Genomic DNA, 92,500 nt, shown 5'->3' with positions numbered 1-92,500 from the left:
TGGGTCGTTAGCTCAGTCGGTAGAGCAGTTGGCTTTTAACCAATTGGTCGAAGGTTCGAATCCTTCACGACCCACCATCTTCAAGCAAAAATTCCTACGGGTCGGTAGAGCAGTTGGCTTTTAACCAATTGGTCGAAGGTTCGAATCCTTCACGACCCACCATTTCCCTCGCTTTTTCGTATCGCCAAATCTTGGTGAGGCCCGCTTGTAGCGTGATCTTACTCACCCCTTGCGACACCAATTCCTGACAAAAGTTCAATCCTTATCTACGCTTGTTACACCCTTGTGAAAGCTGTATCGCAGAAATACAGGCAGGGGCGCAGTTTGGCACTGTTATGTGAGGTGGTTCACCTTTTGATCTATTGGTGCTGTGAAGTACATCTTTGCAGGCATAACATTGTCTCAACCTCGTCGTTACATTCGTGCCTAATAGACTTTTCGCTAATGTAACAAAACGAGTGAATAGTCCATATTTGGGCATGGGAGAATAATGTGAGGAAATACTCATGAGCAAGAAAACTGTGTTGTCACTGTCGGCTCTGGCGTTAGCCATGGCTTCTACCTCTGCATCAGCGGTTACCATCGATGCGCTAAATGACACCAAGTTCACCTTTGGTGGCTATGTAAAATCTGACTTCATGTTCAGTAATTACGACAACGGCGCGCCTTCATCAGGCCACATTTCGCGTAACTTCTACGTACCTGGCACCATTTATGGTGACTCGAACAACGCCAAAGAAGCGGTAGATTTCAACATCCGTGAATCGCGTTTTAACTTCGGCAGCCAAACCGACGTTGACGGCCACAAAGTACAAACCCTAATTGAGTTTGACTTCATGGTTACTTCTGGCGGTAACGAGCGTGTGTCTAACAGCTACGTGCCTCGTTTGCGTCAAGTGTTCGTGAGTGTAGACAACTGGTTGGTTGGTCAAGCTTGGTCGACTTTCCAAAACCCAGGCGCGCTGCCAGAAGCATTGGACTTCGTTGGTGCCGCTGAAGGTACACCTTTCGTACGTCAAACCCAAATTCGCTACACCAACGGCGGCTTGCAGTTGGCTGTAGAAAACCCAGAAACCACTTTGACCACTGCTACTGGCGGTCGTGAAGTTATCGGTACTGGTACCTACGTGCCTGATTTTGTGGCTCGCTACAACTTCAAAGCCGGTGATTCTGCCTTTACTATCGCAGGTCTAGGTCGTCAGCTGTCTAAGAAGCAAGGTGGCATCGATTCAACCAAGTTTGGTTATGCAGTATCTGGTACTGCGGTTGTTCCTCTAGGAATGGCAACCATCAAAGCCGGTGCTAACTATGGTGATGGCGCAGGTCGTTACATCGCATTGAACTTTGCTAACGGCGGTTACGTTGATGGCAACGGTAAGATCCAGTCAATTAAATCAACTTCTGGCTATGCAAGCTTGCAGCTGCGCTGGAACGAGAAGTGGCGTTCAAACGTAACCGTGTCTGCTTTCCAAGCGGATGACACTGGTATCGCAATGGCCAACAAGAAAGCCATGAGCGGTAACGTCAACTTGCTGTACTCGCCAATCAAGACTTTGACCATTGGTGCTGAGTTGTTCACTGCTCGTAACGAGCGTGAAGACAAGTCTAAAGGCGACTTGAACCGCGTTATCTTCTCTGTGAAATACGTGCTGTAATTCAGTCGATTTCAAGACACAAAAAAGGAGACCTCAGGGTCTCCTTTTTAGTTTGCGTTCAAATGATTAAGCGCAAAGCAACTCGTTTTCTTTGACGTAGGCGTCAAACTCGGTGAAACCACCGACGTGAGTTTGGTCAACAAAGATTTGCGGCACGGTCTCAACTGGCTTGCCAACAGTCTTTTCTAGGTCGGCTTTTGAGATACCTTCGGCGTGAATATCGACGTAGCGATATTTAAAGCCTTCCATTTTTTCTTCTAGTTGATCGGCTAGCTGCTTAGCGCGGACGCAGTATGGGCAGCCAGGGCGTCCAAAAATTACAACAAACATATTGTTTCCTCGACTGATTCTTGATGGCATATATATCACAGGCGTCACTCAAACTCTAGTGATAGCACCGATAGCGCTTAATCTGCAGCTTCTGAAGTGCGGTAGCGGCCACGATAATCGAACATTGCCCTGACCAAGCTCCAATGGCGCTTTTGTTTGTGCAGCAGCAATAAGTCTGGAAAGCGAAAACGGTGAGCTTGTGCCACTAATTCAGCTAGCGTTTTAGGACGAAACTCGGTGCCCGGTGCGGCCAAGTGAGTTTTGATGAATTGATGGTAACAAGCAGCTTTTTGGGCTGGTGTATCGTATATAAAGCTCTGTTTAAACTCGTTGGCCATTTCGTCCAAATAAACCACTACCAATTTGTCTCGTCCTTTAGCATCGCGCTCTTGCAGTAGTTGTATGCCAGTGCAGCGAAACAAGTGATGATGCTGACGCTTTAATACCTGTGAAAGATGCTTATCAGGGTCCACCAGTGTGCTTTGGCACTGCTGACATTGGCGTGCGGCAATATCGTTTTCAGCGCCACAATCGGGACACACTCGCGAGCGAAAGCGAAACTGGCACTGCTGTCCCGAGCCTACTGGGGTTTCCCCCTGGCAGCGCCGCCCATAGTGCTCAATGACATCGCCATCCCTGTCGCACTTACCCCAAAAGACGTTGGCAAAACCGCATTCAGGGCAGGGGACTTGTACTGGCACTGTATTGGGGTTCGGCCTAGGCTCGCCAATTTCTGGAGCGTACAAATCAAAGCCGTTGGCGGCGTAATCCACCACTAAGCAGTCGCTTTTTCCTTCGTCTAAGCGTAAACCGCGGCCCACCATTTGTTGGTACAAAGACACGGAAGCGGTTGGACGCAAAATGGCAATCAAATCCACATGCGGTGCGTCAAATCCCGTGGTGAGTACCGATACATTGATCAGGTATTTGATTTTGCTGGCTTTAAAGTCGTCGATGATCTGTGCTCTCTCATCGGAAGAGGTATCGGCACAAATAAAGGCCGCCGATTCACCCTTTAGTAGCTTGAGGATCTCTCGCCCGTGGCGAACGCTGGCGGCAAATATAATCACACCTTTGCGTTGCGCTGCTAACGATTGCACCTGATCGATAATTTGAGTGGTGGCCCGACCGCTATTGGATAGAATCTTATCTATTTCAGCTGACGGGTAGTCGCCGAACTGAGGCGCGCTGAGTTGCTGAAAGTCGTATTGAATACTGACCCCGTCGTACAGCAAAGGCGGGGTAAGATAGCCTTTTTTAATCAGATGACGCAGTGGCAATTCAAACAAGCAAGGGCCAAAAGGCTTTGGCTTGTCAGAGCGAATTACGCCGTGATAGTGGCGCTGATACACCCAACCTGAATCCAGTCGATAGGGAGTGGCAGTTAACCCCAGTAAACACAGCGCCGGATTGTGTTTTTTTAGGTGTTTTAGCAGGCTTTGGTATTGGCTATCGTCATCTTCGCTGGCGCGGTGACATTCATCGATAACCACCAAGGAAAACTGCTGGCTAAAATCTTCTAAATTGCGCGCGGCGCTTTGAATACTGGCCACCAAGACCTTTTCGCGTGTGTCCTTGCGTTTCAGGCCCGCCGAGTAGATCCCCGCCGATTGCCCTAGCGCCTGTATCTTGTCGGCGTTTTGTTCGACTAATTCCTTAACATGGGTGAGTACCAAGACTTTGTGGCGAGCGATTCTGGCAAGCTCAGCAATGACTAGGCTTTTGCCGGCGCCAGTGGGCAGTACCACTACGGCCGCTTCTTTGCTCTCGCGAAAATGTCGAATGACCGCGTCCACGCTTTCACGCTGATAGTTCCTAAGCTGCATTTTGTTCCCAAAAGCCATTGATATAGCGTTAATTCTATAGCTGCTGTAACGATTTTGTTACGGTTTGACAAAGCGCTTACAAACACATATTTTAAACGTGCGTTTTAATTTCCCTTGCGCAATCGATAAGTCAAACAAGAAAGGACTGCCTATGTTAGCTAGGGCCGACACCAAACACAAAATTTTGGATGCCGCCGAGCGTTTATTCGCCGAACGCGGGTTCGCTGAAACCTCTCTGCGAGCCATCACCAGTAAAGCGGATGTGAATTTAGCATCTGTTAACTATCATTACGGTTCTAAAAAGGAACTGATTCGCGCGGTTGTCGCGCGCTATTTGGATATTTTTATTCCAAAGCTAATCGAATCCTTAGAAACCTTGCACCAGCAACACGAGCGCCCAACTCTGCAACAAGTGTTCTTTGGACTAGTCGACCCTCTGTTGGCGCTTGATGAGCACAGACACAATGGCACCAGCACATTCTTGCAGTTGCTAAGTCGAGGGTTTATCGAGAACCAAGGCCACTTGCGCTGGTTTATCACCAGCCATTACGGCCACGGTTTGGATGCGTTCACCAAAAGCGTGGCGATTGCCGAACCGACCATCTCGAAAGAAGAGATGTTCTGGCGCCTTCATTTCACCCTCGGAACCGTAGTGTTCACTATGGCATCGTCTGAGGCTCTAATCAGCATTGCTGAAAACGATTTTGACGAGAAAATTCGCATTGAAGACGTGATTTTGCGCGTAATCCCGTTTGTTGCCGCCGGCGTTGGCCGTAAGGCACCCACTAGCACTGAAGGACTTTAACTATGTGGTGGTTATTATTTTTCATTCTGCTGTTTGTTGCAGCTGTCATTTTTGTCAAAAGCTTGCGGATGCAGTTTATCAGTAAGCCAGCGTTTAAATTCATTAAGAAAGCCTTACCGCCGCTATCCCAAACGGAACGCGAGGCCATGGAAGCCGGCGATATCTGGTGGGAAGGCGAGCTGTTTCGCGGCAAACCTAATTGGCAGACACTACACGGCTACAAAGGCGGTCAGCTGACCTCAGAAGAGCAAGCGTTCATGGACAATGAGGTTACCACCTTGCTGACCATGATTGACGACTACGACATTCTGCAAAACCGCAAAGACCTACCACCTGAGATCTGGGACTATTTGCGCAATAACGGCTTTTTCGCGCTGATTATTCCCAAAGAGTACGGTGGTAAAGACTTCTCGGCATACGCCAACTCCACCATTGTGACTACTATCGCCAGTCGCAGCTTGAGCGTCGCGGTAACCGTTATGGTGCCTAACAGCTTGGGACCGGGCGAGCTATTGAGCCACTATGGTACCGAAGCACAGAAAAATCAGTGGTTACCGGGCCTGGCCAGCGGTAAAGAGATCCCTTGTTTTGCTCTGACTGGCCCAGAAGCTGGCTCTGACGCAGGCTCAATTCCCGATGTGGGTATCGTTTGTAAGCAAGAGTGGCAGGGCGAAGAAGTCTTGGGTCTTAGCCTGACTTGGAACAAGCGCTACATTACCCTTGCGCCAGTGGCCACTGTGTTGGGCTTGGCGTTTCAACTGAAAGATCCTGAAGGGTTGCTGGGTGGTGAAGAGTCACTTGGAATTACCTGCGCACTTATCCCTGCGGATCATCCAGGCGTCAATATCGGCAATCGCCACAACCCACTAAATCAAGCCTTCATGAACGGTACCACCACAGGTAACGATGTGTTTATTCCTCTGGATTGGATCATCGGTGGCGTTGAGTACGCGGGTAAAGGTTGGCGTATGCTGGTTGAGTGTTTGTCTGCGGGTCGCGGTATCTCGCTACCTGGTCTTGCAACAGCGACCGGTCACATGGCGACTCGTACCACTTCTGCCTATGGCGCGGTTCGCACTCAATTTGGCATGTCGATTAGTCAGTTTGAAGGGGTTCAAGAAGCCCTCGCGCGGATTGTATCCAACACCTACCAGCTAGAAGCCGCGCGCAAACTAACCACAACCGGTATCGATTTGAAGGTAAAACCTTCGGTCGTGACCGCGATTGCCAAGTACCACATGACCGAGTTGGGCCGTAAGGTGATTAACGATGCCATGGACATTCAGTCGGGCAAAGGCATTCAAATGGGGCCTAAGAACTACTTAGGTGGTAACTACATGGCCAACCCGATTTCTATCACGGTAGAAGGGGCCAACATTCTGACTCGCAGTCTGATGATCTTTGGTCAGGGCGCAACGCGCTGTCACCCGTACGTACTGGCAGAAATGGAAGCGGCGGCCCACGAAGACGAGAAGACCGGCCTGGATAGATTTGATGGTCTGTTGGTATCCCACATGGCTTACGCTTTCTACAACGCCTTTACCTCCTTTACTTCGGCGATTACCGGCAGTCGTTTTAACGACGCACCTGTAGCAGGAGAGGTGGCCAAGTACTACAAACACATGCATCGCTTCTCAGCGGCACTGGCCTTTATGACAGATATTGCCATGCTGACCTTAGGTGGTGATTTGAAGCGCCGTGAAATGCTGTCAGCGCGATTGGGTGATGCCTTAAGCGAGCTGTATCTGGCCTCAGCGACCTTGAAGCTGTTTGCCGACCAAGGGCATCAGCAAGACGAGCTGCCGATTGTACACCACGCCATGCAAACCCGTTTGTATAACTGTGCCAAGGCCTTGTCTGAGGTGATTGATAACTTCCCATCAACGCCTGCGCGCTGGTTGATGCAAGTGGTGGCCTTCCCATTGGGTAACCGCTTTAAATTGCCAAGCGATAGCTTGTCTATCGACGTGTGCAAAGCGGTTAGCCGCCCAGGCGGCGCTCGCGAGCGTTTGACCTATTTGTGTCCTGTTTGGAAAGACGATCCATCGGGTATCAACGAAGTTGAGCAAGCCTTCCTTGAAGGCTACAAAGCAAAAGGTGCTCACGCCAAGATTAAAAAAGCCATCAAGGCCGGCAAGATTGCCAAGGGTTTGCCAGTGGCAATTCGAGTTGGTCAGGCGCTGCAGCAAGGGCTCATCGACAAGGAAGAAAGCGAGCAGATTTTGTTTGCCGATAAGCTTCGCAGTATTGCGGTGCAAGTGGACGAATTTGAAACACTTTGATATCGACTTGATCGCGAATCGTTAAGCCTCAAGCCCCAATCTATCTAGGTTGGGGCTTTTTTATTAGTTTCCCTTATAGAGAACGAATTTCAACCGGCACAAAGTTGCCTGACATTAGGCTTGGGATTACTATCGCGCCCTATAACTTCTAATAATTTAACAAGCCCGATGATGCGAACGATACTTTTAGCGGCGGCTCTGCTGCTGACTTCAACTTTGGCTTTTGCCAAAACGGTTTTTGATATTCCAGTTGAGCACTATGGCGCTCTGCCAGAGAAGAGCTTAGTGAGCTTATCGAGAAGCGGTGATCTTATTGCCTATCGCGATACCAGCGGTGGCGACGATAAGGTAGTGGTTCTCAACCTTTCAACCGGTAAACACGTTACCTCGCTAGCTTTGGGAGAAGTGAAGCCTAATAGCCTGCGCTTTGTTGACGATAACTACCTGATTTTGGTGGTGTCAGACAACAAACGCCTATACAGGGTGCGTGGTCGCCACGATGTGAGCGCGGCTTACTCAATCAACCTCAAAACCGGCGACTTGCACCAACTGCTAACACCGGGCTACGGCATTCACAGCAGCCAAACCAATGTGGGCCGGATTATTGCCGCTTCCAAAGATGGTCGTTATGTTTACATGCCTGCCTACGCTGACGATGGCCGTTATCACTTGTATCGAGTGGATTTAGAAAAGCGCCGCCGCCCTGTGGCCCACCAAAAAGGCACACCAGACACCATCAACTTTTTTATGAATCGAGACCGTGAGGTGGTTGCTCGCGAGCGCTTTGACTCTAAAAGAGATGAGCATAAGATTCAGGTCAGACGCGATGGCAAGTGGAAAACCATCTTCGAAGAGGAAACGGCGTGGATCTATCGTAGCTATGCCGGTTTGACCCCAGATGAAGAACATTTGGTGATGTTCGCTGTACTTGGCGATACCAACCATACAGCCTATTACGCCATGCGCTTAAGCGATGGTCATGTGGGTGAGCCTATGTTCTCAAGCAGCGAAAAAAGCGTCGTTGGAGCCTTTCAGACCGACACTTCGGAAGTGGAAGGGGTTATCTACTCGGGCTTTAAACCTGACTACGAGTTTTTCGATAAGAAACTGATGGCGCGTTTCAAAGGTATCAGCCAGGCGCTGCCGAACAACATTTTCACCATTGTTAGCGCAACTCCAGATTGGTCCAAGATTGTACTTTTGATGGAAGGAGAGCAAAGCTCTGGGGACTACATTTTGTACGAAAATGGCTCGTTGGATTTGTTGACCATGAGCCGCCCGGGGATCCCTCGTGAAGCGGTTGCCTCTGTTAAAAGCGATGGCTTTGTTGCCCGCGATGGTTTGTCCATCCCAACTTTACTAACCACCCCAGTGAACGCAAGTGAAGGGCCATTACCGACTATCTTGCTTCCTCACGGCGGTCCTGAATCCCATGACCAGATGGGCTTTTATTGGTTGTCTCAGTATTTTTCCAACCAGGGCTACCTTGTTATTCAACCTCAGTTCCGAGGCTCTACCGGCTTTGGTGTTGACCACGTGCTAAAAGGTCGTGGCGAGTGGGGCAAGAAAATGCAGGATGACCTAACCGATGCGGTAGCCGCTTATGCAGAGCGCGGACTGGTAGACGAAGACCGAGTCTGCATCGTGGGTATCAGCTACGGTGGTTACGCTGCACTTGCTGGTGCGACTTTTACTCCCGACTTGTACAAGTGCGCTATTTCAGTCAATGGAATTGGAGACGTATACGACATGCTGCAGGCGGATAAACGCGACTATGGCAGCCGCAGTGGCGTTGTTGCCTACTGGGAAGATGTGTTGGGTAATCACGAGACTCCAAGCCGTAAAGCCTTGCGCAAAATCTCACCTATGCAATTTGTCGAGCAAGTAAAGGCACCGGTGCTGCTGATTCACGGCCAGCACGACAGTATTGTCAAAGTGGACCAGTCTCGCGACATGCATAAGGCACTTAAATCGGCTGAGAAAGACGTAACCTACGTCGAGCTGAAAGCAGGTGACCACAACATGAGCAAAGGCGAAAACCGTATCAAAGCTTTGGTAGCTATCGATAGCTTTATTAAAGAGCATCTGTAAACACAATCTCGCTGCAATTAGGGTCGAAAGTATTCGGCCCTTTTTTGTGCCTAAAAAAGCTTGCTACATTCAGACCTAGGGTTGCACAGATACTGCTATATGTATTAGGTTTCTGATATATAACAAGTTTACTCCAAGGATTAGGAATAATGCGTGTCTATATTGTTTTGTTTTGTCTAATTATTGTCGTTACCGTGAATTCGGTATTCGCCAGCGCATTGCCTGATCTCAAAGCCTTTGCAAAACTTCCAGACAAAAGCATGCTGACGCTTTCCCCAACTGGAAAAAGGCTTGCCTACCGAGATACGAGCGAAGGTGATCGAATCATCGTCTTAAGCTTGGATGATGGCAAACTAATTAGTTCGACGGAGCTACAGGATGTTAATCCAAGTCGACTGATTTTTGTTAGCGATGAACGCTTGATACTCGTTGCCTACGAGAATGAGAGAATCCATAACGTTCGATACCGTCATAATGTCAGTGCAGCTTTCTCGCTAGACCTTAATAACTTCAAACTGCATCAGATGCTCATTCCGGGCTATGGAATACTTTATCGGCAAACAAATGTTGGAGTAATTGAAGGTTTCTCTGAAGATCATAATTACGCCTATATGCCAGCTTACGACCAACAAGAAAGATACAATTTATATCGCGTTGATCTGCGTAAAAAACGCAAGCCTGCGCTAGTGCAAAGGGGGACTAGCGATACGATTAACTACTTTCTGAACAAAAATATGGAGGTGGTTGCTCGAGAGCGCTTCAACCCTAAAGCGCAGGAGCATCGTATCCAAGTTTTAGAGGACGGAAGTTGGCGAGACATATACGAAGAAAACACGCCCGTTATTAGACGGAGTTTTGTTGGATTGACGCCGGATCAAAAGCACATAATTACGTACGCTGAGTCTAGTGACGCTGACCAGTTTGCCTATTTCAATATGCGATTATCTGATGGCCGCATAGACAAGCCTACTTTTGGTGAGAATCAAAAAAGCGTTCGAGGCCGGTTCTCGACAGAAAGTGGCCAAATCGAAGGTGTCGTTTATGAGGGGTTTGAGCCAGATTATGACTTCTTCGATCAAAAACTTTCAGCCCGCTTTAAAGGCATCGCAGCCGCTCTGCCTGACAATACTGTGCGGATAGTAAGTCGCACTCCTGATTGGTCAAAAATCGTGATGTTGATGGAAGGCTACCAAACTGCCGGTGATTACATTTTGTACGAAAACAGTCAACTAAGAATGCTTGCTTCTCGAAGACCAGATATTCCAAGAGACGCTGTAGCAGACGTAAAAATTGACGGCTATCTCGCTCGAGATGGATGGACTATTCCTACACTACTAACGATTCCACCAGGTGCCGCAGACAAGCCTATGCCAAGCATTGTGTTACCCCATGGTGGTCCCGCAAGTCATGACAAGCTGGAGTTTGACTGGTTATCCCAATTTCTGGCTAGTAGAGGATATCTAGTAATCCAACCCCAGTTCCGAGGTTCGACAGGCTTTGGCCCTGAACATAGAAAAAAGGGGCGCGGTGAATGGGGCAAAGGAATGCAAACCGACTTAACCGATGCTGTAGCGGCTTATGTTGAGCGTGGTCTAGTGAATCCTGAACGCGTATGCATTATGGGGTGGAGTTATGGTGGATACGCAGCGCTAGCTGGTATAGCGTTCACTCCAGAGGTATTTCGCTGTGCAGTTTCTATCAATGGGGTTTCCGACATGGTGGAATTTTTGAAAACCTCGAGGCTAAGCTACGGCAAATACAGCAGAAGTTTCACGTATTGGCAGAATTTACTCGGTAAAGGTGAGAGTCCGTCCACAGCAGAACTAGAAGCGATATCTCCGATTGATTACGTGGAGCACATTAAGCATCCAGTCTTGCTGATTCATGGCGAAAATGATGCCATTGTAAAGTCCAGTCAATCGAGCGATATGTACTCTGAACTTAAATCCGAGAATAAACCGGTCGAATACTTGGAGATCGAGGATGGCGACCACGGCCTGAACGAATCGTCGGCTAGAATTCAATCCCTTATAGCGATTGAGCAATTCTTAGAGAAAAATCTTGGTGGAAATGGAGCGTCCAGCTTGAAATGACTGTGAGTGAGAAACTAAGAAGCCCCGCTATTTAGCGGGGCTTTCTTTTTGTGAGTGACCCAATTAAGGAATGCGCACAATCTTAAGGGTATTAGTCCCGCCAATGGTTTCCATGGCATCGCCTTTGGTCATGATGATGGTGTCGCCAGAGTTCAGGAAACCCGCTTCTTTTAGAGTTTCTGAAGCGACTTTGGCCAACTCGTCTGCGGCAATCTTGGTGGTATCAAATTCCACTGGCATGACACCGCGATACAGCGCCATTTGATTCAGGCTCGCTTGATGGCGCGATAGACCAAAGATTGGCAACTTAGAGGTGATACGCGACATCAGCAGTGCGGTACGGCCTGACTCGGTTAGGGCCACAATCGCTTTGACGTCTGGCATGTGGTTAGCAGCGTACATTGCCGAGAAGGCGATGGTTTCTTCAACCGTGTCGAACATTTCGGTGATACGGTGCTTAGAAACTTGCACGGTAGGGTGGCTTTCAGCGCCTAGACACACGTTAGACATGGCCTGTACGGTTTCCACCGGGTATTTGCCTGCAGCGGTCTCGGCTGACAGCATTACTGCATCGGTACCATCGAGTACGGCATTGGCCACGTCCATCACTTCTGCACGAGTCGGCATTGGGCTGTCGATCATGCTTTCCATCATTTGGGTCGCAGTGATAACCGGACGGTCTAGTTGGCGACAACGGCTAATTAGCTTCTTCTGCACGCCCACAAGCTCTGGGTCGCCAATTTCAACACCCAAGTCGCCACGAGCTACCATGACCGCATCTGAGGCGAGAATAATGTCTTCCATGGTATCTAGATTGGTCACTGTTTCAGCGCGTTCCACTTTGGAGACTATCATGGCGTCCAGGCCGGCTTTCTGAGCTAGCTCGCGAGCGTAGCGCAGGTCATCGCCAGAGCGTGGGAAAGAGACTGCCAAGAAATCCACGTCAATATTTGCGGCGGTCACTATGTCAGCTTTATCTTTGTCGGTTAGTGCTGGTGCAGACAGACCACCACCTTTCTTATTGATACCTTTGTTGTTTGACAGGGGACCAGCAACTTTCACTTTGGTGTGAATTCGCTGGCCGTCAACTTTGGTAACTTGTAGTTGAACGCGACCATCGTCGAGCATCAACCAATCGCCATCGACTAAGTCTTGTGGTAGTTGTTTGTAATCGATGCCCACTTGTTGCTCGTCACCCAAGCCAGGTGCTAACTCGGCATCTAAGACAAAGTCTTGCTCCGGTTTCAGGGTGATCTTGTTGTTTGCAAAGGTTGATACCCGGATTTTAGGGCCTTGCAGGTCGCCTAGAATGGCGACGTGTAAGTTTAGTTTGCTGGCCAGTTCGCGAACCATTTGGGCGCGTTGTAGGTGGTCTTCTGGCTTACCGTGGGAAAAATTCATTCGAACCACGTTCACGCCTGACGTCAATAGTTGTTCTAGTACTTGGGGATCGTCAGTGGCGGGACCGAGTGTGGATACGATTTTCGTTCTGCGAAACATACTTTGCTCCAGCTTCTCTTGGGGGCTATTTCATCGTTACGGATTATTTTGTAGGAATATTACGATCAAATGTCAGTGGTGTAAATTTTCAATTTAATCTCGTAGGCAGTTAATTATTGCCTAATCTGACCGTATTGCCGCACAAAATTTAGCCAGCAACCAGATATTCTAGCGGCGTTAGGGCATTAACATTCCACCGAAAAAACAAAAAGCCCGCCTATTTGGCGGGCTTATTCAGTTTTTTCTGAAATTTTATAACGGATCTTTGTTAAGTCGAGATTCTTTGAGTACCGCTTTAACTCGCTTGAGGTTGTCTCTAAAGCGTGGGCCGCGTCGCAGGGTAAAGCCGGTCGCCAACACGTCAATCACCACCAACTGAGCTAAGCGAGACGCCATCGGCAGGTACATATCGGTATCCTCTGGTACTTCCATTGTTACCGCAATGGTGCACTCTTGCGATAAAGGCGAGTTGCGCGCGGTCAGACCTAGCACTGCAGCGCCGTTTTCGCGCGCGAGACGGGCAACATCGATCATCGACTTGGTACGGCCTGTGTGGCTAATCAGCACTACAACTGAGCCCTCGTCACAGTTCATGCAACTCATCTTTTGCATCAGTACGTCGTCGAAACAACTCACGGGTACATTGAAGCGGAAAAACTTGTTCTGCGCGTCATGGGCCACTGCAGCTGATGCACCCAGGCCAAAGAAACTGATGTGTTTTGCTTGGGTTAACAGGTCGACTGCTTTATTGATGCTTTGGGTATTGAGACTTTGGCGAGCGATATCTAGGGCAGCCATCGAAGATTCGAAGATTTTTGTGGTGTAGGAATCAGGATCGTCATCTTCTTCTACGTGCCTAGAAACATAGGGGGTACCATTGGCCAGGCTCTGGGCTAAGTGCAATTTGAAATCGGGAAACCCTTTGGTATCCAGACGTCGGCAAAAGCGGTTCACCGTTGGCTCACTGACGTCCGCCAGTTTGGCAAGAGACGCAATGCTTGAGTGAATCGCGGTTTGGGGCGAGGCCAGGATGGCTTCAGCCACTTTGCGCTCTGACTTGCTGAATTGCGTCAAATTATTTTGGATTTTTTCTAACGTGTTCATACGGTAGGCCTAAACTGGACAAATGGGAGAAATCGTTCGGCAAGCCATTGCTCGCCTTAGGTTTTTCATATTGGTTATTAAACTACCGAAGCGACGCTGGAATCAAGTAAGAAAGCGCGAAATACTGGTCTAAACAGGGTGTTTCGTTGCACAAAAACAGTGCTTTTTTAAAAATGTGTTGTTATATTACAACATAACAGCTAAACCCACAGATAAGATTCGGAACAGATTGGAGAAGCGAACGATGGGCAATAGCATAGCCGTAACTCAGGCTTGTGATTTTATCTTATTCGGCACTAAAGGCGATTTAGCGCGCCGTAAACTGCTGCCTGCCTTATACCAACTGGATAAGTCAGAGTTACTGAACCCAGCTTCACGTATCGTCGGCGTTGCCCGCAACGATATGAGCTATGACGAATTTAAACAACTGGTTGAGAAAGCGCTCAACGAGTTCATTAAAGAAGACCTTTGCGACGAAACGTTAGCGCGTTTCTATCAGCGTTTGGACTATGTGCAAGTAAATATGGCAGAGAGCGAAGACTACGCTCGATTCCATCAAGCGGTGCATCCTGATCACGTGATGGTTAACTACTTTTCAACCCCACCGGCCTTATTCGGCGACATTTGTAAGGGCTTGGCGGACAACAAACTAATCAAAGAGAACACTCGCGTTGTGCTTGAAAAGCCGATTGGTTTCTCTTTGACCTCATCGAAAGTCATCAACGACGTTGTCGCTCAATACTTCCAAGAAAACCAAATCTATCGCATCGACCACTACCTAGGTAAAGAAACCGTTCAAAACCTAGTAGCGCTTCGCTTTGCTAACTCTTTGTTCGCGTCCAAATGGGACAACCGTACTATCGATCATGTACAGATTTCGGTGGCCGAGGAAGTGGGTATCGAAGGTCGTTGGGATTACTTTGATAAAGCCGGTCAAATGCGCGACATGATTCAAAACCACTTGTTGCAAGTTCTGACTTTGGTGGCGATGGACCCTCCGGTTAACCTAGATGCCGACTCCATTCGCGATGAGAAAGTGAAAGTATTGAAATCGCTGCGTCGTATTAATGAAGAGAACATTCACGACACCACGGTACGCGGTCAGTACACCAAGGGCTTCTTGAAAGGCAATGAAGTCCCAGGTTACTTAGAAGAAGAGGGTGCCAACCTAGATAGCAACAGCGAGACCTTTGTAGCAATCCGCGTTGATATCGATAACTGGCGTTGGGCTGGAGTGCCTTTCTATCTTCGCTCAGGCAAGCGCATGCCAGCCAAGAGTTCGGAAATCGTGGTGCACTTTAAGAACCCGCCGCACAACCTGTATCGCGATAGCTACCGCAACCTGCCACCGAATAAACTCACCATCCGTTTGCAGCCTCACGAAGGTGTTGATATTCAGATGATGAATAAAGTACCAGGGTTGGGGCAGAGCACACGTCTACAGACCACCAAACTGGATTTGAGCTTCTCAGACACCTTTAAGAATCAGCGTATCGCCGAAGCTTACGAGCGTTTGTTGTACGAAGCCATGTTGGGTAACCAAGCGCTGTTCGTACGTCGTGACGAAGTGGAAGAGGCCTGGAAGTGGTGTGACGGCATTATCAATGCTTGGGCTGAAACCGACGAAGCACCTAAGTCTTACCCTGCGGGGAGCTGGGGCCCTGTAGCCTCGGTTGCACTTATCACCAAAGACGGCCGTTCGTGGGACGAGTAGGAGTTAGCAATGGTTAATGTTCCAGTATTTAAGCAATTTGACGACCGCAACGAACTGGCAGACAAGCTGGCAGGTAAGATTGCTGCGCAACTGCAAGAAAGCATAGACAACAATGGCAAAGCGTCTTTGTTGGTCTCTGGTGGCTCAACTCCGCTAGCGCTATTTAAACGTTTAAGTCAAACCGCCATTGAGTGGCGCAAGGTGTACGTCAGCTTAGTTGATGAGCGTTGGGTGGCTAAAGAACACGCGGACAGCAATGAGCGTCTGATCCGTAAGTACTTTCTGCAAAACCTAGCAGCATCGGCCAAGTTTGTTGGCCTGAAAAACATGTACGACACGCCAGAAACCGGTGTGCCTATGACCGAAGATCATCTGGCCAGCTTTCCGCGTCCGTTTGACGTGGTGGTGTTGGGCATGGGTAACGACGGCCATACCGCCAGCTGGTTCCCCTGTTCACAAGAAATCGACCAAGCGCTAAGCACCGACAGCTTGCTGCTGGCGGTTAATCCTGGGGCTGCACCGCACCCACGTATCAGTTTCAGTGCTAAAGCTATCGAAAACGCTCGTCAGATCTATTTGCATCTGCACGGCGACGATAAGCTGGCCACTCTAGAAAAAGCCCTTGAAGGCGATGACGTCAAAGCCATGCCGATCCGCTACATACTGCAGCACAAGTCCGCGGCCTTTGACGTGTATTGGAGCAAGTAGAATGCATCCTAGTATTACCAAGGTGACTGAGCGTATTATTGAGCGCAGTCGCGACACTCGAACAGCCTACCTAGCGGCGTTAGCCGAGGCGGAAAAAGCGGGCATCTCCCGCAAGTCTTTGTCTTGTGGCAACTTAGCCCACGGTTTTGCCGCTTGTGGTAAAGAAGACAAGCAGTCACTAAGCTCGTTCACCAAAGCCAATATTGGTATTGTGACCGCGTTTAACGACATGCTGTCAGCGCACCAGCCTTACGAGAACTACCCTCAGCAAATTAAAGATGCCTGCCATAAAGTGGGCAGCGTGGCCCAAGTGGCCGCGGGTGTTCCCGCCATGTGTGATGGAGTAACTCAAGGACAGCCTGGCATGGAGTTAAGCCTGCTTAGCCGCGAAGTTATCGCCATGTCCACCGCTATTGGCTTGAGCCACAACATGTTCGACGGCGCCTTGCTACTCGGTGTTTGTGACAAGATTGTCCCCGGCCTTTTGATTGGTGCCTTAAGCTTTGGTCACTTGCCTATGCTGTTTGTGCCTGCCGGCCCTATGGCCTCAGGTATTCCTAACAAAGAAAAAGCGCGCATTCGCCAGTTGTTTGCCGAAGGCAAAGTGGGCCGCGATGAGCTTTTAGAAGCTGAGTCTTCAAGCTATCACTCAGCTGGTACTTGTACTTTCTACGGTACTGCCAACTCAAACCAGTTGGTGATGGAAATGATGGGGCTGCAATTGCCGGGCTCTTCGTTTGTTCATCCGCACGACCCACTGCGTCAGGCTTTGACCGAGAAAGCGGCTCAGCAAGTGTGTCGTCAAACCGTCAATTCGGGTCAATACCAGCCAATCGGCCGCATTGTTGACGAGAAGGCTGTGGTTAACGGCATCGTTGGTCTGCTGGCCACCGGTGGCTCGACCAACCTAACTATGCACTTGGTGGCCACCGCACGCGCCGCCGGCATCATTGTTGATTGGGATGATTTTGCCGAGCTATCTGCTGCGGTGCCTTTGCTGGCTCGCGTGTATCCAAACGGCGAAGCCGATATTAACCACTTCCACGCCGCAGGCGGTATGGCTGTGTTGGTGCGTCAACTGCTTAAACTGGGCGTGGTTCACCAAGATGTAAATACGGTGGCCGGTTACGGTCTGGATAAATACACCTTAGAGCCAAAACTGATTAACGGTGAAGTTGAGTGGCAACCTGGTCCAGAAGCTTCGCTAGACACAAGTGTGTTGGCCAACGCCGAAACCCCGTTCCAAGCCAATGGCGGTCTGACACTGCTTAAAGGCAACATGGGTCGAGGTGTTATCAAGGTTTCTGCGGTTGCCGAAGAGCATCGCGTGGTTGAAGCCCCAGCCATTGTGCTAACCGACCAAAACCAACTTAAGCCGATGTTTGACGCCGGTGAGCTGGACAAAGATTGTGTGATTGTGGTTCAAGGTCAAGGTCCTAAGGGCAACGGCATGCCAGAGTTGCACAAACTGACGCCACTGCTGGGTTCACTGCAAGACCGTGGCTTTAAAGTGGCGTTGGTGACCGATGGCCGTATGTCAGGCGCATCGGGTAAGGTACCCGCCGCAATCCACGTATTCCCAGAAGCCATCGACGGCGGTCTCATTGGTAAGGTGAAGTCTGGCGATATGGTTCGCTTGAACGCCAAAACCGGCGAGTTAAGCCTAGTGGTTGATAGCGATGAGTTAGCCAAACGCGACGATTTCCAATCCCCAAGCCAAAGCCATTTGTTTGGCATGGGACGAGAGTTATTCAGCGCCTTGCGTGGCGCAATGGCGGACCCGGAGCGGGGCGCTCGAGGTACCTTGGCGTTAGACCAAGGGCCTAGCAAAGAAGTTTAGGAGAGACGATGATTCAAGCGAGTAATTGGAAGACCCAGCCGGCCGAGATTTTTCAGTCCAGCCAATTGGTACCGGTAATGGTAATCGAAGATTTGGCCGATGCGGTTCCGCTGGCAAAAGCTTTGGTTGCGGGTGGCGTTAAGGTGCTTGAAGTCACTTTGCGCACCGACTGTGCTCTAGCGGCTATCGAAGCGATTGCTAAGGAAGTACCAGATGCTCTAGTTGGTGCCGGTACCGTGATGAATCGCGAGCAACTGGATCAAGTGGTGGCAGCTGGTGCACAGTTCGCCATTAGCCCAGGAGCGTCTCGAGACCTGTTGGTGGCTGGCCGTGAAGCACCGATTCCTCTGATTCCTGGTGTGGCTTCTATTTCAGAAGTGATGAAAGGACTGGAATTGGGCTACAAAGAGTTTAAATTCTTCCCAGCAGAAGCCTCAGGTGGTATCGCTGCATTGAAAGCCTTCTCAGGCCCACTGAGTGACGTGGTGTTCTGTCCAACCGGTGGTATCGGCGGTCACAATTATCGCGATTACCTAGCGCTACCAAACGTGGCTTGTGTGGGCGGTAGCTGGATGGCACCAACCGACAAGGTAAGAGCCAAAGATTGGGCTGGTATTACTGCGATCTGTAAAGAAGCGCTAGCTTAGCTTTCTCAAAGGTATGCACAAAGCCTCGGCCGATTGGTCGGGGCTTTTTTGTGTCCTCTGTCCGAACATTTTAGGGTGCGCAAAAGCGGACACACCAAAAGTGTCCGCGGACACTTTTGGCGAGCAGAATATATTGTCCGAATTCGGTAAGGTATTGTTATTTAGTGTTATTTGTATCTTGGCACGAGTCTTGATTGCTTAGTCTGTAAAAGGGTCTGTTACTTAGTGGCGGACACAAAAGAGCAGCTAAGGAATAACAATGATTAAAGACACTAGTGGACAAGATACTGTGGTTGCCCCGAGCAAAGTCGCTCAGTTCAAGCAGCCGGTCATCTGGGGCGGCATCGCCTTTGTCTTGTTTGCCTTTGTGTGGACTACCTTTAGCAGCGGCCGTGCCAGCGCCTCTATTCCCCGCAGCGAACTGCGTTTCGCCACACTTACTCAAGGTGATCTGGTTCGCGACATCGCTACGGCCGGTAAAATTGTCGCCGCCAACGCCCCTGTGCTGTATAGCACCGACAAGGGCACGGTAACCCTGCTAGCCAAACCTGGCGATCAGGTACAGCAAGGCGACGTGGTCGCCAAGGTCGACAGCCCCAGTCTGGTAAATAACCTCAAACAGCAGCAAGCGCTTCTCGAAGGCATGAAGAGCAACCTAGAGCAAGCGCGCTTGGACGCCCGTCGCGACCAAATTAAAGCCGAACAAACCTTAGACATGGCCCGTGTCGATTTAGACGCTGCCGATCGCGAGAGTCGTCGCGGTGACCAACTTATCGAGAACAGCCTGATTTCTAAAATCGACTTTGAAAAAAGCAAAGACGATCTAAAGAAAGCCAAATTGCTGTTTGCCCATGCTGAGCAAGAAGTCAGCTTGATTAAAGACACGCTGAGTTTTGAGCTTAAAAACCGCGCCGCCGAAGTGAGCCGACAGCAGTTGGTGGTCAACGAGCTGGAGCGACAAGTTGCTGCTTTGGCCATTAAGGCGCCCGTGTCCGGGATTATCGGCAACTGGCTTACCGAACAAAAAGCTCGCATCGATGCCAGCACGCCAGTTCTTACTGTGGTTGATTTGAGCGCGTTTGAAGCCGAACTGGCGGTGCCTGAATCTTACGCCGACGAGTTAGGTATTGGTATGGATGTGGAGCTTAGCTTTGGCGCGCTAAAGGTGATGGGGCAACTGAGCTCTATCTCGCCAGAAGTTCGCAATCGCGAAGTCACCGCCCGAGTGCGTTTCGATCAAGTGGACGGCATGAAATTGCGCCAAAACCAGCGCTTGTCTGCACGAGTGCTGTTAGAAAACCGCAAAGATGTGCTCATGGTTAAACGCGGCGCCTTTGTGGCCAGCGGTGGTGGCCGCGAAGTGTACGCTGTGCAAGGTGAAGTCGCGGTAAAACACGAAATTGTATTGGGGGCGCGCAGTACCAGTCATGTGGAAGTCATCGATGGTGGTAAACCAGGTGATGTTTGGGTGATTTCCAGCACACAGGATTTCGAAGACGCTGAAGAAGTGCTGATTCGTTGATTCCCACTACGCAACTAGCGTAAGGAGAGAGACATGTCATTGCCATTAACACTACAGCAAATGAGCCGCACGATGGTGCTGCTGGTGCCCTTGGCCCTACTGGTGTTGACCCAGCATGTTTTTCTTGAGCGCAGTCATCAGTATTTGTTGTTAGGTAGTGCACCGACAACAGGCGAGGGCGAGACCCAAACGCTGCAACTAGAACAGTTAATTCAATTTGTTATCGAGCTAATCAAGCTGCTTTTCGATAAGAACCTTATATAAAACACAGGAGAGCCCCATGCTATTAATGAAGAACATCAGCAAGGTATTTAAAACGGATCTGGTCGAAACCCATGCCTTGCGTGACTTCAATCTAGAAGTGAAAGAGGGCGAGTTTGTTGCTGTAACCGGCCCATCGGGTTCGGGTAAAACTACCTTTCTAAATATTGCAGGCCTGCTCGAAGGGGTGACTTCTGGCGAATACCACCTAGACGGTGTGAACATTGCGAACCTGAGTGACAATGCTAGCTCAGCAATCCGTAACGAAAAAATTGGCTTTGTGTTTCAGGGCTTTAATCTGATTCCCGACCTGAATCTTGCTGAAAATGTTGAAGTGCCTTTGCGCTATCGCGGCTTTAGCTCAAAAGAGCGCGCCGCTCGCGTGAAAGAAGCGTTAGAGCAGGTGGGTCTGGGTTCGCGTATGAAGCACTTGCCATCGCAACTGTCTGGCGGTCAGCAACAGCGTGTGGCCATTGCTCGAGCATTGGCAGGTAAGCCGCGTTTTTTACTAGCGGATGAGCCAACCGGAAACCTCGACAGCATCATGGCCCGCCAAGTCATGGAACTACTGGAAGACATCAACAAAGCAGGCACCACCATCATCATGGTAACCCACGATCCTGAGCTGGCCCGCCGCGCCCAACGCAATATTCAAATCGTCGATGGCAAGGTGTGCGATTTCACCCTTTACAGCGGTGGCAAGCCTGAGCTTGTTAGCGACGAACCACAGCGTAACGCTAGCTAAGGAGCCGCGTATGTTTTTCTATTACTTAGGCCTAGCTTGGCGCAGCGTTAAAAAGACGCCTTTGCTGTCATTATTGATGGTGCTGGCAATCTCCATTGGTATTGGCATTACGATTACCACCTTGAACATCTATCAGATGGCGTCCTTCAACCCGGCAGGCGAACGTTCCTCTGAGCTTTTTGAAGTGCGTTTGTGGAGTCAGGACCCAGATAGCTGGGATGAGATGAACAATCAAATCACCTATCAGGATGCTTTCAATTTACTCAAAAGTGACATACCTACTCGTCAAACTGCCATGTTCCGCACCGGGTTAGCGCTGCAAACCGAAGATCCTAAGCAAAAGCCCCTGCTGGAAGGCGCTCGTGTTACTGACAGTGATTTTTTTGCTTTGTTCGAAGTGCCGTTTATTTTCGGTCAAAGCTGGGACAAGCGACTTGATACTCAAGCCGGTTATGAAGTGGTTATTCGCAAAGACCTTAATCAAGAGCTGTTTGGCGGCGAAAACAGCGTGGGTAAGACCCTGTTTCTCAATCAAAAGCCATACAAAATTGTGGGGGTAATCGATACCTGGAATCCAAGTCCTAAGTACTACGACGTCAATAATGGCGCATTTAACGACAGCGAGCGTGTGTTTGTACCATTTTCATTGGCTCCGATTGAAGAATATCAGAGCTGGGGCAACAACCAGAGTTGGAAGAGTGAATCAATTGTCACTTACGCCGATAAACTGGCCTCAGAAACCCATTGGATCCAATACTGGGCCGAGTTAAACAACCCTGAGCAGGTACGTGCCTACCAAGAGTGGCTAGCCGCTTACATTGAACAGCAACAACTGATTGGTCGTTTTAAGGACGAAAAGGCTTATGCCGACATCTCCGATGTGGCTAAGTGGCTAAAAATCAACGAAGTGGTGCCCGAGGACAACAAGATTTTAGTAGGCTTAAGTGCTTTGTTCTTACTGGTGTGTCTGGTGAACATGTTGGGGCTGCTATTGGCCAAGTTCTTAAAACGCGCGCCAGAGGTCGGTGTTCGTCGAGCGATTGGCGCCAGCCGTGCTCAGATCTTTTATCAGCACATGGTAGAAGTTGGCTTGATTGGCTTTGGCGGTGGATTGATTGGTCTAATTTGGGCTGCCTTGTCTCTGTTCTTATTGTCATCGCACTTTGGTCTTGAAGACTCGCTGACCCAGTTGGATATGAGCATGTGGGTGGTAGCGCCGAGTATCGCGATTACCAGTGCCTTGGTGGCTGGTTTGTATCCAGCCTGGAAAATTTGCAGCGCCAACCCGAGCGCTCACTTGAAAAGCCAGTAACGGAGCCAATTATGTTTCATATTAAACCTATTATTGCGACCTTACTGCGCAGCAAAACCGGGCCTTTATTGTTGCTTTTGCAAATTATCTTGTCGGTAGCAATTGTCGCCAACGCCAGCTTTATCATCAACGAACGCTTGGGCTTGATGGCGCGAGATTCAGGAGTGACCGAGCAACAGACCTTTGACTTTTTCGTGTACAACTTTGACCCTTCCACGGATTACGTAACGCAAAACGAACGGGACATGCAGATCATTCGCAATATCCCGGGAGTCCAAGCCGCCACTACCACTAGCATGACCCCCTTGAGTGGAGGTGGTTGGTCGTCAACCATGAGCTTTGGTCCGTCCAAAGACGAAGCTAAGTCGACCCCGCAAGCGGCGATGTACTATGGCGATGAGCAAATGGTCGAGTCTCTTGGTGTGGAGTTAGTAGAGGGGCGTAACTTTTACCCGTCGGAAGTTCAATCCGGTCACCCCAACAGTGCTGACAAGATCATTGTGACGCAAGCCTTTGCAGAGAAAACATGGGAAGGCGAGAGCGCAATTGGCAAAGTCATCTACGCTGGCGGTTGGGGTGAGCAAACCCTAACGGTTGTGGGCGTGATTAGGAAACTGCAGGGGGCTTGGGTAAACTCAAACCACTTAGACAACGCGATGATTCTCAACCTCGAGCTCGGCATTATGCCTTCGACCAAGTTCTTGGTTCGCGCCGAGGAAGGCGCTATGACCCGACTGGAACCTCAAATTCAAGATGCCTTGCTTAAGGAAAATAAGAATCGAGTGGTTGAAGGCTTTACTACTATCAGAGAACACAGAGACGAAGTTTACAAAGCGCACGAGTTGATGGCGTCGGTGCTTAGCATGATGGTGGTATTGCTGTTGTTAATTACTTCCTTGGGACTGGCCGGTATGGTGATGTTTAATATTGAACGCCGTACCAAGCAGATAGGTACCCGCCGCGCCTTGGGCGCCAAAAAACGCGATATTATTAGCTTTTTCTTGGTGGAGAACTATCTGATTGCTATGGTTGGCGGCGCTATCGGTGGCGTGTTAGCAGTGCAGTTAGGGAAGCAACTGATGCGCTGGTACAGCTTGCCGCAACTGGAAATTATCTACCCGATAGCGACCGTCATCGGCTTATTTGTCCTGACCACTTTGGCAGTAGTATTCCCAGCTCGCAAAGCGGCAAAAATCTCTCCTGCCATTGCTACTCGAACCGTGTGATAATCAATACAATCAATCGCTTAGTTTGGCCTCTGGGGTGAGGCTAAATTAAGCTTTTTTGCTCAAGGAGCCAGCATCCATTTATGGATACTATTTTAATCGTCGATGACAACCAAGCCATCTGCCAGGCACTGTCACTGATGCTGGAAATCAACGGCTACAACACGGTCAGCTGTTATTCCCCAGCGCAAGCTATCGAAGTGGTCAAAAACCAACCCATTGCCCTGGTGCTGCAAGACATGAACTTCACTGGCGACACCACCTCAGGTGAGGAAGGGCGTGAGTTGTTTTTCGCCCTACGAGAAATAGAACCCGATTTACCCATCATTTTGATGACGGCTTGGACTCAATTAGAGCTAGCGGTTGAGCTGGTGCGTTCAGGGGCGGCAGACTACATAGGTAAGCCTTGGGATGATGCCAAACTGCTCACCAGCGTGAACAACCTGACCTCGCTACAAAAACTCAACCGTGAAAACCAACAGCTCAGTCGAGTTGACGCCCAGCGCACTGAACACATAAAGGCGGCTAACTTGTGCGGCATGGTGTTTGCCAGCGGAGCGATGCAGCGCTGCGTGGATTTGGCACTGCAAATCGCCAAGTCCGAGGTACCTGTGCTTATTAGCGGTCCAAATGGGGCTGGTAAAGACAAAATAGCGGACATTCTGCACGCTAACTCAAGCCTCAAAGACAAGCCCCTGATTAAAGTAAACATTGGCGCCTTGCCTATCGATTTGCTAGAAGCTGAGCTATTTGGCGCAGAAGCGGGGGCGTTTACCGGCGCTAACAAAACCCGTATTGGTCGATTTGAAGCCGCCGATGGCGGTACTTTGTTTCTCGATGAAATCGGCAACCTTCCGTTAAGCGGACAGGTAAAGCTGTTAAGAGTGCTGCAAACCGGCGAATTTGAACGATTAGGCTCGCACCAAACTCGCAAAGTCAAAGTTCGAGTCATTAGTGCCACCAATGCCAATTTAGTCGAAGACATACAATCTGGTGTGTTTCGCGAAGACCTCTATTATCGCTTGAACGTGATTGAACTGGCGGTACCGCCGCTGAGCCAGCGGGTAGACGATATCATTCCTTTGGTGAATCATTTCATCGGCAGCGATTATCGACTCAACAAAACCACGGTTCAGGCGTTAGAGCAGCACAATTGGCCGGGGAACGTGCGCGAGCTGGAAAATGCCTGTAAACGCGCGACGATTTTGGCGAGTTCGCCGCAATTGAGCCCTGTGGATTTTGGGTTGTCCGCTAACATTGACCCAAGCCAGCAATCTTCAGCTCGGGAAGGACAAGCCCAGCAATCTTCAGCTCGGGAAGGGCAAGCTCTGCAAAAATTAGTTCAGCCAAAAGCCGAGCCCGCGGAGTTAGACAAAGCTAGTATTGAAGCGCTGCTGCAACAGCACAACGGAGTGATTGCCAGGGCGGCCAAGGCAGTAGGGTTAACTCGCCAGTCGCTCTATCGCCGCATGGAAAAGCTAGGCATCCCAAAATAGTGTTAGAAAGTAGATACCTAAGAATAAACAAGGAATAGAAAAGTCGCGTGGCAAAAGCAACTAGCGAGGGAACAGCAATTAAGCTCTCAATGCGAACTAAGTTGATACTAGGAACCATCGCCAGCGCCCAAGGCGCTTGGCTGCTGAGCTTTCTAGTTATTTATGCCATGGCGCCGAAAGATGCCATCGCTGAGCCTGGCTTGTTGTACCTGTTAGTATCGCTGTTCTGCTTGATTGCAGCCTGGTTGTTTAGCTTTTATTCCACCAAACATTTGGCCGCTAGCCTTACCGCCTTTGAGGTCGGCTTACTCAACTTTAAAGACAACGATTTTAGTGTCACCCTTCCCAGCCAATCGGATCCTCAGCTCAATCGTTTGGCGGATCTGTTTAACGAATCTGCGTTAAGCCTGCGCGAACAACGCCAGTTCATCTATCAGCGCGAAATGCTGCTTGATAAGGTCATTCAAAGCTCCGCCAACGTCATGTTCTTGCTCGATGACAGCCAAAAGGTCATCTACGCCAACGATGCAGCGCGCCACTTCTTTAATAACGGCGTGGCCATCGCTGGTTTCTCATTTGAAGACCTGATTGCAAATTTGAGCGAAGAGTTTAAGTCTGTGTTAGCGGGCCCGAAAGGCGGCCTGTTTACCATAGAAAACCCAGCAGGCGAGGGGGAAGTTTGGCATCTATCGCGCGGACGTTTTCTACTTAACGGCCAGTACCACCATTTGTACCTTCTCAAGCAGATGACCCAAGAGCTGAATCGCCAAGAAGTGGCGGTGTGGAAAAAGGTGATACGAATCATCAGTCATGAGCTCAACAATTCGCTAGCTCCAATCGTATCAATGGTTAGCTCAGGTCGAATGCTGACCAAGGATTTGGACAACGACAAGTTAGCACTGATATTTGACACCATCGAAGATCGCGCTGAGCACCTGAGTCAGTTCATCTTCAGTTACGCGCGTTTTGCCAAACTGCCGCGCCCTAACAAAACGCAAGTGGATTGGCCTAAGTTAATGAACCAGCTGGCACAGCACTATCGATTCAATCTGCCCGTCGACTACCCGAAAGAGCCTTGTATGGTTGACGTGATTCAATTGGAGCAGGTGCTGTTAAACCTACTTAAGAACGCGCACGAATCCGGTACAGACTTAGATGAGATTGATATAGTGCTAGAGCAGTCTCAGCAAATTCTGCGGGACAACCCAACCAATCCAGTCGCACCTTCAAATGTGGTGTTGTTGAAAGTGCGGGACAGGGGGCCGGGCATGTCCTCTGAAGTTCTGCAGCAAGCGTTACTGCCTTTTTATTCCACCAAGCAAACTGGCACAGGTCTAGGATTGGCCTTGAGCAAGGAAATTATCGAGGCTCACGATGGCACCATGAGCCTGCGCAATCGAGATGCTGGTGGGCTGGAAGTTAGCTTGGCTTTGCCGCTAGTCGATAACTAGCTTGGTGACGAACAGGCAAAAAAAGGGCCGGCTTAAAAAGCCGGCCTGCAATACGCAGTTATAAAGCAGCACGATGGGAAGGAGACCATATCGTGCTGGTAAGGCAGATGGTTACGCTGTCATCATTGCCACAGCGTTATCTAGCATACGGTTACTAAAGCCCCACTCGTTGTCGTACCAAGACATAACCTTAACCAGGTTGCCTTTAACACGAGTTTGAGTGGCGTCGAAGCTAGATGAGTAAGGGCTGTGGTTGAAATCAATCGAGACCAAAGGCGCTTCGTTAACTTCCAGTACACGGTTAAGCGGAGACTGGCTGCAAGCGTCCTTAATCAGTTGATTCACTTCTTCCACGTCGGTTTCGCGAGCGGCTACAAAGCTTAGGTCTACCAAAGAGACGTTAGCGGTAGGCACGCGAACCGCCATACCGTCGAACTTGCCCTGAAGTTCTGGAACAACCAAACCGACTGCAGCGGCAGCACCTGTACGAGTGGGGATCATCGACAGAGCAGCAGCACGAGCACGGCGCAAATCTGAGTGGTATACATCAGACAGACGTTGGTCGTTGGTATAAGCGTGAATGGTGGTCATAAGACCTGATTCGATGCCAATGGCATCGTTCAAAATTTTGGCCACTGGGGCGAGACAGTTAGTGGTACAAGAAGCATTCGATACCACGGTCATGTCAGAAGTCAGCACGTCTTGGTTAACGCCGTATACTACGGTGGCGTCTACGTTCTTGCCAGGTGCAGAAATCAATACTTTCTTAGCCCCAGCGTCTAGGTGAGGCTGAACCGCTTCTTTACTGGTGAACATACCAGTACATTCCATCACTAGATCCACACCTAGCTCTTTCCAAGGCAGTTTGCCTGGGTCCATTTCGGTGAAGGTACGAATCTCGTCACCGTTTACAAAGATGGCGTTGTCGGCTTGCTCAACTTGAGCAGCGAAGCGGCCGTGGACCGAATCGTACTTTAGTAGGTGGGCATTGATGGCAGTGTCGCCTAGGTCGTTAATGGCAACAATGGAAATAGGGTAGTCTTGTTGGCTTTCATATAAGGCACGCACGATATTGCGTCCGATACGGCCAAAACCGTTAATTGCTACTCGAATGGTCATGAGGATACCTTCTTGCCTGTTCGTTTTTCTATTTGTTGTAAATTTACAATAATGCACTCACATGTCAAGCGTATGACAGCCAAAATGGCGCTTTTGGTAATAATTTTATGAAAATTTATTTCAAGAATGGCCTTCTAGCGAAATTACCATCAATAACCTCTGACTTTCGCCAACAGAGAGCAAAAGCAGGCTTTCAGAGACTGGTGGGAGCTAAATCACAAAATCTCCTCTAACAAATGATGAATTTTTCGACACTTAGAATGTGGCTAAATTACAGAAAGTGCTGGATATTCGAAGATTTACGCAGGCTTTAGCGAGCGCTGATGTAATTTGACCAAAATAATGCCGTTTTAATCCAAGCTAAACGGCTGAAACTGTTGCTATTACTACATTTGAGGAGCCTTGCCTTGGCTGGCGAGTAGTGCGGAATTTCTTTACAATAGCGCCCAAATTTACCGCCTGTTTGTTAATTTTTAACCAATCAGGTGGTCCGCACGTTTCCTGATAATGATAGGACTCACTACATGACCGCTGATAAGCATCTACAAAGTTGGCAAGAACGTTTTGAACTGGCTGAAGCTATGCAACCCATTATTGGTAAGTTGTATCGCAACCAAAGTGTTGAGCTGAGCATCTTCGGACGCGCTTTGTTAAATGCCCCGACCATCGAGATCATCAAATCGCACCGCTTGGTTCGCCGTCATACCGGTGAGAAGCTGCGTTTGCGTGAATCTTTCCCGTTCATCGAAGCCTTGAGCCGTTTAGCGGTTCGCAATGCTCGTATCGATATCGGTAAAGTGGCTCACAAATTCTGGAGCGAAGGTCGTGACGCGTCTGAAATTGAAGACTATCTAAAGCAAGAGCTGGCCTCTAGCATCTCTGAGCAGGACGATACTGAAGCGCGTGACGTAGTACTTTACGGTTTTGGCCGTATCGGTCGTCTGCTGGCTCGCCTGCTTATTGAGCGCACCGGTTCTAGCAACAAAATGCGTCTACGTGCAATCGTAGTTCGCGGTGGTCGCGAAGGCGATCTAGAGAAGCGTGCAAGTCTGTTGCGTCGTGATTCTATCCACGGTCCTTTCAACGGCTCTGTGTACCTGGACGAAGAAAACAACGCGATTATCGCCAATGGCCAATACATTCAGGTGATCTACGCCAACTCGCCAGCGGAAGTTGACTACACCCAGTACGGCATCAAAGACGCGCTTATCGTTGATAACACTGGTATTTGGAAAGACGAAGCCGGCCTTGGCCAACACCTTCAGTCAAAAGGCGCTGCCAAAGTACTGCTTACCGCACCAGCCGGTGGCGAAATTAAGAACGTGGTATACGGTGTGAACCACACTGATATCCAAGACTCTGACACTATTTTGTCTGCAGCGTCTTGTACCACCAACGCCATTACCCCTGTGTTGAAAGCCATGAACGATGAGTTCGGCATTGTAAACGGTCACGTTGAAACCGTTCACTCGTACACTAACGACCAGAACCTAATCGACAACTACCACAAAGCTGACCGTCGCGGTCGCAGTGCGCCACTGAACATGGTAATCACCTCAACCGGTGCGGCCAAAGCGGTTGCTAAAGCTTACCCAGAACTGAAAGGCAAGCTGACTGGTAATGCGATTCGCGTTCCTACGCCAAACGTCTCTATGGCGATCATGAACTTGAACTTGGGCAAAGAGGTTAGTGTTGAAGATGTGAACGAGCATCTGCGCAACACTTCTTTGTACTCAGATCTACGCAACCAAATCGACTACACTGAGTCTACCGAAATCGTATCGACCGACTTGGTTGGTTCGCGTTACGCCGGTATCGTTGACTCGCAAGCGACCATTGCTGAAGACAGCCGCTGTGTATTGTACGTATGGTACGACAACGAGTTCGGTTACAGCTGCCAGGTGATCAGCGTGATGCGTCGTATGCTGAACGTTGAACTTAGCTACTTCCCTAAGTAAGCTAACTTCACCCTTTAAAAAGGCACCTTCGGGTGCCTTTTGTGCAAATAGACAACAACAAAAGGCGCAAAGCCTGCAAGGAACCCCAATGATCCGCATCAACAGTCAGTTTGACGGTGGCAACATTCAAGTCATCGACGCCAGCAAAGCCAGTGACATTCAACTTTCGATCCGCCCAGATGAAGGCGGTGAGTTCTTTCAGTGGTTCAACTTTCGTTTGCAGGGAGAGATTGGCGTTAAGCACCAGCTGCGCCTAACCAATGCATCGAAAGCCTCTTACGTAGAAGGTTGGGATGGTTACCACGCGGTGGCGTCATATGATCGTCAAAATTGGTTCCGCATTCCGTGTCACTACAGCCAGGGCGAGTTGCACATGGAAATAGAGCTGCAGGCCGAGCAGGTGCAAATTGCCTACTTCGCGCCTTACAGCTTTGAGCGTCACCTAGACCTACTGGCGGAGTGCCAAAGTCATCCTTTGGTGGCGGTTGAAACCCTGGGCGACACCCTAGATGGTCGAGAATTGAGCCTAATGAAAGTCAGCACAGGCGAGGGCGACAAAGCCAAGGTATGGATCACTGCGCGCCAACACCCAGGCGAAACCATGGCTGAGTGGTGGGTCGAAGGCTTTATGCAGCGTCTGCTGGATCCTGATTGCGCCCGTGCGCGTCAGTTGTTGGACTTGGCGGATGTCTACATTGTGCCGAACATGAACCCAGACGGTTCGGTTCGCGGCCACTTGCGTACCAATGCCAAAGGCGTGAACCTCAATCGCGAATGGCAAAGCCCAAGTTTGGAAAACAGCCCAGAGGTATTGCTAACCCGCGATCGCATGATGGTCGAAGGCGTGGATTTTTATTTGGATGTGCACGGTGATGAGGCGCTGCCGTACATCTTCTTAGCCGGTGGCGAGGGCATTCCAGCTTGGAATGACGAGATGGCCGCCAAACAGGCTTGCTTCTTGGACATGATGACCCTTGCAGCAGCGGATTTCCAAACCGAACAAGGTTATCCGGTAGACAAGCCAGGTGATGCCAATTTGACCGTAGCGTCTAACTGGGTGGGCAACCACTTTAACTGTTTGGCCAACACCCTAGAAATGCCGTTTAAGGACAATGCTAACCTGCCGGATGAGGCCACTGGCTGGTCGGCAGAGCGCTCGCAAGCCCTTGGCGAAGACTGTTTGGACGCCATTAGTTTATACCTACAGGCACAAGTCGGATAAGCTCAATTAGGGTCTATTAACCTTTGATAGGGCTATGCTATGCTGGAGCGGGCTAGCCCTAATTTAACTTGTTGAATTTCGGCAAGTTGACGCTGCGCTGACAATAATAAATAAAGCAAGGATCCCAACTGTGGAAATGATAAATCAGTTTCTGCTGACACTAGATGGTTTTCTAGGGTCGGCGGCCTACTTTCCGTTTGTTCTATTAGGGGTGGGTTTCTTTTTCACCCTATATCTAAAATTCCCGCAAATTCGCTTCTTCAAACACGCTTGGGGCGTGGTCACCGGTAAATTCAAAAAGCCGGGGGCTGAAGGGGATACCAGCCACTTCCAAGCGCTGAGTACTGCGCTGTCGGGTACTGTGGGTACGGGTAACATTGGTGGCGTCGCCTTTGCGATTTTCCTCGGTGGTCCAGCCGCCTTGTTCTGGATGTGGATGACCGCATTTTTGGGTATGACCACCAAGTTTGTGGAAGTGACCCTGTCGCACAAGTATCGTGAAAAGACCCCGGACGGCACTATGGCCGGTGGGCCTATGTACTTCATGGACAAAGGTCTGAACATGAAGTGGTTGGGGGTGTTGTTTGCGATTGCCACCGTGGCTTCGGCCTTTGGTACCGGCTCTATGCCGCAGTCGAACAACATTGCCGTGGGTCTGGAAGACACCTTTGGCATCGACCCATTCATTACCGGCGGCATTCTGTCGATCCTGTTAGCCCTGGTGGTGCTGGGTGGTATTAAGCGTATTGCTAAGGTGACCTCAGCACTGGTGCCGACCATGTCTGTGGTTTACGTAATTGGCGCACTTGCGGTTATTTTCTACAACATTGACAACCTATGGCCGTCATTTGCTTCTGTGTGGCAAGATGCCTTCACCGGCTCAGCCGCCGCCGGTGGTTTCCTAGGCGCTACCTTTGCCTACGCCTTTAACCGTGGTGTTAACCGTGGCTTGTTCTCAAACGAAGCCGGTCAGGGTTCGGCGCCAATTGCTCACGCCTCGGCCAAAACCGACGAGCCTGTTGCTGAGGGCATGGTGTCTATCCTTGAGCCGTTCATCGATACCATCATCATTTGTACTCTCACCGGTATGGTAATTTTGTCGTCAGGTGTTTGGACCGATAAGCATCAAAACGTGTTTCAGCGCGCCGATATGACCTTTGTTGAAGGCATTTACTCGGATGACAAGCAGGAAGATCGTCAGCAGCTATTCCAATACCTGACCTTGCAAGATAACCAAGTGAAAAAGTACTCGGGCAGCATTGAGCTTATCGAAGGTACGCCGGTGAATCCTGACTTCACTCTGATTGCTGCGCGCTCAATCGCCGAGGACATTCGCTTCAGTATCGACGGCTATCCTTACTCTGGACTTGTTACCGTGGTTGATGGTCGCCTGACCGACCCGTCAATTCGAGTGGAAGGGCGCTCGCTGATTCACTCCACCAAGCTGACGACGCTTGCCTTTACCAAAGGCTTCTTTGGAGAAAACGGCAAGTACATTGTTAGTATTGGTTTGTTACTGTTTGCATTCTCTACGGCTATCGCCTGGTGCTATTATGGAGATCGCGCCATGATTTACTTGGTGGGCATCCGCGGAGTGATGCCGTTCCGAGTCTTCTATGTGGCCGGTTTCTTCACCGCTGCAATTTCTGACACCACATTGGTTTGGAATCTAGCCGCGGTAGCGATTGTAATTATGACCTTGCCCAACTTGTTTGGCCTGCTCATGCTCCGTAAAGAGATGAAGAGCGAAGTCGGCAAGTACTGGGAAAAAATGAAGGAAAAGTAATGGCGTTAGTCCATTGTCCCGTGTGCAATAAGCGCAACTCGGACAAAGCGAAGGCCTGCCAACACTGCAATACGCCGTTTGATGGTGATCAAGAGGCGATGGCAAGGCAAAAGCGGATTCGCAAAATTAAGCAGCAAGCCAGTTTGACCACTCACAGCTTCGCGGCGCTGACCATGATTGTTGGCGCCATCACTCTGTACTTTTGGGGGCTTGAAACCCCGAGCCCAGAGCGTGCGATGACAGCTTACAGTTTGGGTGTGGTTGGCAGTATTTGGTACATGGTGTCTCGAGTACGCCTGTTTTTGAGTAAGCGGAGTTCCTGATGAGCGACATGAACCAAGTGATCGATCAAATGCCTCATGAGGTTTATGAGTCGTTAAAACTGGCGGTAGAGCTGGGTAAATGGGCCGATGGCACGCCGCTAACCGAGACGCAAAAAGAGCAGAGCATGCAAGCCGTGATTCTGTATCAGGCGCGCCGCTTAAAGCAGACCGACCACTTAACGGTTGGCAGCGATGGCGAGCTTAATCACAAGTCAAAGGCCGAGCTTAAAAAGCAGTTTAATCCAGACGTTATTGCCCAGTTCAACAATAAAAACATGTAGTTTGTATTGTCGTTCTTGTTTTGAAGGAGACCATAAGGTCTCCTTTTTTATGTCTAATGCCAGTGTTTGTTGGTTTTCGAATATTGTTATTCTAAGCTTGACCTGTCTACAGCTTCATAGTTTACATTAGCCATCACTCTAACGGAGTCTAATTAGGCATGTACCGAATTTCAGAGCTTGCCAACGCAGTGGGGTTGTCTCGTAGTACTTTGCTGTACTACGAGAAGCAGAACATCATTTGCGGGAAGCGCCAAGCCAATGGGTATCGCGTGTACGACGAGCGCGATTTGCAGAACTTGCGATTTATACAGTTGCTACAAGCGGGTGGGCTTACCCTGAAAGAGTGTAAAGCTTGCATGGATGCCAAGTTAGACACTGAACTACTGCAAAATCGCTTGCAGGAATTAGAGCGAGAGATTGCACAAAAGCTGGACTCAAAGTTGTTGTTAGAGGGGCTACTAGGCGGTGTCGCTCAAAAGGATTGGCACTTGCACTTACAAAGTGCAGCACCCGATGTGCATTTAGATTGGTTACGCAAGCAGGGCTTTGACGAGAAACAAGCGCTGCGATTGAAATGGTTATCAAAAGACATGAACGAACACGATACATATATGGCAGACTTCATGAAAGTCTACGAAACCCTTGAACGCTGGGGCCCAGGCAGTGAGTCAGAGACCCTAAAAGCTTTCAAACTGGTCGGCAACCAGCCGAAAACTGTGCTGGAGATCGGCTGTGGCAAAGGCCTGGCAACCCGCGTGCTTGCCGAACAAACTGGCGCTCTGATCACCGCAGTAGACAACGAACAAAGTGCGTTGGATGCACTAGACACAGCTATGACAAAGTTGGGTTATGGTAAACAGGTATCTACGGTATGCTCCTCAATGACCGAGTTGCCATTTGAGCCAAACAGTTTTGACTTGATTTGGGCAGAGGGCAGTGCCTACATCATGGGCGTCGAAAAGGCCCTCAAAGCTTGGAAGCCACTGCTAAGTGATGATGGCGTGATGATGATAAGTGATTTGGTGTGGCTTACCGACGACCGCACCCCAGAAGTTGAGGCGTTCTGGCTAAAAGACTATCCAGACATTCAAACGGTAGACACTCGTTTAGCTCAAATCGAAGCGGCGGGCTATCAAGTGAAAACTCACTTTACCCTTAGCCAACAGGCTTGGGAAAACTACTTTGTGCCACTGGATGCGCGCATACAGGAGTTAGCTTCTAACATGGGAGAGAGTCAGGCGCTCAAAGACATAGCTACTGAGATAGGTATCTATCGAAACTACCTAGGTCAGTTTGGCTATCAGATGTTCATTCTTGCTCCAAACTAGCCGCAAAACAAAAGGAGCCTACTGGCTCCTTTTTACTGAGTTAACTCACCCCGAATGCTGGTCTGCATTTGCGCTCGAATCTGATTGGCATCCATTCCTTTGGACAACAGATAGTGCAGCTTGGTCAGCGCCGCTTCTGTGGTCATGTCGTGGCCGCTGATAACTCCAGCTTGAGCAAGCGCATTGCCGGTAGCGTAGCCGCCCATGTTGACCTTGCCCTGCAAGCACTGAGTCAGATTCACAATCACTATGCCGCGCTCGTTGGCCAGCTTGAATTGCTCCAGCAGTTTAGGGTCTTGCGGGGCATTACCCACACCGTAGCTCTGCAGAATTAGGGCTTTCACCGGCTGCTGCAACAAATTTTCGATAACCAGCGATGAAATGCCCGGATACAAGGTCACAACGCCCACAGGTTGGGGGTCGATGGACTGAACCTTTAACGGCTTGTCTACCGGAGTGTCTCGAAGCTTGCCCGCTTTTAGCTCGATTTGAATGCCTGCTTGTAACAAGCTTGGGTAGTTGGGGCTGCCAAAAGCGTTAAAGCCATCGGCGTGAACCTTAGTAGTGCGATTGCCGCGAAACAGTTGGTTGTTGAAGAACAAGCAAACTTCGTCAATTGGGTAGCGCGCCGCCAGATACAAAGCGTTAAGCAGGTTGGTTTGCCCGTCGGAGCGAAGCTGGGCTAGCGGAATTTGCGAGCCAGTCACAATCACTGGCTTTTGTAAGTCCTCGAGCATGAACGACAGGGCAGAGGCGGTAAAGGCCATGGTATCGGTACCGTGCAAAATTACAAAGCCGTCGTACTTGTCGTAGTTAGCTTTGATGTCGTCCGCGATGCGCTGCCAGTCTTGCGGCGACATGTCTGACGAATCAATCAGGGGAGCGTACTCTGCAATGGTAAATTCCGGCATGTCCTGATGGTAAAACTCGGGCATGTTTTGGATGCATTCGGTAAGAAACCCGGCCACTGGCGCATAGCCTTGAGGGGTCTTTTGCATGCCTATGGTACCGCCGGTGTAGGCGACATAGATGGAAGGTTTTGACATAGCAGAAAAAAATCGGGGAAATTTGCACGAATTATACTGGCAAATTTCCCCGCAGGCGAGAAATGCGCTTAGTCTAAGCGGCAGTTCTCACACAGCACATAGCTGTGGTTAGGATCGTTGAATTGTGTCAGCAAACTAAGCTCTGAATTGAGCGAGTCAATAAACATGCTCACCACGTCGGTTTTGGGCGACGGCTCTGGCAGGTAGGCTTTGGCTTCGCCGAACAACTGCTGCATGAACTGCTGTTCTTTGCTGAGCTCTTTCTCGATGACCTTTTGGTCGTACTCTTCCAGTTCAGCCAGCTCAGCAGCTTTGGCGAGTGCCTGATCCAAGTCGCCGAGCTCGTCGACTAAGCCAAGTTCTAATGCTTTGGAACCTGTCCATACTCGGCCTTGAGCAATCTTATCTACATCGGCGGGCGTCATGTCGCGACCTTCTGCAACAATGCTCAGAAAGTCGCGGTAGCCTTTCTCAATGCCGGTTTGAATCATTTGCTTCATGCCTGGGGTCAGTCCGCGCACGACACTGGCACCGGCCCAGTCAGAGGTGCCGACACCGTCGGTGTGAACGCCAATGTGATCCAGCGAATCTTCAAAGGTGGTCACCAAACCAAAGATACCAATGGAACCAGTAATCGTAGTTGGGTTGGCCATGATGTAATCGGCGCTGGCAGAAATCCAATAGCCGCCAGAGGCCGCCACCGAACTCATACTGGCCACCACAGGCTTACCCGCCTCTTGCAACGCCAGCACTTCTTGGCGGATGACTTCAGAAGCAAAGGCGCTGCCGCCTGGGCTGTCGACACGCAACACCACGGCTTTGACTTGGTCGTCATGGCGAGCTTTGCGCAGCAGTTTGGCGGTTGAGTCGCCGCCAATCTGACCCGCTGGCTGCGAGCCGTTGAGGATAGTACCCTTTGCCACCACAACGGCAACCTTGTCCATGTCGTTGGCCAATGGTTTCGGTTTTACCAGGTTGTAGTAATCGTCTAGGCTCACCTGATTAAAGCTGTGATCGTCGTTTTCACCAACCAGCTCAATCATCTTGTCCCTAAAGGTTTGAGTGATCAGCAGATCATCGACCCAACCTAGGTTTTTGGCCATCAGCGCAAAGTCACCACCGTTTTCATCCAACTGAGCCTGAAAGGCCTCATCTTTGGTGGGGAAGGCATCGGCGCTCAGCTCTCGGTTGCTAGACACAGTTTCTACATAGTGTTGCCACAACTGCCCCAACCATAGTTCGTTGGCTTCGCGAGCGGCATCCGACATGTCGTTGCGCAAATAGGGTTCGATGGCCGACTTGTAAGTACCAACGCGGAACACGTGGGCGTTAACTTTCAGCTTGTCTAACGCCTCTTTGTAGTACATGCGATACACACCAAAACCATCCAGCGCGACGCTACCCATAGGGTTTAGGTAGATCTCATCGGCAAACGAGGCTAAGTAATACTGACTTTGACTGTACCAACGGCTGGCTGCAATTACTGGCTTGCCGCTTTGTTTAAATTCTTCGATGGCTTGGCCAACTTGAGTCAGCTTACTCATGCCAGTGGAGTGCAAACGCGAAGGGGCGATGACCAGCGCGCCGATACGCTCGTCCAGCGCGGCATTGCGAATGGCATAGACTAAGTCGCTGAGTAGGATTTCGCGCTCTAGCTCTTGCCCTTGGCTTTGCAACATCACGGCTTCAAATGGGTCTTGGTAACGCTTTTGTTCAACAATGCTGCCGTTCAGGTTTAGCACCAAAGCCTGATTTTGTTCTAGTGTGAATTCTTCTTCACCGGAGCCTGCAGCCACCAACAACACGGCCAACAAGCCGAAAAAAATTAGATTCAAAATGAGCTTGCGAGTGTTGTTAATGACGCTCCAAATGAAGCGGAAAACACGTATAACCACAGAGGGTTTGCGATCCATATATTTGTCCTACTTGGATTTATCTAGGTTAATGGTACCCCAGCGCGAATAAATGTCGCAGCGGAATTTGTAAGGACTTTTTAACATTGGCAGTGGCTAGCGCTTGAGTGGTCTGACGAGTAAGGTTATTCTGCGTTAACAAAATGATAAAAAATGAGGGCGATATGTCGTACCAACACTTATTAGAGCAGCTAGATCTCGGCTTCACTCAGTTATCGAACCGAGTGCTGATGGGCTCCATGCACACAGGGCTTGAAGAGGAAAAGGGCGGTTTTGAAAAGCTTGCTGCTTTCTACGCTGAGCGCGCTAAAGGCGGTGTTGGCCTTATCGTTACCGGCGGTATTTCTCCCAATTTTCGCGGTCGACTGGCGCCTGATGCCTGTCAGTTAAGTTTCCCTTGGCAGGTGAGTAAACACCGCAAAATCACCCAAGCTGTGCATCGATACGACACCAAAATCTGTATGCAAATATTGCATGCCGGGCGTTACGGCTATCACCCATTCAGCCAAGCGCCGAGCAAAATTAAAGCTCCGATCAGCCCGTTTAAACCCTCGGCCATGTCCTCTCGTCAGGTGCGCGGCACCATTAAAGACTATGCCAACTGCGCTGCGCTGGCGAAAAAAGCTGGCTACGATGGCGTCGAGGTAATGGGCTCTGAGGGCTACTTAATCAATCAATTCCTGTGTGAGCGCACCAACCACAGAAGCGACGAGTGGGGCGGCGAGTTCAACCAAAGAGCTCAGTTTGCGGTGCAAATTGTCAAAGCCATTCGCGCCAAGGTTGGCAGTGACTTCATTATCATTTTCCGCTTGTCCATGCTGGACTTGGTGGACAAAGGCTCGAGTTGGGACGAAGTGGTAGCACTGGCTAAATGGCTTGAGGAAGCTGGGGTTAGCATCATTAATACCGGTATCGGCTGGCACGAAGCGCGTATTCCCACAATCGCAACCAGCGTACCTAGAGCCGCTTTTGCTTGGGTCACCGAACGGCTAAAAGGCGAAGTAAAGGTGCCACTGATTGCCACCAATCGAATCAACACGCCAGAAGTGGCTGAGAAGGTTATTGCATCCGGACAGGCAGATATGGTGTCCATGGCTCGTCCATTCTTGGCAGACGCTGACTTTGTTGCCAAGGCTGAGGCGAATACGCCAGAGCTCATTAACACCTGCATCGGCTGCAACCAAGCCTGTTTGGACCATACGTTTTCGCGCAAGCGTAGCACTTGTTTGGTTAACCCAAGAGCTTGCTACGAAACAGAGATTAACTTTGCCTCAGCGAGTACCAACAAGAAGTTAGCTGTGGTTGGTGCAGGCCCAGCGGGCATGGCGTTTAGCCTGTACGCCCGTGAGCGTGGCCATCAAGTGGTATTGTTTGAGGCCAAAGGTGAGGTTGGCGGACAATTTAACTTGGCCCGTCGAATTCCAGGTAAAGAGGAGTTTGACGAAACGATTCGCTATTTCACCACTCAGATGGAGCGCAATCAGGTTGAGCTGCGCTTAAACACCCCGTTTACCCCAGAAATGGTTGCCGCTGAAGGGTTTGATGAGGTGATTGTTGCCACAGGGGTTACCCCGAGAAAGCTGTCAATCGACGGATTTAGTGGCCCAAATGTCTACAGTTATCAAGAAGTGCTCGAAGGACGTGCGGTTCTGGGAAACAAAGTGGCGCTAATTGGTGCCGGTGGAATCGGCTTTGATATGGCCCATTATCTGTGCGAGCACGGTCAGTCGAGCACGCTCGATTTGGCGCAGTGGCAAGCGCAGTGGGGCATCGACCCGAGCTATCAGCAACGCGGTGGCTTGACCGAACCCAAAGGCAGCGCTCATCGCCCAATTGAAGTACACATGCTGCAGCGCAAAACCACCAAGCCGGGCAAAGGTTTGGGCAAAACCACAGGCTGGATCCATCGCTCTGTGGTTAAGCAACACGGGGTTAAAACCCATGTTGGCGTTAGCTACACCAAGTTTGACGAGCAAGGGCTGCACTATCAACAAGATGGCGAAGATAAGCTACTGGCAGTGGATTCTGTAGTGTTGTGCGCGGGCCAAGAGTCTAATCGAGAGCTTATGGATAGTCTGAGCCAAAGTGGCGTGCCGGTACACTTAATTGGTGGTGCTGATGTGGCCGCAGAAGTGGACGCCAAACGCGCTATCCGTCAAGCGGCCGAGTTGGCGATGGAGATGTAGACACTTACGCTTACAAAGCCTAACTAGTGAAAAACGGTCATTTTCTATTAAATTAGAAATGACCGTTTTTTGTTGGGCTGGGAGCTTAGGAGGCTATATGGCAATACCACTGCTTTGGATAGGCGCCTCTCTGGTTGGCGCTGGACTGGCTTTGGACTCACAGTCTCGCCGGCACAAAATTGAATCTAGACGACGTTGGGACCCAAGCTTAGCTGGCGGCGATAAGCCCAAAGCCATGACTCTGCCCTCTGAGTGGCAGTCGGGCCTCTCGACTGTCAGTTTGGTACCGGGATCCGTGGTGGCTTGCCATGTCTATGGGGTGGTCGAGCACACCGGCATCTATCTCGGCGAAGGGCAAATTGCCGAATTGCACGGCTCGGGATTGGTGCGCAGCGTGTCGTTTAAGCGCTTTTTAAAAGAGCGCACGGGCGAGCGGGTATTTGTTTGCGCAGATAGAAGTCACCAACCCCTAGTGCTAAGTGACCAAGCAGTGATGCGAGCGGCCAGCCGCCTCTATACCTATCAAGACTATCAGCTCTTCGATAATAACTGTCACCGGTTTGTATACTGGTGTCTAACCGGGCAATCTCGAAAACTTTCAGATTTTGGTGCTTTCAATCAGGCGCTAGCCAAACTTAGCGGCGAACACTTGTTTTGGGATTTGGCTCGCGAGTGACCGACAAAGTCGTATTCACAAAAAATGCCGCGACGTTCGCGGCATTTTTTGTGTATTTAAGACGAGGTCTTATGCACCTTCAGGCAGTGGATTTACCTTGTATTGATGTTCAACCGCTCTTTCAATCAACTCTTTGGCTGACTTGGTGCATTCAGGTAGCTCAGCGTCAGACTCTCCGATTGGAGTGACGCGATCGCCCCATTTGATCAAGGCTGCAGCTGAGGTTAGACCCGCACCAAAGGCGCAGCTTAGCAGGGTGCAACCTGGCTTAATACGGCCCTGCTCAAGGGCATCACAAATGGCAATTGGAATGGTCGCGGCCGAGGTGTTGCCGTAGTTGGCAATGTTTTTAAAGGCTTTCTCCGCAGGGATTTTCATTTTGCCAATCAAGGTATCAATGATGCGCTCGTTGGCTTGGTGAGGGATCACCAAATCCACGTCTTCAAGCGGGGTATTGGTTTTTGCTAGCACTTGTTGGCTCAGACCGCCCATGCCGGCAATCGCGCGTTTGAAGATCTCACGACCGTCAAACTGCAGGTGGAAGTTAAAGGCCTCGGTATCGAAACGGTCCATGTTGGTACCAAAGCTGGCCTTAAGAATCTCGCGACCGCTTGGGTCGTTGTTCATGGCATAGGCTTGAACACCTGCATCGGTATCAGTAGCTTCAATGACCGCGGCTCCAGCACCATCACCAAACAGTACCGCCGTTTCGCGACGAGACCAGTCAATGATAAAACTCAAACGCTCGGCACCAATCACTAGTACGTTCTTGCACTGACCGTTTTGAATTTGGCCGGTGGCCATGCTTACGCCGTAAAGGAAGCCAGAGCAGGCGGCGTTAATGTCAAACGCTGGGCAGGTAGCGCCAATTTCTGCTTGAACCGTGGCGGCAATATTTGGAATTAAGGTATCTGGCGTACAGGTCGCCAAAATGATCATATCGATGTCATCGCCAGTTTTACCCGCGGCGGCGAGAGCGCGCTTAGCGGCAACTGTCGCGAGCTCCGAGCACGGCACATGCGAGATATGACGCTGCTTGATACCAGTGCGCGGGAAGATCCACTCGTCGCTGGTAGGCATGAAGGTCGACAAGTCGTCGTTGGTAAGCACAGAAGGCGGAACACATTTGCCCCAACCGGTGATCATTGCGTTTGGCATAATACTATCTCTAAAGCGGTGCGTCGGGCTTAAAAAAAGATACCCTCAGGTATCCTGGCCCATAAGGCTCGAAATGCAGGCATAGACCTGCATAACCGTCGTAATAATTAGCCCTCTAGAGTACCTGTTCGGCGCCCATAAGAAAAGGGTTGAACCTAGGTTCAACCCCGCAAAGATCACAGCTATTTGACAAAAATCGAAAGGTTATAGGACGCCGCGTCGTTGTTGATCGAGTTCAATGCTCTCAAACAAGGCTTGGAAGTTTCCTTCGCCAAAGCCTAGATTGTTCTTGCGTTGAATGATCTCGATAAAAATCGGACCGAACAGGTTGCGGGTGAAAATTTGCAATAGGTAGCCGGACTCATCGCCATCTACCAGTACCTGGTGATGCTTGATGCGCTCGGGATCTTCGCTGACGCCTGGCACTCGATCAAACACTTCTTCGTAGTAGCTATCGATGATGTCTAAGGTCTTAATTGGCGTGCCTTCCATCGCATCCAGCGAATCTAGAATGTCACGACTGCGAAACGCTAGGTGCTGCACGCCTGGGCCCTTGTACTCATTGAGGTATTCGTCGATTTGGTTTTTATCGTCGTCCTTGCCTTCGTTAATAGGAATGCAGAAAGAACCGTCAGGTGAGCGCAGCGCGTAAGATTGCAGGCCAGTTTTCACACCATTAATGTCAAAGTAACGCACTTCGGTGAATCCAAAGATGTTCTTATAAAAGTCTGCCCACTGGCCCATGGTGCCTTTGTAAACATTGTTGGTCAGGTGGTCTACTTCCATAAAGCCTTTCTCAGGCACGACCTGCGGCTCAGCTAAAGGCGTAAAATCGCGCTCAAAGATATTGCTACCGGCTTCGATGAAGTAAATCAGGCTGTCACCAATGCCATAAATGGCTGGGTAGTTCATGTCGGTTTGACTTGGATCAGCCGCCTTGGCGCCGCGTTTCACCGCTTCGTCAAAGGCCGCTTGAGCGTTTTCTACTCGCCATCCCATCGAACAGATTGACGGTCCGTGAGAATTGGCAAACTCCTTCCCAAAACCTTCACTGGTGCGGTTGAGCACAAAGTGGATGTCGTTCTGGTTGTAGTAATAAATGGGTTTGTCAGCGTGCTTGTGAGTCATTGAAAAGCCAAAATCGACAAAGGTCTGGTGCATGAAGTCCAGATCTGGGCTGGCAAACTCGGTGAATTCTATGCCTAGTAGGCCGCAAGGGTTGGTAGCTGAAGCCATGGGGAAATGTCCTTTATTCATGTAAATATTTGATCTAGATCTAATTTAAGTGGAAAAATCAGCGAATTAAATTATAAAATTCAGCTTAACTCAATCTAAATATTCGATAAGGTTGGCTCGAATGAAATTGGATCTCGAAGCCTTTGAGGTGTTAAAGGTGTTGGTGGAGCAAGGCAGTTTTGCCAAAGCCGCCGAACAACTTCACAAAGCTCAGTCTGCAGTGAGTTATCAGATAAAGAAGCTCGAAAGCCAGCTTGGAATTGAGCTATTTGACCGTAGCCAGTATCGGGCGCAACTCACACCCGAGGGGCAGGCTGTGTTGGAAGAAGGCCAGCGTCTGCTGCAGCAAGCTCAGCACATCGAAGAAATGGCGCAGCGATTTGGTCAGGGCTGGGAAGCGAGCCTTTCAGTGATTATTGATGGTGCACTACCCAGCGCACCTGTAATGCGAGCGATTAAGACTCTAGCCGAGCGCCAGTTGACTACTCGAGTGCAATTGAAAATGGAGTTCTTAAGCGGTGTCAGCCGCCGCTTTGAGCGCGATAATGCCGACTTGATGTTGGCTTTAGACTATCAGGCCCATGCCGGTTATCAGGCCAGTGCGCTTCCGGAAATTACCAGTGTATTGGTGGCCAATCGTTCCCATCCTCTCTCCAGACAGGCCAACATTCGCCTGGCGGACTTACAACAGCATTTGGAACTGACCATTCTTGACTCTGCATTGGACGAGTCCAATCGCAATGACCCCTTGCTGTTTGACTCAGAGCGAGTGTTTTACCTATCCAGTTTCGACGATAAAAAGCAGGCCTTGTTAATGGGGCTTGGGTACGGCTGGATGCCCAAGTATTTGATTGAGGACGAACTGGTTCATGGCGAACTGGTGCAACTAGACTATCGACCGGGCAACAGCTATCGCTTTCGACCTATGCTGGTGCAAAATGCTAACCGTTCGCTGGGGCGAGCGGGGCAACTGCTCAAGGCCTTATTGGAGCAGGAGTTTGAGGCGGCGCTAGGCCAAGGTGACTTGTTGCAGTAGCAATAGCCGACGTTGACGCCAGGCCCACAGAATAACCAGCGCGTTGCCCAGGGCTAAAAGCAACATCAGCATGGCAATCGAACCGGCCATAAAGCCCAATACCAACATGGCAAACAGCGCCGAGCCGACCATGAACAAGGCATTGTAGAGGTTGTTGCATGCAATCATGCGGGCGCGCATGTGTTGCTCGCTATGGTGTTGCAGACACGCTTGTAGTGGCACCACAAAGGCGCCAGCGGCGAAGGCGAGCAAGGCCATGTCAGCCAGCAGATGCCAATGAGCGGCACTCAACTGGAACGAACTCCACGCGGCATCTTCTGTAATCGCTAAGGGTTCGATACTGGCACCAATTCTGGCGATATCAAGCAGCAAGATGCTCAGCGCAATGCCACAGGGCAGCATTAACCGAGTGGTGATTTCGCCCTTTAGAAGCTTGTTACACACCAAAGAGCCAATCGCCACGCCGGTGACAAAGGCTGCTAGCATGAAACTCACGAATTCGGGCATAGGCCCTATGTATTGCTGGCTCATCACGGGGATTTGAGTCAGGATGCTCGCACCGACGAACCAAAACCAGCTAATCGCGACAATGGACAAGCGGGTGATTCGAGAGTGGTTAATCAATGAGGCGCTGGCTTTCCAGCTGGCAAAGGGATTGAAGTTGATTTTTAAGCTAGGCGCCGATGCTGCTAGTCCGGGGATCGACAAACTGGCTAACCAACCCACAGTCGCGCAGCCTACTATACCCAAACTGACCCAATCCAGGCCCTCGTCTAAGCCAAACAAAATAGCGGCCAAAAGAGTGCCGAGCAAAATGGCGACAAAGGTACCCATTTCCACTAGCGCGTTGGCACCAAGCAGCATGGACTTGGGTAGCTGTTGCGGCAAAATCGAGAACTTAGCGGGTCCAAAAAAGGCGCTTTGGCAGCCCATTAAAAACAGAATCAGCAGTAGGCCGCTTAACCAGTTTTGTTGTAGTGCTATGACGGCTAACAGCATGAGCACCAATTCGGTGAACTTCAGCCAGCGGATCAGCCTTGGTTTTGGCACCTTGTCGGCCACTTGACCAGCCAGCGCCGAAAACAGCAAAAACGGCAGAATGAACAAACCAGCGGCCAGATTGTTGTACAGGGCAATTTGGGCTGGATCTCGTGCCAGCTCAAAGGCTATCAGCAACAACAAAGCATTTTTAAACAGGTTGTCGTTAAACGCCCCAAGGGATTGGGTAATGAAGTAAGGAAGAAACTCCCGCGCTTTTAGAAGCTTAAATTGACTAGCCACTTAGGCAGTTGCTCCAGCCATGGCACAGATGACCTGCCAATGCGCTTTCGAGACCGGCATGATAGACAAGCGGTTGCCGCGCTTAAGCAGCGCCATATCAGCCAATTCAGGGTTTGCCTTTAGCGCTTTTAGCGACACCAACTCGTCGAACTTGGACTCAAATTTAACATCCACCAGTTGCCACCTTGGGTTGTCTGGCGAGCTTTTGGGGTCGTGATATTTGTTGTCAGGGTCAAACTGTGTCGGGTCGGGGTAGGGCTCAGACGCCACTTGCATAATGCCCACAACGCCAGGTTGTGGGCAGGAGGAATGATAAAAAAAGACTCTATCGCCGACACGCATATCGTCGCGCATCATGTTGCGCGCTTGATAGTTGCGAATACCATCCCAAGGCTCGGTTTGCTCAGGACAGGCCATTAAGTCGTCGATGCTAAAGGCGTCTGGCTCAGATTTCATCAGCCAATAGTTCATAGAGTCCCCTGTGTCAGTTAGGCGCGCAGTGCGCGATCGCCGCGGCAAAGTCCCACAATACCGCTACGAGACACTTCGATGACCTCGCTAATCTTGGTTACCGACTGAATGAAGGCATCCAGTTTGCTCGAGCGACCCGCTAATTGAACAGTGTATACCTGAGTTCCGGCATCGACAATTTGGCCGCGGAAAATATCGCTAAGGCGTTGAATTTCATCGCGACTGGCCGGCGTATTGGCCTTCACTTTGATCAGCGCAATCTCGCGTTCTATATGGTCGGTCTCGGTGATATCCATCACCTTAAGGACGTCCACCAGCTTGTTCAGTTGCTTATCGATTTGCTCAAGCGCTTGCTCGTCTACCGAGGTGGTAATGGTCAAACGCGACAGGGTCGGATCTTCGGTGGCGCTTACGCTTAGCGACTCGATGTTATAGCCGCGCTGCGAGAACAGTCCCACCACCCGCGACAGGGCACCGGATTGGTTTTCCATCAGCAAAGAGACAATACGTTTCATATTAGGTGCGCTCCGTTTTGCTAAGCCACATGTCCTTCATGGCGCCGCCGCGGATCTGCATCGGATAAACGTGCTCGGCTTCGTCCACACTGATATCAATGAACACCAAGCGATTCTTGATGCTTAAGGCTTGTTTGAGTTTTTCTTCGAGTTCGTCGGGTCGTTGAATGGTCATGCCCACATGACCATAGGCTTCGGCGATTTTGGCGAAATCTGGTACTGAGTCCATGTAGCTGTGTGAGTGGCGGCCTTGATAAATCATGTCTTGCCACTGTTTCACCATGCCCAAGAAGCGGTTGTTAAGGTTCACAATCACCACAGGCGTGTCGTATTGCAGTGCGGTGGACAGCTCTTGAATATTCATCTGAATCGAGCCATCACCGGTCACGCAAACCACGGTTTCATCGGGGAACGCCATTTTCACGCCCATGGCGGCGGGTAGGCCAAAGCCCATGGTGCCCAGACCACCGCTGTTGATCCAACGGCGCGGCTTATCAAATGGGTAGTAAAGTGCGGCGAACATTTGGTGCTGGCCCACATCAGAGGTGACGTAAGCATCGCCATTGGTCAAGCGGGCTAAGGTTTCGATGACCGCTTGCGGCTTGATTCGATCGCCGGACTTGTCATAAGCCAAACTGTTGCGCTCGCGCCAGCGTGCAATCCGTTGCCACCATTGTTCAATGGCTTCTTCATCGATATTACCACCTTGCTCAACCAGTTGGGTCAACATAGCACCGAGCACTTTTTTGGCACATCCCACGATTGGAATGTCAGCGTTGACGGTTTTGGAAATCGACGATGGGTCGACGTCTATGTGCAATATTTTCGCGTCGGGACAGTATTTTTCCAGATTGTTGGTGGTGCGGTCGTCAAAGCGAACCCCGACCCCAAAAATCAAATCGGCATTGTGCATGGCCATGTTGGCCTCAAAGGTACCGTGCATACCCAGCATGCCTAAGTTTTGTTGGTGCGTGCCAGGGAACGCGCCCAAGCCCATCAGAGTATTGACCACAGGTAGTTTGAGGGCGGTGGCAAGTTTGAGCAGTTCTTGATCCGCCTCGGCCATAATTGCACCACCACCTATGTACAGCACCGGGCGCTTAGCCGCGAGCAAGGCGCTAAGTCCACGCTTAATTTGGCCTTTGTGGCCATTGGTGGTTGGACTATAAGAGCGCATATTAACTTGCTCAGGGTATTCGTATGGGTAGCGATTGGCCGGATTAAGCATGTCTTTGGGTAAGTCGACAACCACAGGACCTGGGCGACCGCTACTGGCCAGATAAAAGGCTTTTTTCAGTACCGAAGGAATTTCAGCTGTGTCTTGGACTAAGAAGCTGTGTTTTACCACAGGGCGGCTGATACCGACCATGTCGCATTCTTGGAAAGCATCGTTGCCAATTAAATTCGATGGAACTTGGCCTGAAAGCACCACTAGCGGAATCGAGTCCATGTACGCGGTGGCAATGCCGGTAATGGCGTTGGTGGCGCCAGGACCTGAGGTGACCAGCACCACGCCTACATCACCAGTGGCACGAGCATAGCCATCGGCCATGTGGACAGCGGCTTGTTCATGACGGACCAGAATATGATCAATTTCGCTTTTTTGGTGCATGGCATCATAGATGTCCAGCACAGAACCACCAGGATAACCAAACAGGGTTTTTACGCCCTCATCGATTAGGGAACGCACGACCATTTCCGCGCCAGACAATTGTTCCATAATGAATTCCTTTACCGCCATTTTTCGCCAATTTTTGGCGTTGTTTTAATGAAATTTTGGGCTAATTGTCATCATAAGCGAAATAGCGCAGAATTCGAGACAATTGTTAACACATTGAGTAGATTTTTAGGTGGGATCAAGCTTGGGTTCAGACTTGCTCAAAAATTCCCTTTGTAATCGACGAATTTGTAAACAATATTGGCCTGTCTGGTCGTAACAGCTTGGAAATATGACGTTTGTCATAGCTACTGTTTAGCTTAACCTGATATATTGTTCCTGCTGCGCTAATTTCTTCTGGACAAAGAAGTTGGAACTCGTAATGCAGCGGGGCCTCGTGTTTTGCACGAGGCCCTTTTACTTTTTGAGAGCGCTTACAATGACAACTCCCGAATCTCAGCGCCGTCAATTGACGAAATGGCTGAAATCGCACGGCATCGAGCTCGAGCTGATGCAGCATGCGCCTCTGGCTTCGAGCCGCTGCGCTGATGTGTTAGGGGTTGAGCGTCCCGGGGTACGTCTAAAGAATCTATTTTTGCGCGACAACTACGGCCGTCAACATTTCATACTCGTCATCCCTTATGACAAGCAGGTGGACCTCAAAGCGCTCTCCAAACAAATGCAGTTATCCCGTCTGGGTTTTGCCTCCAAAGAACGTCTGGCTCGCTATCTGGCTACCGAACCGGGCCATTTGTCCTTGTTAAACTGGTGGGCTGACAAGCAACACGCGGTAAAGCTCTGGCTAGATGAAAGCCTAGACCCACAGCAGATCTGGCAATGCCACCCGTTTGACAACCGATACACGGCCTTGGTCGACCCGCAGCAACGACTAGCCTTTTTTCGAGCACTTAAGCGTCAGCCTCAGGTCATTTCTGTTCCGAGTATCCGCGAATAAACCGGCGACACGTCAGCATAATCCCTCCCGCGAACTCCTTGATATTGGTCTAGGCTAGTAACTAGCCAAGCCAATTTTGTCAATAAGTTCAGAGGGTAATCAATGCTTAACTCAGTCAAGCGAGGGCTTAGCAGCCTGCTGTTTGCGTGTATCGTCATGGCCAGTAGCACAACGGCAAACGCCGAAACGCAGCCTTATTGGTTTGAACTGCTATCGAGTGATATGCGCAAAGACGCCAATTTTTACGGCCGCCTGTTTGAATGGGAAGTTGAGCCCATGGAAAAAGGCTACTGGCTGTTTAAGAAAGATGGCGAGACTATAGGTGCGGCAGCGCCACTGCCTCAAGAAGGCAATAACAAGACCTTATCTTTCTGGCTGATGGGCGTACCAGTGGATGATGTGGCTCGAGCCGGATTTGAAGCGAAATCTCAAGGTGCCAAAATACTGCAAGAGAAATCCAAACATCCTTTGTTGGGAGACGCGTCAATCATTACCGATCCTATGGGCACTCCTTTACTGGTGTTTGGCGGTCAAGCACCTGAGTCACAGGCGGGTGTGGATCGCTGGGGTTGGGTGGAGCTTTGGAGTAAGGAAGTCGATAAAGCCATCAAGTTTTACGCTTACTCGAAAGACGTCAATGTTCGCAGCTACAAGTTAAACGGCAAACCCTATGCGCGCATGGGTATCGATGGGCAGTTGCTCGGTGCCATCGCTGAAAACCCCATGGAGAAAAGTCCGGACTTATGGATGCCTTTTGTGCGAGTCGAGGACGTTAAATCCACGCTAGACCGGGCAGCACAACTGGGTGGCAAGGTGATGTACGCTCAAGTTGGGGACAAAGAATCTTATAAGGTAGGGCTGTTTGCATCGCCCTCTGGCGCAGCCATGCTGGTGTTTAGTGGCGAGTTGAAAGGAGAGAGCAATGAAAACAATTAAAGCGCTACAAGTGTTAGCCAGCATTGTTGTGATCAGTGCTTGTTCCTCGGGTTACAGCGGCTATGGTCCTGGCTATGTCAGCTCCTTTTACCGCACCGGCTTTTACTGGGATTACTACCACTGGGATTACTATTACGATTACATCTATGACTGGGACTACGACTACGATTTAGACCCTGACTATGAGGTTATTGGGCCTGAATACGATCCGGCCTGGGATATCGACCCGGCACCAGAGTTAATGCCAGCGGACAGCTATGATTCAAGTATGGATTATGGCGGTTTTGATGATGTCGACTTTGGTGGGTTTGAATACTACTAGGTCAACCAGTGGGCTGCAGCGCTGGGTTATCCCAGCGCCAACCAAACGCCCACACCAAGCATTAGAGTGCCCGCAATTCGGTTCATTAGACGGATGTTGCCACTTTGATTGAGGAAGTGGCGCAGGGTTTTACCACCGCTGGCATAGGCTAGCATGCAACCGAATTCAGTCATCATAATAATGCTCAGCAGCACCGCCATTTGAGGCACGAGAGGTTTGTCGGCGTTCAGAAATGGCGGTAGCAGAGCAATCATAAAGGCCCAGCCTTTAGGGTTGGCCACAGCGGTCACAAAACCTTGAGTGGCTAACACCATTCGACCAACATCTTGTTGGCCATCGGCCTGAATCGCCATTCGTCCGCGACTGCGCCACAACTGCACACCTAAGTAGGCCAGATACAATCCGCCAACCAATTTGAACAGAGCAAAGGCGTCGGGATAGCGCAGCATTACCGCTGCTAAACCAGCCACAGCCGCAATCGCCACCAAAGCAACCCCGGCCAGTTCACCTATCATCATCCACAGGGTGCGTCGCACACCGACACTCATGCCTAAAGTCAGGGCAAGCGTCATGCACATCCCAGGGGTGGCGGAGACGAATAAAAAGGTCGGGATGAATACCCAAAGTACTGCTGCATCTACCATTACGGAATTCTTAGGAGGAATAAAACGCGCTAGGTTACCGCTCAAAACGTGACTTGTCACTCGTTTCCTTGTATGAGCGTTTTTTTCCTCGGGATCCACTTATCGTTGCGCTCTATAGCTGCTGAAGTTTGTCGTTTTAGCGGCGTAGAATATAGCTTGAGCTGGTCGGATTTGTGATCCCCTCAGGGTTTTAACAATCGCTTTGCAACTTATGGTTCAAGCCACAGTCTGTTCAGTTGAATCTGCGTATTTAAGTAGGAAATTTTTGAATTTTATGAAGCAAAAACTGGTCGCATTCTTTCTCTTGGCCATCGCACTTGTCAGTGGCCCGGCATTGGCTTTGGATAACCCACAACAGGTCTGGTATCAAAACGATACTCAAGGACAAGTGGAAAAGGTAAATCTGTATTTCTTTTGGTCTGAAACCTGTCCCCACTGTCGCGAAGCGCATCCGTTTATCGACGAGATCCCTAACCAATTACCATGGGTCGAGCTCAAAGACTATTTGATCACCGAGCCTGGCACTCGTGAAAAGCTGATGAAAATCGGCGAGCTAACCGGTAATACACCGCGTTCTGTGCCTTATTTCGCTGTTTGCGGCGAAGCGATTGTTGGCTACAACAGTCATGAAGTCACTGGCGAGTACATAATCGATAGGCTGAAAGCTTGTTACCGAGGTCTTGGTGGAACGCCAGCTGAGTCCACCCCAATTGCTACTGACGCTATGGATGAGGCCTCATTGTTGGCTGGTACCTGTGACTCGGCAACCGACTCAGGCGGTGGCGATTGTGGCTTGGAGTTTGAGCCAGCACCAAGTGTACAACCGGTTGAGATTCCATTGATTGGCGCAGTACAGCCCGAGCGCATGTCACTGCCTGTGCTAACTCTAGTACTTGCAGGCGTTGATGCTTTCAACCCTTGTGCCTTCTTTGTCTTGCTCTTCTTGCTGAGCATCATGGTGAATGCTGGTAGCCGTCGCCGCATGTTGCTAGTGGGCGGTATTTTTGTGTTCTTCTCAGGCTTTATTTACTTTATCTTTATGACTGCTTGGTTGAACTTGTTCCAGCTGCTTGGCGGCGGAGACGGAGGGATTATCATTACCGGGGCCGGATTACTCGCGCTGGTGGCTGCGGTGATAAACATAAAAGACTTCTTCTGGGGCAAGGGCGACGTCAGTCTGTCGATGTCTGTGGAGAATCGAGGTGGGCTTATAAAACGGATGGGCAAGCTATCCAAGGCCAGCTCACTCGCCACCATGATTGCCGGGACAACCGTGCTGGCAATTCTGGCGAATGCCTATGAACTGCTGTGTACCGCTGGTTTCCCGATGATCTTCACCTCAGTATTATCCATGTCAGACTTGACCAGTACTGAGCGCTACATGTACTTGGTGGCTTACAACATTATTTACGTCATCCCGTTGGCGGCTATCGTGATTGTGTTTGCCGCGACTCTGGGCAAGCGCAAGCTAACCGAGAAAGAGGGCGAAGTGCTTAAGCTGATGTCGGGCATCATGATGCTGGGTCTAGGCTCCATGCTGGTGTTCAATCCAATGGCGCTGCAAAACGCGGTGTTCTCGATTGGTTTGATTCTGTGCAGCATTCTGCTGACCTTTGTGATTACCAAAGCAAAACGCGCTTACCTTGCTAGAAAGTAGGGATTCGCGAGAGTGACTGAACGGGGCCTTTATGGCCCCGTTTTTTTGCATTGCAAAGCGCTGCGGATAGCTCTAGCCTATTGAAATTATGGAACTTGTAGTGACATAAGTCGGTTTCGCTAGGATGCGCTCACTCATATCGAAACCATTCGCTTGCAAAGCTAAAAGATATCAGAGGGATGTGATATGCGAATAGTTACTCAAAACCTTTGGCATGGTGGTCGAAGCAGGGTAGAAGCTCTTTTGGAGTATCTCTATGACTTACACCCTGATGTTCTAGTTCTTACTGAGTTCCGAGCGGATACCAGAGCGGGCGACTCGATAACGACAAGTCTCAATCAGAGAAATTACTACACGGCTCACTCTGACGACAGCAAAACCAATGGAGTATTGATTGCCTCAAAAGCTCCGATTTCACTAGTTGAAAGCGGCTTTCAAAAGGTGATTGTGGATCTTGATGGGTATTATTTGCGAGTCTTCGGAGTCTATTTGCCTAATCAGCCGAGTAAAGAGAAAGATGACTATTGGCGCGATGTCATCAACTTTGCGTCCAACAATCTGCACCGCCGCACTCTGTTAGTGGGCGATTTTAATAGTTGTCTGCCAGTAGACTGTGAGAGTAAATCGAAGTTTTATGACCACGAAGTGCGTCGCTTGCTAGAAACCGGATTTATCGACCTTTGGCAAGAGCACCAAGGCCGGGGAAGTCGGCATACATGGTGGTATCGGGGTACTACTGGGTTTCGTTTAGATTATGTTTATGCGAGCCCGGCGATCAAGGGAACTGTCTCAATCGAGCATTTAGACTGTACGAGAGGAGAGCAAAAACTGTCCGATCACTCGACTCTTTTAGCGGATTTAGAAACAAAACCTAAGGTTTAATTGATGCTCACATCTGTTGAAAAAGGTAAAGGAATGACCGCCCACATTTTTGTTCGTGTGCTTGCTCTAACTGCATTGGGGTTTACTTTGTACCATTTCCACACAGGAGGGATTGCCACGTTATTTCTAGTTGCTCCTTACCTGATAGTCTTCAAACTTGCTAATCATCAGGCCTATGCAAAATCCTATGTCCTGAAATGCCGAGTGATTGGAGCGATACTAGTCTGTAGTCTAGGGTTCTCTATGAATGCTCTAACTCCCCAAGACCCCCAGGGTCCCATCGTTTATTCCTATCTTTTATTGATGCAATACTGTCTGCTCGGTGCCTCGGAAGCGGTTGTTGCCAGTTTTCGATTCGACAAGTCCGAATCGAGTGACTAACGGCTGACGGACTTAGCGCTATTTTCGCTTTGCTAGGTATTCATATTGGAATATCTGCTATCAATTCAATCTACAATAGCTAATATCTAAACTGTGCCCACATTTGAGGCAGCGGCCGCGTTTTCAGCGAGCGCTGTTTATTTCACACAAAATGGGGGACATATGTTTTTAGCGAGATTCTTTTTGATGCTCGCCATCTTTTCTGAAGTCGCGGGCACTAGCTCTATGAAAGTGGCTGGCAGCGGAGGCTCAATCACCAGCTATTTGGTGATGTACATTTTGATTTCAATTTCGTACTACTTTTTGGCGCTGGCCGCCAAGCGAATATCGATTGGTGTGGCTTACGCCTGTTGGGAAGGCCTTGGGATCGCCCTGATTACTGTCGTGTCGATATTTTATTTTGATTCGCCATTGATGCTGCAAGAAATTATCGGATTGGCGATGGTCGTAGCTGGAGTGGTGATGGTCACCCTTGGCGAAGAGCACGCTAAGCCAGAGCCGCTGGCTGGCCAAGACCAGCAGCGAACGCACCAATTTCAAGTTCAATAGCGGGAGAGAGTTTTATGAGTACGTTTTTTACTGCTGCTTTTGGCTTTGTTGTGCTAGCAGCACTGTTAGATATCGCAGCCAATATGGCATTGACCCAATCTCATGGGTTTACTCGAAAGCGCTGGGGGTTTAGCGCCATTTTCCTTGTACTGGCAGCCTTTACTCTGCTGGCGCAAGCGGTGAAAACCATGGACTTGGCTATAGCTTACGCGAGTTGGGGAGCCATAGGTATTTTAGGCACGGCGCTCGGAGGCTATGTGTTCTTTAAACAAAAACTAAAACCTATCGGCTGGCTTGGGATCTTCACAGTGATTGCGGCTGTGATAGTGATGAAAACCGCCTAATCACATCGGCGCTTTGATTGAATAGAGAGGGATAGATGCAAGATTTAAATAAGCTTGATTTGAACCTGTTGCGTTTGCTCAAAGCGCTCGTGGACACAGGTAGCACCAAAGCGGCCGCGTTGAAGTTGGGTATCTCACAGGCCAGCGCTAGTCGGGGTTTGACTCAGTTAAAAGCCGCGTTCGGCAATCAATTGTTCGTGCGTCAGGCTCATGGGATGCAAGCCTCTGAATTAGCCCTGAGCTTGGCCCGGGCCATTGAACAAATGCTAGAACCGGTGAGTCTGGCGCTACAGCAGTATCACGAATTTGATGCTTCACAGTATTCGGCGCCAATCTCTTTGTTGGTAGACCCTTATTTGCTCGAAGAGCAGGGCGGCAGATTGGTATCTCAGCTACACCAGCGCTACCCAAAGGCCCCTTTAAACTTGCTACATCTTACTGAGCAAAGTTATGAGGGGTTTACCAAAGGTGAGTTTGATTATCTGATCTGCGATAACGACACTGAGTTGGCGCAATCCTTGTTTTGTGAGCCGCTGTACCAGGAACCCATGCAGATTCTGGCCAGAAAGGGACACCCAAGTTTGGGTGCCAACAATTGTTGGAGCGACCTAGCTGAGCTGCCGGTCGTTCATTTGCCCGAGCCTTGGTTGTCCTCACGCCATCACTATGTAGAGCGCGAATATCAAAAGCATAAGCTTCAGCCCAACGTCGTTCTCGAAACACATAGCCTTACAGCAGGGCTAGAACTGCTAGCCAATAGTGATGCAATTTTATTTGCCAGTCGCTCTACCTGTTTGTTGCGAAGCGATATCGACACCTTTGCATTGCCCAGTGTGAGCGAGGATTTCTCTACAGTAGAAGTGTTTGGTGGCTTTTTACAGCGCCGCCGCAACCATCCTTTTTACCAGCATTTGCACCTTAGCATCGCTGAGATACTTACCGGCGACTAGAGCCGGAATTCTTCCACCGTTAAATTCAACCAAGATATTACTGCCCCAACAATCCGATAACAATTGGATGGGCAAATCTGTGCGGCAAACCCATATAAGCTACAGTAGCTGTAAATTTTTGAACCTGAGTAATAAAGTCTCTATATTGCCGCTTGTTCAAGCCTAACCTCCGCAATAGGCTTGCACGGTATTCTGATTCGATAACCATCTGGTTTTTAATCGCTACTCAAAGCAAATCCTGATGAAAACTTTATTAAAAGCGATAGCTGTGGTGCTGGCGTATCAGCTGGCTTCGGCGACTTATGCATTTGTTGGTAGCACAGAGCCTGAATATCCAGAAGGCAGTATTGGCGAGCTCCTGAGTGATGTTGTTTTGCCAATATGCTGTTTTTTGGGGTTCTTCGTACTGCTCGAGTTTTTAATAGACACCATTGACGAGAAACTAGAAGGTCGATTGGCGCGTCGGCGAAAAACACTGTTGCCGATTGGGAGAAAACGCAAATAGCGCTGAGGTTAGTGCTAGGAAGGTTTCTAAGCCCGTTCTTAGTCCCCCATTTCTGGGAGAACGATTGCTTATTGGAGGCAAGGGTTAGGGCGAGACTAGGCGCTTGCGGGTAGCAATAGACTAACCTCGACACCGCTGCCATCTTTTCGATTAGCGATCGACACTCGTCCCTTGTGATAGTCACTGATCAGCTGAACGATGTACAAGCCCAGCCCTAGGTGAGGCTTGTCTGCTTCTCCAGTTTTCGCTCGTACCGAAACCATGGAGCTAAACAGCTCTTCGCTCATGGTGTCTGGAAGCAGGGGACCGCTGTTAGACACGACAAGCTTGGCTGTATCGCCGAGTCGAGCCAGCTCAATCACCACAGGTTTGCCCGCTTCGCTGAACTCACAGGCGTTAGCGATCAGCTTGTCGAGTAATTGGCCTAGGTATTCTGGCTGGCCTTGTACCATCACTTTTGCTTTTGGCAGCACAAGCTCAAAATTCTGGTTCGGATAGGCCATGCGATAGCCCTGACAATAGCCCTCTACCAAATCATTTAGCGCGATGGGTTCAAGCTCCATGGATTGCAAACTCTGCTCGAGGCGGCTGGCTTCGGTCATAGAGGCCAAGATTCGATTGAGACGCGTGATGCCTTCCTGAGCACGGTCAATCACTTTGGCTTGGCGCTCGGGCTCTAAGCCACTGCTGAGGTTTTCCAGCGATGAGCGCACTACTGCCACCGGGGTTCTCAGCTCGTGGGATAACCGCGAAGCCAGTTGTTCGAGGTATTGGTTGTGCTGAGCAAGGCGCTCGAGTACTTGGCTAAAACTTCGGGACAAATCACCGATTTCGTCTTGGCGTTTTGAAAGCTCGAGTTGGGTGGTAACACGGCCATTGTCGTCAATCGCCGCTTCGGTTTGATTGCGCAAGCGCCGAATTCGCCAAGAAAGGCCTCCGGCAAAAAACAGTAGCATGACCAACCCCAGTAGAATCACCCAAGCCAGCATCTTAAACAGGTTCTGCATGGCGGTATTGCGCAAGGAACGAATGCCATTGGTGGTGGCTTCGGCTACCACAGCACCCATCACTTGACCGTCCACGTAAATGGGGTGAGTGGCGGTTAATATGGTGGCCTTGTTATCCGGGGTCAATCGCCAACTGGATTGGGGCAAGCCTTGCAGCGCTTTTGTGATGTCGTTCGAGTCTAGCTGAGTCGTATCGTTTAGCGTATCGACAAAATCTTGGCTGGGCCGGGTTAACCAGGTGTCCAAGCGAGGTTCGAGCCAGCGTTGATACACAGACGACCAGAAATCATCGGATTTAGGTTGGCGTTGCGGGTTTTGCGCCCACACACCGTCGGACTGATATATATCACCCGATCGCGCGAGCACCCTTTGATGACGGTCCACGACCCACAGCCGTGCTTGGCTGTGTTGCATGCCTTTGATGATGCGGTCGATTTCAGGCGAGGGCACCAGTACAGAGCCAATTTGATCGGCCCGGTGCGGGTTGGCGGTACCGATAATTCGAGCTACTTGTGGGTTATCGGCGCTGACCACATCTTGGATGGCGAAGGCTAACTTGCTGCCCAGCATCGACAAGGGCAAACGCAACTCAATGTTGTAGCCTTTGTCGGTGGTCAGCCACTGGCCTTCAATGCGTCGCTCTACTGGTAGCGAGTGGCTATCGCGCAGACGTCCCTCGACTCGGTAGCCGTTAAACCAGCCGTCTCGAGTCACAGACACAGCGTAGCGTTGAAACTCGCCCTCGGGAGATTCCAGTGCAATTAACAAAAGGTCGTTGCGGTCGATGCGAATGCTGTTGCGAGAGCGCAGCACAGGGTTTGAGTCGCGTACTTCAAAGGCGGCGTACAAGTAGCCTTGGTACTTGCCAATCATGTGCTCGAAGCTCAGCCCATGGGCGCTTTGGTTGGATTTCACAAATACCGCATCATTGCCGTCATAGCGCAGAAAGTGTTGGCGTTGCTCATCCCAATCATTGAGAAAACCATCCAGTTGAATCGGACGGGTTAGCGTGTGGGCGTATAGATCTCGGCCCTGCTTAACTTGCTCTAGAAAGCCGGCGTTGCGGTCAAATAACTCTGGGCGTTCGTGCAGTGCCGTGGCCAGCGCTTGGGCGGTTCCCAACAAAGTACGCTCTTGCCCTTGTTGTAGGTAACTCTCCATCTCTTCGATGAATTGATAGCCGATCACCGGCAGTAACAGCATAAAGCTGGATACGGCTAATACCTTGGGGATCAGTCCTAAACGCCAGCGCATAGGCTAGTTGGCCTCGTTCCAGCGGTAACCCGCGCCGTAGACTGTGTCGATGGCGTCGAATTCCTTGTCTATGGCCTGAAACTTCTTGCGAATGCGTTTGACGTGGGAGGTGATAGTGGCATCGTCCACCACCATTTGTGCCGCTTGCATTAAGTGCGAGCGCGCGCGCACATGGCCAGGATGCTGAGCCAGTGCGTGAATCAGCCAAAACTCGGTGACGGTTAAATCTAGTGCGCATCCTTTCCAGCTCAGGCGCAGGCGCTCGGGGTCAATGCTCAAGTGGCCCACTTCAATTAACTTTGGCGCTTGTGGGGTTTGAGCTAAATCGGCGCGCCTAAATAAAGCTGACAGGCGCGCGACCAATTGATGCACACTGACGTCTTTAGATAAGTAATCATCAGCGCCTAGGCGAAAGCCTGACACCATATCAATGTCATTGTCACGAGCGGTCAGAAAGATGATTGGCAAGCTTGAGCTTTTAGCACGCAGCCACTGACACAGGCTGAAACCACCGTCCATTTCGTCCTGTAGCCCAATATCTATGATCACCAAATCTGGCAATTGGCTGGCAAAGCTCTGTTGGGCCTCCAGACGATTGGGAAAGCCTTGTACCGAGTATCCGTGGTGGGTCAGTAAATCTATGTAGTTCTCGCGGATGGCGCGTTCGTCTTCGACTATGGCGATGCGTTTCATATTCAGCCTTAACACTTGCTAGGGCTCTGATAATACCCAAATTTTGCCCAAAAGCCTTTCTAAAAAAGCGATTGCCATAATTTCGCCACAATTGCTCAGAAGTTTGCCTTTTTGTGCGCCGCCTTTGGCCATTTGTGGAGTGTGTAATAGCTCTCAACGAACAAGAACACACCCACGAGGAATCGTTATGAAAAAGCAACTTATCGCCATCGCACTATCCACTTGTCTGACACTGCCTGCGCAGGCGCAATCAGAAACCGAGCTTAATAAAACACCCGAGCTAGTTGGTATGGGATCGGGAGCTTTAGTTGGCGCCCTAGTTGGTGGTCCGGTTGGCCTGTTTGTCGGCGCGTTCAGTGGCATCTTCATTGGCAAGAGTGTGGCCCACGAGGACTTGATTGATAGCCAGTCTGAGCAAATTAGCCAGCTGTCTTCGGAAAACGAGCACTTGATGCAGACTGCCCAAGCCTATAACCAGAGCCAGCTGACCATCGCCCGTCTACAGTCGGAGCTTGAGCAGGCGCAAGCGCTGTCGTTGGCAATGAACATTCAGTTTCGCAGCGGCTCGGCAGAGTTAGAGCCTCATTTCAAAGCCCAGTTGGCCGAACTGGCTCAGCTAATGCACAACCAACCTCAGTTGAAACTGGAACTAGCAGGATTTGCCGATCCAACGGGAGATGCCACTTTCAACCAAAGCTTGTCAGAAAAACGCGCGCTCGCGGTTAGCGATTTCTTAATGGCCCAAGGGGTGGCAGCGGAGCGTTTGCACGCTCAGGGTTACGGCAGCCAAACCGAGCTGGTGGACACCCCGGATTACGAGAGCAACACCTTTGAGCGTCGCGTCGCCATCACCTCGGTGATTGACGTTAGCCAGACTGCAAAGTCGCACTAAGGAGGCGTTATGACTGGCTTTATCAAGCAATGGCTGCGTGCTTTAGTGCTGGTCTACGCCTTGGGTTGGCTGCTAGTGGCTTGGCTGATGCCAAGCCTGGCAGCCCACGCCAGTGTGGATGGCGTCCAAGAGACGCCATCCCTATGGCTAACACCTTTAGCGCAAGGACTGCCAACCGATAACGACGAATTTGAGAGCTTACTGCTTAATACTGATGTCGAGATGCAAGTCTCAGGTGTGGTTAATCGAGTCACTGTCACCCAGCAATTTCGCAATACCAGCGATGTCTGGGTGCACGGACGCTATCAGTTTCCGCTGCCCGAAAACGCAGCAGTCGATCGAATGCAATTGCGCATCGGTGAGCGTTTAATTGAAGGTGAGATCCAAGAAAAGCGCCAAGCCGAGGCAAGTTTCGAACAGGCCAAGGCCGAGGGCAAAAGTGCCAGCTTAGTAAGGCAGCACAAACCCAATGTGTTTCAAACCAAGGTGGCGCATATTGCTCCAGGTGAAACCGTATCTGTCCGCATTGAGTACCAACAAACAACCGCATTTATCAACGGCCAATTTGAGTTGAGATTTCCCACGGTAGTGGCGCCGCGCTATCACCCCAGTATGTTGTTGGCTCCAAGTACTCGCGGTGACAGCACACCGAGTTTGGGTTGGAACCTTAGCATGGATTTTGCCCCGGGGTTTGAGTTGGCCAGCCTCACAAGCCGTTATCACGACATCGAAAAACAAGCCAAGCCCAATGGTGGCTGGACGATTCAGTTGGCGGAGCAGGCCGTTGCCGATAAGGATTTTGTGCTGAATTGGAGTCCTAGATTGGGTGAGATGCCGCAGGCGCAGTTGTTGCGTCAGCGCCATGAAGGGAAGGAGTACGGTCTGTTAATGCTGTTTCCGGCCAGTCCAGAGTTGGCCGATAGGCAGCGCTTGGCTCGCGAGGTTGTGTTTGTCTTGGATGTGTCCGGTTCTATGTCAGGAAGCTCCATCGAACAGGCCAAAGCGGCGTTGATTTATGGGCTGAATCAACTGAGCGCTCAGGATAGCTTTAACGTGATTGCTTTTAGCAGCGGCGTTCAGCTATTTCGACAGAGCTCGGTTGAAGCCAGTGCGTTTGAGCTCAACGCTGCCCGTCGGTTTGTAAGTGGGTTGCAAGCCGATGGAGGCACCAACATGCATTTGGCTTTTGATGCGGCGATGCACTTAAAAAGCGATGGCGAGTCGCTAAAACAGTTGGTGTTTTTAACCGATGGGGCTATCGGTTTTGAGGATAGCTTACTGATGAAAATCAGAACCCAATTGGGCCAATCGCGGTTGTTTACCGTGGGCATTGGCTCGGCGCCAAACGGCTATTTTATGTCTCGCGCCGCTTGGGTGGGCCGTGGTAGCTATCGATACATAGGCGCGATTGACCAAGTTGAAGCGCAAATGCGAGCGCTGTTTGACCAACTAGCGTATCCGGCGCTGCGCGACTTGCGCATCAGCTGGGGTAATGGCCAGCCGGTGCAATCTTGGCCGAATCCTTTACCGGACTTGTACTTTGGCATGCCGCTGGTGACCAGTTTTGTTATTCCGCCAGGTGTGCAACAAATGCTCATCGAAGGCACTAGCATGTTTGGGCGTTGGCAACAGTGGGTCGATGTGGATGCTATCTCACTAAGTCAAGGGCAAGGCATCAACAAGTTATGGGCCAAGGATCAGATTGATAGTTTGGCGCTCGACTGGAGTCTCGACCAGCAGGCAAGAGACAATAAAACGCTCGAGCTAGCATTGGCGCACGGCCTAGTCTCCTCGCAAACCAGCTTAGTCGCCGTGGATAAAACGCCGCGAAACATCGAGGAAGCTTGGGAGCAAAAAATAAAACCTCATATGCCAGCAGGGTGGAACATGCAAACCATGCCACAGACTGGCTTGGGCTCTGACTTGCAACTCATGCTGGGACTGGCGCTGGTATTGCTATCTGGGCTTTGGTTGCGCGCTGGACGCAGGAGGTTTCTATGAGTCGTAAACAGGTGAGTCACCAAAACAAGCGTCGCAAACAATTGGTAGGCTTGGCGTTAACTCTGACTGTAGGAATTGGGCTGATGTTCAATGGGGGCTATTTGCAGGCCAAAGCTTATGCCGCTCAATGGCTGCTAGAAAGCGCTTGGCAACAACAGCTAGAAACGGGCAAAGCCACTAAGCCATGGTCATGGGCAGATACTCATCCGGTGGCTAAATTGAGTTTCCCAGACACACAGCAATCGCTGTTGGTGTTAGCTGGCGCAAGCGGTCGCAACCTAGCCTTTGGTCCTGGCTTGTGGCTGGGACAGGCGAGCAACAGTCAGGCGAACAAAGTGGTGTTTGGCCACAAGGACACTCACTTTGCCGGCCTTGAAACGCTCAAGGTTGACGATCGCATCCAATGGTTGGGTGCCGACCGTCAGGTCGAGGACTATCTAGTAGAGTCGATACAAGTGGTTCACCAAAGTCGCGGCGACTTGTTAGGGCAGGTGGGAGAAGAGCGCTTGCAGTTAGTCACCTGTTATCCCTTCGATGCCACTTCGGTGGGTGGCGAGCTTAGGTATCTGGTGACGGCTAAACGGGTATATCCAGTGGTGGCAAGAGTCGACATAGACGAACTAAGGCCAAGGGAGTATCGCTTTTAACCACTAAATAGCCAGCGCATCAGCGCTGGCTATTCTTTTTGCACCGAATAACCCCTGATTGAATAAGCCTTGTAACAATTGGCCGACTAACGCACTTCAAAAAAGCCATGCATTTTGCCGCCAGCTTTGCCAAACTGAGTCAGCATCCTTAACAGGGTCAATCCCTGAAAAAACAATAACAAGGAACCCCAATGAAATCTCTGACACTGCTTGGCAGCGCACTAGCGCTGGCCCTATCCGGCAGCGCTTTGACAGCTGAACTGGATAAAAGCAAAATGACTCAGCTAGGCCCGATCACTTCGGCTAGCGCTCAGACCCTATCTGAAGGCAAACACGCCGATGCCTTGACTGCCAATATTGCTCGTCATTTGTATCAGTCTCACACAGCCTCAAGCCTTGATTTGTTTGGCCAGACGCAAAAGTGGCAAGCGGTGAACACCAGTGACGCCAAAGGTTGGGTGGCGTATCAAACCCAAATCAGCACCGAGCGCTTTACTCAAGGTAGCTTGACGCTTAGCGGTTTGGACGCGGCGCAAGTGTATTTGAACGGTGAGAAAGTCGGAGCAGGGGAGGAAGTCGAGCTTAGCTTGCGAAACGGCGACTATCACTTGTTGATTTTGGCCGATGGCCGCACCGAAGACAGCGAATTGTCGCTTGATTGGCAAGGCAAAACCGACAATGACCAACTAGCGTTATCGTCTGAAGGTAAGCAAAGGGTGTCGGCCGAGCTGTTGTTTGATGCGCCCACTGTAGGCGGCTTCTCGCTCTCACCCAATGGCCAATACCTGATAATGACCAAAACCGAGTATCAAGCCAGCAAGGGCGATAAAGCGGTTAAAACTACCGAGTTAGTTCGAGTTAAAGACAATCAACGCGTATACGCTTGGTCGAGCCAGCGTCCAAGCGCCATTGCTTGGTCTGGCGATAGCGAGCAATTTGCTTTCTTCGCTGACAAGCAAGTTCACACAATGAACCTGAAGACTCTTGAAATCACTACTCTGGCGCAAGGGCTTGAGTCAGTGTCGGGTCTGCATTGGTATAACGACAACAGCTTGTTGGTGAGCTGGGATACCCCGTTTAAAGCCGATGACAAAGCCACCAATAAGCGTCTGAATGCGCTGCAAGACCGCTGGAGCTACTGGCGCAATCACACTCAGTTGTACCAGCTGGATGTCGTCTCAGGCATGATGCGCCAACTGACCAACAACCCGCTGAGTAATTATCTGTTAGATGCGGATGCACAGCGCGGTAAACTGCTGCTATCGCGCACGCCTGTGGACTACAAAGAGCCAGCGCACAGCTTGTCTCAACTTATCGAGTTGGATTTATCGACCCTTGAGGAAACTCTGATAGGTGAGTATCGCACCTTTGGCGGTGCCACTTATGCCGAAGATGGTATTTACCTGCAAGCAGGCCCCAACTTCATGAAAGGTCTGGGTAAGTCAGCCGAAGACTTGGTGGTGAATGATTACGATGGCCAGCTTTACTGGCGTGACAATCAGGGCAATGTTAGTGCGCTGAGCAAAGAGTTTGCGCCAGCCATTGGCGAGATCCAAAAACTGAAAAACGACGATTTGGTGGTTAAAGTAACCGACCAAGACCGCTCGCAGCTGTATTGGTTTGATTTGAGCAAAAAGCGCTTCCAACGTCTTAAAACTGATGTGGATGTGGTGAATAGCTACAGCGTTGCCAGCGATTTGAGCAAGGCCAATGTCGCCTATGCCGGCACCTCGGCTACCGTGCCACAAAAAGCGTTCAATATGCAGTTAAGCAACCAGCGCAAAAAACCTCTGTTTGACAGTCAAGCCATTGCCTATAGCAATCGCAAACTGGGTGAAATCAAGGACTTTGATTTTACCAATGAGCTAGGTCATGAGATTGATGGTCGCGTCTACTACCCAGCGGATTTCGACGCCGATAAACAATACCCAGCACTGGTGTATTACTACGGCGGTACCTCGCCGGTCACCCGCAGCTTTACCGGTCGCTGGCCGTTTAATCTGTGGGCGGCGCAAGGCTATGTGGTGTATGTGCTACAACCCAATGGTGCTACTGGCTATGGTCAGGAGTTCTCTGGACGCCATGTGAACGCCTGGGGCAAGTACAGTGCTGATGACATCATCGCCGGTACCAAGGCTTTCCTGAAGGCGCATCCGTATGTGGATCCTAAGCGCGTTGGTAACATGGGTGCTTCCTACGGTGGCTTTATGACCATGTACTTGGCCACCAAAACTGACATCTTTGCCGCTTCTATGGCCCACGCTGGTATCTCCAACTTGTCGGCTTACTGGGGTTATGGTTGGTGGGGCTATGGTTACTCAGGTATCGCTAGTCGTGGCAGCTTCCCTTGGAATAACAAGGAGCTGTACGTAGAGCAAAGCCCGCTATATCACGCCGATAAGATCAATACACCTTTGCTACTGTTGCACGGTAATGCCGATACCAATGTTCCGGTGGCGGAAAGCCATTATCTATATACGGCGCTGAAATTACTGGATAAGCCGGTAGAGTTGATCGAGTTTAACGGTCAGGATCACCATATCAATGGCCGCCAAGCGCGCTTTGATTGGTGGGATGCGACGCTTGCCTGGTTTGACTTGCACCTAAAAGAGCAGCCAGAGTGGTGGCAGAGCCTGTACCCAGATTCGGAAATGGGTAAGTAAACAACAAGGCTCGTGACCCTAGGTTACGGGCCTTTTTTGAATCGCGAGAGAGATATGAGTCATTACAAGGGAGTTTTATGGAACGGCTTCAAGTTTTATTTAGCCTAAATACAAGCGCTGAGCACCTACCATTGCCTGGTCAAGTAGTCATCTCACCTGCCGAGACATCATGGAATGACTTCGGGTTTAAAATCCGTTGTGAATTTAAGGTTTGTCTATCTGAAAAGCTAAGGCCTATGGCTGGCTCAATGTTAATCGGTTTTATCGCTCCTGATGATATAGAGGAAGACAAGGCGCAGCTATTTTACGATAGAAGGGAAACATTATCTGGGCATATACAAAAGATGGAACAAGAGGCTGTTTTCGCAGAAGACCTTCCTCCATTTTTTACTTTGCTGCCTAACATGCAAAGTTACCGAGACCTGTACGACGAGTTTGGCCGTGAAGGAGTTGAACTATTTTTACGTTCAGTAAACGATCTCTCTCATTATAAAGATACTGATGAGGGTTGGGTCAGAAAAGCCATTAATACTGAAGTATTCAAACTTGGTTTTATGCGTAACTCTGAACCATTCTTCGCTTATCACAATGCAGACAGTATTGTCATTGGTGAAGAGCTAAAAAATGATAGTGCGATAACTAGCAAGTTAAAACTTGAATTTCAACTTGATGGTTTTGAAGAACCTCACCAACTGTTGTTAGAATACAACCACCAAAGTGTTGTGCCTAAACGAATATTCATACTTATAGGTAAGAATGGGGTTGGTAAAAGCGAATCACTAAAAGCGTTTTGTCGGAGTGCACTTCAATACAAAGATAACGGACTATCATTGGTTGATGCTGAAGGCAATCGACCTCTCATCAACCGAATTATCGCGATAGCGACACCTGGAGAAACCGCAAATACATTTCCACCAGAGAGAAGGAAGACGCAAAAACTATATTATCGACGCTTAACCCTCACGCGCAAAGGAACACATAATATTGGCGATTGCCTAGTACAATTAGCAAGAAGTGAAGATGAGATTGGTGGATACTCGCGTAAGGAGCTTTTTTTAGATTCACTAGAGCAAGCTGGCTTAGGCACAAGTAATATTTGTATTCAATTAAAGTCGGAACGATTTCTGAGCTTATCCATGTTTTTAACTGGGAGTGGAGAAAAGGACATTTTGGACCATTGGGCAACTATTGAACCTAACTTAGATCCTAAAGTAAAAAGGGGCGATGGTTTTTACCCGCTTAGTAGTGGTCAATTAACCTTCTTTAAGTTTGCCTTGCTGAGTTGCTTGTTCATTGAAAATGGTACATTTGTATTGATGGATGAACCTGAAACACACATGCATCCAAACATGATTGTTGATTTCATAGGTCTACTAGACTTCTTACTAGAAAAAACAGGCTCTCAGGCTCTTATTGCTACTCATTCAGCCTACTTTGTTCGTGAAGTACCTAATGAACAAGTAGCAGTTCTCTCATTATCAGATAATAGATTGGTGACCGATAGGCCCAGGTTACCAACATTTGGTGCAACAGTAGATTCTATTTCACAGTTTATTTTTCAAGAAGACACTGAAATAAGACTTTCAAAGAAGCTCTACAACAATGTGAAAAGCAGAAGATTTACAGAGATAGAAGAACAGTTTGGTAATGAAATTTCACTGTCAGCCTTGATGCGACTGAAGCGCATGATGGAGGCATAATTTTGAAAAAGCTTGCTTTACCAGTAACAGATGATAGACAAACAACTACAGCAAATTCCAATAACGACAGCTTAGGCGAAACTACCTATCCTTACCTAAAGAACGAACTGAAAAATATTCTCAATGGATATGTAGATTATGATGCAAACAGTGGGAATGCATTCAATGTTGCGTCAGTTAACATTACTGATGATCTAGCGGATGGTTTAAAGAAGAACTACAAGTCGCCACCAAAAGATTTAAAGTTTATTAAAGACCTAAGAGAATCATCGCCTATTATTTGTCCTATGTGCGGCTCTTTGGGCACTGGAACTCTAGACCATTTATTTCCAAAAGAAGATTACCCAGAATTCGCGATATATTCAAAAAACCTAGTGCCTGCTTGTGATTGCAACATAAAAAGGCGCACTAACTTAAAGGATGGGAGTAGACGAGTACTACACCCGTATTATGATAATGTGTTAAGTCAAAGGATTATATCTTGTGATATATCTGAAGATCCAATGTTCCCAATGGCTAAAATAGAAATTAAGTATGCACAGCCTTATCACCCTGAAATTGAAAGTATCAAGTTTCATGCAGAAAAGGTCGTATTACCTTCAGGGTTGATTTGCTGGCTGGAAGGACAGTGGGACTCACTTGTTAAAGATCCAAGTTTGAGTATTCATACCTTGCCAGATGAAAACATAGAATCCGTTGCAGAATTTGAGGGTTACATAAATAGTGCATTATCTAAATATGACAGGAAGTTTGACACTCCAAACAATTGGTACTCGATTTTTTTTCATGGGTTGTTGAATTCTCGCGGTGTTGTCCAGTTTCTACAAAACAAGCACAACACGATTTTTCCATAAATTGAACTAAATGCTGTAGCTTTAACCTTGTATAGGAATGAAAGTTTGCTTTAAATAATTGGAAGCTAATAACCAAAGAATATTGCGATGAGGTATCAGTTTATCCTTGAGTAAGTTAAGGTTTTTACAGTTGAATAGTATGTTTACTTAGCGGAAATTTTATGAGTGTCTGAAAATATGGACTATAAAAAAATAAATAGCGTATTGTTTGTCTGCATGGGCAACATTTGCCGCAGCCCAACTGCTGAAGCCGTGTTTAAACAAAAGTTTGCTGAGCAGGGGGTGTTGGCTGAAATCGATTCTGCTGGGACCATTGCTTACCATCAAGGCGAAAAGCCAGATCCTCGTAGTATGGCCGCCGGTCAGGCAAGAGGCTACAGTTTCAAAGGACACAGGGCCCGCCAAGTGGTGGCCGCTGATTTCGAGCGGTTTGATATGATTCTGGCGGCGGACAAGCAGAATCTGCGGGATCTTTCTGGTCGTTGTCCGGATCAATATCAACACAAGTTAGGACTGATTTTGCAGTACGGCCAAACGGGAGTCGATGAAGTGCCAGACCCTTATTACGGTGGCGATGCAGGCTTTGAGCGAGTGTTAGACTTACTCGAAAGTGCCGCCGAAGATTTGGCGTCACAACTCAAGTAAAAAGAAGATAGTTCAGGGGGTAATTCGCATGCTTAACAAAGACAAAACCGCGTTAGTGCTTATCGATGTGCAAGGCAAGTTGGCGCGCTTGGTGGACAGGTCTGATGCCATGATTGCTGGTTGCCAAAAGTTGATTCAAGGCGCGCAAGCACTGGGGCTACCAATTTTGTGGCTTGAACAAAACCCAGAAAAGCTCGGCGGCACAGTTGAAGAGCTAACCGGACTGCTCAGTGGTGAAGAGCCCATTATCAAATATGCGTTTAGCGCCAGCGGCGAAAATGCCTTTAACCAGCGCTTAAGTGCCTTGGATGTTGAGTCAGTACTGGTGTGCGGTATCGAGACTCATATTTGCGTGTGTCAAAGCTCGCTGGATTTAAAGGCACAAGGATACGATGTGCATGTGGTCAGTGATGCGGTGGCTTCGCGCACCGAAACCAATAAGCAATTGGCGTTTGAGCGTTTGCGTCAAAATGGAATCACCATCAGCGGTGTTGAGATGTGTTTGTATGAAATGGTTGAAGATTGTCGAGCGCCGGAATTTAAGCCCATCTTAAACCTGATTAAATAGGCCTGATGCTAACAGAGTGGTTAAGCGAAAACGCCGTCTAGCGACGGCGTTTCTTGTTTTTGTAGTGTTCTTTGCGCTCTTCATCGCGAATTCGTTTGGCTTCGCGCTGCTCCTCCACTATGACCTCTTCGCGTTCGATCATCTCAGGAGTTTCTAGTGTGATTAAGCCGAGCTTGCCGCCGCGCAGCTCGTGTAGCAACACCTCGGAAGCCTTGTGGTAGTCAATACGACCTCCAGCGCGCAACGCGCCGCGTCGACGACCAATCTCTTCTAATATTTGAATCGGCTCTTGGTCCATGTCGTCGATGTTATAGCGTTCTGCCAAGCGCTCAGGGTAGGCCTGCATCAGGTATTCCACTCCATACATAGCCACGTCTTCGTACTCCATGGCGGTGTCACGAATGGCACCGGTGACCGCTAGACGATAACCTGAATTTTCGTTTTCTACCTTAGGCCACAAGATCCCAGGGGTGTCTGACAACACAATGCCGTTTTTGAGGCTGATGCGCTGCTGGCGCTTGGTGACTGCAGGCTCGTTACCGGTTTTAGCGATAATTCGTCCAGCCAAGGTGTTGATAAGCGTCGACTTGCCCACGTTTGGGATCCCCATAATCATGGTACGAATCGCCTTGTCTGGCTGGTCGCGGTGAGGGCTTAGCTTGCGGCACAAGTCGGGAATTTTATTGACCTGATTCAAGTCCGAAGTGGTGATGGCCATAGCCTTAACGCCTTTTTGGGCGTCAAAATGATCCAGCCACAGTTGAGTGATTTCTGGGTCGGCCAAGTCGGACTTGTTCAACAGCTTGATGCACGGGGTATCACCGCGCAATTGCGACACCATAGGGTTCTCGCTCGAGTATGGAATTCGCGCATCCAAAACTTCGATGACCAAATCCACTTGCGGCATGACCTCTTCGATCTGCTTGCGCGCTTTGTGCATGTGGCCCGGATACCATTGAATTGCCATTGTTTTACCTTTGTTTTTCGAGACTTGTGTCGAGTGTGCTATCGAGTTTCAAGGGGCGCTATTCTAGCCCTAACGCTCGCTTAAATCACCCCTAATTCTCGCAGGCGCTCTTGCAGATAGCTGTAAGCGGTATAGCGCTCCGACAGCACCACATCTGGGCGAGGGTGCAAGAACAAAGGCATTGAGATGCGTGAGTGCTTAGCCGCTTCGCCGCTTGGGTTGACCACTCTATGGGTGGTCGACGGAAAATAATGCCCGCTGGCTTCTTGCAGCATGTCGCCTGTGTTGATGATCAGATTGCCAAAGTCACAGGGCACATCGAGCCACTTCTGGTTCTTATCCAGTACTTGCAATCCGGTTTCTGAAGCCGCGGGCAGCACAGTCAGAAGGTTGATGTCTTCGTGGGCGGCTGCTCGCAGGGCACCTTCGGGCTCTTCGCCAGTGAGCGGCGGGTAGTGCAACACTCGAAGCAAGGTTTGCTCGCTGTTGGCAATCATTTGCGATAAAGGTTGGCTAAACTCGGTCTTTATCTCTATCGGAGAGTGCTCTTGAACCCAATCCAGCAACTCGGCAGCCAGCGCGTTGGCATCGGCATAATACTCGAGAATCTCTTGGCGAAGTTGATCGGGAATCTGGCCCCAAGGGTATATGTGGTAGTACTCTTTTAAGTCCTTGAGTTTGTGACCTTTAGCTGTTTCGGAGACGTCGGCTGGAAAAAAACCGTCCTGCGGGCCCGGGTTAAAGCGGTAATTGTGCTTGTCTTCACTGTCAAAAAAGGCCTGCCAGTTGGCATAGATGCTTTGCAATCGCTCGGCGGGGATAGGGTGGTTTTTGAGCACACCAAAACCGGTTTCTCGCAGTGAGCGGGTAAAGTCTTGGGCGGCATTTGGGTGTAGATAATCTATGGTTTCCAATGGCATATGAGGATCCTTCGAGGTCATTGGCACAAGCAAATACTGATTGAGTGTAAATCTGGAACATAGCTAGAGCAAGGTAGGTTGGGAACATGAGCAAGCGCGAGTTAACCGAATTTGAGCGTTGGGTTATCGAAGAAAAGGGCACAGAGCGTCCGTTTAGTGGTGAGTACGACAACTTTTATCAGGTCGGCGTGTATCACTGTCGTCGTTGTGATGCGCCACTTTATCGCAGCGAAGATAAGTTCGACGCCGGTTGTGGCTGGCCCGCTTTTGATGACGAGATTCCGGGAGCGATTAAGCGGGTGACCGACGCCGATGGACGGCGTGTGGAGATTCTGTGCGACGCCTGTGATGCGCATTTAGGGCATGTGTTTGAGGGCGAGCGCCTTACCGAAAAAAACACTCGCCACTGTGTCAATTCGGTTTCTATGGTGTTTAAAGCCCATCAAATCCCGCAAGATGCGTCGTTGGCCAAAGCGGTAGTTGGCGGTGGTTGTTTCTGGTGCATCGAAGCGACGCTTAAATTAGCCAAGGGCGTGCATCAGGTGGTCAGTGGCTATGCTGGTGGCGCGGTTGAAAATCCCGAATACAAAGCGGTTTGTTCAGGTACCACGGGGCATGCAGAGGTGGTAGAGGTCACCTATGATCCGTCACAGTTGAGTTATGCAGACCTGTTGCGCTTGTTCTTCGCCAGTCACGACCCAACCACCAAAGACCGACAGGGCAACGATGTAGGCACTCAGTACCGCTCTATCGTGATGGTTGAAAACGAGCAACAAGCGACCACAGTAAATCAGGTGATTGAAGAGGTTCAGCAGATATATGACGCGCCAATTGTCACTGAAGTGGTTGCCCAGCAGACCTTCTATCCCGCTGAAGACGAACACCAGGATTACTATCAAAAGCATCCTTACCAAGGCTATTGCCAGGCGATAATCTCACCTAAACTGGCCAAGTTTCGAGAGCAAATGGCCCCTTTGCTGAAGAAAGAGTAATGACCATGAAATAAGGACTTAGCGCTATTAGTTCGCGGCACTAGCACTTGGCCTTTACGTTACTTTACACTGCCTGTGATCTAGTTGACATTGGCCCTATTACACTGCGAGTAACATCTCGTTAACAGGGCCATTCTAATGATAACCAAACGCGCCATATCCATGTTTTCGGTGTTCTTCTTGTGTTTTTCGCTGACCGCTTGCGGTGGGGGTGAGGACGTCACTGAGCCTGAATTACCAGCTGAGGTGCCAGAGCCCGCGCCTGTTCCAGAACCGGAAACAGAACCAGAGCCTGCACCTGAACCAGAGCCTTCACCTGAACCAGAACCAGAGCCTACACCTGATCCAGAACCAGAACCTGCGCCAGAACCTGAGCCTGCGCCAGAACCTGAGCCTGCACCAGAGCCAGAACCCACTCCAACTCCGGAATCAGCTGCTCCACAACTTCCCGATACTCCATTTGAATACGCCCAAATCGATTGGCCCGACTACGTGTTAGAGAACCAGTTTCCTGCTGGTGCCATCGCGCAAATTGCTGCAATCGAGCACGACAACACGCCTGTCGATAACCCCATTACTAACGAGGGCGCGACCCTTGGACGCGTGCTGTTTTACGATACCAAGCTTAGCGCTAACGACACCGTATCTTGCGGGTCTTGCCATATTCAGTCAGAAGGCTTCTCTGACCAACGCACGTTTAGCGAAGGGTTTGAGGGCGGTCTGACAAGACGCCATTCGATGGGATTGGGGTATGCGCGATTTTACTTCAGCGGTAAGTTCTTCTGGGACGAGCGGGCTGCGACCCTTGAAGAACAAGTGTTAATGCCAATTCAAGACGAAGTCGAGATGGGGCTGACCTTAGAGGAATTGCAGCAGGTGGTCGCCTCCCAAGATTATTATTCAGCCCTATTTGAAGCGGCTTTTGGCGATAGCCAAGTCACCACCGAACGCATTAGCAGAGCCTTGGCGCAGTTCATTCGAAGCATGGTGAGCTTTGACGCCAAATACGACTGGGCAAGAGTCGATGTCGAAAGCCCGTTACAAGATTTTCCAGGATTTACCGACCAGGAGAATCACGGCAAGGTATTATTCTTGCGCCAAACTCCAGAGCGAGCGGGCTGTGTCTTTTGTCATACCTCAGAGGCTTTTGTCGGCCTTCACAGTGTGCCAGATGGAGGTGAAACCTCCACAACCAACAACGGCTTAGATCTGGTTTCGGATGAAGACCTAGGGGTCGCTGAAACCACCGGTCTGCGACGCGATCGGGGCAAATTTAAGGTTCCTTCGCTGCGCAATATCGCGTTGACTGCACCTTATATGCACGATGGCCGCTTCGACACCCTTGAGCAGGTGGTTGAGCACTACTCCACCGGCATTCAAAATCACGCTCAGTTGAATCCATCCCTGCTTACCGAGGACGGTCAAGTCAAGTTGTTTAACTTCACTGCCGAGGAAAGTGCAGCCTTGGTAGCGTTTCTCAACACCTTGACAGACACTCGACTGATCACCGATGAACGCTGGAGTGACCCTTTTGTCAATTAGGCATGGTGTGGGTAAGCACAATACAGTGCTTACCCTTGGATGATCGACCAGCCTTCAAATTGGCACTGTTTGATGGCTCTTATACAGCAGTTCCTCGGGTGCTAGCTAGAAACGTTTAAAGGCTCGACGGCGTTTTATTTCAAACATCAGCAGTAGGCTGAACAGCAAACCGACAGCGCCACCGCCACCAGAGTCGGAACTCGGCGGTGGTGCTGAAGTCGGTTGCGGAGTGGGCGCAGGCTGGGATGCCGGTGCGGTCACGGTCACAGAGCTTTGATCAGACGCGACTTCGCCACGACTGTCAGTTACCACTAGAGCAACTTGATAAGTCCCCTCAGACGTATATTCATGCTCAGGATCTGGGCCGCTAGCTGAATTTCCATCGCCAAAGTCCCAATCGTAGTTGTAACCCGGGCGACCGCCAGAGACTTGGCTATTCAAGCTAACCTTGAGATCGTCAATGACCGCAGAAAACTGTGCTGCTAGAGCGGCAAATACCTCAAGTGTTTCGCTTTGACTCATGCTCGAGCCAGCACTATCGGAAATGGTCAGTGTTACCGTATAGCTACCTGAAGTGCTGTAATCATGCGACTGATTGGGCCCATTCTTGGTCGGTGAACCGTCGCCAAAATCCCAACTGTATATGATGTTCCCTTGTCCTCCGGAGGCCTGGGCATTAGCACTCACCGACAAGGCGTCGGCTTGCACATCAAAGCTATCCAACGTTAAACGTGGGGCGGAAGCAAGGGTGAAGGTTATGCTTTCAATATCTTGATGATTGCTGCTAGTCACCCAAAACTCTGCGGTGTATGTGCCTGCTTGTTGGTAGCTGTGTTCAACCGATAGTTGGTCGTCAAATTGTCCAGCCCCTTCGATGATCCAGTAATAACTGTATTCGCCAGTTCCCTCAATCACAGTGGCATTGGCTTGAATATCCAGACCGTTGACCAAAATTTCTATTTCGCCAACTTCGGCGAATCGAAACGGCTGGTGATCATAGTTAATGGTCATCGAGTCCTGTTTGCCATTGGCGTCAGTGACCGTCAAGGTGACTTGATACTGTTTGTACTCGCCGTATTCGTGCAACGCACCATCGTCAAAGTCATCGCGGATGGTGCCATCGCCAAAGTCCCAAACAAACGCCAAAGGTGGGGCGCCGCCAATCACGTCAGAGCCAAAACCGACCACTTCGCTAGGGTCGTCTATCATTTGCGCCGTTAGGCTTTGAATATCCGGGCCATCCACATCGTCAACGACTGTAACGCGCTGCTGGAAAACGTCGGTTTGAGTGCCGCTAATAACGGTAAGACTGACGTCGTACTCACCACTGTTTTGGTAGCTGTGGTTGGCAGTCAGCGTATTGGTTGTGCCTGAGTACTCCAAATAACTCCACTCTTGTTCGACCCGGGTACCGTCGCCGAAATCCCACACGGTGGAGAAATCGCCAGAGCCCGTGGTGACATCCGCAGTGACATCGACCGACAAGAAATTAGGCCGCACTGATGCGCTGTTCGGCACTATTTGTGCCTTTGCGAAATCAGTGAGCCAAGGTCGGCCCATTTGCATCAGAGTATTGCCGTACATGTCGGTGACTTCGACGAATAAACGGTAGGGCACTCGCTCTCTCTCGTAGCGAAATGATGCCCAAGGTGTGCTAGCTTCAAATGAGCCGGCTAGCCATGAATAACTCAACAAGCTCGGTTCAACGCCGGTTTTGATGAAGTAATCTATGGTGTCAGTAAACTCGGCATTGCCATCATCTTCGTCGACTTTTATCACCCAACCGTCGAACACCATGTCGGATTCTTGAGTGTCGTAAACTGTGATCTGCTGCTCATAGTAGTCCGCGGTGTTACCGCTTTGGACATACACCACGACCAGATAGCTACCCGGAGCGCTAAAGGTATGTTCCAACTCAAAGCTACTGCCGCTGTCAAACTCATAAGAGAATTCGTTTGCGACCGAAATTTCGGCATACCATATGTCGGTACTACCAGGACTAATTTCGACGCTCATCTCGAAGTTGAGGGCACTAGTTGCATAGGACAAGGCTTCGAGACCAACAGGTATGAAAGCAAAGACACTGTGCTCAACGCTTGCCGTAGCGCTCTCGCCGTTGGCATCGACCACAGTGAGAGTCACGACATAGCTGTCCTGCAAGGGCCGTCCGGAGACTACACTGGCGAGCTCGTAGTCGTGGGAGGCGATGGCTTCGTAGTTGTTGGAAATGGTTCCGTCGCCAAAGTCCCATTGATAGCTAACCGGTATGTCACCAGAGAGGGTGGCAACCATACGGTTTGAAGAGCCCCAGTCATCCTTATACACATCGATTCGTTCGATAACCGGCGCGGCGTTGGTGGCAAAGCTGAAAGTGGCTGTGGCGAAGCCTAAAAAGAGGAGTAAAAAGCTGGTTAGGAGTGCACGCATGATCATTCCTTTGATTAGTCAATCCGGACTCATAGTTACAATGTCAGCGCACACAGCCAGTGGACTGGCTTTTGGTAAATGCACATCAAAGGTAGTAGAGTGACAAGCCTTGTCAAGCCAGAACACTAGTAGTTCCTAGGCTTCTTTCATTAGCGAAACGCAACCGAAATAAGGACAAACGTGAATCCCTCTGCCTTGTTTTTAAATAGTCCCTTGATCCTCAGCGATTTTTACTCACAACAGACCGGCGCCAACGTATGGCTGAAGATGGATGCCCTGCAACCGAGTGGCTCTTTTAAAGCCCGAGGTATGGGTCATGCCTGTGCGCGCTATTACCAACAGGGAGCGAGGCGCTTTATTGCATCCTCTGGTGGCAATGCCGGGCTGGCAGTGGCCTATGCTGGCGCTCAACTGGGCGCTGAAGTCTTGGTGATAGTACCTCGCACGACGAAAGCGCGGGCGATAGACTTGATTGAGCGCCAGGGTGCGCAAGTTGAGGTGCACGGTGAGAATTGGAATCAAGCTCACGAGTATGCTTTGTCTCTAGTCGATGAACACAGCGCCTATTTGCACCCATTTGACGATCCACTGATTTGGGAAGGGCACGCGAGCCTGATTGACGAAGTGGTTGCTGCAGGATTAGCGCCTGACACAGTGGTGCTATCGGTTGGCGGTGGTGGCTTGTTACGCGGCATAGCTCTAGGACTTGAGCGCAATGGTCTATTGGGTACTCAGATTATCGCTGCCGAAACCCGCGGTGCAGCCTCACTTGCGGCCGCTAAAAGTGCCGGCAAACGGGTTAGCATTGATGGTATCGAGTCGATAGCCAGTTCGTTGGGCGCACGGCAAATAGCTCAGGCAGCGTTTGAGGTAGCGCAAAGACCCACAACTCACTCCTGTGTTGTGAGTGATACTCAAGCGGTACAGGGTTGTAAAACACTACTAGACGAGCACAGAGTGCTTACCGAGCCTGCTTGTGGCGCGAGTATCGCGGCCTTGTCTCAATCAAGTGAGATAGCGTTAGGTTCAAACGTGCTGGTGGTAGTTTGTGGTGGTGTGGGTATGAGCGTACAAGGGTTAATGGCGCTGTAGTTCGGCTGACAAAAACGCGAGATCTCAGGTGTATCTGCCCTCAATCTCGCGTTCTCATTCATACTCTATGGAGCGAGGCCAATTTGTTGGCCAACACCTCTAGGCTAAAGTGTCTGTAGCGACCTTGTAATCTGGATCTTCAATTAAGTTGACTTCGACTAAGTCTCCGGCTTTCCGCAACAGCTTACGACACTCGGGACTCAAGTGGCGCAGATGTAATTGCTTGCCTTCTTTCATGTAGCGCTCGGCTAAGGTGTCGATGGCTTCAAGCGCCGAGTGGTCCGCCACTCGAGATTGGTCAAAGTCGATAATCACATGCTCAGGATCTTTGTTGGCGTCAAACAGCTCAAGGAAGTTGGCCACGGAGCCAAAGAACAATGGACCGTAGAGCTTGTACTCTTTGCTGCCATCGTCGTTGTCTGAAGCGGTTACAGTGATGTGCTTGGCGTGCTCCCAGGCGAATACCAAAGCACTAACAATTACACCCACCAATACTGCAATGGCCAAGTCGGTAAACACTGTCACTACGGTGACCAACACAATCACGAAAATATCCTGACGAGGTACCTTGTTGATCATGCGGAAGCTGGCCCACTCAAAGGTACCCAATACCACCATGAACATGACACCCACCAAAGCGGCCAGAGGAATTAGCTCGATGAAAGGTGCGGCAAATAGTATGAAGATCAATAAGGCGATGGCGGCGGTGATCCCGGACAAACGGCCACGACCGCCGGAGTTTATGTTGATCATCGACTGACCAATCATGGCACAGCCACCCATGGCGCCGAAAAAGCCACAACTGACGTTTGCCACGCCTTGACCGACGCACTCGCGGTTACCTTGGCCACGGGTATTGGTCATCTCGTCGATTACGGTCAGGGTAAGTAGTGATTCAATCAGACCGATGGCAGCCAAAATGGCGGAGTAAGGCAGTATGATCATCAAAGTTTCCCAGTTGAAGGGAACCGCGGGAATCGAGAAGGTCGGCAGGGTGCCGGCTAGAGTAGCGTTGTCATTACCCGACATGGTGCGAACAAAATCAACTACGGTGCGAGTGTCTAATTCGCCGTAGAACACCATGCCTGTTACCGCCAAAATAGCCACAAGAGTAGCGGGTACCGCTGAGGTTAACTTGGGCAAGAAGTGGATGATTGCCATGGTCAGCGCCACCAGTCCCAACATGAGGTACAAGTCAGTACCGCCAAGCCAAGTTAGCCCGCCTTGACCGTCGTCGACTTTAAATTGGCCCAGCTGAGCCAAGAAAATCACAATCGCCAAACCGTTAACAAAGCCAATCATGACTGGGTAGGGCACCATGCGAATGAACTTACCGAGTTTGAACAGACCGGCGCTGATCTGGAACAGACCAGCGAGAACCACTGCGGCGAAGAGATACTGAACGCCGTGTTCGGCAACTAGGGCAACCATCACCACCGCCATTGCGCCTGTGGCACCAGAAATCATCCCCGGACGGCCGCCGAGAGTGGCGGTAACCAAGCCGACGATAAAGGCGGCGTACAAGCCAACCATAGGCTCAACGCCCGCGACGAACGCAAAGGCAACAGCTTCTGGAACCAAGGCTAGGGCTACTGTGATACCCGACAGGACGTCGGCTTTGGCACTGGCACCCTTGTGGCGAATGATATCGAACATAAAACCTCAAAACGGCATTGAAATCTAAGAGATGGCGCGCACATTAACGGGTTATCAGAATAGATGCAATCCGCCGATTACAATTATTTAACTTTCTCGGGATTATCGGTTAGCACACCGACGAGTTTTAACTCGTCAAAGCGCCGTGATGAACCGGTTTGCGCTGGTACAATGAGCACTAAAAAAGCCGCCCTGAGGCGGCTTTTGGACTCGCTAACTCTGCGCTTACTCTGGACGAGACATCTCAGAGGTCGCACTGTTGGTTGGCTTGCGCTTATCGGCGTCAGCGTTGTCAGCTTCGGACTCGTATTGGCGAGCCGTTGGCAATTCATCACTGGCCTTTGGTGCATCAACTTCAGGAGCCGTCATTTGCTCGCTGGTCATCGAGGCAAAACGGCTACCACCAGTGGCAGGAGCTGGCGCTTCTGCTTTCACTGCTGGAGTTTCAGCTGGGGCTTCTAGCTGTGCTGCGGCAGCAGTTTCGGCTGGCGCTGCAGCGGCTTCTGGCTTAGTTTCTGAAATCTCTAGCGTGTTAGCAGCAGTCGAGTTAGTCATAGCGGCAAAGCGGCTCTGGCCTGGCTTGGCTTTGGCCGGCTTAGCGGTCTCGACCGGTGCTTGTTTAACTTCTGCTTGAGTTTCAACCTTAGCTGTTACCGGAGCTTCTACCTTCGCTGGAGCGCTGGCTTTCGCCTCTGCTGCTACTGGAGCGGCTGCTGGAGCAGCGGCTTCGGCACTGGCACTCGCTTCAGGGGCCTTGGCCTCAGCTTTAGTTTCAGCTGCCTTGGTTTCAGGAGCCATGGCTTCTGGAGCTTTGGTTTTAGAAGCGGCGGCCACAGCGGCTTTCTTGGCTTTAGCAGGCTTTGCTTGAGCCTGTTCTGCTTTTACCGCTTGTGCATCATCGGCTTCTACCTTGGCTTCTGTCCCTGGGGCTTCAGTCGCTGCCGCTTCCACTGACTCTTGCTTCTCGTCAGCTGTCACGTTAACCGCACCAGAAACCATCGGCTCTGGGCTTAGGGCACTGGCTACCGCTTGGGCTAGAGGCTTTTTGTCTTTCTCTTCTTTAACATTGGCTTGGTTATCGAAGTGAATCACTAGCTGCTCTTCGTTGGCCGAGTCATCTTTGGCAGCAACTTCTGGCTTGTCGCCATTCTTGTTGCCATTGGTGTCAGCATCGGTGACGTGATTTTCTGGGTAACGAGCGCTTACCACGCTTTCTTGGGCGTGTACTTCGTCAACTTGAGCGATGTTGTCATCACCTTCGCGACGGCGCTTTTGACCCGCTGCGCGCAAGTGACGAGGGCTGCGACGGTTGCGACGGCCAGACTCGCGACGTTGCTTACCGTTATCGGCCTTTTCAGCTTCGCTTGCATCTGCTTCGGTCGCTTGTACGGCTTCGTCGGCTTTCTTTTCAGTCGCTTCGGCTTTGGCCTTTTGGGCTTTCTCGCCTTTTTGCGACTCTGACTTTTGCGGCTTAGCTGGTTTGCTTGGTTTTTCAGCTGCTACTTGAGTCTCAGCGACAGCCTGAGTTTGCGCAGCGGCTGTTTGAGCATCAACCTCTTGGTCTTTGTTTTGCTCTACGCGAACCTTACGGCGCATGTTGCGACGCTGGCGACGCTCTTTAACCGCTTCCTCTTTCACCTGAGTGGTGGCTTCTTTAGCTGTTTCGCTCTTGCCTTTGCGACGTTCATTGGTGCGGTTTTGCGAACGACCTTTCTTGGCTTGCTCGTCTTTTTCGCGAAGCATGCGCTCTTGAGCGGTTTCGTTTTGCTTGCGACGGTTGTCACCGCGCTTGCCTTGACGGTCTTGATTGCGACCACGACGGTCGTTACGACCTCGGTTGCCACCACGACGGTTGTCTTCGCGCTTGCCTTTACCTTTGGTTTGTTTCTTCGGTGCTTCTTCTGCACCAAACAAGTTTTTAATCGCGCCAATGATAGAAGCGAACAGTCCAGGCTTGGCTTTGGCTTGCTTCTTCGGTTGTTGCTTGGTTTTTTGCTTAGGCGCTTCTGCAGTCTTAGCAGGCGCTGTGGTTGCCGCTGGAGCACTAAAGCCTGACAGGGCAGGTTTGTCCGACTCGCTGCGCTCTAGTTTGCGCGGCTCGTACAACTTGGCATCAGGCGTTTCTGTGCGCTCATAGCTCGCTTCGGCAATGGTGTCGTCTTTGCGCTTGCGGTTAACCGTGTAATCTGGGGTCAACATGTGCATGTCTGGAATCACATACACTTCAACGTCATGGCGCTGTTCGGTAATGCGAATCGCCTTGCGTTTTTCGTTGAGCAAGAAGGCAGCGACATCTACAGGCACAATGGCTTCGATTTGCGCTGTGTTCTCTTTGATGGCTTCTTCTTCCATCAAACGCAAAATAGACAGTGCTAGCGACTCGGTACCGCGAATGGTGCCTTGGCCTTTACAGCGAGGACACAGGTCAGCTGCGGCTTCACCAAGTGATGGACGCAGGCGCTGACGCGACATCTCCATCAAACCAAAGCGAGAGATGCGGCCTAGCTGAACTCGAGCGCGGTCAGGACGCACGGCATCGCGCATGCGGTTTTCCACTTCGCGCTGGTGACGGGCAGGGCCCATGTCGATGAAATCGATAACGACCAGACCACCTAAATCGCGCAAACGCAATTGGCGAGCAATTTCGTCAGCAGCTTCTAAGTTGGTGTTAAGCGCGGTTTCTTCAATGTCCGAGCCTTTGGTGGCGCGAGCCGAGTTAATATCAATCGAGGTAAGCGCTTCGGTTGGGTCAATAACAATCGAACCACCGCTTGGCAGACGCACTTCGCGTTGGAAGGCCGACTCGATTTGGCTTTCAATTTGGTAATGAGTGAACAGCGGCACTTCGGCTTTGTAAAGCTTAACGCGCTCAACAAAATCAGGACGAACTAAGCCAATGTGTTGTTTGGCTTCGTTGTAAATACGCTCGTGGTCAATCAGGATTTCACCCACGTCGCGACGCAAGTAGTCGCGAATCGCGCGCACAATTACGTTGCTTTCTTGGTGAATCAGGAAGGGTGCAGAACGCTTCTCTGCCGCTTCGGTAACCGCCGCCCAGTGGTGTTGCAGTACGTGTAAATCCCAAGCCAACTCTTCAGCGGCTTTGCCCACACCTGCGGTACGTACAATAAGCCCCATGCCTTTTGGCACGTCAAGCTGTGATAACGCGGCTTTTAGTTCGCTGCGCTCATCACCTTCGATGCGGCGAGAAATACCACCGGCACGCGGGTTGTTGGGCATAAGGACCAAGTAAGAGCCGGCTAGACTGATGAAAGTGGTCAGGGCGGCGCCCTTGTTGCCACGCTCTTCTTTGTCTACTTGAACGATAACTTCTTGGCCTTCTTTAACGGCGTCCTTGATGTTTGGACGGCCTTGAAAAGAATAGCCTTCAGGGAAGTATTCGCGGGCGATTTCTTTGAGGGGAAGGAAGCCATGGCGCTCGGCACCGTAGTCAACAAAGGCCGCTTCTAAGCTAGGCTCAACGCGGGTAATTTTACCTTTGTAAATGTTGGCTTTTTTCTGTTCGTGTCCCGGACTTTCAATGTCCAGATCGTATAAACGTTGACCGTCTACAAGGGCAACGCGCAACTCTTCTGATTGAGTTGCATTAATTAGCATCCGTTTCATGTGGACCAAAATACTCGTTTTTAGGTCACAATCCGGTTGCGCTGGGCGCTAGGGTTTGACGTGTTTTCACAGCCTCGCGGCTGGATCAAACCAGGACTTGCCGCACTTTGCGGGCGAACGCTTCACAGCGTTGGTCAAATCAATACTACAGTAGGAACTCGTCACTAGACCAGTTCCAAAAATTCTCTGTGTGTCTTCTAACTGCTACCAAGCAGCACCGAATTGCAACAGGTTTCTGTCAATTCTGTGGTTAATGCAGATCAAACGGCGATAATCGTTTCGTTTCGCTGGGGTAAACCTTAGACAAAAAGGTGGAATGCTTTCATTTCCACAGGTTTACCGAACTTTCAACCTCAGCTTTTTCTGATAAGTTATCGGCGTTTTCTGCCAAGTCGGGGGAAGTTATTAACACCTTATCAGCGGTTTATCCCCATCGACCGAGTTAATATAGCAATAAGTTGATTTAACAGCAATGCAAAGGCGCATCAATGGGCTAACTCATGTACAATGTCGCCCCATGAAAACTGAGCAATCCCAAAATCGCGTCCAGTTCGTCGAAGTAGATGCCGAATATCAAGGTCAACGCATCGACAACTTTTTGCGTACCCGCCAAAAAGGCGTTCCCAAGAGTCTGATCTATCGAGTTATCCGCAAAGGTGAAGTGCGGGTAAACAAAAAACGCGTCAAACCAGAGTACAAGCTACAGCCTGGTGATTTGGTGCGTATTCCGCCGATGCGAGTGGCCGAGCGCGATGCGCCGGAACTACCTTCGGCAAGCTTGAACAAAGTATCGCAGCTTGAGTCCTGTATCATCTATGAAGATGCTTACCTTATCGTGATCAACAAACCATCGGGTATCGCGGTTCACGGTGGTAGTGGGGTGACCTTTGGACTGATCGAAGGTTTGCGCAGCCTGCGCCCCGAGCAAAAGTTTTTGGAATTGGTGCACCGTTTAGACAAGGACACCAGTGGTTGTATTTTGGTGGCGAAGCGGCGCTCGACCTTGAAAGCGCTGCAAGATCAATTACGCGCTAAGACCATGAACAAAGACTATTTGGCTTTGGTACGCGGTCAGTGGCAGGCCCACGACAAAAAAATAACCGCGCCGTTGCTAAAGATAACCTTGAAGTCCGGCGAGCGGATTGTTCGCGTCAACAGCGAAGGTAAGCCCAGTAAAACATTATTTAGCATCGAGCAGCGTTATGCCGATGCGACTTTGGTTAAGGCTTCTCCAGTGACTGGCCGCACCCATCAAATTCGTGTGCATTGCCAATATACCGGCCATCCAATTGCTTGCGACGACAAGTACGGTGAGCAAGGATTTGACCGAAAAATGGGTGAGCAAGGGTTAAAACGATTGTTTTTGCACGCTGCGAGATTGTCCTTCTACCATCCAAATCTCGAAGTTACCCAGACGGTTGAGGCACCACTGCCCGATCACCTCAAAGCCTGCCTCGCTAAATTGACCAAGATCTAAAATTGGTGGAAAGCTACCACTTTAGCGTTAAAAAATGAGATCTGCGCCTGCGTCCGCGGTTTGATCGCCTCATATAATGGACTTCCTAATTCCATGGAATACATAAGGTGAGCAACGTGGACGTGGCCTACGATCGTCAATCTGAACTACTAGCCGTAGCTCGAGGTTTAATCCTTGAGCAGGGAATCAATGGCTTTAAGCTGATCGATATCGCTAAGAAAGTGGATATTCCGCGCTCCCAACTATACGCACACTTTAGAAGTCGCGAAGATGTGCTGGTGTCTATTGTGGTTGAAGACCTGCAAAACGTTCGCGACGTTGTTATCGATCTGGTTAACGACGAGAGCTTGTCGCACTTTGAGCGTATCATGGTGATGCAGCTTGGCCCTATCTTTAAGGCGTTAGGCTCGAATGGCCGCGCTGGTACTCAATTCATCATGTCTAACCAATCGATATTGAACGCGGTTAGCCAAGACACTCGTGATTCGGTAGCGATGGCGTTCAACAACCTGATGAACTCCAGTCACCAAATTTGGATGGGCGCGATTTACGACAAGCAAGTGTCTGTCAACGAAGAGCAGATGCTAGAGACTAAGCGCTTGTTGGCTATCTTCCAGCGTGGTTCGGTCATTATGGCCTTGCACAAAGCCCCAAGTCAGCTGATGCTGCCGATAGATTTTGACTTCTGCTACTCCTATGTTTTCAATGCAATCAAAGCGTTGCAGTGGGATGAGCGAGTTGTATGCCGTCGTGCAACTATTGAGAAAAACTTGCAGCAGTACTTCGATAAGCCATTTTAATTGACGCTTAAGCCTTTGCTAAAGGGTGGTGCTTAGCTAGAATATCGAGTGTCCAAATTGAGAAAAATTTGAGGATTACTCGTATGTTACGTGCCACCTTGATCGGCGCCGGTTTATTGATTTCAGGTCTTGCAATCGCTGCTGATACCATTCCGCATAAACAAATCATCGGTCCTACCGCCATTCTCAGCGTCAGTGAAACTGGCATGCAGTACGACGCTCGCATTGACACAGGCGCGGTTGAAACCTCAATTCACGCTTACGGCCTGTCCATTGAAAACGAGTCGGCCAACAAGCGAGAAAACGTTGGTAAAACCGTTCGCTTCACCACAGAAAACGAGCTGGGCGAGCGCAAGCAAATGACAGGTGTCATTACTAAGACGTCATTGATCCGCAACTCTCAGGGCAGCGAAGTACGGTATAAGGTTGAGTTGTCGGTAGGGCGCAAAGGCGAAGAGCGCAAAATTGGGGTTAACCTTCGCGACCGCAGCCACATGAATTACAAGCTGCTTATTGGTCGCGATTGGTTGAGCGGCGAATACTTAGTCGATGTCTCGCTGCCAGAAGAACAGCGTTAGCAGATACGACACGCCAAACCGTTTAAGTAATAGCCTTCTGGAAAGCTGCCGGCGACAGGGTGGTCGGCAGCCTGACAGAAGCGCTCGATAATTTGCATTTCTCGTCCGGCGTCCAAGGCCGCGTCAGCCACAATCTTCTGAAACAAATCGCTTTCCATCAAACCTGAGCAGGAATAGGTCAGCAAAGTCCCACCGGGTTTAAGTAGCTTCATCGCTTGTAGATTAATATCTTTGTAGCCTCGACAGGCGCCTTTGAGCTGGCTGCGATTATCGGCAAACTTTGGCGGATCCATGATGACCACATCAAACTGTTTGCTTTGCTCTTGATATTGGCGCAGCAGTTTAAACACGTCCGCTTGAGTGTGAGTGACCTTACTAGCATCGAGCTGGTTCAAGGCAATATTGTTTGCCGCCATATCCAGAGCGGGCTGAGACACGTCAACATTCTCTACCGATGAGGCGCCAGCTTTGATGCAATACAAGGCAAAGGTACCGGTATAGCTAAAGCAATTTAACACCGAGCGATTGGCTACATAGTCCATGGCCTTGCGGCGGTTATCTCGTTGGTCGAGATAGAAACCGGTTTTGTGTCCGCTGGTGACATCGACGGCAATCGCAACGCCATTCTCTTCGATGATCACAGGCATCGCCGGCAGTTGGCCACGCAACAGTCCTTGAGTCAGTTCTAAGCCTTCTTTGGAACGACTTTCCACATCGCTGCGTTCGTAGATTGCGCAGCCTGGCAGTGCGGCCTCTAGCGCATCTAGCAAGGTCTCTCGCCAGTACTCGGCGCCGGCGGACAGCAGTTGGCAAACTAACACGCCGGCGTAGTAGTCCACAGTGATCCCTGGTAACCCATCGGACTCAGCGGCTATCAGGCGAAAGCCTGTAAGGCCTTGGCGTTCTATCAGAGTCGAGCGCAGAGCCAGCGCCTGGGCAATCTTGCCATCAAAAAAGTCGCGGTCCACCACTTGTTGCTTGCCGAAAGCCCACATGCGCAGGCGAATTTGAGAGTGGGGCGAGAAAGCGGCAACGCCTAAGATCTGGCCGTCGTGGGCGCGAACCTCAACGGTTTCACCCAGTTGCGGGTCACCTTTGACCGAGCGAAGGGCGCTTGCAAAAATCCAGGGATGACGACGCAGCACAGACTTTTCCCGTCCGGGCTGCAGATAAACGCGTTTTTTCATTGAAAGGCCTTGGGTTACGCTTGGGGATTATCAAATAGCACAGCCTCAAAACGGCTGCCTTGATTGAGCTCGCTGCTCCAGCTGAGTTCGCCGCCGTGGCTGTTTAGCCAAGCGCGTAATACTACCAGAGAGTGACTTTGATTAGGATAGCTGGCCTGTGCAATTTTGATGTCGAAATCTGCGGGTAGTCCAAAACCATTGTCAATCACACTGACTTTAACGCCACGTTCGAGCTGGCGCACTTCAACAGTGATTTGGGCCTGTTTGGAGAGTTCGTTGAAACCGTGTTGAGTGGCGTTTTGCAACAGGGTGTGAATGACTCGCAACCATTCAAGCGGTGGTCGTTCACTGTTGATTTGAGGATCGCAATCCAGCTCTATTTGCCAGCGATTTTGAGCGTTTGAGTGGTAGAAGACTTCTAAGTAGTTGCCGAAATACGGCAGCATCTGTTTGTGACTGATGGGGTGAGCCAGTGCGTTAAACAACAGGTGAAGCAGTTCGCTTTGCGTACTGATGACCTCGACCTCATCCAGCTTTTGCCAAGCCATAGGCTTGTCTTGACTCGGCAGTACAGCGCTGTATACGGCAATTAAACGCTGTCTAAGCAGTTGAGTGTACTGGGCTAAATTACCCAATAGTCGCTGGTCAAGACGTTCGACAAATACCCCTGCTGCTTTGAGTTGTATGCCGCGATGCTCGCTGTGCTGCAGCGCCTGATTGGTCTGGATTTGCTCTTTTTGAGAGGTTTGTTGATTGTGCTGCAGATTCATCAACTCGTGCTGAGTGGTCTCAAGGCTTTGTTCCGCCTGACTGAGTTCGTCACTGAGTTGGCTAATGTTCACTGCTACGTAGCCGACGCCAGTCACTGTGCCTGCGTTGTCATATAAGGGATACATCTGTGCGAGATAGTTCTCGGTTTTCTGTTTGACGATAAACTGATCTCGATAGCTCAAAGGCGCTTGAGTTTCTAGCACTCGATTGAGTCGTTGCTCGGCTTTTGATGCCAACGCTTCGGGAAAAACCTGCTGATAGCGTTTGCCCAACAAATGACCTTGAGAGCGCTGCACGGCTTGGCAATAGGCCGGGTTGGCTAGCACAAAGCGATTTTCTCTGTCTCGAATGTGCATTAGGCTTTGACTGGATTTGATCATGGATAACGCCAATGGCACCGAGTTGTCCGGCGCTTGGTGCTGCATGCCTTGGCCTTGCTGCTGCAGCGCAAGGTTGGCCGCGTCGAGATTGAGCTGGCTACTGCGCAACACTTCCCGTTGAGCGACACAGAGGCGAGCAATCTCGTCAAAAGGACCGCTAGCCGAATCTTTAAGGTTGTTGAGGTCATGGTTGTCATCATCCTGCAGGGCGCGCTGCAAAGCCGCGAGCGGCGATAACATACGACGCTGTACCAACTGATGTAGCAACACATAGCCAAAACCAACGATAAATAGCAGCATCAACACCACAGGCCAGGTGCGGTGCGGACCAATCTCATCGGTTCGAGTTGGTGAGACCAAAAACAGCAACCAGCCACTCTCAACCACGTTAAAGATTTTGACGTTTACCGGTTGGTCGAGGATCGGGTCGCCAAGCAGCTGAGATTGAGCCAACAAGATTTGTGGTTGGCTTGGGTCGTAGCTCAAGGTCAGCAAGGGCGCGAATTCAGGCGCAAACTCAGCTAGCTCACCTAAATCAGCCAGTTGCTCGATAGGCTGATCTAAGCGCTCTTCTAGATATGGGTGGGCCAATATCCGTTGTTGCTGGTCCACCAAGAACAAATAGCCAGGTTGCTGTTCGCTGATTCGACGCACTAAAGCGTTAACCCCTTGAAGAGCCAAGTCTAGGGTGACCACTCCAAGAAATTTATCTCTAAGCCAAATTGGCGAAGAGACAGTGACCATTGGCTGCTGGGTGTAGGGGTCGCGATAAACGCTGCTCCATAAGGTCGAGCCTTTGGCCATTTTGGTGAGGGGACGATACCACTCTTCTTGGGTGTAGCTCGGCTGTTCAGGATCGTTGTACTGTTCAAACTCCGCCATGCCCCGTTCGGCTTGCTGGCCGTAAAAGAACGCCAGACGTTCTTGCTCAGCGTCAAAGGCATAAGGGGCACTCCATACACCACCACCGGCAATCAGTTTGGATTGATGAGCGTCGGAGAGAATGATGGGAATGGTCTTTTTGAGCGCTTGTGGCTGTTGGTACAAGGACTGGCTGAGGTTGGCCAGCGACACTACCGTGGCTTGGGCCTGAGCCATTTGCATTTCAAGGGTTTTGACCGCATTGCTACCCCGCAGGGTTTGCAGGGTATCCCTGTCTTGAAGCCGTTGTTGATTGGCATAGCTGGTTAGAGTGGCCCAAATGCCCACACCCGTAAGTAGCAGTAGCAAAGCGATAAAAGCGCTAAATCGATTTCCTAGTCGGTCGAGGTTGTAGGTTTTTTCGGGCTGCATAAAGCTCAAACAAGACAGGGGCTTGGCGCTTAGTGTGACACGTTTGTAGATTTTGGGAAACCAAAAAGCAAAGGGCCTTTGGATTGTGAATGGGCTTGTGGGAAAATGTGCCGGAACAATCGATAAGGTCGGTTATGGATACCAATTTTGACTCGCTGGCGAACAAGTTTTCGCACAACATTTATCACACCACCAAAGGGCGTTTACGCTTAGACATACTGCAACGGGAATTTAGCCAATACTTGCTGCCGAGATTTGAGCAAGAGTCATTGCGCTTGCTCGACGCTGGCGGCGGCCAGGGGCAAATGGCCTGTTGGCTGGCGCAAAAGGGCCACCAAGTGGATTTTTGCGATGTGTCCGAGCAAATGCTGACCATGGCCAAAGCCTTGGCGAGCGAACATCAAGTGGCGGAGCAGTTTGAGTTCCATCAGCTAAAAGCCCAACAAATTGGTGCCACCTTGGGTCGAAAATACTCGCTAATCTGTTTTCATGCGGTTCTGGAGTGGTTGGCCGAACCACGCGAAGGCTTGCTGACCTTATTGGAAAGCCTAGAGCAAGGCGGAGTGATGTCGTTGATGTTTTACAACTATTACGGCCTAGAGATGCACCACGCGGTAAACGGCAACTATCAATACATGCTAAAGGGCATGCCTAAGAAGCATCACAACACCATCATTCCCCAAGGTCGCTTTAAACCCGAAGAAGTCGAGCAGTGGTTGGTGGAAGCGGGTTACAAAGTCGAGCGTCGAATCGGGCTTAGGGTTCTGCACGATTATGTCAAAGACAAGAATTTGCAGGAAAAGTGCTACGACAGATTATTGGAGCTGGAGTGGCAACGTTGCGCCCACCCGGTTTATCGAGATTTAGGGCGCTACAGTCACTTCACCGTGTCTCGCTAACGTTTGCGCTTAGCCGTTAGTTTGAGTTTCTTTTCTTGCTCTTTGATCACTTCGTTGATGAAACTGCGGCGGCCGTATTGACGAGTGATGATGCACTTGTCCAACGAAAAGCCGCGAGCAGGGCAGTACTCGCGCCCGTAGAAAATGATCTGCAGGTGCAGGTCGTTCCACTTGTCTCGAGGAAACAGGCGTTTTGCATCGCGCTCGGTTTGCTCCACACTTTTGCCGTTAGACAGTCCCCAGCGATACATCAATCGATGAATGTGGGTGTCAACGGGAAACGCTGGAACACCAAAGGCCTGAGCCATCACAACCGATGCTGTTTTGTGGCCCACTCCTGGCATAGCTTCCAAGGCTTCGAAGTCGGCTGGCACCTCGCCGTTGTGCTGTTTGATGATCATGTCAGACAAGTGCCATATGCCTTTCGATTTCATTGGCGACAAGCCGCAAGGTTTGATGATTTCCTTAATCTCATCGATGCTCATCATTACCATATCGAACGGATTGTCGGCTCTGGCAAACAGCTTGGGCGTGATTTGGTTGACCCGCTCGTCGGTACATTGAGCCGACAACAAAACCGCAATCAGTAGGGTGTATGGGTCCTTGTGGTCCAGCGGAATTGGCACTGTAGGGTAGAGCTCTTCGAGGATATCTATGATGGCCTGTACTTTTTGTTGTTTGGTAATTGGCTTAATCATCTCACTCATACACTGCACTCTTGGTTTTATTGGTTTTTCAGTGGCTGGTCTAAACGTTGGTCACTCGAGCTCTCGACACCGGCTCGCGCACAGGAATTTCGGTTTTGGCTTTGTAGTGAGCATCGATGGCATTTTTCAGCGCAATGATCAGCCCCAAAGTGATAAAAGCCCCAGGAGGTAATAGCGCCAACAAAAATTGGGTATCAAATTCAATGACTTGAATGGTTAGTGCTGAAGCCCAAGGGCCGAGCAACAGCTCAGCGCCGTCGAATAAGGTGCCTTGACCAACCAACTCTCGAATGCCGCCAAGCAGCATAAGTACCAGACCGAATCCCAGCCCCATCATCAAACCATCAAAGGCCGCGTGGCCGACTGAGTTACGCGAGGCAAAGGCTTCTGCGCGTCCGATGATGACGCAATTGGTCACGATCAAGGGCAAGAAGATCCCCAAGGACAAATACAGTTCGTAGGCAAAGGCGTGCACCAGCAGTTGAACACAGGTCACCAGCGCGGCAATTATCATCACGAATACTGGAATTCGAATTTCTTTAGGCACCCAGTGACGAATTAGAGAGACACACACGTTTGAGCCGACCAGAACCAATAGTGTGGCTAACGCCAGTCCCATGGCGTTGGTAATGGTGGCGCTAACCGCTAGAAGGGGACACAGACCCAGTAACTGGACAATGCCTGGGTTGTTTTTCCAAAGCCCATCGAAGGCTAACTGTTTCAGTTGGCTCATTGAGGATCTCCGCAATCGATGGCTTGTTTGCTCAAGCGAGTAAATTCGTAGTCAAAGTACAATAGCGCGTTGTGAACCGCTTTGACATAGGAGCGCGGCGTGATGGTGGCGCCGGTAAATTGATCGAACTGACCGCCATCTTTTGCCACGCCCCAGTTTTTGTCCTTAGCGCCTTGGGTTTGTTTGCCATTAAAGCTCAACACCCAATCGGACTTGCGCAACTCGATGTCGTCGCCAAGTCCTGGGGTTTCTTGGTGAGCTAAGGTTCGCACACCTAATACTTGCCCTTGTGCATCGATGCCGACAATCAACTTGATGTCGCCGTTGTAGCCGTCGGGTGCTGTAGTCTCGATGGCTAGCGCGGTTGCACTATCACCCAAAGTGGCGACAAAGGCGCGCTGCGGGTATTTGGAGCCCAAAAATTGCTCGGACTGCACTGTGACACAATGTTGGTGCAAGGGGTTGTCGTGCAATTCGTCGGGAATGATTTGGCCAAGGGTGCGCTTTAGCTGTTGTTGCTGTTGATCAGCAATTCGAGCCTTAGTGGCCTGAAAGGTAAGGGAAACAAAAAAGGTGGTTGCCAGTGCAAACCCAGCCAAAATAGCGCCGTTTCTAACCATACTGCGTTTCATGAGCGTCCCTTAGTGTGGCCATAGGTGGTTGGACGCACGTAGTAGTCCAACAGGGGAACACACAAATTGGCTAATAACACAGCGAAAGCGACGGCATCTGGGTAGCCTCCAAAATTGCGAATGATCACCACTAATACACCGATAATCATGCCAAAGATAAAGCGTGCTTTGGCGCTGGTTGCTGCGGTTACCGGGTCGGTGGCAATGAAGAAAGCGGCCAGCATTGTGGCACCGCTAAAGCAGTGGAACCAAGGCGTACCAGTGGTATCCGGTAGCAGGCTGTAGCTAATGCTGGCGGTAAGCCAAAGGCCGACAAGCACGCCCGCTGGAATGTGCCAACGAATGACTTTGCGCTGTAGTAGCACCAGACCGCCGAGCAAATAAGCCAAGTTAACCCACTCCCAGCCGACCCCTGATATTTGACCAAACACTGGGCTTTGCATGGCTTCGGAGCTGGTTTTTCCCAAGGTCAAACTGGTCTTAAGGCTATCGAGCGGGGTCGCCATGGTTATCCCATCAACGCTGGCTCGAGCCATTTGCACCAATTCGGCGTTCTCGGCAAATACCGCGCTAAAGGCTTGGGCAATACTCAGAGGTTCGCCCAGTAAAGATTGCGGTGCTGCCCATGTGGTCATTTGTACCGGAAAGGCGATAAGCAGCAATACGTAACCGGCCATCGCTGGGTTGAGCAGGTTGTGTCCCAAACCGCCGTATAACTGTTTGACCATTACTACCGCAAACAGGCCGCCGATTGCCGCAACCCACCAAGGCGCGTAGGGAGGCAAAGCCAGTCCGAGTAGTACCCCGGTTAGCAAGGCAGAATTGTCGCTAAGCGCCGCCTTAATCGAGCGGCCGCGCATGGCCAGTGCTAAGGCTTCGCCGGCAATACAAAACAGCACACAAAGAAGCAGCTGCAACAGAGCACCAGGGCCAAAGAAATACCACTGAGCCGCAAAGCCGGGCAGGGTGCA

76 protein-coding genes and 1 tRNA gene (1 of these 77 running past the window's edge) are annotated in these 92,500 nt (G+C 50.3%); 50 read left to right on the top strand and 27 right to left on the bottom strand.

Annotated elements, in window-relative coordinates:
• Position 1: 1 nt before the first annotated feature.
• A tRNA-Lys gene (locus tag CLC93_RS15460) sits at positions 2 to 77 on the top strand.
• A gap of 429 nt (positions 78 to 506) precedes the next feature.
• On the top strand, positions 507 to 1,655 hold the full coding sequence (locus CLC93_RS15450; RefSeq protein WP_095506882.1) for a DcaP family trimeric outer membrane transporter: 1,149 nt from the start codon (positions 507 to 509) through the stop codon (positions 1,653 to 1,655).
• Between the two features lie 66 nt (positions 1,656 to 1,721).
• Here the strand turns inward: CLC93_RS15450 and CLC93_RS15445 are convergent, their stop codons facing one another.
• A complete protein-coding gene (locus tag CLC93_RS15445; protein WP_095506881.1) occupies positions 1,722 to 1,985 on the bottom strand; it encodes a GrxA family glutaredoxin in 264 nt (87 codons plus the stop codon).
• A gap of 77 nt (positions 1,986 to 2,062) precedes the next feature.
• Complete coding sequence (gene radD, locus CLC93_RS15440) at positions 2,063 to 3,811, bottom strand: DNA repair helicase RadD (RefSeq protein ID WP_095506891.1); 1,749 nt, start codon at positions 3,809 to 3,811, stop codon at positions 2,063 to 2,065.
• 151 nt (positions 3,812 to 3,962) lie between these two features.
• On the opposite strand from radD, the gene psrA reads away from it, so the two are divergent.
• The 4 genes from psrA to CLC93_RS15420 all read left to right on the top strand — a co-directional run bounded on the left by psrA (position 3,963) and on the right by CLC93_RS15420 (position 11,082).
• Positions 3,963 to 4,616, top strand: coding sequence for a TetR family transcriptional repressor PsrA (psrA, locus tag CLC93_RS15435; protein WP_095506880.1), 654 nt, complete (start codon positions 3,963 to 3,965; stop codon positions 4,614 to 4,616).
• Positions 4,617 to 4,618: 2 nt separating this feature from the next.
• Entirely contained in the window at positions 4,619 to 6,898 is a 2,280-nt protein-coding gene (locus CLC93_RS15430) for an acyl-CoA dehydrogenase (protein WP_095506879.1), read from the top strand.
• Between the two features lie 168 nt (positions 6,899 to 7,066).
• Positions 7,067 to 8,989 (top strand): alpha/beta hydrolase family protein, encoded by a 1,923-nt coding sequence (locus CLC93_RS15425; RefSeq protein ID WP_095506878.1) that lies wholly within the window; start codon positions 7,067 to 7,069, stop codon positions 8,987 to 8,989.
• Between the two features lie 149 nt (positions 8,990 to 9,138).
• Entirely contained in the window at positions 9,139 to 11,082 is a 1,944-nt protein-coding gene (locus CLC93_RS15420) for an alpha/beta hydrolase family protein (protein WP_095506877.1), read from the top strand.
• Between the two features lie 63 nt (positions 11,083 to 11,145).
• On the opposite strand, the gene pyk is transcribed toward CLC93_RS15420, so the two are convergent.
• Positions 11,146 to 12,582 carry a pyruvate kinase gene (gene pyk, locus CLC93_RS15415; RefSeq protein ID WP_095506876.1) on the bottom strand — a complete coding sequence of 479 codons (1,437 nt, stop codon included), beginning with the start codon at positions 12,580 to 12,582 and terminating at the stop codon, positions 11,146 to 11,148.
• Positions 12,583 to 12,834: 252 nt separating this feature from the next.
• Positions 12,835 to 13,686 (bottom strand): MurR/RpiR family transcriptional regulator, encoded by an 852-nt coding sequence (locus CLC93_RS15410; protein ID WP_095506875.1) that lies wholly within the window; start codon positions 13,684 to 13,686, stop codon positions 12,835 to 12,837.
• A 244-nt stretch (positions 13,687 to 13,930) separates the two neighbouring features.
• Here CLC93_RS15410 and zwf point away from each other — a divergent pair, with 244 nt between their 5' ends.
• The 11 genes from zwf (at position 13,931) to CLC93_RS15355 (ending at position 26,608) form a co-directional block, all read left to right on the top strand.
• On the top strand, positions 13,931 to 15,400 hold the full coding sequence (zwf, locus tag CLC93_RS15405; protein ID WP_095506874.1) for a glucose-6-phosphate dehydrogenase: 1,470 nt from the start codon (positions 13,931 to 13,933) through the stop codon (positions 15,398 to 15,400).
• 9 nt (positions 15,401 to 15,409) lie between these two features.
• Positions 15,410 to 16,108: a 6-phosphogluconolactonase gene (gene pgl, locus CLC93_RS15400; RefSeq protein WP_095506873.1), complete on the top strand. Its 699-nt coding sequence runs from the start codon at positions 15,410 to 15,412 to the stop codon at positions 16,106 to 16,108.
• 1 nt (position 16,109) lies between these two features.
• Positions 16,110 to 17,948, top strand: a complete 1,839-nt coding sequence (edd, locus tag CLC93_RS15395) for a phosphogluconate dehydratase (protein WP_095506872.1) — start codon at positions 16,110 to 16,112, stop codon at positions 17,946 to 17,948.
• An 8-nt stretch (positions 17,949 to 17,956) separates the two neighbouring features.
• The gene (locus tag CLC93_RS15390; protein WP_211286887.1) at positions 17,957 to 18,595 is read left to right on the top strand and encodes a bifunctional 4-hydroxy-2-oxoglutarate aldolase/2-dehydro-3-deoxy-phosphogluconate aldolase; all 639 of its coding nucleotides are present in this window, start codon (positions 17,957 to 17,959) and stop codon (positions 18,593 to 18,595) included.
• 259 nt (positions 18,596 to 18,854) lie between these two features.
• On the top strand, positions 18,855 to 20,117 hold the full coding sequence (locus CLC93_RS15385) for an efflux RND transporter periplasmic adaptor subunit (RefSeq protein WP_095506871.1): 1,263 nt from the start codon (positions 18,855 to 18,857) through the stop codon (positions 20,115 to 20,117).
• 33 nt (positions 20,118 to 20,150) lie between these two features.
• Positions 20,151 to 20,381, top strand: coding sequence for a hypothetical protein (locus CLC93_RS15380; RefSeq protein ID WP_095506870.1), 231 nt, complete (start codon positions 20,151 to 20,153; stop codon positions 20,379 to 20,381).
• A 16-nt stretch (positions 20,382 to 20,397) separates the two neighbouring features.
• The gene (locus CLC93_RS15375) at positions 20,398 to 21,123 is read left to right on the top strand and encodes an ABC transporter ATP-binding protein (protein ID WP_095506869.1); all 726 of its coding nucleotides are present in this window, start codon (positions 20,398 to 20,400) and stop codon (positions 21,121 to 21,123) included.
• A gap of 10 nt (positions 21,124 to 21,133) precedes the next feature.
• Positions 21,134 to 22,435, top strand: coding sequence for an ABC transporter permease (locus CLC93_RS15370; protein ID WP_095506868.1), 1,302 nt, complete (start codon positions 21,134 to 21,136; stop codon positions 22,433 to 22,435).
• A gap of 11 nt (positions 22,436 to 22,446) precedes the next feature.
• The gene (locus tag CLC93_RS15365; RefSeq protein WP_095506867.1) at positions 22,447 to 23,661 is read left to right on the top strand and encodes an ABC transporter permease; all 1,215 of its coding nucleotides are present in this window, start codon (positions 22,447 to 22,449) and stop codon (positions 23,659 to 23,661) included.
• 83 nt (positions 23,662 to 23,744) lie between these two features.
• A complete protein-coding gene (locus CLC93_RS15360) occupies positions 23,745 to 25,157 on the top strand; it encodes a sigma-54-dependent transcriptional regulator (protein ID WP_095506866.1) in 1,413 nt (470 codons plus the stop codon).
• Positions 25,158 to 25,246: 89 nt separating this feature from the next.
• Positions 25,247 to 26,608 (top strand): sensor histidine kinase, encoded by a 1,362-nt coding sequence (locus tag CLC93_RS15355; protein ID WP_095506865.1) that lies wholly within the window; start codon positions 25,247 to 25,249, stop codon positions 26,606 to 26,608.
• A gap of 111 nt (positions 26,609 to 26,719) precedes the next feature.
• Here the strand turns inward: CLC93_RS15355 and gap are convergent, their stop codons facing one another.
• Positions 26,720 to 27,727, bottom strand: a complete 1,008-nt coding sequence (gene gap / locus CLC93_RS15350; protein WP_095506864.1) for a type I glyceraldehyde-3-phosphate dehydrogenase — start codon at positions 27,725 to 27,727, stop codon at positions 26,720 to 26,722.
• A 524-nt stretch (positions 27,728 to 28,251) separates the two neighbouring features.
• Here gap and CLC93_RS15345 point away from each other — a divergent pair.
• From CLC93_RS15345 to CLC93_RS15320, 6 genes are all read left to right on the top strand, one after another.
• Positions 28,252 to 29,685 (top strand): glyceraldehyde-3-phosphate dehydrogenase, encoded by a 1,434-nt coding sequence (locus tag CLC93_RS15345; protein WP_095506863.1) that lies wholly within the window; start codon positions 28,252 to 28,254, stop codon positions 29,683 to 29,685.
• A gap of 91 nt (positions 29,686 to 29,776) precedes the next feature.
• Positions 29,777 to 30,907 (top strand): M14 family metallopeptidase, encoded by a 1,131-nt coding sequence (locus CLC93_RS15340; protein ID WP_095506889.1) that lies wholly within the window; start codon positions 29,777 to 29,779, stop codon positions 30,905 to 30,907.
• A gap of 130 nt (positions 30,908 to 31,037) precedes the next feature.
• Positions 31,038 to 32,693, top strand: a complete 1,656-nt coding sequence (locus tag CLC93_RS15335) for an alanine/glycine:cation symporter family protein (protein ID WP_425439863.1) — start codon at positions 31,038 to 31,040, stop codon at positions 32,691 to 32,693.
• On the top strand, positions 32,693 to 33,016 hold the full coding sequence (locus CLC93_RS15330) for a zinc ribbon domain-containing protein (RefSeq protein WP_095506861.1): 324 nt from the start codon (positions 32,693 to 32,695) through the stop codon (positions 33,014 to 33,016). Before CLC93_RS15335 ends, CLC93_RS15330 begins: the two co-directional genes overlap by 1 nt.
• Positions 33,016 to 33,297: a YeaC family protein gene (locus CLC93_RS15325; protein WP_095506860.1), complete on the top strand. Its 282-nt coding sequence runs from the start codon at positions 33,016 to 33,018 to the stop codon at positions 33,295 to 33,297. Before CLC93_RS15330 ends, CLC93_RS15325 begins: the two co-directional genes overlap by 1 nt.
• Before the next feature lie 158 nt (positions 33,298 to 33,455).
• Positions 33,456 to 34,625 (top strand): MerR family transcriptional regulator, encoded by a 1,170-nt coding sequence (locus CLC93_RS15320; protein ID WP_095506859.1) that lies wholly within the window; start codon positions 33,456 to 33,458, stop codon positions 34,623 to 34,625.
• A 32-nt stretch (positions 34,626 to 34,657) separates the two neighbouring features.
• Here the strand turns inward: CLC93_RS15320 and ansA are convergent, their stop codons facing one another.
• Both ansA and sppA read right to left on the bottom strand, forming a co-directional pair.
• Positions 34,658 to 35,671, bottom strand: a complete 1,014-nt coding sequence (ansA, locus tag CLC93_RS15315) for an asparaginase (protein ID WP_095506858.1) — start codon at positions 35,669 to 35,671, stop codon at positions 34,658 to 34,660.
• A gap of 68 nt (positions 35,672 to 35,739) precedes the next feature.
• Complete coding sequence (gene sppA / locus CLC93_RS15310; protein WP_095506857.1) at positions 35,740 to 37,584, bottom strand: signal peptide peptidase SppA; 1,845 nt, start codon at positions 37,582 to 37,584, stop codon at positions 35,740 to 35,742.
• A 164-nt stretch (positions 37,585 to 37,748) separates the two neighbouring features.
• Here sppA and CLC93_RS15305 point away from each other — a divergent pair, with 164 nt between their 5' ends.
• Positions 37,749 to 39,770 (top strand): oxidoreductase, encoded by a 2,022-nt coding sequence (locus CLC93_RS15305; RefSeq protein WP_095506856.1) that lies wholly within the window; start codon positions 37,749 to 37,751, stop codon positions 39,768 to 39,770.
• 97 nt (positions 39,771 to 39,867) lie between these two features.
• A complete protein-coding gene (locus CLC93_RS15300) occupies positions 39,868 to 40,446 on the top strand; it encodes a lecithin retinol acyltransferase family protein (RefSeq protein WP_095506855.1) in 579 nt (192 codons plus the stop codon).
• 69 nt (positions 40,447 to 40,515) lie between these two features.
• On the opposite strand, the gene CLC93_RS15295 is transcribed toward CLC93_RS15300, so the two are convergent.
• The gene (locus tag CLC93_RS15295) at positions 40,516 to 41,604 is read right to left on the bottom strand and encodes a ketoacyl-ACP synthase III (RefSeq protein ID WP_095506854.1); all 1,089 of its coding nucleotides are present in this window, start codon (positions 41,602 to 41,604) and stop codon (positions 40,516 to 40,518) included.
• A gap of 204 nt (positions 41,605 to 41,808) precedes the next feature.
• Positions 41,809 to 42,840 (bottom strand): 4-hydroxyphenylpyruvate dioxygenase, encoded by a 1,032-nt coding sequence (gene hppD, locus CLC93_RS15290; protein WP_095506853.1) that lies wholly within the window; start codon positions 42,838 to 42,840, stop codon positions 41,809 to 41,811.
• Between the two features lie 121 nt (positions 42,841 to 42,961).
• Between hppD and CLC93_RS15285 the strand changes: the two genes are divergently transcribed.
• Positions 42,962 to 43,876, top strand: a complete 915-nt coding sequence (locus CLC93_RS15285; RefSeq protein ID WP_095506852.1) for a LysR family transcriptional regulator — start codon at positions 42,962 to 42,964, stop codon at positions 43,874 to 43,876.
• Here the strand turns inward: CLC93_RS15285 and CLC93_RS15280 are convergent.
• The 4 genes from CLC93_RS15280 to CLC93_RS15265 are packed head-to-tail and all read right to left on the bottom strand — an operon-like array spanning position 43,850 to position 47,863.
• Positions 43,850 to 45,157, bottom strand: coding sequence for an MFS transporter (locus CLC93_RS15280; protein WP_095506851.1), 1,308 nt, complete (start codon positions 45,155 to 45,157; stop codon positions 43,850 to 43,852). The genes CLC93_RS15285 and CLC93_RS15280 overlap by 27 nt on opposite strands.
• The gene (locus CLC93_RS15275) at positions 45,158 to 45,628 is read right to left on the bottom strand and encodes an EVE domain-containing protein (protein ID WP_095506850.1); all 471 of its coding nucleotides are present in this window, start codon (positions 45,626 to 45,628) and stop codon (positions 45,158 to 45,160) included. It abuts the gene before it with no gap.
• 17 nt (positions 45,629 to 45,645) lie between these two features.
• Positions 45,646 to 46,143 carry an acetolactate synthase small subunit gene (gene ilvN / locus CLC93_RS15270; RefSeq protein ID WP_095506849.1) on the bottom strand — a complete coding sequence of 166 codons (498 nt, stop codon included), beginning with the start codon at positions 46,141 to 46,143 and terminating at the stop codon, positions 45,646 to 45,648.
• 1 nt (position 46,144) lies between these two features.
• Positions 46,145 to 47,863 carry an acetolactate synthase 3 large subunit gene (locus CLC93_RS15265; RefSeq protein ID WP_095506848.1) on the bottom strand — a complete coding sequence of 573 codons (1,719 nt, stop codon included), beginning with the start codon at positions 47,861 to 47,863 and terminating at the stop codon, positions 46,145 to 46,147.
• Between the two features lie 376 nt (positions 47,864 to 48,239).
• On the opposite strand from CLC93_RS15265, the gene CLC93_RS15260 reads away from it, so the two are divergent.
• From CLC93_RS15260 to CLC93_RS15250, 3 genes are all read left to right on the top strand, one after another.
• Entirely contained in the window at positions 48,240 to 48,755 is a 516-nt protein-coding gene (locus CLC93_RS15260) for a YbaK/EbsC family protein (RefSeq protein ID WP_095506847.1), read from the top strand.
• 102 nt (positions 48,756 to 48,857) lie between these two features.
• Positions 48,858 to 49,691 (top strand): VOC family protein, encoded by an 834-nt coding sequence (locus CLC93_RS15255; protein ID WP_095506846.1) that lies wholly within the window; start codon positions 48,858 to 48,860, stop codon positions 49,689 to 49,691.
• A complete protein-coding gene (locus CLC93_RS15250) occupies positions 49,678 to 50,013 on the top strand; it encodes a hypothetical protein (RefSeq protein WP_095506845.1) in 336 nt (111 codons plus the stop codon). Before CLC93_RS15255 ends, CLC93_RS15250 begins: the two co-directional genes overlap by 14 nt.
• 26 nt (positions 50,014 to 50,039) lie before the next feature.
• Here CLC93_RS15250 and CLC93_RS15245 read toward each other — a convergent pair whose 3' ends face one another.
• On the bottom strand, positions 50,040 to 50,657 hold the full coding sequence (locus tag CLC93_RS15245; RefSeq protein ID WP_095506844.1) for a LysE family translocator: 618 nt from the start codon (positions 50,655 to 50,657) through the stop codon (positions 50,040 to 50,042).
• A 274-nt stretch (positions 50,658 to 50,931) separates the two neighbouring features.
• Here CLC93_RS15245 and CLC93_RS15240 point away from each other — a divergent pair, with 274 nt between their 5' ends.
• From CLC93_RS15240 to CLC93_RS15210, 6 genes are all read left to right on the top strand, one after another.
• A complete protein-coding gene (locus CLC93_RS15240; RefSeq protein ID WP_095506843.1) occupies positions 50,932 to 52,314 on the top strand; it encodes a cytochrome C biosynthesis protein in 1,383 nt (460 codons plus the stop codon).
• Between the two features lie 186 nt (positions 52,315 to 52,500).
• The gene (locus tag CLC93_RS15235; protein WP_095506842.1) at positions 52,501 to 53,196 is read left to right on the top strand and encodes an endonuclease/exonuclease/phosphatase family protein; all 696 of its coding nucleotides are present in this window, start codon (positions 52,501 to 52,503) and stop codon (positions 53,194 to 53,196) included.
• Between the two features lie 543 nt (positions 53,197 to 53,739).
• On the top strand, positions 53,740 to 54,126 hold the full coding sequence (locus CLC93_RS15225) for an SMR family transporter (RefSeq protein WP_095506840.1): 387 nt from the start codon (positions 53,740 to 53,742) through the stop codon (positions 54,124 to 54,126).
• A 14-nt stretch (positions 54,127 to 54,140) separates the two neighbouring features.
• Positions 54,141 to 54,470: an SMR family transporter gene (locus CLC93_RS15220; RefSeq protein ID WP_095506839.1), complete on the top strand. Its 330-nt coding sequence runs from the start codon at positions 54,141 to 54,143 to the stop codon at positions 54,468 to 54,470.
• A gap of 35 nt (positions 54,471 to 54,505) precedes the next feature.
• Entirely contained in the window at positions 54,506 to 55,420 is a 915-nt protein-coding gene (locus CLC93_RS15215) for a LysR family transcriptional regulator (protein ID WP_095506838.1), read from the top strand.
• Between the two features lie 241 nt (positions 55,421 to 55,661).
• Complete coding sequence (locus tag CLC93_RS15210; RefSeq protein ID WP_095506837.1) at positions 55,662 to 55,925, top strand: hypothetical protein; 264 nt, start codon at positions 55,662 to 55,664, stop codon at positions 55,923 to 55,925.
• Positions 55,926 to 56,020: 95 nt separating this feature from the next.
• On the opposite strand, the gene pdsS is transcribed toward CLC93_RS15210, so the two are convergent.
• Complete coding sequence (gene pdsS, locus CLC93_RS15205; protein ID WP_095506836.1) at positions 56,021 to 58,186, bottom strand: proteobacterial dedicated sortase system histidine kinase; 2,166 nt, start codon at positions 58,184 to 58,186, stop codon at positions 56,021 to 56,023.
• A gap of 3 nt (positions 58,187 to 58,189) precedes the next feature.
• Complete coding sequence (gene pdsR / locus CLC93_RS15200; RefSeq protein WP_095506835.1) at positions 58,190 to 58,879, bottom strand: proteobacterial dedicated sortase system response regulator; 690 nt, start codon at positions 58,877 to 58,879, stop codon at positions 58,190 to 58,192.
• 187 nt (positions 58,880 to 59,066) lie between these two features.
• On the opposite strand from pdsR, the gene pdsO reads away from it, so the two are divergent.
• From pdsO to CLC93_RS15160, 8 genes are all read left to right on the top strand, one after another.
• Positions 59,067 to 59,771, top strand: a complete 705-nt coding sequence (pdsO, locus tag CLC93_RS15195) for a sortase-associated OmpA-like protein PdsO (RefSeq protein WP_095506834.1) — start codon at positions 59,067 to 59,069, stop codon at positions 59,769 to 59,771.
• Positions 59,772 to 59,780: 9 nt separating this feature from the next.
• Positions 59,781 to 61,772, top strand: a complete 1,992-nt coding sequence (locus CLC93_RS15190; protein WP_095506833.1) for a VIT domain-containing protein — start codon at positions 59,781 to 59,783, stop codon at positions 61,770 to 61,772.
• Complete coding sequence (locus CLC93_RS15185) at positions 61,769 to 62,419, top strand: class GN sortase (protein WP_245837177.1); 651 nt, start codon at positions 61,769 to 61,771, stop codon at positions 62,417 to 62,419. Before CLC93_RS15190 ends, CLC93_RS15185 begins: the two co-directional genes overlap by 4 nt.
• A gap of 191 nt (positions 62,420 to 62,610) precedes the next feature.
• Positions 62,611 to 65,082, top strand: coding sequence for an alpha/beta hydrolase family protein (locus CLC93_RS15180; protein WP_095506832.1), 2,472 nt, complete (start codon positions 62,611 to 62,613; stop codon positions 65,080 to 65,082).
• Positions 65,083 to 65,159: 77 nt separating this feature from the next.
• Positions 65,160 to 66,782, top strand: a complete 1,623-nt coding sequence (locus CLC93_RS15175; protein WP_095506831.1) for an AAA family ATPase — start codon at positions 65,160 to 65,162, stop codon at positions 66,780 to 66,782.
• A gap of 2 nt (positions 66,783 to 66,784) precedes the next feature.
• Entirely contained in the window at positions 66,785 to 67,636 is an 852-nt protein-coding gene (locus tag CLC93_RS15170) for a hypothetical protein (RefSeq protein WP_095506830.1), read from the top strand.
• Positions 67,637 to 67,813: 177 nt separating this feature from the next.
• Positions 67,814 to 68,281 carry a low molecular weight protein-tyrosine-phosphatase gene (locus CLC93_RS15165; protein ID WP_095506829.1) on the top strand — a complete coding sequence of 156 codons (468 nt, stop codon included), beginning with the start codon at positions 67,814 to 67,816 and terminating at the stop codon, positions 68,279 to 68,281.
• Positions 68,282 to 68,309: 28 nt separating this feature from the next.
• Positions 68,310 to 68,849, top strand: a complete 540-nt coding sequence (locus CLC93_RS15160; protein WP_095506828.1) for a hydrolase — start codon at positions 68,310 to 68,312, stop codon at positions 68,847 to 68,849.
• 37 nt (positions 68,850 to 68,886) lie between these two features.
• Here CLC93_RS15160 and ylqF read toward each other — a convergent pair whose 3' ends face one another.
• Positions 68,887 to 69,816, bottom strand: a complete 930-nt coding sequence (ylqF, locus tag CLC93_RS15155) for a ribosome biogenesis GTPase YlqF (RefSeq protein ID WP_095506827.1) — start codon at positions 69,814 to 69,816, stop codon at positions 68,887 to 68,889.
• Positions 69,817 to 69,896: 80 nt separating this feature from the next.
• Entirely contained in the window at positions 69,897 to 70,736 is an 840-nt protein-coding gene (locus CLC93_RS15150; protein ID WP_095506826.1) for a 2OG-Fe(II) oxygenase family protein, read from the bottom strand.
• Positions 70,737 to 70,822: 86 nt separating this feature from the next.
• On the opposite strand from CLC93_RS15150, the gene CLC93_RS15145 reads away from it, so the two are divergent.
• Both CLC93_RS15145 and CLC93_RS15140 read left to right on the top strand, forming a co-directional pair.
• Positions 70,823 to 71,728 carry a bifunctional methionine sulfoxide reductase B/A protein gene (locus CLC93_RS15145; protein WP_095506825.1) on the top strand — a complete coding sequence of 302 codons (906 nt, stop codon included), beginning with the start codon at positions 70,823 to 70,825 and terminating at the stop codon, positions 71,726 to 71,728.
• 138 nt (positions 71,729 to 71,866) lie between these two features.
• On the top strand, positions 71,867 to 73,270 hold the full coding sequence (locus CLC93_RS15140; RefSeq protein WP_245837176.1) for a cytochrome-c peroxidase: 1,404 nt from the start codon (positions 71,867 to 71,869) through the stop codon (positions 73,268 to 73,270).
• Positions 73,271 to 73,375: 105 nt separating this feature from the next.
• Here CLC93_RS15140 and CLC93_RS15135 read toward each other — a convergent pair whose 3' ends face one another.
• Complete coding sequence (locus CLC93_RS15135; protein WP_169903060.1) at positions 73,376 to 75,697, bottom strand: PKD domain-containing protein; 2,322 nt, start codon at positions 75,695 to 75,697, stop codon at positions 73,376 to 73,378.
• A gap of 180 nt (positions 75,698 to 75,877) precedes the next feature.
• Between CLC93_RS15135 and CLC93_RS15130 the strand changes: the two genes are divergently transcribed.
• Positions 75,878 to 76,789 carry a pyridoxal-phosphate dependent enzyme gene (locus CLC93_RS15130; RefSeq protein WP_095506823.1) on the top strand — a complete coding sequence of 304 codons (912 nt, stop codon included), beginning with the start codon at positions 75,878 to 75,880 and terminating at the stop codon, positions 76,787 to 76,789.
• 99 nt (positions 76,790 to 76,888) lie between these two features.
• Here the strand turns inward: CLC93_RS15130 and CLC93_RS15125 are convergent, their stop codons facing one another.
• Positions 76,889 to 78,445 (bottom strand): SulP family inorganic anion transporter, encoded by a 1,557-nt coding sequence (locus CLC93_RS15125; protein ID WP_095506822.1) that lies wholly within the window; start codon positions 78,443 to 78,445, stop codon positions 76,889 to 76,891.
• Positions 78,446 to 78,670: 225 nt separating this feature from the next.
• Positions 78,671 to 82,072 carry a ribonuclease E gene (rne, locus tag CLC93_RS15120; protein ID WP_095506821.1) on the bottom strand — a complete coding sequence of 1,134 codons (3,402 nt, stop codon included), beginning with the start codon at positions 82,070 to 82,072 and terminating at the stop codon, positions 78,671 to 78,673.
• A gap of 517 nt (positions 82,073 to 82,589) precedes the next feature.
• Between rne and rluC the strand changes: the two genes are divergently transcribed.
• The 3 genes from rluC (at position 82,590) to CLC93_RS15105 (ending at position 84,927) form a co-directional block, all read left to right on the top strand.
• On the top strand, positions 82,590 to 83,549 hold the full coding sequence (gene rluC / locus CLC93_RS15115) for a 23S rRNA pseudouridine(955/2504/2580) synthase RluC (RefSeq protein ID WP_095506820.1): 960 nt from the start codon (positions 82,590 to 82,592) through the stop codon (positions 83,547 to 83,549).
• Between the two features lie 107 nt (positions 83,550 to 83,656).
• On the top strand, positions 83,657 to 84,349 hold the full coding sequence (locus tag CLC93_RS15110; RefSeq protein ID WP_169903058.1) for a TetR/AcrR family transcriptional regulator: 693 nt from the start codon (positions 83,657 to 83,659) through the stop codon (positions 84,347 to 84,349).
• A gap of 83 nt (positions 84,350 to 84,432) precedes the next feature.
• Positions 84,433 to 84,927 carry a putative ATP-dependent zinc protease gene (locus CLC93_RS15105; protein WP_095506818.1) on the top strand — a complete coding sequence of 165 codons (495 nt, stop codon included), beginning with the start codon at positions 84,433 to 84,435 and terminating at the stop codon, positions 84,925 to 84,927.
• Here CLC93_RS15105 and CLC93_RS15100 read toward each other — a convergent pair.
• Both CLC93_RS15100 and CLC93_RS15095 read right to left on the bottom strand, forming a co-directional pair.
• Positions 84,924 to 86,114: a class I SAM-dependent rRNA methyltransferase gene (locus CLC93_RS15100; protein ID WP_095506817.1), complete on the bottom strand. Its 1,191-nt coding sequence runs from the start codon at positions 86,112 to 86,114 to the stop codon at positions 84,924 to 84,926. The genes CLC93_RS15105 and CLC93_RS15100 overlap by 4 nt on opposite strands.
• Before the next feature lie 14 nt (positions 86,115 to 86,128).
• Positions 86,129 to 88,558 carry a PDC sensor domain-containing protein gene (locus tag CLC93_RS15095; protein WP_095506816.1) on the bottom strand — a complete coding sequence of 810 codons (2,430 nt, stop codon included), beginning with the start codon at positions 88,556 to 88,558 and terminating at the stop codon, positions 86,129 to 86,131.
• A 134-nt stretch (positions 88,559 to 88,692) separates the two neighbouring features.
• Between CLC93_RS15095 and CLC93_RS15090 the strand changes: the two genes are divergently transcribed.
• Positions 88,693 to 89,457 carry a methyltransferase gene (locus CLC93_RS15090; RefSeq protein ID WP_169903056.1) on the top strand — a complete coding sequence of 255 codons (765 nt, stop codon included), beginning with the start codon at positions 88,693 to 88,695 and terminating at the stop codon, positions 89,455 to 89,457.
• Here the strand turns inward: CLC93_RS15090 and nth are convergent.
• The 4 genes in view from nth to rsxD are tightly spaced (at most 40 nt apart) and all read right to left on the bottom strand, a layout consistent with a single transcriptional unit that may run on beyond the window.
• Positions 89,454 to 90,164, bottom strand: coding sequence for an endonuclease III (gene nth / locus CLC93_RS15085; RefSeq protein WP_169903054.1), 711 nt, complete (start codon positions 90,162 to 90,164; stop codon positions 89,454 to 89,456). The two genes, CLC93_RS15090 and nth, sit on opposite strands and share 4 nt — an antisense overlap.
• A gap of 40 nt (positions 90,165 to 90,204) precedes the next feature.
• Positions 90,205 to 90,897, bottom strand: coding sequence for an electron transport complex subunit E (locus CLC93_RS15080; protein ID WP_095506814.1), 693 nt, complete (start codon positions 90,895 to 90,897; stop codon positions 90,205 to 90,207).
• Positions 90,894 to 91,529, bottom strand: a complete 636-nt coding sequence (gene rsxG, locus CLC93_RS15075; protein ID WP_245837175.1) for an electron transport complex subunit RsxG — start codon at positions 91,527 to 91,529, stop codon at positions 90,894 to 90,896. The genes CLC93_RS15080 and rsxG overlap by 4 nt, the downstream gene beginning before the upstream one ends.
• Positions 91,526 to 92,500: the 3' portion of an electron transport complex subunit RsxD gene (rsxD, locus tag CLC93_RS15070; RefSeq protein ID WP_095506813.1), read on the bottom strand. It continues 78 nt past the right edge of the window; the window shows 975 of its 1,053 coding nt (coding positions 79–1,053); the start codon falls outside the window, past its right edge; the stop codon is at positions 91,526 to 91,528. The genes rsxG and rsxD overlap by 4 nt, the downstream gene beginning before the upstream one ends.

The organism is Paraferrimonas sedimenticola (genome assembly GCF_002282855.1).
Classification (GTDB): Bacteria; Pseudomonadota; Gammaproteobacteria; order Enterobacterales; family Shewanellaceae; genus Paraferrimonas; species Paraferrimonas sedimenticola.
The sequence above is the reverse complement of the archived record's forward strand: the minus strand, read 5'-3'. Positions and strand labels throughout refer to the sequence as shown.

What these genes read in the sequence shown, in the direction of transcription:
- CLC93_RS15450 (WP_095506882.1), top strand. Translation starts at nt 507, where the DNA reads ATGAGCAAGAAAACTGTGTTGTCACTGTCGGCTCTGGCGTTAGCCATG.
- CLC93_RS15445 (WP_095506881.1), bottom strand. Translation starts at nt 1,985, where the DNA reads ATGTTTGTTGTAATTTTTGGACGCCCTGGCTGCCCATACTGCGTCCGC.
- radD (WP_095506891.1), bottom strand. Translation starts at nt 3,811, where the DNA reads ATGCAGCTTAGGAACTATCAGCGTGAAAGCGTGGACGCGGTCATTCGA.
- psrA (WP_095506880.1), top strand. Translation starts at nt 3,963, where the DNA reads ATGTTAGCTAGGGCCGACACCAAACACAAAATTTTGGATGCCGCCGAG.
- CLC93_RS15430 (WP_095506879.1), top strand. Translation starts at nt 4,619, where the DNA reads ATGTGGTGGTTATTATTTTTCATTCTGCTGTTTGTTGCAGCTGTCATT.
- CLC93_RS15425 (WP_095506878.1), top strand. Translation starts at nt 7,067, where the DNA reads ATGATGCGAACGATACTTTTAGCGGCGGCTCTGCTGCTGACTTCAACT.
- CLC93_RS15420 (WP_095506877.1), top strand. Translation starts at nt 9,139, where the DNA reads ATGCGTGTCTATATTGTTTTGTTTTGTCTAATTATTGTCGTTACCGTG.
- pyk (WP_095506876.1), bottom strand. Translation starts at nt 12,582, where the DNA reads ATGTTTCGCAGAACGAAAATCGTATCCACACTCGGTCCCGCCACTGAC.
- CLC93_RS15410 (WP_095506875.1), bottom strand. Translation starts at nt 13,686, where the DNA reads ATGAACACGTTAGAAAAAATCCAAAATAATTTGACGCAATTCAGCAAG.
- zwf (WP_095506874.1), top strand. Translation starts at nt 13,931, where the DNA reads ATGGGCAATAGCATAGCCGTAACTCAGGCTTGTGATTTTATCTTATTC.
- pgl (WP_095506873.1), top strand. Translation starts at nt 15,410, where the DNA reads ATGGTTAATGTTCCAGTATTTAAGCAATTTGACGACCGCAACGAACTG.
- edd (WP_095506872.1), top strand. Translation starts at nt 16,110, where the DNA reads ATGCATCCTAGTATTACCAAGGTGACTGAGCGTATTATTGAGCGCAGT.
- CLC93_RS15390 (WP_211286887.1), top strand. Translation starts at nt 17,957, where the DNA reads ATGATTCAAGCGAGTAATTGGAAGACCCAGCCGGCCGAGATTTTTCAG.
- CLC93_RS15385 (WP_095506871.1), top strand. Translation starts at nt 18,855, where the DNA reads ATGATTAAAGACACTAGTGGACAAGATACTGTGGTTGCCCCGAGCAAA.
- CLC93_RS15380 (WP_095506870.1), top strand. Translation starts at nt 20,151, where the DNA reads ATGTCATTGCCATTAACACTACAGCAAATGAGCCGCACGATGGTGCTG.
- CLC93_RS15375 (WP_095506869.1), top strand. Translation starts at nt 20,398, where the DNA reads ATGCTATTAATGAAGAACATCAGCAAGGTATTTAAAACGGATCTGGTC.
- CLC93_RS15370 (WP_095506868.1), top strand. Translation starts at nt 21,134, where the DNA reads ATGTTTTTCTATTACTTAGGCCTAGCTTGGCGCAGCGTTAAAAAGACG.
- CLC93_RS15365 (WP_095506867.1), top strand. Translation starts at nt 22,447, where the DNA reads ATGTTTCATATTAAACCTATTATTGCGACCTTACTGCGCAGCAAAACC.
- CLC93_RS15360 (WP_095506866.1), top strand. Translation starts at nt 23,745, where the DNA reads ATGGATACTATTTTAATCGTCGATGACAACCAAGCCATCTGCCAGGCA.
- CLC93_RS15355 (WP_095506865.1), top strand. Translation starts at nt 25,247, where the DNA reads ATGCGAACTAAGTTGATACTAGGAACCATCGCCAGCGCCCAAGGCGCT.
- gap (WP_095506864.1), bottom strand. Translation starts at nt 27,727, where the DNA reads ATGACCATTCGAGTAGCAATTAACGGTTTTGGCCGTATCGGACGCAAT.
- CLC93_RS15345 (WP_095506863.1), top strand. Translation starts at nt 28,252, where the DNA reads ATGACCGCTGATAAGCATCTACAAAGTTGGCAAGAACGTTTTGAACTG.
- CLC93_RS15330 (WP_095506861.1), top strand. Translation starts at nt 32,693, where the DNA reads ATGGCGTTAGTCCATTGTCCCGTGTGCAATAAGCGCAACTCGGACAAA.
- CLC93_RS15325 (WP_095506860.1), top strand. Translation starts at nt 33,016, where the DNA reads ATGAGCGACATGAACCAAGTGATCGATCAAATGCCTCATGAGGTTTAT.
- CLC93_RS15320 (WP_095506859.1), top strand. Translation starts at nt 33,456, where the DNA reads ATGTACCGAATTTCAGAGCTTGCCAACGCAGTGGGGTTGTCTCGTAGT.
- ansA (WP_095506858.1), bottom strand. Translation starts at nt 35,671, where the DNA reads ATGTCAAAACCTTCCATCTATGTCGCCTACACCGGCGGTACCATAGGC.
- sppA (WP_095506857.1), bottom strand. Translation starts at nt 37,584, where the DNA reads ATGGATCGCAAACCCTCTGTGGTTATACGTGTTTTCCGCTTCATTTGG.
- CLC93_RS15305 (WP_095506856.1), top strand. Translation starts at nt 37,749, where the DNA reads ATGTCGTACCAACACTTATTAGAGCAGCTAGATCTCGGCTTCACTCAG.
- CLC93_RS15300 (WP_095506855.1), top strand. Translation starts at nt 39,868, where the DNA reads ATGGCAATACCACTGCTTTGGATAGGCGCCTCTCTGGTTGGCGCTGGA.
- CLC93_RS15295 (WP_095506854.1), bottom strand. Translation starts at nt 41,604, where the DNA reads ATGCCAAACGCAATGATCACCGGTTGGGGCAAATGTGTTCCGCCTTCT.
- hppD (WP_095506853.1), bottom strand. Translation starts at nt 42,840, where the DNA reads ATGGCTTCAGCTACCAACCCTTGCGGCCTACTAGGCATAGAATTCACC.
- CLC93_RS15285 (WP_095506852.1), top strand. Translation starts at nt 42,962, where the DNA reads ATGAAATTGGATCTCGAAGCCTTTGAGGTGTTAAAGGTGTTGGTGGAG.
- CLC93_RS15275 (WP_095506850.1), bottom strand. Translation starts at nt 45,628, where the DNA reads ATGAACTATTGGCTGATGAAATCTGAGCCAGACGCCTTTAGCATCGAC.
- ilvN (WP_095506849.1), bottom strand. Translation starts at nt 46,143, where the DNA reads ATGAAACGTATTGTCTCTTTGCTGATGGAAAACCAATCCGGTGCCCTG.
- CLC93_RS15265 (WP_095506848.1), bottom strand. Translation starts at nt 47,863, where the DNA reads ATGGAACAATTGTCTGGCGCGGAAATGGTCGTGCGTTCCCTAATCGAT.
- CLC93_RS15260 (WP_095506847.1), top strand. Translation starts at nt 48,240, where the DNA reads ATGACAACTCCCGAATCTCAGCGCCGTCAATTGACGAAATGGCTGAAA.
- CLC93_RS15255 (WP_095506846.1), top strand. Translation starts at nt 48,858, where the DNA reads ATGCTTAACTCAGTCAAGCGAGGGCTTAGCAGCCTGCTGTTTGCGTGT.
- CLC93_RS15250 (WP_095506845.1), top strand. Translation starts at nt 49,678, where the DNA reads ATGAAAACAATTAAAGCGCTACAAGTGTTAGCCAGCATTGTTGTGATC.
- CLC93_RS15245 (WP_095506844.1), bottom strand. Translation starts at nt 50,657, where the DNA reads ATGGTAGATGCAGCAGTACTTTGGGTATTCATCCCGACCTTTTTATTC.
- CLC93_RS15240 (WP_095506843.1), top strand. Translation starts at nt 50,932, where the DNA reads ATGAAGCAAAAACTGGTCGCATTCTTTCTCTTGGCCATCGCACTTGTC.
- CLC93_RS15235 (WP_095506842.1), top strand. Translation starts at nt 52,501, where the DNA reads ATGCGAATAGTTACTCAAAACCTTTGGCATGGTGGTCGAAGCAGGGTA.
- CLC93_RS15225 (WP_095506840.1), top strand. Translation starts at nt 53,740, where the DNA reads ATGTTTTTAGCGAGATTCTTTTTGATGCTCGCCATCTTTTCTGAAGTC.
- CLC93_RS15220 (WP_095506839.1), top strand. Translation starts at nt 54,141, where the DNA reads ATGAGTACGTTTTTTACTGCTGCTTTTGGCTTTGTTGTGCTAGCAGCA.
- CLC93_RS15215 (WP_095506838.1), top strand. Translation starts at nt 54,506, where the DNA reads ATGCAAGATTTAAATAAGCTTGATTTGAACCTGTTGCGTTTGCTCAAA.
- CLC93_RS15210 (WP_095506837.1), top strand. Translation starts at nt 55,662, where the DNA reads ATGAAAACTTTATTAAAAGCGATAGCTGTGGTGCTGGCGTATCAGCTG.
- pdsS (WP_095506836.1), bottom strand. Translation starts at nt 58,186, where the DNA reads ATGCGCTGGCGTTTAGGACTGATCCCCAAGGTATTAGCCGTATCCAGC.
- pdsR (WP_095506835.1), bottom strand. Translation starts at nt 58,879, where the DNA reads ATGAAACGCATCGCCATAGTCGAAGACGAACGCGCCATCCGCGAGAAC.
- pdsO (WP_095506834.1), top strand. Translation starts at nt 59,067, where the DNA reads ATGAAAAAGCAACTTATCGCCATCGCACTATCCACTTGTCTGACACTG.
- CLC93_RS15190 (WP_095506833.1), top strand. Translation starts at nt 59,781, where the DNA reads ATGACTGGCTTTATCAAGCAATGGCTGCGTGCTTTAGTGCTGGTCTAC.
- CLC93_RS15185 (WP_245837177.1), top strand. Translation starts at nt 61,769, where the DNA reads ATGAGTCGTAAACAGGTGAGTCACCAAAACAAGCGTCGCAAACAATTG.
- CLC93_RS15180 (WP_095506832.1), top strand. Translation starts at nt 62,611, where the DNA reads ATGAAATCTCTGACACTGCTTGGCAGCGCACTAGCGCTGGCCCTATCC.
- CLC93_RS15175 (WP_095506831.1), top strand. Translation starts at nt 65,160, where the DNA reads ATGGAACGGCTTCAAGTTTTATTTAGCCTAAATACAAGCGCTGAGCAC.
- CLC93_RS15165 (WP_095506829.1), top strand. Translation starts at nt 67,814, where the DNA reads ATGGACTATAAAAAAATAAATAGCGTATTGTTTGTCTGCATGGGCAAC.
- CLC93_RS15160 (WP_095506828.1), top strand. Translation starts at nt 68,310, where the DNA reads ATGCTTAACAAAGACAAAACCGCGTTAGTGCTTATCGATGTGCAAGGC.
- ylqF (WP_095506827.1), bottom strand. Translation starts at nt 69,816, where the DNA reads ATGGCAATTCAATGGTATCCGGGCCACATGCACAAAGCGCGCAAGCAG.
- CLC93_RS15150 (WP_095506826.1), bottom strand. Translation starts at nt 70,736, where the DNA reads ATGCCATTGGAAACCATAGATTATCTACACCCAAATGCCGCCCAAGAC.
- CLC93_RS15145 (WP_095506825.1), top strand. Translation starts at nt 70,823, where the DNA reads ATGAGCAAGCGCGAGTTAACCGAATTTGAGCGTTGGGTTATCGAAGAA.
- CLC93_RS15140 (WP_245837176.1), top strand. Translation starts at nt 71,867, where the DNA reads ATGATAACCAAACGCGCCATATCCATGTTTTCGGTGTTCTTCTTGTGT.
- CLC93_RS15135 (WP_169903060.1), bottom strand. Translation starts at nt 75,697, where the DNA reads ATGCGTGCACTCCTAACCAGCTTTTTACTCCTCTTTTTAGGCTTCGCC.
- CLC93_RS15125 (WP_095506822.1), bottom strand. Translation starts at nt 78,445, where the DNA reads ATGTTCGATATCATTCGCCACAAGGGTGCCAGTGCCAAAGCCGACGTC.
- rne (WP_095506821.1), bottom strand. Translation starts at nt 82,072, where the DNA reads ATGAAACGGATGCTAATTAATGCAACTCAATCAGAAGAGTTGCGCGTT.
- rluC (WP_095506820.1), top strand. Translation starts at nt 82,590, where the DNA reads ATGAAAACTGAGCAATCCCAAAATCGCGTCCAGTTCGTCGAAGTAGAT.
- CLC93_RS15105 (WP_095506818.1), top strand. Translation starts at nt 84,433, where the DNA reads ATGTTACGTGCCACCTTGATCGGCGCCGGTTTATTGATTTCAGGTCTT.
- CLC93_RS15100 (WP_095506817.1), bottom strand. Translation starts at nt 86,114, where the DNA reads ATGAAAAAACGCGTTTATCTGCAGCCCGGACGGGAAAAGTCTGTGCTG.
- CLC93_RS15095 (WP_095506816.1), bottom strand. Translation starts at nt 88,558, where the DNA reads ATGCAGCCCGAAAAAACCTACAACCTCGACCGACTAGGAAATCGATTT.
- CLC93_RS15090 (WP_169903056.1), top strand. Translation starts at nt 88,693, where the DNA reads ATGGATACCAATTTTGACTCGCTGGCGAACAAGTTTTCGCACAACATT.
- nth (WP_169903054.1), bottom strand. Translation starts at nt 90,164, where the DNA reads ATGAGTGAGATGATTAAGCCAATTACCAAACAACAAAAAGTACAGGCC.
- CLC93_RS15080 (WP_095506814.1), bottom strand. Translation starts at nt 90,897, where the DNA reads ATGAGCCAACTGAAACAGTTAGCCTTCGATGGGCTTTGGAAAAACAAC.
- rsxG (WP_245837175.1), bottom strand. Translation starts at nt 91,529, where the DNA reads ATGAAACGCAGTATGGTTAGAAACGGCGCTATTTTGGCTGGGTTTGCA.